This is a genomic window from Bartonella vinsonii subsp. arupensis OK-94-513 (assembly GCF_000278235.1).
In the GTDB taxonomy this organism is placed as follows: Bacteria; Pseudomonadota; Alphaproteobacteria; order Rhizobiales; family Rhizobiaceae; genus Bartonella; species Bartonella arupensis.
The window spans coordinates 62,368-159,952 of record NZ_JH725037.1 but is presented as its reverse complement, the minus strand read 5'-3'; the positions used below and the strand labels follow the sequence as shown (position 1 = coordinate 159,952).

80 protein-coding genes, 4 tRNA genes and 1 pseudogene (1 of these 85 cut by a window edge) are annotated in these 97,585 nt (G+C 37.9%); 35 read left to right on the top strand and 50 right to left on the bottom strand.

Annotated elements, in window-relative coordinates; translation table 11 throughout:
- Positions 1-90: 90 nt before the first annotated feature.
- A pseudogene (locus ME1_RS08210) lies at positions 91-345 on the top strand (site-specific integrase); the annotation flags it as partial.
- A gap of 525 nt (positions 346-870) precedes the next feature.
- Here the strand turns inward: ME1_RS08210 and ME1_RS00685 are convergent.
- Positions 871-1,368, bottom strand: coding sequence for an Hsp20 family protein (locus tag ME1_RS00685; RefSeq protein ID WP_004862071.1), 498 nt, complete (start codon positions 1,366-1,368; stop codon positions 871-873).
- Positions 1,369-1,640: 272 nt separating this feature from the next.
- Between ME1_RS00685 and ME1_RS00680 the strand changes: the two genes are divergently transcribed.
- The 3 genes from ME1_RS00680 (at position 1,641) to ME1_RS00670 (ending at position 3,838) form a co-directional block, all read left to right on the top strand.
- Positions 1,641-2,558 (top strand): serine aminopeptidase domain-containing protein, encoded by a 918-nt coding sequence (locus ME1_RS00680; protein WP_004862066.1) that lies wholly within the window; start codon positions 1,641-1,643, stop codon positions 2,556-2,558.
- Positions 2,559-3,302: 744 nt separating this feature from the next.
- A complete protein-coding gene (gene cpdR, locus ME1_RS00675) occupies positions 3,303-3,665 on the top strand; it encodes a cell cycle two-component system response regulator CpdR (protein WP_004858948.1) in 363 nt (120 codons plus the stop codon).
- A 98-nt stretch (positions 3,666-3,763) separates the two neighbouring features.
- Positions 3,764-3,838 (top strand) — tRNA-Val (locus ME1_RS00670).
- Positions 3,839-4,483: 645 nt separating this feature from the next.
- Here the strand turns inward: ME1_RS00670 and ME1_RS00665 are convergent.
- From ME1_RS00665 to ME1_RS00640, 5 genes are all read right to left on the bottom strand, one after another.
- Positions 4,484-4,560: transfer RNA gene (locus tag ME1_RS00665), tRNA-Arg, on the bottom strand.
- Positions 4,561-4,599: 39 nt separating this feature from the next.
- Complete coding sequence (locus ME1_RS00660; RefSeq protein WP_004862063.1) at positions 4,600-4,905, bottom strand: ETC complex I subunit; 306 nt, start codon at positions 4,903-4,905, stop codon at positions 4,600-4,602.
- A gap of 86 nt (positions 4,906-4,991) precedes the next feature.
- A tRNA-Pro gene (locus tag ME1_RS00655) sits at positions 4,992-5,068 on the bottom strand.
- Between the two features lie 392 nt (positions 5,069-5,460).
- Entirely contained in the window at positions 5,461-6,150 is a 690-nt protein-coding gene (gene hdaA, locus ME1_RS00645) for a DnaA regulatory inactivator HdaA (RefSeq protein ID WP_004862061.1), read from the bottom strand.
- A complete protein-coding gene (locus ME1_RS00640; protein ID WP_004862059.1) occupies positions 6,147-7,358 on the bottom strand; it encodes an AI-2E family transporter in 1,212 nt (403 codons plus the stop codon). Before ME1_RS00640 ends, hdaA begins: the two co-directional genes overlap by 4 nt.
- A gap of 166 nt (positions 7,359-7,524) precedes the next feature.
- Here ME1_RS00640 and purM point away from each other — a divergent pair, with 166 nt between their 5' ends.
- On the top strand, positions 7,525-8,610 hold the full coding sequence (purM, locus tag ME1_RS00635; RefSeq protein WP_004862056.1) for a phosphoribosylformylglycinamidine cyclo-ligase: 1,086 nt from the start codon (positions 7,525-7,527) through the stop codon (positions 8,608-8,610).
- Entirely contained in the window at positions 8,607-9,218 is a 612-nt protein-coding gene (purN, locus tag ME1_RS00630; protein WP_004862053.1) for a phosphoribosylglycinamide formyltransferase, read from the top strand. The genes purM and purN overlap by 4 nt, the downstream gene beginning before the upstream one ends.
- A gap of 270 nt (positions 9,219-9,488) precedes the next feature.
- Here purN and ME1_RS00625 read toward each other — a convergent pair whose 3' ends face one another.
- Positions 9,489-12,032 (bottom strand): response regulator, encoded by a 2,544-nt coding sequence (locus tag ME1_RS00625; RefSeq protein WP_004862049.1) that lies wholly within the window; start codon positions 12,030-12,032, stop codon positions 9,489-9,491.
- A 212-nt stretch (positions 12,033-12,244) separates the two neighbouring features.
- On the opposite strand from ME1_RS00625, the gene ME1_RS00620 reads away from it, so the two are divergent.
- The gene (locus ME1_RS00620) at positions 12,245-12,763 is read left to right on the top strand and encodes a flagellar biosynthetic protein FliO (protein WP_004862046.1); all 519 of its coding nucleotides are present in this window, start codon (positions 12,245-12,247) and stop codon (positions 12,761-12,763) included.
- 52 nt (positions 12,764-12,815) lie between these two features.
- On the opposite strand, the gene dksA is transcribed toward ME1_RS00620, so the two are convergent.
- On the bottom strand, positions 12,816-13,232 hold the full coding sequence (gene dksA, locus ME1_RS00615) for an RNA polymerase-binding protein DksA (protein WP_004862043.1): 417 nt from the start codon (positions 13,230-13,232) through the stop codon (positions 12,816-12,818).
- A 321-nt stretch (positions 13,233-13,553) separates the two neighbouring features.
- Positions 13,554-14,087, bottom strand: coding sequence for a flavin reductase (locus tag ME1_RS00610; RefSeq protein ID WP_004862042.1), 534 nt, complete (start codon positions 14,085-14,087; stop codon positions 13,554-13,556).
- 140 nt (positions 14,088-14,227) lie between these two features.
- Here ME1_RS00610 and rpe point away from each other — a divergent pair, with 140 nt between their 5' ends.
- The 10 genes from rpe (at position 14,228) to ME1_RS00560 (ending at position 23,385) form a co-directional block, all read left to right on the top strand.
- Positions 14,228-14,902, top strand: a complete 675-nt coding sequence (rpe, locus tag ME1_RS00605) for a ribulose-phosphate 3-epimerase (protein ID WP_004862041.1) — start codon at positions 14,228-14,230, stop codon at positions 14,900-14,902.
- A 10-nt stretch (positions 14,903-14,912) separates the two neighbouring features.
- Positions 14,913-16,217, top strand: a complete 1,305-nt coding sequence (gene purB, locus ME1_RS00600) for an adenylosuccinate lyase (RefSeq protein ID WP_004862037.1) — start codon at positions 14,913-14,915, stop codon at positions 16,215-16,217.
- Positions 16,218-16,307: 90 nt separating this feature from the next.
- Positions 16,308-16,856, top strand: coding sequence for an alpha/beta hydrolase (locus ME1_RS00595; RefSeq protein WP_004862035.1), 549 nt, complete (start codon positions 16,308-16,310; stop codon positions 16,854-16,856).
- A gap of 170 nt (positions 16,857-17,026) precedes the next feature.
- Positions 17,027-17,791 (top strand): phosphoribosylaminoimidazolesuccinocarboxamide synthase, encoded by a 765-nt coding sequence (purC, locus tag ME1_RS00590; RefSeq protein ID WP_004862032.1) that lies wholly within the window; start codon positions 17,027-17,029, stop codon positions 17,789-17,791.
- A gap of 88 nt (positions 17,792-17,879) precedes the next feature.
- Entirely contained in the window at positions 17,880-18,119 is a 240-nt protein-coding gene (purS, locus tag ME1_RS00585; protein ID WP_004862030.1) for a phosphoribosylformylglycinamidine synthase subunit PurS, read from the top strand.
- A gap of 12 nt (positions 18,120-18,131) precedes the next feature.
- Entirely contained in the window at positions 18,132-18,803 is a 672-nt protein-coding gene (purQ, locus tag ME1_RS00580) for a phosphoribosylformylglycinamidine synthase subunit PurQ (RefSeq protein WP_004862027.1), read from the top strand.
- 302 nt (positions 18,804-19,105) lie between these two features.
- A complete protein-coding gene (gene purL / locus ME1_RS00575) occupies positions 19,106-21,316 on the top strand; it encodes a phosphoribosylformylglycinamidine synthase subunit PurL (RefSeq protein ID WP_004862023.1) in 2,211 nt (736 codons plus the stop codon).
- Between the two features lie 62 nt (positions 21,317-21,378).
- Positions 21,379-21,612 carry a BolA/IbaG family iron-sulfur metabolism protein gene (locus ME1_RS00570; RefSeq protein WP_004862021.1) on the top strand — a complete coding sequence of 78 codons (234 nt, stop codon included), beginning with the start codon at positions 21,379-21,381 and terminating at the stop codon, positions 21,610-21,612.
- Between the two features lie 97 nt (positions 21,613-21,709).
- Positions 21,710-22,042 carry a Grx4 family monothiol glutaredoxin gene (gene grxD, locus ME1_RS00565; RefSeq protein ID WP_004862019.1) on the top strand — a complete coding sequence of 111 codons (333 nt, stop codon included), beginning with the start codon at positions 21,710-21,712 and terminating at the stop codon, positions 22,040-22,042.
- 86 nt (positions 22,043-22,128) lie between these two features.
- The gene (locus ME1_RS00560; RefSeq protein WP_004862017.1) at positions 22,129-23,385 is read left to right on the top strand and encodes a multidrug effflux MFS transporter; all 1,257 of its coding nucleotides are present in this window, start codon (positions 22,129-22,131) and stop codon (positions 23,383-23,385) included.
- A 75-nt stretch (positions 23,386-23,460) separates the two neighbouring features.
- Here ME1_RS00560 and parC read toward each other — a convergent pair whose 3' ends face one another.
- Both parC and aspS read right to left on the bottom strand, forming a co-directional pair.
- A complete protein-coding gene (parC, locus tag ME1_RS00555; protein WP_004862014.1) occupies positions 23,461-25,710 on the bottom strand; it encodes a DNA topoisomerase IV subunit A in 2,250 nt (749 codons plus the stop codon).
- Between the two features lie 779 nt (positions 25,711-26,489).
- Complete coding sequence (gene aspS / locus ME1_RS00550; RefSeq protein WP_004862013.1) at positions 26,490-28,283, bottom strand: aspartate--tRNA ligase; 1,794 nt, start codon at positions 28,281-28,283, stop codon at positions 26,490-26,492.
- 131 nt (positions 28,284-28,414) lie between these two features.
- On the opposite strand from aspS, the gene rnd reads away from it, so the two are divergent.
- Positions 28,415-29,569, top strand: a complete 1,155-nt coding sequence (rnd, locus tag ME1_RS00545) for a ribonuclease D (protein ID WP_004862011.1) — start codon at positions 28,415-28,417, stop codon at positions 29,567-29,569.
- 158 nt (positions 29,570-29,727) lie between these two features.
- On the opposite strand, the gene ppx is transcribed toward rnd, so the two are convergent.
- Both ppx and ME1_RS00535 read right to left on the bottom strand, forming a co-directional pair.
- Complete coding sequence (gene ppx / locus ME1_RS00540) at positions 29,728-31,239, bottom strand: exopolyphosphatase (protein ID WP_004862010.1); 1,512 nt, start codon at positions 31,237-31,239, stop codon at positions 29,728-29,730.
- A gap of 6 nt (positions 31,240-31,245) precedes the next feature.
- Entirely contained in the window at positions 31,246-33,426 is a 2,181-nt protein-coding gene (locus tag ME1_RS00535; protein ID WP_004862009.1) for an RNA degradosome polyphosphate kinase, read from the bottom strand.
- Between the two features lie 291 nt (positions 33,427-33,717).
- Here ME1_RS00535 and ME1_RS07745 point away from each other — a divergent pair, with 291 nt between their 5' ends.
- On the top strand, positions 33,718-33,966 hold the full coding sequence (locus ME1_RS07745) for a zinc-finger domain-containing protein (RefSeq protein WP_004862006.1): 249 nt from the start codon (positions 33,718-33,720) through the stop codon (positions 33,964-33,966).
- Between the two features lie 34 nt (positions 33,967-34,000).
- On the top strand, positions 34,001-35,251 hold the full coding sequence (locus tag ME1_RS00530; RefSeq protein ID WP_004862005.1) for an FAD-binding protein: 1,251 nt from the start codon (positions 34,001-34,003) through the stop codon (positions 35,249-35,251).
- Between the two features lie 206 nt (positions 35,252-35,457).
- Here ME1_RS00530 and dnaE read toward each other — a convergent pair whose 3' ends face one another.
- Positions 35,458-38,946 carry a DNA polymerase III subunit alpha gene (gene dnaE, locus ME1_RS00525; RefSeq protein WP_004862003.1) on the bottom strand — a complete coding sequence of 1,163 codons (3,489 nt, stop codon included), beginning with the start codon at positions 38,944-38,946 and terminating at the stop codon, positions 35,458-35,460.
- 391 nt (positions 38,947-39,337) lie between these two features.
- Here dnaE and recG point away from each other — a divergent pair, with 391 nt between their 5' ends.
- A complete protein-coding gene (gene recG / locus ME1_RS00520; RefSeq protein ID WP_004862001.1) occupies positions 39,338-41,446 on the top strand; it encodes an ATP-dependent DNA helicase RecG in 2,109 nt (702 codons plus the stop codon).
- A gap of 106 nt (positions 41,447-41,552) precedes the next feature.
- Here the strand turns inward: recG and glmS are convergent, their stop codons facing one another.
- The 5 genes from glmS to ME1_RS00495 form a co-directional block, all read right to left on the bottom strand.
- On the bottom strand, positions 41,553-43,376 hold the full coding sequence (gene glmS, locus ME1_RS00515) for a glutamine--fructose-6-phosphate transaminase (isomerizing) (RefSeq protein ID WP_004862000.1): 1,824 nt from the start codon (positions 43,374-43,376) through the stop codon (positions 41,553-41,555).
- 169 nt (positions 43,377-43,545) lie between these two features.
- Complete coding sequence (glmU, locus tag ME1_RS00510; protein ID WP_004861999.1) at positions 43,546-44,895, bottom strand: bifunctional UDP-N-acetylglucosamine diphosphorylase/glucosamine-1-phosphate N-acetyltransferase GlmU; 1,350 nt, start codon at positions 44,893-44,895, stop codon at positions 43,546-43,548.
- Between the two features lie 14 nt (positions 44,896-44,909).
- On the bottom strand, positions 44,910-45,698 hold the full coding sequence (locus ME1_RS00505; protein WP_004861997.1) for a cytochrome c biogenesis CcdA family protein: 789 nt from the start codon (positions 45,696-45,698) through the stop codon (positions 44,910-44,912).
- Positions 45,699-45,744: 46 nt separating this feature from the next.
- Positions 45,745-46,785 carry a hypothetical protein gene (locus tag ME1_RS00500; protein WP_004861995.1) on the bottom strand — a complete coding sequence of 347 codons (1,041 nt, stop codon included), beginning with the start codon at positions 46,783-46,785 and terminating at the stop codon, positions 45,745-45,747.
- A 1-nt stretch (position 46,786) separates the two neighbouring features.
- Positions 46,787-47,110 (bottom strand): HesB/IscA family protein, encoded by a 324-nt coding sequence (locus ME1_RS00495; RefSeq protein ID WP_004861993.1) that lies wholly within the window; start codon positions 47,108-47,110, stop codon positions 46,787-46,789.
- A gap of 110 nt (positions 47,111-47,220) precedes the next feature.
- Here ME1_RS00495 and ME1_RS00490 point away from each other — a divergent pair, with 110 nt between their 5' ends.
- From ME1_RS00490 to ME1_RS00480, 3 genes are all read left to right on the top strand, one after another.
- The gene (locus ME1_RS00490) at positions 47,221-48,423 is read left to right on the top strand and encodes a deoxyguanosinetriphosphate triphosphohydrolase (RefSeq protein WP_004861991.1); all 1,203 of its coding nucleotides are present in this window, start codon (positions 47,221-47,223) and stop codon (positions 48,421-48,423) included.
- 30 nt (positions 48,424-48,453) lie between these two features.
- On the top strand, positions 48,454-50,211 hold the full coding sequence (gene argS, locus ME1_RS00485; RefSeq protein ID WP_004861989.1) for an arginine--tRNA ligase: 1,758 nt from the start codon (positions 48,454-48,456) through the stop codon (positions 50,209-50,211).
- A 147-nt stretch (positions 50,212-50,358) separates the two neighbouring features.
- On the top strand, positions 50,359-52,803 hold the full coding sequence (locus tag ME1_RS00480; RefSeq protein WP_004861985.1) for an SPOR domain-containing protein: 2,445 nt from the start codon (positions 50,359-50,361) through the stop codon (positions 52,801-52,803).
- A gap of 168 nt (positions 52,804-52,971) precedes the next feature.
- Here ME1_RS00480 and ME1_RS00475 read toward each other — a convergent pair whose 3' ends face one another.
- The gene (locus ME1_RS00475; protein WP_004861984.1) at positions 52,972-53,265 is read right to left on the bottom strand and encodes a hypothetical protein; all 294 of its coding nucleotides are present in this window, start codon (positions 53,263-53,265) and stop codon (positions 52,972-52,974) included.
- A 301-nt stretch (positions 53,266-53,566) separates the two neighbouring features.
- Here ME1_RS00475 and ME1_RS00470 point away from each other — a divergent pair, with 301 nt between their 5' ends.
- The gene (locus tag ME1_RS00470; protein ID WP_004861983.1) at positions 53,567-54,673 is read left to right on the top strand and encodes a branched-chain amino acid aminotransferase; all 1,107 of its coding nucleotides are present in this window, start codon (positions 53,567-53,569) and stop codon (positions 54,671-54,673) included.
- 133 nt (positions 54,674-54,806) lie between these two features.
- Here ME1_RS00470 and glpX read toward each other — a convergent pair whose 3' ends face one another.
- Positions 54,807-55,793: a class II fructose-bisphosphatase gene (gene glpX / locus ME1_RS00465; protein WP_004861980.1), complete on the bottom strand. Its 987-nt coding sequence runs from the start codon at positions 55,791-55,793 to the stop codon at positions 54,807-54,809.
- Positions 55,794-55,943: 150 nt separating this feature from the next.
- Positions 55,944-57,254, bottom strand: coding sequence for a homoserine dehydrogenase (locus tag ME1_RS00460; RefSeq protein ID WP_004861979.1), 1,311 nt, complete (start codon positions 57,252-57,254; stop codon positions 55,944-55,946).
- Between the two features lie 322 nt (positions 57,255-57,576).
- On the opposite strand from ME1_RS00460, the gene ME1_RS08025 reads away from it, so the two are divergent.
- From ME1_RS08025 to ME1_RS00445, 4 genes are all read left to right on the top strand, one after another.
- Complete coding sequence (locus ME1_RS08025) at positions 57,577-57,723, top strand: hypothetical protein (RefSeq protein WP_004861976.1); 147 nt, start codon at positions 57,577-57,579, stop codon at positions 57,721-57,723.
- Positions 57,724-58,074: 351 nt separating this feature from the next.
- Positions 58,075-58,149: transfer RNA gene (locus tag ME1_RS00455), tRNA-Glu, on the top strand.
- Between the two features lie 842 nt (positions 58,150-58,991).
- On the top strand, positions 58,992-60,206 hold the full coding sequence (locus tag ME1_RS00450; protein ID WP_004861971.1) for an NADP-dependent isocitrate dehydrogenase: 1,215 nt from the start codon (positions 58,992-58,994) through the stop codon (positions 60,204-60,206).
- Positions 60,207-60,327: 121 nt separating this feature from the next.
- The gene (locus ME1_RS00445) at positions 60,328-61,755 is read left to right on the top strand and encodes an MFS transporter (protein WP_004861969.1); all 1,428 of its coding nucleotides are present in this window, start codon (positions 60,328-60,330) and stop codon (positions 61,753-61,755) included.
- Positions 61,756-61,794: 39 nt separating this feature from the next.
- On the opposite strand, the gene ME1_RS00440 is transcribed toward ME1_RS00445, so the two are convergent.
- The 7 genes from ME1_RS00440 to ssb form a co-directional block, all read right to left on the bottom strand.
- Complete coding sequence (locus ME1_RS00440) at positions 61,795-63,003, bottom strand: MFS transporter (protein ID WP_004861966.1); 1,209 nt, start codon at positions 63,001-63,003, stop codon at positions 61,795-61,797.
- Between the two features lie 664 nt (positions 63,004-63,667).
- A complete protein-coding gene (tgt, locus tag ME1_RS00435) occupies positions 63,668-64,786 on the bottom strand; it encodes a tRNA guanosine(34) transglycosylase Tgt (protein ID WP_004861964.1) in 1,119 nt (372 codons plus the stop codon).
- Positions 64,787-65,552: 766 nt separating this feature from the next.
- The gene (locus ME1_RS00430) at positions 65,553-66,071 is read right to left on the bottom strand and encodes a peptidylprolyl isomerase (protein ID WP_004861962.1); all 519 of its coding nucleotides are present in this window, start codon (positions 66,069-66,071) and stop codon (positions 65,553-65,555) included.
- 19 nt (positions 66,072-66,090) lie between these two features.
- On the bottom strand, positions 66,091-66,684 hold the full coding sequence (locus tag ME1_RS00425) for a peptidylprolyl isomerase (RefSeq protein ID WP_004861959.1): 594 nt from the start codon (positions 66,682-66,684) through the stop codon (positions 66,091-66,093).
- On the bottom strand, positions 66,674-67,192 hold the full coding sequence (coaD, locus tag ME1_RS00420) for a pantetheine-phosphate adenylyltransferase (protein WP_004861957.1): 519 nt from the start codon (positions 67,190-67,192) through the stop codon (positions 66,674-66,676). Before coaD ends, ME1_RS00425 begins: the two co-directional genes overlap by 11 nt.
- Positions 67,193-67,216: 24 nt before the next feature.
- Complete coding sequence (gene gyrA, locus ME1_RS00415; protein ID WP_004861954.1) at positions 67,217-69,997, bottom strand: DNA gyrase subunit A; 2,781 nt, start codon at positions 69,995-69,997, stop codon at positions 67,217-67,219.
- Positions 69,998-70,220: 223 nt separating this feature from the next.
- On the bottom strand, positions 70,221-70,736 hold the full coding sequence (gene ssb, locus ME1_RS00410; protein WP_004861951.1) for a single-stranded DNA-binding protein: 516 nt from the start codon (positions 70,734-70,736) through the stop codon (positions 70,221-70,223).
- A gap of 321 nt (positions 70,737-71,057) precedes the next feature.
- Here ssb and uvrA point away from each other — a divergent pair, with 321 nt between their 5' ends.
- From uvrA to ME1_RS00390, 4 genes are all read left to right on the top strand, one after another.
- On the top strand, positions 71,058-73,955 hold the full coding sequence (uvrA, locus tag ME1_RS00405) for an excinuclease ABC subunit UvrA (RefSeq protein WP_004861948.1): 2,898 nt from the start codon (positions 71,058-71,060) through the stop codon (positions 73,953-73,955).
- Between the two features lie 285 nt (positions 73,956-74,240).
- Positions 74,241-74,579: a P-II family nitrogen regulator gene (locus ME1_RS00400; RefSeq protein ID WP_004861944.1), complete on the top strand. Its 339-nt coding sequence runs from the start codon at positions 74,241-74,243 to the stop codon at positions 74,577-74,579.
- Between the two features lie 61 nt (positions 74,580-74,640).
- Positions 74,641-76,050 carry a type I glutamate--ammonia ligase gene (gene glnA / locus ME1_RS00395; protein WP_004861941.1) on the top strand — a complete coding sequence of 470 codons (1,410 nt, stop codon included), beginning with the start codon at positions 74,641-74,643 and terminating at the stop codon, positions 76,048-76,050.
- Between the two features lie 157 nt (positions 76,051-76,207).
- On the top strand, positions 76,208-76,753 hold the full coding sequence (locus ME1_RS00390; RefSeq protein WP_004861938.1) for a hypothetical protein: 546 nt from the start codon (positions 76,208-76,210) through the stop codon (positions 76,751-76,753).
- Between the two features lie 40 nt (positions 76,754-76,793).
- Here the strand turns inward: ME1_RS00390 and ME1_RS00385 are convergent, their stop codons facing one another.
- Positions 76,794-77,576, bottom strand: a complete 783-nt coding sequence (locus tag ME1_RS00385) for an ATP12 family chaperone protein (RefSeq protein ID WP_004861935.1) — start codon at positions 77,574-77,576, stop codon at positions 76,794-76,796.
- A 588-nt stretch (positions 77,577-78,164) separates the two neighbouring features.
- On the opposite strand from ME1_RS00385, the gene ME1_RS00380 reads away from it, so the two are divergent.
- Positions 78,165-78,554, top strand: coding sequence for a VOC family protein (locus ME1_RS00380; protein ID WP_004861932.1), 390 nt, complete (start codon positions 78,165-78,167; stop codon positions 78,552-78,554).
- 359 nt (positions 78,555-78,913) lie between these two features.
- On the opposite strand, the gene ME1_RS00375 is transcribed toward ME1_RS00380, so the two are convergent.
- The gene (locus tag ME1_RS00375) at positions 78,914-79,897 is read right to left on the bottom strand and encodes an RluA family pseudouridine synthase (protein ID WP_004861929.1); all 984 of its coding nucleotides are present in this window, start codon (positions 79,895-79,897) and stop codon (positions 78,914-78,916) included.
- Positions 79,898-80,101: 204 nt separating this feature from the next.
- Here ME1_RS00375 and ME1_RS00370 point away from each other — a divergent pair, with 204 nt between their 5' ends.
- Entirely contained in the window at positions 80,102-81,889 is a 1,788-nt protein-coding gene (locus ME1_RS00370) for a glucan ABC transporter ATP-binding protein/ permease (RefSeq protein WP_004861925.1), read from the top strand.
- A gap of 94 nt (positions 81,890-81,983) precedes the next feature.
- Here the strand turns inward: ME1_RS00370 and alaS are convergent, their stop codons facing one another.
- From alaS to rplX, 19 genes are all read right to left on the bottom strand, one after another.
- Complete coding sequence (gene alaS / locus ME1_RS00365) at positions 81,984-84,647, bottom strand: alanine--tRNA ligase (RefSeq protein ID WP_004861922.1); 2,664 nt, start codon at positions 84,645-84,647, stop codon at positions 81,984-81,986.
- A gap of 192 nt (positions 84,648-84,839) precedes the next feature.
- Positions 84,840-85,883, bottom strand: coding sequence for a recombinase RecA (gene recA / locus ME1_RS00360; protein WP_004861920.1), 1,044 nt, complete (start codon positions 85,881-85,883; stop codon positions 84,840-84,842).
- A gap of 258 nt (positions 85,884-86,141) precedes the next feature.
- The gene (locus tag ME1_RS00355) at positions 86,142-87,455 is read right to left on the bottom strand and encodes a replication-associated recombination protein A (RefSeq protein ID WP_004861918.1); all 1,314 of its coding nucleotides are present in this window, start codon (positions 87,453-87,455) and stop codon (positions 86,142-86,144) included.
- A gap of 8 nt (positions 87,456-87,463) precedes the next feature.
- Positions 87,464-88,858 carry a DegQ family serine endoprotease gene (locus tag ME1_RS00350; RefSeq protein ID WP_004861916.1) on the bottom strand — a complete coding sequence of 465 codons (1,395 nt, stop codon included), beginning with the start codon at positions 88,856-88,858 and terminating at the stop codon, positions 87,464-87,466.
- A 268-nt stretch (positions 88,859-89,126) separates the two neighbouring features.
- Positions 89,127-89,555 carry a 50S ribosomal protein L17 gene (rplQ, locus tag ME1_RS00345; RefSeq protein WP_004861914.1) on the bottom strand — a complete coding sequence of 143 codons (429 nt, stop codon included), beginning with the start codon at positions 89,553-89,555 and terminating at the stop codon, positions 89,127-89,129.
- Between the two features lie 25 nt (positions 89,556-89,580).
- Positions 89,581-90,594 (bottom strand): DNA-directed RNA polymerase subunit alpha, encoded by a 1,014-nt coding sequence (locus tag ME1_RS00340; protein ID WP_004861911.1) that lies wholly within the window; start codon positions 90,592-90,594, stop codon positions 89,581-89,583.
- A 94-nt stretch (positions 90,595-90,688) separates the two neighbouring features.
- Positions 90,689-91,078 carry a 30S ribosomal protein S11 gene (gene rpsK / locus ME1_RS00335; protein ID WP_004861909.1) on the bottom strand — a complete coding sequence of 130 codons (390 nt, stop codon included), beginning with the start codon at positions 91,076-91,078 and terminating at the stop codon, positions 90,689-90,691.
- 132 nt (positions 91,079-91,210) lie between these two features.
- Positions 91,211-91,579: a 30S ribosomal protein S13 gene (gene rpsM, locus ME1_RS00330; protein ID WP_004861906.1), complete on the bottom strand. Its 369-nt coding sequence runs from the start codon at positions 91,577-91,579 to the stop codon at positions 91,211-91,213.
- A gap of 177 nt (positions 91,580-91,756) precedes the next feature.
- Positions 91,757-92,335 (bottom strand): adenylate kinase, encoded by a 579-nt coding sequence (locus ME1_RS00325; RefSeq protein WP_004861902.1) that lies wholly within the window; start codon positions 92,333-92,335, stop codon positions 91,757-91,759.
- Positions 92,332-93,678, bottom strand: a complete 1,347-nt coding sequence (secY, locus tag ME1_RS00320) for a preprotein translocase subunit SecY (RefSeq protein ID WP_004861899.1) — start codon at positions 93,676-93,678, stop codon at positions 92,332-92,334. The genes ME1_RS00325 and secY overlap by 4 nt, the downstream gene beginning before the upstream one ends.
- Before the next feature lie 165 nt (positions 93,679-93,843).
- The gene (gene rplO / locus ME1_RS00315; protein ID WP_004861897.1) at positions 93,844-94,311 is read right to left on the bottom strand and encodes a 50S ribosomal protein L15; all 468 of its coding nucleotides are present in this window, start codon (positions 94,309-94,311) and stop codon (positions 93,844-93,846) included.
- Positions 94,312-94,330: 19 nt separating this feature from the next.
- On the bottom strand, positions 94,331-94,537 hold the full coding sequence (gene rpmD / locus ME1_RS00310; protein ID WP_004861893.1) for a 50S ribosomal protein L30: 207 nt from the start codon (positions 94,535-94,537) through the stop codon (positions 94,331-94,333).
- Between the two features lie 31 nt (positions 94,538-94,568).
- Positions 94,569-95,117, bottom strand: coding sequence for a 30S ribosomal protein S5 (gene rpsE, locus ME1_RS00305; RefSeq protein WP_004861890.1), 549 nt, complete (start codon positions 95,115-95,117; stop codon positions 94,569-94,571).
- Positions 95,118-95,225: 108 nt separating this feature from the next.
- Positions 95,226-95,588, bottom strand: a complete 363-nt coding sequence (gene rplR, locus ME1_RS00300; protein ID WP_004861887.1) for a 50S ribosomal protein L18 — start codon at positions 95,586-95,588, stop codon at positions 95,226-95,228.
- Positions 95,589-95,600: 12 nt separating this feature from the next.
- On the bottom strand, positions 95,601-96,134 hold the full coding sequence (gene rplF, locus ME1_RS00295) for a 50S ribosomal protein L6 (protein ID WP_004861884.1): 534 nt from the start codon (positions 96,132-96,134) through the stop codon (positions 95,601-95,603).
- Positions 96,135-96,172: 38 nt separating this feature from the next.
- Positions 96,173-96,571, bottom strand: coding sequence for a 30S ribosomal protein S8 (gene rpsH, locus ME1_RS00290; RefSeq protein ID WP_004861881.1), 399 nt, complete (start codon positions 96,569-96,571; stop codon positions 96,173-96,175).
- Positions 96,572-96,585: 14 nt separating this feature from the next.
- Positions 96,586-96,891, bottom strand: coding sequence for a 30S ribosomal protein S14 (gene rpsN / locus ME1_RS00285; protein ID WP_004861878.1), 306 nt, complete (start codon positions 96,889-96,891; stop codon positions 96,586-96,588).
- A gap of 24 nt (positions 96,892-96,915) precedes the next feature.
- Positions 96,916-97,473, bottom strand: a complete 558-nt coding sequence (gene rplE, locus ME1_RS00280) for a 50S ribosomal protein L5 (RefSeq protein WP_004861875.1) — start codon at positions 97,471-97,473, stop codon at positions 96,916-96,918.
- Positions 97,466-97,585 carry the final stretch of a 50S ribosomal protein L24 gene (rplX, locus tag ME1_RS00275; RefSeq protein ID WP_004861873.1) on the bottom strand. It continues 195 nt past the right edge of the window, so the window shows 120 of its 315 coding nt (coding positions 196-315); its start codon lies beyond the right edge, outside the window; the stop codon is at positions 97,466-97,468. The genes rplE and rplX overlap by 8 nt, the downstream gene beginning before the upstream one ends.

The following is a 97,585-nucleotide window of genomic DNA, read 5'->3' as shown; positions in this document are numbered from 1 at the left end:
TTAATGATGCCAATTGCTATGCTGTTGAAACCATTGGCAACCCTGCTTATCCATTGGAATTGTTCCAAAGGGTTATTACGGTAAGTTTAGAAACACGGAAATAAGCTCGTTAAAGAAAGTTTTGGAAACTTATTTCGTGAAACTTGCAACATAGCGGGAATTAAAAAATCAGCGCATGGCTTAAAAAAATTAGCAGAAACACGCGCCACTAATTCAGGTGCAACAGCTTCACAATTGAAAGCACTTTTTGACTGGACAGATGACGATATGGCATCTCTTTATACGGAGAGCGCAGATCGTAAAAAACTTGCTCTTGAAGTAATAAAAAAGCTCCCCAAAAAATAAAGAATAATACTATAAAAAGCGTTAATGGAATCAATAATGATAAGTTTCCCTCATATCGTAATAACTCATTTATTTTTATTGAAAATTATTTAATCTCATCGCCTCACTCACATCTTGTTGTGTCTGCTCTGCTTTTGCTGTTTCTGCACGCTTTTGGTTTCCTCAGATATAAAGATCATAATTTAAGATGATCAGTTCTTTACTGAGAATCGCATTATTTGAGGCGTTACACGAATAAAATGTTCTTACCTCTCTTATTTTAAACTGACTGAAAGTTTTTCAGATCTCTGGCATATCATTAAGAGACAGAAGAAACTTTGCTTTTTTCATGAAATTGTTGTTTTATTGCAGGTATGAAATTTTAAAAATCTATCCGTTTTTTTGAATTTACCATACTATATGATAGAATATTATCACAAATTGAAAAGAGAGAGCTTTTGTCCGCATAGATTCCCTTTTAAGAAAGGATAAGAAAACGCGAGACAAAAGCCTCGCGTTAGCCTGCTATCTCAAAGAATTAATTATTCATTCTGTTTTTTCAGCTTCTAAACTCGCTTCACGCATATTATGGTTATTATTATTTTTCGTAGCAGATGATGACGTCTGTACAGCTATCTTTTTTGGCTTTAGCTCAGCCGGCATTTCTCTTTTAAGCTGAATATGAAGAAGTCCATCACCAAGTTCTGCTCCAATAACCCTAACATGATCAGCCAAATGAAAACGCCGCTCAAAAGCGCGCGAAGCAATCCCTCGATAAAGGAATTCTCGCTCTTCATCATCCTTCTCAGGCTTTCTTTCACCCTTAACGACCAGCTGATTACAATGCGTTTCTATATCAATTTCATCTTGAGAAAAACCTGCAACAGCCATAGAAATTCTATAAGAATCTTCAGTTAAACGCTCAATATTATATGGTGGATACGAAGAAATATCGTCTGGCTTTGTTCTAGAATCAAAGCAGTTAAAAAGATGGTCAAAACCTACCGTTGAACGATAAAATGGTGAAAAATCTATTTGACGCATAATATTGCCCTCCTTTAGAGCGACTATAATTAAGTTGGCTCACAAAGTTTCAAAGAGCAAACTTGTCCGTGAACCAGCGGCCCCAGAGTGGCGACCACATTAATTATCTGGTAATTGCTCTGCCCTATGTCAACTCTTTTGTGTTTGAATTTCTAAAAACACAAAAAAGTAACATAACTGTTTTTTAACCCTTCTTCATCATTATATGAAATGTAATTCTTTCATTATCTCACTTTGCACTAAGTCGCAAAATACATTATAAAAGTTGTCAATTGGAAACACCTCTTTATTCCACAAACTGGAATTCCATTCCTCCTCATATCTGGAATAACTTCCTTAAAATAGCTATTGATCGCGAAATTCGTTTTGCGATAACATATCCTGAAATAAAAAAATCCAAAGGAACGGTTGTTATTCTCGAAAGCTATGCGGATTCTTTGGAAGAATATTTTTTACCAATGAATAAAATTTCTAAACGCGGCTTTCATACAGCAATATTTGACTGGTTTGGTCGAAAACAATTACCTTTCAATACAAAAAAACAGAAAAGATATCATTATTTTGATATTAACAATGATATTAATGACTTAAACGAATTTCTTAAAAATGTTGTTTATCCTAATTGTCCATCACCTTACTACATGTTAACCTATGAAATAGGTGGATTAATTGCCCTTAGCGGACTGGATCTCATTAATCATCAGTTTAATAAAATGCTCTGCGTTTCTCCCCTTTTTGCTCCGTTAGGCAATAAAACGAATGGCTTTCAACATAAATTAACACAGCTTCTTACTGATATAGGTCTCGGATTTTTACCAGCTAAGGGTAAAAAAAGGCTCGAACAAATACAACAAAAAAACAGGCAATTAGGACGTACTTACAACACACCTTCTTCCTTTATCAAATACCCAACATCCCAATGGATGGCATCAGTACTTAATGCAATTAATTCTATGAAAAAAAATATATTTCATGGATATCTACAAATCCCAACATTGTTTATTCTTGCCAATCAAAACAATATTGCGAATAACATTGAAGTGCGACAATTATGTCAACATATACATCTGGCAGAGTGTATCACCATCACAGGAGCTAACCTTGATACAATCATGCATGAAGAAAATTACAAAAAACAATTTTGGGCTGCATTTGATGCATTTATTTCCAATGAAAGTAATTTTTCTTAATAAAACCATAATTTAATGGATGAAGAAGAAACATTGATTTCAGTAAAAACACAGGTATAAGAAAAATTCTTTTGTATATAAGAAATTTTTTCGCAAAATTTCATTAACACTATAAAAAATTTAAAGCTGGATTGTTATTTAATAATATAATAAAATTTAAGAGTTCTAGATTAAATTAATGTGCCCCAAAACGGAAATGATTAGCTAACAAAGTTTATTAAGAGAATATGATATAGTCCTTTAAACACATTAAAATTTTTCTAGTATGTTATTAAAAATCTTGTTCTTATGCTACAGCATAGAGGGATAATGTCTTTTATCTATTTAAAATCAATGGATTAAAAATAAACTCTGTATGTTTACAATGTACATCCATAAAAATACAGAAAACAAATAGCCGTAATCTCTACCTTACCGTATAGCTGCTCAAAAAAGTGAATAAATAAACAACATCTCTGACTTTCTAAAATAGTCTCTTAAGTGAATATTCTTATAGGAGCTCTAACCAAAATGAAAAAAGAAATTACAATTAGTCGCACTTAAAGTTTCTTCCCTCAATGTCATATACATTTCGAATTTAACGAACTCACAACTAATATGCTGTATTCTTAACAAAATATAAGAATTAACCATTTTGCCATTCATTTCAATTATGAGCATTTTATCATCTTTTTTATAAATACTCTCTATTGTATAATTGATGTGGCAAAAAACTCTGATGAATGGAGCTATTGGAACATAATCATGAAACGAATCCTGCTCGCAGAAGATGATAACGATATGCGTCGCTTTCTAGCAAAAGCCTTAGAACGTGCAGGCTACGAAGTCGCCGATTTTGATAATGGTGCTAGCGCATACGAACGTTTACAAGAAGAACCTTTTTCCCTTCTCCTTACTGATATTGTAATGCCAGAAATGGATGGAATTGAACTGGCACGACGCGCTACTGAAATTGATCCTGATTTACGAGTAATGTTTATTACAGGCTTTGCAGCGGTTGCCCTCAATTCCAATAGCGATGCTCCCCCTGACGCAAAAGTACTTTCTAAACCATTTCACTTACGTGAGCTCGTTAATGAGGTTGAAAAAATACTTATAGCTGCTTAAGAGAACATTTTTCTAAGTTATTCATGCCTAATTAAAGAGAAAATTAAATTAGGCATTGACGTTTGTAATTCTATGTGGTGTATGCAACGTCATTGAATGGGCGTGTAGCTCAGCGGGAGAGCACTACGTTGACATCGTAGGGGTCACAGGTTCAATCCCTGTCACGCCCACCATATGCTTTTAGGCTTCACATAACCTATTGATTTCCCATATGCTTTTTTAAGTGAGGGATGCGTGGATAAAAGTGAGGGAATAGGATTTCGAATCATGCCTCTACAACAGGAGCACTTTCTTCTCTTGTTTAACTTTTCAAATCACTTTTAATAATTCTTTGAATTCTGCTAAATTCTGTGATGAAAGACTATTCAATGATCTTACAAACATATCTATGATCTCATATCATAACGAATCAGAAGATTTGTTGTAATAATTTTACAACAAGTATCTGCTTCTTTTCTCAAGAATACTATTATCTCTTAAAATAAGAGATTTTTCTTGATGGTTCTTTTACTCATACTGAATTTTTTTCCAAAATAGCCTGATATAAGACTACAATGCAGTGGAGATTAAAAACAGTACATAAAAATTGAGAAAAGAATCAGTAATGTATAAAAATAATTCTGGTGCTACAGATTCAAAAGAGAAAGCGACTTCTTAATTAAACTGAAGATATCCCAATATCTTTCTCTGCAAAAATAGCATAGAGAAAACAACTAGCAATAGAAACAATAAAAAGGGGGGCAAACTGAAAAAAGTTAAAAGAACAATATAACCAAAATTCCCTAACTTTTGTATAATCTATTGATTTTACTTAAACATGGTGATCCCGACAGGATTCGAACCTGTGACCCACGGCTTAGAAGGCCGTTGCTCTATCCAGCTGAGCTACGGGACCAACTGATTATATTTCCTCAATTCTAATAGCATCCTTAACTCAATGTGTCCAAGATTGCTGCCTATCACTGCGAAAATTATCAGAGTACGAAACAGCGCGTCGAAGCGGTCTGTGTGTCTTTTCTATACGATAAGGAATAGCATTTTTATGCGCAAAAGCAATTGCCTCTTCCTTCCTATTAAACCGAATTCTTACCTGATTATTCATATCAGATGTCGCCGTATATCCCATAAGAGGCTCAAGCATTTTTGCCCGCAACGGCTCATATTGTAAAATCCAAAAACCAGTATTTCTTTTACCTGACTGCATCGCTGTCTTCGCAGGACTATAAATACGTGCGATCATGGTTATGTTCCTTCAGAATACCCAACGCTTGAATGATATTTTCACACATACATCTAATTGGGTTATTCCCCTACAAAAATCAAACATGGTCGGAGCGATAGGATTCGAACCTACGACCCCCTGATCCCAAATCAGGTGCGCTACCAGGCTGCGCTACGCTCCGCCATTTATATTTACGATGCATATTCCCTAAAATTTTCACAACAGAAGTGCAAGAGAAAAACACATTTTTTTTTAATTTTGTTGTTTTTCTTTACAAGAAAAAACTTTTTCAAATCTTTTTCTGCTAAATGACACATTCAATGAGCAAAAATCAGAAAATAATATCCCCACAAAAACGAATCTACTCCACATTAAAAAAACAACAAACTTTTCCATAAACCATTTAAACAATGTAACATGCAAAAAAGAAACCATAAAAATTACTGTTTCTTCACCTCTAGGGAACCCCCAAAAGCTAAAAACGCAAATAACAGCATTTCTCTCTGCACACTATAATAATAACAGAACATAAGCATTTTTTATTCAATAATTTGAACTGTGCTAAAAAAGCATTTATTGTATTTGCCTCTTGAGAACTTCACCAATAACAGCACGCGTTATTTTGCTTTTTCTTTGTAATGCTAATTGATCAACAGAATCGATAACACGCTTCAATGAAAATAAAGAACGCTCACAACGACTCACAAGATAGTAAACAGTGTCTGGATGGACAATAATCTGTTTATCAGAAAAAAGTTTGAAAGCGACAGCTGTTAACAACGCATCATCAGGTTGATTAATTGCAACCAACATCACCGAATTAAGGCGACTTTTTAAATCATTTAACTTTAAGTTCCACACTGAAGGTACTGTACGTGCAGTTATCAACAAAGTAGCCTGACGTGCATCAAGATTTGCTTGCTTAATACTATTAATTAAGTGAAAAAGCCCTGTCTCACTGATTTCACCCGTATCAATATCCTCAATTAAAAAAGATCTTCCTGAAGATGCCATAGCAATAGCTTGATCAATTTCATTGTGAGGAAGAATTAAAGCTTCAGCTTTCTGCGCCCAGAAGCTAGAAAAATGGGTTTTTCCAGATCCCTCTTCTCCAACCAAAACTGCGATAGGTAAAACCCAGTTTGGCCAATGATCAACAAGCTGAAAAGCCATACGATTGCTTTCCGTTACTACCAAATCATCAAATTGGAAAGTTGAGTTATAAGAAAAATTTAAGGGTAATTGCGTTTCACGCCTATTCATTTTAGCGTCTCCGAATTTCCACTCCGCGAATACATCTGAGAATTAAGGTAAGTATGAAGAGCAAAACGAACTAAAACACCAACAGCCGCTGCTGCAGGAACAGCAACAAGCATGCCAGTGAAACCAAAGAGTGAAGAAAATGCAAAAAGTGCAAACATTAACCAGACTGGATGTAACCCCACTGATGACCCCACAAGTTTTGGTTGAAGAATAGAGCCTTCAATAAATTGTCCAATTAAGAAAAGAACCATGATAACGATGATCCATCCCCAATTGTTTGGATAAAACTGGACCCATGCAACACCAACAGAGAGCACAAAACCACTCATTGTACCAATATAAGGAATAAAACTAATAAGGCCAATAAACATACCAATCAAAAGCCCAAAATTGAGCCCCGTAATTGTCAGAGCAATAGCATAATATCCTCCCAATATTAAACAAACTGTCCCTTGTCCACGAACAAAGCCAGCAATAGCTCGATCCATTTCATGAAAAATACTGCGAACGGTTTCAAGATGATCCCGTGGTATCAACGAATCAACTGCAGCAACCATACGCGGCCAATCTAATAACATGTAAAATGCCACAACAGGTGCCACAACAAAGAGGCTAACGAGATTAACGATCGATTTTCCTGACTTCAAAAGTGAATTCAAGAGAGATGTAATAAAATCAGAACTTTTTCCCAAAAGCCCTTTAATATTACTTTGTAATTCATTTGGATCACTCCCAAAATAGTGCCTGACCCAATCAAAATCATGCTCAACAAAAAAAGTTTGAATACGATTAATATAAATAGGTAAACCATCACTCATAAATTGTTGTATTTGCCAACTAATGATAGGAATTAAAATGATTAAAGAAGCAACAAAAACAACAACAATAAACAAAGTAATGAGGATAGTGCCAAAAACACGACGAATACCACATCTTTCAAGTAATTGTACAATAGGATTAAGAAAGTAAGCCAATACAATCCCTGCTACAAAAGGAAGCAAAACAGATCCAAAAACAAACATAAAAAGAATAAAAAAGACTAGCGTACCAAGCCAGAAAAAAATTTGTTTTTTCATATTATTCGGTAATGGGACTTGGGTATAAGCTGGTACATAAGTCTTATAACGGTCACGGGATCCATTCTCACTCACTTTTTTATTTACAAACTTCCAAGAAGACTGTTCGTGATTATCTGATCTCTTGCTCATAAAATATCCTAAAAAAACACTTCACAAAGATTATAAACTTCCTCAACATGGCTCTTAAGCAGGGTTGCATATTTTCTTAAATAGTAAATTAATATCTCTTGCAGAGATAACTCTATCATGGCATTGCATAACATCAAAACCTGATTTTCCATTAAGGAAGGTTCCAATGAGCAATCAAGATATCACGAATGATAAATCCAAATGTGGTCTTACCTACGCAAAAGCCGGTGTAAATATCGATATGGGTAACGCCATGGTAGAAAAAATTAAACCCTTCATACGCTCAACAAAACGAGCAGGAGCAGATGCTGAAATTGGCGGCTTTGGTGGACTTTTTGATTTAAAAGCAGCAGGCTTCACTGATCCCATTCTCGTAGCAGCCAATGATGGTGTAGGAACAAAATTAAAAATTGCCATTGAAGTAGGTATCCATGACACTGTGGGGATTGACCTCGTTGCCATGTGTGTCAATGATTTGCTTGTACAAGGTGCCGAACCTCTCTTTTTTCTCGATTATTTTGCAACTGGTAAGCTTGATCCTGAACAGGGCGCAGCAATTGTTTCTGGAATTGCAGAAGGATGCAAACAAGCAGGGGCTGCTCTTATTGGAGGAGAAACGGCAGAAATGCCAGATATGTATGCAGAAGGAGATTATGATTTAGCGGGATTCGCTGTAGGAGCATGCGAACGTAGCGCATTACTTCCTTCAAAAGATCTTACAGAAGGAGATGTTATTTTAGGTCTTAACGCATCTGGCGTTCATTCCAACGGTTTTTCTCTCGTAAGACGAATCATCCAACAAAGTAATTTAAAATGGGAGGACTCTGCCCCTTTCAATCCTCAAATCAGTCTTGGTACAGCATTGCTCACACCCACACGCATTTATGTAAAATCGCTCCTGCCCATCATACGAAACCATAAAGGAATAAAAGCTCTTGCTCATATCACAGGTGGAGGCTTTCCTGAAAATATCCCACGTGTGCTTCCTTCTTCTCTCTGTGCTGAAATTAATCTTTCTGCTATCCGTGTTCCAGCAGTCTTTTCATGGATTTCCAAACAAGGAAAAATAGAAAAAACAGAAATGCTACGAACATTTAACTGCGGCGTTGGCATGGTTATTATTGTAGCACAACAGGCCGTTGAAAAAATTACGAAAATACTCGAAATGCAAGGAGAAACAGTTACCCTACTTGGCATTTTAACAAAACGTCAAGACAAAGGAATACTCTATAAAGGGGAACTTCACTTATGAAAAAAAGAATAATTGTTTTTATTTCTGGCAACGGATCCAATATGGTTGCTCTTGCCAAAGCAAGCCAACAAAAGGAATATCCTGCTGAGATCATCGCAGTTATTTGCGATAATCCTCATGCCGCTGGAATAGAAAAAGCTCGCAACAATAACTTTCCTACGCATGTCATTGATCGTAAAAATTACCCAGCAAAAGAAGCACACGAAGAAGCTATCTTAACGATTTTAGCCCAATATCAACCAGATCTTCTGTGCTTTGCAGGATATATGCGCCTTGTCTCACCGCATTTTGTAAAACTTTATGAAGGACGAATTTTAAACATTCACCCTTCCCTTTTACCTTCATTTAAAGGCTTAAATACGCATGAAAGGGCTTTACAAGCAGGCGTTAAGATTACTGGTTGCACTGTGCATCTTGTTACAGAAGATATGGATGCAGGAAAGATTCTTGCTCAAGCGGCTGTGCCCGTCTGTCCAAACGATACCGCTGAGAGCTTAGCGCAGAGAGTTCTGAAAGCAGAACATAAACTTTATCCTGAAGCCTTAAAAGTCTTCATTGAAGAAAGTGAAAAAATAAAAGATACTGAACAACAACTTTTTTCCTTTTGAGTATATCAATCAGCAGCTTTTAATATTGTACTCCCAATTTACCTCCTCCTCATTTATAAAGTTTTGTCATAACAGAATCTATCATCTGACAAATATTTTTGCGAAATGTGTAGTGCTCTTAAAAGATTTCTGAGAGTCACTTGCCAACTTACTTTTACTTATTTATTTCACTTCTTTTAGAAATTTCACTGTTGATCTGCTCAAGATACTTTAACTTTTCATCTAAAAAATCTTAAGACAAACAATTTTTCTCTTACATAATTTTTCATTTTACTGTGCAAGTGTTTCTTTAACTGTTAGAGCTAACTGCTTGAGTGTAAACGGTTTAGAAAGAAAACCAAAAACAGCATCTTGTGGAAGATTTTTAGCAAAAGCATCTTTTGCGTATCCAGAAACAAAAATAAACTTGATATCAGGATAGCTTTTGCGCACTTCCTTGAGTAAAGTCGGCCCATCCATTTCTGGCATCACCACATCGGAAACAATAAGATCAACTGCACCCTTATTTTCCTTAAGAATATTGAGTGCTTCCACTCCACTAGCAGCTTCTAAAACAGTATACCCTCTCATTTGAAGTGCTCTTACCCCACCCGTTCTAACAGCATCTTCATCTTCAACCAACAAAACAGTCGCAGATCCTGTTAAATCTGTATTTTTTTCTTGTTCTTCACCTTTTTCAATCTGTGGAAAAACTTCTACATTATGAGAAGGAATATAGCGAGGAAGAAAAATATGAAATGTTGCTCCTTCCCTTTCTCTACTCTCACAATAAATATAACCACCTGTCTGTTTGATAATTCCATAAACCATTGATAAACCGAGCCCGGTTCCTTTTCCAACTTCTTTTGTTGTAAAAAATGGTTCAAACATTTTTTCTTGTGTCGCAGATGATATACCAGTTCCTGTATCTGAAATAGTCAATTGCACATACTCGCCAATTCCAAAACCAACATGATCAAATTCAGCACTTTGTTGTTTTGTAATATTGTTTGTCGCAATCGTAACAATACCTCCATCTGGCATGGCATCACGCGCATTAATAACTAAATTCATAATAACACGCTGGAAAGATGCTTGATCAACTTCAACACTCCACAAATCTCTTCCATGGATAATCTTTAACTGAATATTATTCCCTAAAAGGGGTAAAAGAAGATTGCGAATATCCGATAAAAATTCTGTAAAATCAACCTTTTCAGGGCGAAGTGTTTGTTTTCTAGAAAAAGCTAATAATTGCTGCACAAGTGCTGCTGCACGATTAGCGTTGTTTTTAATATTGATAAGATCAGCATGTGCAGGATCAGAACTACGATGTGTATTTAAAAGAAGATCGCATGACATCAAAATTGCTGTTAAAACGTTATTAAAATCATGAGCAATACCACCAGCCAATTGACCAACAGCTTGCATTTTTTGGTTTTGCACCATTTTATCTTCAAGTGTTTTTTGCTCTGTTGTTTCTATAACAGAGACAATGATAAAATCTTCTAAGACATCATCATAAGATGGCTTTACAGGCATAACATGGAGACGCAAATGGCGTTCTTCATTATTTTCTAAAACAGTTTCTATCGAAACTGTACAGTCTTTATTTGTCATAATTTTCTGGAATGCACGCTCTAACTGCGCACAATCACGATGAGATATAACATCATAAAGATTAAGAATTCCATCTAGACATCCCATGAGTGATGAAAAGACATTATTAATGTGAATAAAATGTCCTTTTTGATCCACCACTGCTATTGCAAATGGACTCGCCTCAAAATACTCTACTAATGTATTAGGTAATTTGAATTGATCATCGTTTTCTCTCTTTTCTATTCGCTGTGGGATTATCACAATACGATAAACGGCTTCATCCTCTAAGAAAGAAGAAGCACACATAAAACAATTCAATATCTTTTTAGTAGAAGTCTCTGAATTTAAAACTAACGAAAACGTATAAGGCAAAGAGTAACCTGAACTTTGATATTTTTTGCTTTGCAAACAAATATCACTCCATGTGCTATTGGCTCCAACACCATCAAATAACTGATCAAAACTATATTGACCAACAGAAAAATTTGCCAAATCAATTGCAAACCATTCAGCAAAAATCGCATTTGCATACAGAATCATCCCTTGTGTGTTAACAGATAAAAAACCAACAGGAGCTTGATCTAAATGATTGATTGCTTCTTGAAGATTTGAGAAAAAAACTTCACGATCTTCCTGTAAATGCGAAATATCAGCAATACGCCAAAATAAAAACTTTTCGCTGTGCTTTGTGATAGGTTGAACAGAAATATTATACCAAAAGCTTTTTTTGTGTGTAGAATTAGCAAAAATCGACTGCTCTACCCTTAGCTCTTCTTGTGCAGCAAGATTGCTACATGCCGCAGCTTTTAAGCGATATGCAAGCGCACCAGCTTCTGGAAGATCAGCAATAACTACATAGCAAGAAGACTCAGGTTTATAGGTAAGAATTTTTTGATAACTTTGATTAGAATAATAAACAAAACCTGATAAATCGGAGACTACAATTGCATCATCAGTATCATTAAAGATACCAAGATCAAACTCATCATGCAACTGTGCCACATGATATCTCAAAACCCCCATTCCACTCAGAATAAGTGCAGCAACCCCTATAACCGCCAAAACCAAAAAAGATGCCAATTCCATCTTTTGCAAAGAGCTCAGCGGATAAAAAAAACTGAGGAGTGCTATAATGAATAGAAACGCTAATATTAAAAAAATACCAAGAATCATACCTCTTCGATATAAAGAAAAAGACGATGATTTCTTACTCTTCTCAAAACCTTTATTCATCTCACTTTGCCTTGATCATAGCTGTTTCTTATGCCACAAATACTCTCCATAATCATTGTTATGAAGTATAGGGCATGATAATATCTTTCTCAGAAAAATCACTCAATGTTAAAAAGATCTTTTCTTCTCTTAATAAGTAAACCTTTTAGAGGTATATTTACGAACTTATATCAATAAAAATAATATTTCCGTTCTAAAATGGGAGCAATTCTATGTATGTCTGGTTATCAAACCAAATAGGCGCATCAGCAGCTAACATAGCCGTAAGTTTTATATTTTTCATAATAACAATAACAGCTATTGCTACAATCCTCCTGTTTTTACGCCGTTTGAAGATAAAGAGATTCAGGTTTCACCCCAAAAAGCATCCATCGCGATTAACTCTATGTGAGACAATTGCTCTTGATCGCACACGTCGTCTCGTTTTGGTACGTTGTGATGATAAAGAACATTTACTCCTTATCGGAGGGCTAACAGATATTGTTGTAGAATCCAATATTACCAGTACACCCACTATACAAAAGAGAGAAACGCAACCAACATTAACACCAACAGAAGCCAATCTAAAACTTGGCCTTACAGAAAAAAGACCTTATTCTGGAAAAAGAGAACACTCAAAAGACAAAACCTCCACGTCTTTTATGAATCAAAACGTTGAAGATTCAGCGATCACTGCGGAAATTGAAGGACGGCAAGAACCCTCTCTATTTATCCCTACTCAAAAAAAATAAAATACAAAATTCTTTTGCCATGCACTTCATTTGTCGATCACCGCAATCAATCTTAATCATCACGATAAACTTTTTCCCGTCGCTCGTGGCGCTCTTGCGCCTCTAATGATAAAACTGCAATAGGCCGTGCCTCAAGACGCTTTATACTAATAGGTTCGCCAGTTTCCTCACAAAAACCATAAGTTCCATTATCAATACGCTCCAAAGCAGCTTCTATTTTTGCGATAAGTTTTCTCTGACGATCGCGAGCACGCAATTCGATTGTACGATCGGTTTCGCAAGAGGCTCTATCAGTCAAATCAGGTTGACCAACATTCTCTTCTTGCAAATTTTCTAAAGTCTCACGCGCTTCCCTTAATATATCATTCTTCCAAGAAACTAATTTAGCACGAAAATATGCCTTTTGCCGCTCATTCATGAACGGCTCATCCTCACTAGGGCGATATTGACCATCAACCTCTTCGTTCATGCTATAAAAACCTCCATATATGGTAAGTGCGGTCTATATATTGTGCAACAACGATCAACACAAGAGTAAAATGCTTTTTTATAACAACCTACAAATATGTTTAAAGTTATCAATTAAATCTCTAGCCGCTTTTTTGCATAACACATATTTTCTTGGCATAACTCCTGTCAGAAACTTTCTTCTTGTTCTCGTCATGCTCACAAGCTTATATAAAGAGAGAAATGCAGATATTCAGTGTCATGTGAAATAATCCTTACCTATTGATGAGGCGCTGCCTCAAATACCAATAAAAATCATCTGAAGATGCAAAAATTAAAATCCTTACAAAAGGAGAGTATGGTATCCACGATTCAAATACATCAAAGCGTCTTTTTCTTGATTACAGCTGATTGCAACAACCTCACCAATCAAAACACAATGCGTTGCATGTTCATGCCAACAAATTAAACGGCAATCAAAAGACGCTAAAGCATCTGAGAGACTAGGAGCACCAGTTTGCAAAGTACCCCATTGAGCTCTATCAAAACGTTCATTTTGTGTGTAATTGCAACACCTAGAAAAAATATCTGCTAAGAAACGATGCTTTCCTGCTAAACTATTCACACAAAAGTTTCCATTCTCTACAAATAGCTGATTCTTAGGATTATGGCGTCTGAGGCAAACAAGAACTGTTGGAGGGTCATCAGATAAAGAACAACACGCTGAAACTGTTACCCCGCGCTTTCCATGAATTCCGTTTGTTGTCACAATATGTACAGCTCCTGCAAAATGGCTCATAGCATCTCGATATTCTTGCGAAGAAACAGTAATATTATGTTGAAGTTTAGGCATTAAATGTGTTGTATGATTTGACATATCTTTCACTTAATTACAGCTTTAAAATCTCAAACAATCTTTTCATAAAAAAGTTTATTACACGTACATCATATAACACAAAAGACATTTTAGTATACAGCATGATAAAAACAGCCAATAAGCCAATCAAGGAGATCTTAATGCCCCATTCTCATCTCATTTCACCTTCACTCTTGGCTTCTGATTTTTCCAAACTTGGCCAAGAAGTATTGGATGTTGTTGATGCCGGTGCAGATTGGCTCCATCTTGATATCATGGATGGCCATTTTGTCCCTAATATCACTTTTGGTCCTGAAGTCGTCAAGGCACTCCGCCCATTAACCAAAGCAATATTTGATGTTCATTTAATGATCACACCAGTCGATCTTTATCTTGAAGCTTTTGCGAAAGCGGGTGCAGATATTATAACTATTCACGCTGAAGCAAGTCCCCATCTTCATCGTTCACTACAAATCATCAAAGAAACAGGGAAAAAAGCAGGAATTGCAATTAACCCAAGTACACCAGAACATGTGCTTGAATATTTACTTGATCAATTAGATCTTATTCTCATCATGACTGTTAATCCTGGTTTTGGTGGGCAAAACTTTATCCCAGAAATGAAAGATAAAATCAAACGAGTTAAAAGCATGATTGCTAACAGACCTATTGATCTTGAAGTCGACGGTGGTATCACCGTTGATACAATCGGGATAGCTGCAAAAGCAGGTGCGAATGTTTTCGTCGCAGGCTCTGCAATTTATAAAAATGGAAACAAAGAACTTTACAAAACCCGTATTCACGCATTGCGCCAAGCCGCCACTCTCTCACAATAAAGGAAAGATTATGATACCACGTTACTCACGTTCTGAAATGGTCTCAATTTGGTCATCTAAAACGAAATACCGTATTTGGTTTGAAATTGAAGCACATGCTTGTGATGCTTTAGCTGAGCTAGGGATTATTCCAAAAGAAGCAGCCAAAATCATTTGGGAAAAAGGAACAGCAGCTGAATTTGATGTCAACCGCATTAATGAAATTGAAGCAATCACCAAACATGATGTTATAGCGTTTCTCACTCACTTAGCTGAATTTGTTGGACCAGAAGCACGTTTTATCCACCAAGGTATGACATCATCAGATGTTCTAGATACAACGCTTAATATTCAATTGATGCGTGCCAGTGATCTTTTACTAAAAGATATAGATCAGCTTCTTGAAGCATTAAAAAAACGTGCTTTTGAGCATAAAGAAACGATTACCATTGGGCGGAGTCATGGCATTCATGCTGAACCCACAACATTTGGAGCTAAGTTTGCTCTTGCATACGCTGAATTTTCCCGTTGTCGTAAACGACTTCTTGCAGCACGCGAAGAAATTTCCACATGTGCCATTTCAGGAGCTGTAGGAACTTTTGCTAACATTGATCCACGCGTTGAAGAACATGTAGCCAAAGCATTGGGTATGCGTGCTGAACCCGTTTCCACCCAAGTTATTCCACGTGATCGTCATGCCATGTTCTTTGCAACGCTTGGTGTTATTGCTTCATCTATTGAAAGATTAGCCATAGAAATACGCCATCTACAGCGAACAGAGGTTCTTGAAGCAGAAGAGCATTTCTCACCTGGGCAAAAAGGTTCATCTGCTATGCCCCATAAACGTAACCCAGTTTTAACAGAAAATTTAACTGGGTTAGCGCGCATGGTACGTGCATTTGCAATACCTGCTATGGAAAATGTTGCACTTTGGCATGAACGCGATATCTCTCATTCATCTGTTGAGCGTTATATTGGTCCTGACGCTACCATTACGCTTGATTTTGCTCTTGCCAGACTCACATCTGTTATTGAAAATTTGATTGTCTATCCAGAAAATATGCAAAAAAACCTCAATAAATTCCGAGGGCTTGTTCATTCACAACGCGTGCTATTAGCACTCACACAAGCTGGACTGAGTCGTGAAGATTCCTATCGAATTGTACAACGAAATGCGATGAAGGTTTGGGAACAAGGAAAAGATTTTTTAGAGGAATTGCTCAACGACAAAGACGTAACGAAAGCTTTAAGTGAAGCAGAACTGCGTGAAAAATTTGATCTTTCTTACCACACCAAACACATCAACACAATTTTTAAACGTGTTTTTTGGGAGTGACAAACAGTGCATACAAAGAACAAATATCAGGAAAAAAACATATTATTTTCGCTATGACACAAAATCTGTTGTAATAAAAGAAACAATATCATGAAAGCAAATCAACTCGATATTCTTATTGTTCCTGGCTACAAAGGCTCAGGTCCTGATCATTGGCAAACTCGATGGGAAAAAAAATTGTCTACAGCCCGCCGCGTTCAACAAACTCAATGGACAAAACCTGTTTGTGAAGAATGGGTTAATGAAGTTAAAATCGCTATTGCACAAGCTCAAAAACCTGTTGTCATTATTGCCCACTCATTAGGAGTTCCCACAGCTATCCATGCAACGCTACAAAACGCAGAAAAAGTTCGTGGCGGTTTTTTTGTTGCACCTCCTGATATAAGCAATGAAAAAATACGTCCCAAACATTTAATGACATTTGGCCCCTATCATTGCAAAAAATTATCTTTTCCTTCTGTAGTTATAGCCAGTCGGAATGATGCGTTTTGTGAATTCTCAGTAGCAGAGAATCTTGCCAATGATTGGGGTGCACTCTTCGTTGATGCTGGTCAATCTGGACATATTAATGCAGAATCTGGGCATGGCCCTTGGCCAGAAGGGCTTATGGTTCTCTCTCACTTTCTCGCAAAAATCTGATTTAAGAGAAATAATTATCTTCACTCTGTCTGCATTTCATTTCTCTTTGGTAAAGCCTCAATGACAAAAGTTGTAAGAAGTGTTATAGCAATCATTGAGAATTTTTACCAATTAGGATAGTATTGCTTATCAGTATTATTTAAAACCTCTCAAATAAATAGAGAATCATGATGAATCGTCGCCACCGTATTTATGAAGGCAAGGCCAAAATTTTATATGAAGGACCAGAACCAGGGACCTATATTCAATTTTTCAAAGATGATGCAACTGCCTTTAATGCAAAAAAGCATGAAGTTATTGACGGAAAAGGGGTTTTAAATAACCGCATTTCAGAACATATTTTTAGCCATCTTAGCCGTTTGAGTATCCCAACACATTTTATCAAGCGTATAAATATGCGCGAACAACTTATTAAAGCCGTAGAAATTATTCCATTGGAGGTTGTTGTTCGTAATGTTGCTGCTGGTTCTCTTTCTAAGCGTTTGGGATTAGAAGAAGGAACTCCTCTTTCGCAATCTATCATTGAATTTTATTACAAAAATGATTCTCTTGATGATCCAATGGTAACTGAAGAACATATCACTGCCTTTGGATGGGCTGTACCGCAAGAGATCGAAGATATTATGCAACTTTCGATTCGTATTAATGATTTTCTTTCTGGTCTTTTTGCAGGCGTTAATATCCAATTGATTGATTTTAAAATGGAATTTGGTCGCTTGTGGGAAGATGACACAATGCGCATTGTTCTTGCTGATGAAATTTCTCCTGATTCTGCCCGACTATGGGATATGCAAACACAAGAAAAAATGGATAAAGATCGTTTTCGACGTGATATGGGGGGACTTATTAATGCTTATCAAGAGGTTGCAAAACGCCTTGGTATCATCAATGAAAATGAACCTCCACGACCAAGTGGTCCAGTTTTGGTAAAATAAATGAAAAGGTAGCGCAGGTTGCCTTTCTTTATATTGATTCAGTACACCTCTTCAAAAGAGAGAGATTCTAACAACAGGAAATTAAGAAATGAAAGCACGCGTTACAGTTACTTTAAAAAACAGCGTCCTTGACCCACAAGGAGAAGCAATTGTTGGTGCTTTAAAAAGTTTGGCTTTCAAAGGAATTCACTCCATTCGTCAAGGAAAGATTTTTGATATTGTGCTTGACGATCAACCTACTGAAACAGCAAAGCAAAAACTTGAACAGATGTGTGAAGAGTTATTAGCAAATACTGTTATTGAAAATTACACTATAGAACTTCTTTAAGTGGATCTCTTCATGAAAACTGCTATCATTCAATTACCTGGGCTAAATCGTGATCGAGATATGGTTGCAGCGTTACATCATATAACAGGAATTGAGCCCTTTAAAATTTGGCAAACAGATACCACAATTCCAGATGTAGATGTCATTGTGATTCCTGGTGGTTTTTCTTATGGTGACTACTTAAGATGTGGTGCTATTGGTGCACGGACACCAGTTTTGCAAGCCGTTCGTGAAAAAGCGCAAAAAGGTGTTACGATCATCGGTATCTGTAATGGATTTCAAATTTTGTTAGAAGCTGGTTTATTGCCTGGCACTTTAATGCGTAATGCGTCATTAAAATTTGTTTGTCGTGAAGTAAAGCTTGAAGTCGTGAACAACAACACAAGATTTTCTCAATATTATTCCAAAGGACAAATCATTCGTTGTCCTGTTGCTCACCATGATGGAAATTATTTTGTTGACAATGAGACATTAAAACAAATGGAAGACAGTGCACAAATCGTTTTTCGCTATGCGGAAAATACAAACCCTAATGGTTCAATTCATGATATTGCCGGTATTATTAATAAAGCTGGTAATGTTCTTGGTATGATGCCTCATCCTGAAAATTTTATTGAACCCGCACATGGTGGTACCGATGGTCGTTTACTTTTTCAAAGTGCTTTAGAACTGGCAAATCAATGATATAGTAATAGTTTTTTTAGCTTCTTAGATTCCTTTTGCAAATACCTATCCCAAATGGGATAGAATATATGAAATGAAAATAATCTTACCAAATAAATTTCTTCATCTGAAGTAATGAAAAATGTTATTCTGGACACTGAAAATAAGTCCTTTTCATTAAATTTAAAAAGAAACAGAATAAAATTTTAGCTTATAGTTCATTAATGATCTCGTCATCAAACAACAAAATAAGCAAACTGAGAAGCTGGATTAGAAGCAACAAGAATTCTAAATTTTGATTAGTCTAACGGAATGAAATACTCATGAATCTTTGTAATAACATCACCATCACGCCAGAATTGATTGCACAACACGGCCTAAAAAATTATGAATATCAACATATTCTAACCCTCATTGGAAGAGAGCCAACTTTTACGGAACTTGGAATTTTTTCTGCAATGTGGAACGAACATTGTTCCTATAAATCATCTAAAAAATGGCTTAAAACTCTTCCAACAGAAGGAAAATGTGTCATTCAAGGACCTGGTGAAAATGCTGGTGTTGTTGATATTGGTGAAGGTCAATGCGTTGTTTTCAAAATGGAAAGCCATAACCATCCCTCCTATATTGAACCTTATCAAGGTGCGGCAACAGGTGTAGGAGGTATTTTGCGTGATGTCTTTACAATGGGCGCCCGCCCTGTTGCTGCTATGAATGCATTGCGCTTTGGCTCTCCTGATCATCCCCGAACACGCCATCTTGTTTCTGGTGTTGTTTCTGGAATTGGCGGCTATAGTAATGCTTTTGGTGTTCCAACTGTTGGAGGAGAAGTAAATTTTGACAAGCGTTATAATGGCAATATCCTTGTTAACGCTTTTGTCGCTGGTATTGCAAAGACAGACTCTCTTTTTTATTCTAAAGCACAAGGAGTAGGACTTCCTGTTGTGTATCTTGGAGCAAAAACAGGACGTGATGGCGTCGGTGGAGCAACAATGGCTTCGGCCGAATTTGACGATTCAATTGATGAAAAACGCCCAACCGTTCAAGTCGGTGATCCTTTTACAGAAAAGTGCCTTCTTGAAGCTTGCTTAGAGCTTATGGAACTTGGAGCTGTTGTTGCTATTCAAGATATGGGTGCCGCAGGACTGACATCTTCTGCAGTTGAAATGGGAGCAAAGGGAAATTTAGGAATACAACTCAATCTTGATAAAGTACCCGTTCGTGAAGAAAACATGACAGCCTATGAAATGATGCTTTCTGAAAGCCAAGAGCGCATGCTCATGGTGCTTAAACCAGAAGGAGAAAAGCAAGCAGCGGCAATTTTTCATAAGTGGGGTCTTCACTTTTCCATCATTGGAAAAACAACAGATGATTTGCGTTTCCGTGTATACCATCAAGGGGAAGAAGTCGTTAATCTTCCAATCAAAGAGCTTGGTAATGAGGCACCTGTTTACGATCGCCCTTGGAGTGAACCAGTAAAAAAAGCAACTCTTAGAGTAGAAGAAGTCAAAAAGGTTGAAAATCTTGGTGATGCACTCCTCACACTATTAAATTCTGCGGATCAAAGTTCACGGCGATGGGTTTATGAACAATATGATACACTTATTCAAGGAAATACTCTTGTTCGTCCAGGAGGTGATGCAGGTGTCATTCGTATAAGCAATAACGATAAACGCGCCCTTGCCTTTTCTTCTGATGTGACGCCTCGCTATTGTGAAGCAGACCCTTATGAAGGAGGAAAACAAGCTGTTGCAGAATGCTGGCGAAATATCAGTACGACAGGCGCAATACCACTAGCAGCTACAGATAATCTCAATTTTGGTAATCCTGAAAAACCTGAAATTATGGGACAATTGGTGTTCGCCATTAAAGGCATAGGCGAAGCTTGTAAAATTCTCGATTTCCCTATCGTTTCAGGCAATGTCTCTCTTTATAACGAAACCAATGGAGAAGCAATCCTTCCCACCCCAACAATCGCTGGTGTAGGAATTCTTGATGACTGGTCTAAAATGGCAACAATCAATGGTATGCAAAATGGAGATACTATTGTTTTGGTTGGAGCTTGCGGCTCTCATCTAGGACAATCAATCTATGCGCGTAACATTTTGAAGATTGAGACAGGCGCACCACCCCATGTGGATTTACAGCTTGAAAAAAAACATGGAGAATTTGTTCGAGATGTCATTCATCGCGGTTTTGTTCATGCTGCTCATGATATTTCTGATGGGGGATTAGCCATTGCACTTGCAGAAATGGTCGTGAAAGCAGGCAAAGGTATAAAAGCCAAATTAAGCAACACATTCCCTCCTCATGCAGAGCTTTTTGGAGAAGACCAAGGACGTTATCTCTTAGCCGTCAAACCTCATGCCCTCAACAACCTTAAAGAACTTGCACAAGTAAGCGCTGTTTCTTTAACAGAGCTTGGTATAGTTGAAGGTAATTTGCTCAACATAGAAGGAATATTAACACTTTCAGTAGCCAACCTCACACAAGCTTATGAAAGTTGGTTTCCACAATTTATGGGTGAAAAATAAAGAGTTTTTCATCTTTCTTGGGTTATGCTACTCTTACAAAAAACGAATAAAGGAGAATAATCATGGCAATGAGTGCTCATGCAATTGAAACACTTATTCGCGAAGGTATTCCCGATGCGACTGTAACAATTCGTGATCTTGCTGGCGATGGAGAACACTACGCTGCAGAAGTTGTTTCTGAAAGTTTTCGCGGTAAAAGCCGTGTTCAGCAACATAAAATGGTCTATGATGCTCTTAAAGGCAACATGGGAAATGACCTTCATGCTTTAATGTTGCAAACGCATATTCCAAAATAATCTAAAATTTCTTCTTGCATTCATTCACTCAATAAGATTAGAAATGAGTGCGAACATAATATATACTCACAAAAATCTACAATATCGAGGAAGAGAGATGAACCCTGTTCATGATTTTATTGACAACGAAATTAAAAAAAATGATGTCGTTTTATTCATGAAAGGAACACCTAATGCTCCACAGTGTGGGTTTTCAGGACAGGTTGTTCAAATCCTTGATTATTTAGGATTAGATTATAAAGGAATTAATATCTTAACTTCTGACGAATTGCGTCAAGGAATTAAAGATTATTCAAATTGGCCAACAATTCCGCAACTCTATATCAAAGGTGAATTTATTGGTGGTTGTGATATTGTTAAAGAAATGTTTCAAAATAATGAATTGCAAGAATTTCTAAAGGAAAAGAACATTCCCTGCAACAAATCATAGATATCTCCTAAGTTATAGATATCTTTCATTTTATTCAGTCTTTTATAGAGCTGTGTTCAGTCGAGATTTTATTTCAAGGATGCCATATGCCATATTCAATCGACGAACAGAAGCATAGTGATACAATTAGACAAAAAATTGGTTATAAAGAATTTGTTATTCTCATTGGTGCACTCATGGCTATCAATTCTATAGCCGTTGACATTATGCTGCCAGCGATGCCAGATATTTTGAATAGTTTACATGTTATCAATGAAAATGATCAACATTATATCATTTCCGGTTATCTTATTAGCTATGGCATCACACAAATATTTTTTGGTCCCATAAGTGACCGTTATGGGCGCCGTAAGATTATTCTTCTTGCTCTTGCTTTATATTCATTTACAGCCATTGGTTGTGTCTTTGTGTCCAATTTTTCTATATTGCTGATTTTGCGTGCCTTACAAGGTATGGGAGGAGCTGCTATGCGTGTGCTCACTGTTTCCGTTGTACGTGATCTCTATAGTGGTAGAAAAATGGCAGAAGTTATGTCTATCGTTATGATGGTTTTCCTTGTTGCACCAATGGTTGGACCAGCGACAGGACAAGCTATTTTATTGTTTGGGAACTGGCAATTTATTTTTATATTCATGGCAATTATTGGTTTTGGACTCATGATTTGGATCCAATTGCGCTTACCTGAAACTCTTTATAGACAACGCTCTCTTTCCTTTTCTTCGATCAAACATAACTTATGGATTGTTATCACCAATCGCACAACACTTTGCTACACACTGGCAACTTCCATTATTTTAGGCTGTATTTTTACCGCTGTTAATACCTCGCAGCAGACATATGAAGGGATTTATAATCTAGGTCTCTGGTTTCCAATTGCATTTGCCATCGGTGCGGCTTTTCAAGCTTTATCCTCATTCTTTAATTCTCAGCTGGTTGGACGTCTTGGAATGCGACGTATCGCACATACTATGCTTTTGCTATTTTGTGCCACTTCATGCATCTGGTTTATTGGATCCATCTTAACAGATGGTATCATCCCTTTTCCTTTTTACATGCTCTTGTTTTGTATACTGATGTTTGCTTGCGGTGGCATGATGGCCAATTTCAATACACTCGCTCTCGAACCAGTAGGGGAAATTGCTGGAACAGCATCTTCTGTCTCTGGTTTTCTTCAAACATCTATTGCAACTGGCCTTGGCTTTTTTATCGCACAACAATTTAATGAAACAACCATCCCCAATTCGGCAGGTTTTTTCTTTCTTAGCCTCATCGCCATACTTCTTGTCTTATGGGCAGAACGTGGGCATCTTTTTAGGCAATATAGCAATAATTCGCGTGAATAAGAACTACTCTGAAAAGATTAAAAAAACTCTCACGGTAATAAAACCACACAACCTTCTTCTTTACAGCTTTATAATTTAATTGCTAAACTTTCCTGATTTGGGGAAGCCTTTTGGAACCAAACGCCCTCCCCCAGCACGCATTCCCATCCACTCAATGAGATCATCAGCTTGACGATTAAAGCTGCGTTCCGCTGTATCTTGCCAACTTAACCCCTCTGATAAATTAAAAGTTTTAGCATCAACAATGCCCCCCTCTTTGTAACGTTGCAAACGAACACCTTTACCGCGACTCATTTCTGGTATTTGTTCAACAGCAAAAACAAGCATCTTGCGGTTTTCTCCTACCACTGCAACATGATCACCTCTTACCGGAACACAAAGTTTTACTTTATCAGGGAACTTCACATTCATAATCTGCTTGCCTTTTCGTGTATTAGCAATCACTTGCGCCTCAGATACAATAAAACCATTTCCATGAGATGAAATTAAAAGAAGCTTTTCCTGCACATTATGCACAAAAGCTGTCAGAACATCATGCTCATCATCCATATCCACTAAAATACGAATGGGTTCACCATGCCCCCGCCCCCCTGGCAAACTATTTGCAGCAATAGTAAAAAACTTTCCACCAGTACTTATCAGCACAATTTTATCTGTAGTAAACGCCGGAAATGCTATCTTTAAAGAATCCCCTTCTTTAAAAGAAAGCGCTTTATAGTCACTCAAATGTCCCTTCAAAGCACGCATCCACCCCTTTTCAGAAATAACAATAGTGACCGGCTCTTTTTCGATCATTGCCTGATGAATATCATCAATATCATGCTTTGGTGCTTCTTCAAATGTTGTACGCCTTTTTCCTAGGAGAGTATCAGGACCAAAAGTTTTACGAACTTTTATGATTTCCTCTGAAATTATTTTCCACTGTTTTGTACGAGAAGCTAACAAATTCTGCAGTTGTTCTTTTTCGGTTTTCAGCGCTTCAAATTCCTTACGAATTTCAAATTCCTCAAGTTTACGTAAAGAACGCAAACGCATATTAAGAATCGCTTCAGCTTGATTTTCTGTTAATTCAAAACGGTTAATGAGCTGCTTTTTCGGTTCATCCTCTTCACGAATAATCCGAATCACTTCATCAAGATTTAAATATGCGATAAGATATCCATGGAGAATTTCTAATCGGCAATCAATCTGATCAAGCCGATAATGAGAACGGCGCACAAGCACTTCTTGACGATGTTGAAGCCATTGCTGCAAACTTTCACGCAAAGAAAGAACATTCGGTACTTTTCCCAAAGACAAAACATTAAGATTAAGAGGAAATCTTACTTCAAAATCAGTCAATTTAAAAAGAGACTCCATAAGGAGCGCGGGATCAACAGTACGATTTTTAGGAACAAGCACGATACGGATATCTTCCGCCGATTCATCCTGAATATCTTCAAGCATTGGTAATCGTCGTGCAAGGAGTAATTCAGCTGTTTTTTCAATAAGGCGTGACTTTTGAACCTGATAAGGAATTTCAGTAACAACAATCACATAAGAACCACGGTTACCGGATTCCTGATGCCAACGTGACCGCAATCGAAAGAACCCACGCCCAGAACGATAAGATTCCTCAATACTTTTTTTAGGTTCAACTAAAATACCACCTGTTGGAAAATCAGGACCAAGCACAAATTGATTTAATTCTGCATCATTTACATCGGGATGTGCAATCAAATGAAGTGCTGCATCACAGAGCTCAGCAACATTATGGGGGGGAATAGATGTTGCCATGCCAACAGCAATACCTGAAGAACCATTCGCTAAAAGATTAGGAAAAGCTCCTGGTAAAACAACAGGCTCTTCATCTTCCTCATTATAGGTTAAACGGAAATCAATAGCATTTTCATTAATTCCCTCAAGCAGAAACGCAGCCACTTCAGTCATACGTGCTTCCGTATACCGCATAGCAGCAGCATTATCACCGTCAATATTACCAAAATTCCCTTGTCCATCAATCAATGGATAACGAACAGCAAAACTCTGTGCTAAGCGCACTAATGCATCATAAATAGATGCATCACCATGCGGATGAAATTTTCCCATTACATCACCGACAATCCGTGCACATTTTGCATAAGATTGCCCTGGGTTCAGTTTGAGTAAACGCATAGCATGAACAATACGCCGATGCACAGGTTTCAAACCATCACGCACATCAGGCAATGCACGGTGAGTAATAGTAGAAAGCGCATAAGCCAAATAACGCTCCTGTAAAGCAGAACGTAATTCTATTGGCTCAATATGTTCTTTATCAAAAGGTAAATTTATTTTATCAGACATAATATTAGGACAACAATTCCCAAATTAACGAGCAATTATTTTATAAGATTTCTTCAGTGCAATTTTTCATGAGCCAATTACTTTTATTAAAAATCGACTATATAAAAATAAACCATGTGATTAAAACATGAACAGAAAATTATAGCAATTTGAAAAATTTATACGCGTGCTTCACAATTTAGCTAAATAAGATACAAAAATACTTAAATCTTAATTCAAAGCCTTTTCAAAAAGATAATAAAACATCATCTTAAGATGACAACACGAGTAACAAAGAAAGAAAAATAAAAAACTATCCATCATTAAAATGATAGGATTGGCACTTTTAAAATAAAAAGAATGCTCTTGCCAATTTGAATTTAGCACATCTAAAATGGCTAGAAGCGTTACAATATTTAATAATAACGATTCATACTGGTATTTTAAGTGTGAATATTTCAAAAAGATTTTTGATACGATATCTTTTCCTAAAAATCTGACTACGAGTTAATCAGTTAACTTCATGAGTAATAATAAACATAAAATGATATATCAAATTGGTATAATAAAATTTTATAGACTATCTTAAAGCTTATAAAAGTAAAGCCTTAGAATAAGGCGATATTTAATGACATCGCATTATTCTTATAAAGACTAAGATACGTAATTCTTTTCTATAACGTTAAAAACTCAAATAAAGCATACATTTAAGCTTTTTATAACCAACATAAATACCGATGTCATTTAAAGGCATTAAAGCTTCACTGTATAGAGAAAAATGGCAACAACTCATAATCAATTTATGAACCATTTTTCAAAACAGGAGCAACTCGTATCCCTAAATCACGCAATTGTGAAGGAGAAACATCAGATGGAGCATTCATCAAAAGATCAAGTGCTTGCTGATTCATAGGAAATAAAGCAACCTCACGTAAATTTTTAACACCTTGCAAAAGCATAATGATACGGTCAACACCCGCCGCCATACCACCATGGGGTGGTGCTCCATAATGGAATGCACGATAAAGAGCACCAAAACGATCCTCTACAATTTCTTTAGAAAGACCAGCAAGGTTAAAAACTTTAAGCATCATTTCTGGTGAATGATTGCGGATTCCACCTGATGCAATCTCATAACCATTGCAAACAAGATCATATTGAAAGGCTTTAAGAGTAAGAGGATCTTGACATTCAAGCGCATTGTCCCCCCCCTGCGGCATAGAAAAAGGGTTATGTGCAAAATCGAGTTTTTTTTCATCTTCATTCCATTCAAAAAATGGAAAATCAACAATCCACGCTAAAGAGAAACACTCCCTATCAACTAGGTCTAATTCTTCCCCTACGCGTGTACGTGCTGCTCCCGCAAAAGATGCAAATTTCTTTGGATCTCCTGCCACAAAAAAACAGGCATCACCACTTTCAAGGCCAAGCTGCATACGGAGTGCTTCAGTCCTTTGTTCACCAATATTTTTAGCAATAGGACCAGCTCCTACAAATTTCCCCTCTTCTTCTCGCCAGAAAATATATCCGAGCCCTGGTTGCCCCTCACCTTGTGCCCATCCATTCATACGATCACAAAAAGCACGACTTCCACCTGTTCTAGCCGGAATAGCCCAAACTTGCGCATTCTTATCATTCGCTAAAATTTGCGCAAAAACTTTAAAACCAGAATCATAAAAATGCTGAGAAACATCTTCCATAACGATCGGATTACGCAAATCAGGCTTATCCGAACCATATTTTCGCACTGCTTCATCATAGGAAATACGAGGAAAGATTTGTGTTACAGGCTTTCCATTTGCAAACTCTTCAAAAAGAGAACGCATAATAGGTTCCATTGTTACAAAAACATCTTCCTGTTCTACAAAGCTCATTTCAACATCTAATTGATAAAACTCCCCAGGGAGACGATCAGCCCGTGGATCTTCATCTCTAAAACAGGGAGCAATTTGAAAATAACGATCAAAACCTGACATCATCAACAATTGTTTGTATTGTTGGGGTGCTTGCGGCAATGCATAAAATTTTCCTTGATGAATACGGCTTGGAACTAAAAAATCACGTGCCCCTTCCGGTGATGATGCTGTCAGAAGTGGTGTCATAAACTCTGTAAAACCATTCTTTTGCATAGATCGTCTGAGAGCAGCAATAATTTCAGTACGCCGCATAATATTTTTGTGCATAGTTTCTCGACGCAAATCAAGAAAACGATATTTCAATCGAATATCTTCTGGATAATCAGGTTCGCCAAAAACGGGCAAAGGCAGCTCATCAGACTTTGAAAGAATTTCTACTTCTTTTGCAAAAATTTCAATCTCTCCTGTTGGAAGAGATGTATTAATCACTTCATCAGAACGTGCACACACTTCCCCATCTACACGAATAACCCACTCAGAACGCACTTTTTCGATAATTTTAAAAGCTGGTGAAGCAGGATCCGCAACAATCTGTGTGATTCCAAAATGATCACGTAAATCTATAAAAAGGATTCCTCCATGATCACGGACACGATGAACCCATCCCGAAAGACGAACTTTCGTTCCTACATCACATTTACGAAGAGCAGCGCAATGATGACTGCGATAACGGTGCATAGTTTTTGCCTTTGATTATAATTCCACTTGCGCTACAAACGCTTTTTAACAACCATTTGTCAAGATATGAGGATAAAGACTCAAAAAAAAAGTCAATAAAAGACAAATTTAATTTATCCAGCTATAATAAAATGATGAATCTTATTACACAAACAACAGATCTTGAAAGTGCCATTGCTGCTTTACGTAGCTCAGATTTTGTAACGGTAGATACTGAATTTATTCGGGAAACGACCTTTTGGCCTCAACTGTGCTTAATTCAGCTTGCATCACCAGATGTAACAGTACTAATTGATCCGATAGCGCAAGATATAAATCTACACGCATTTTTTGATCTCATGGTAGATAAAAAAATTACCAAAGTTTTTCACGCTGCACGTCAAGATATCGAAACTATTTATCATCTTGGAGGTGTTATTCCCTATCCTCTTTTCGATACACAAATAGCAGGATCAATTTGCGGATTTGGTGATTCTATTTCCTATGATCAAATTGTACAACGCTGCACAGGTCATCACATTGATAAATCATCCCGTTTTACAGATTGGAGTTGCCGTCCTCTCTCTGAAAAACAATTGCTCTACGCACTTGCTGATGTGACCTATCTAAGAGACGTTTATCTCTTATTAAAAAAGCAGTTAGAAGAAAACGAACGCACCCATTGGATGGATGATGAAATAGCGATTCTGTTAACTCCAAAAACCTATGATATGCCTGAAGATGAAGCATGGAAAAAAGTAAAAGGCAAGGTACAAAAACCGCGTGAACTTGCCGTATTACAAAAAATAGCAGCTTGGCGTGAACGCAAAGCAAGAAGATATAATACCCCACGTCGTCACATCATGAAAGATGAAAGTCTTATTGAAATCGCAATCCAACAACCCAAAGATGAAGCTGCTTTGAAACGTTTGCGTAGCCTGAATAAAAATTGGGATAAATTCTCAATCGCACAAACGTTAATAAAAGCTGTCCACGAAGGTTTAGAAGTTGATCTTTCTACTGTACCCACTCTTCCTAAATATAATCCACTTAATGAAACAACGAATGCCGTTATCGATCTTCTTAAAGTGTTATTAAAACTTGTTGCAAGTGAAAACGGTATTGCACCTAAAATCATTGCAACTTCCAATGACTTAGAAAAAATCGCAAATGGATGTAAAAAGAAAAATATTCCCGCTATGAATGGTTGGCGCTATGAAATATTCGGTCACAAAGCTGAACAAATGCTCAAGGGGCAGATAGGTTTTTATTTTAACAATGGGAAAATAAGCACCAAACAGTTTTGATTTACAAATTCGCTATTTGCATTCTGAGATTGCGCTATAAAAGCCTTCCTAAAGATGTAGTGTGCCTTATTTAATATAAAAATGAACAAAGGAAAAATTTTGTAATCTCAACGTATTAAAGCAATTTTATTTGAAAATAGAGGAGAGCTCTGAAAAAATCAGGAAGTTTCAAAAGAAAGAGGCAATTTTACTATTTTTGATAATTTCTTTAACCGAGCGAGAGGGCGTTCTCCTAATAAATCGGCATAACGCCTTGGAATGTGCAAGACAACATGATCTGTTTTTTTATGCCACGATAAATGGGGTAAAATTCCTGCAGTAGAAGCACTAAAAAGGTGAGCAATACGCATAGTTTCACCAAGAATGCGTGCTTTCTCAATTATATTCCTCGTTGCCAATTGAAAAATAGGGAGAGATTCTTCATCAACGAGCGAACTCGTATTACGAAAAAAAACAGCGAGCGCAGCATAAGCACGTCCCTCATGAGAAATTCCCGGATAAGATCCCAGAGCTATTCGATTGGCTGCCTCATTTCCCCGATAATCTGGATGTATCCGCCAACCAATATCGGCAAGAAGACAAGCCGCTTTACGGTAACGACATTCATCTTCAGTCTCTGAAATTCCGAAAACCTCAAAGGCATTGGTAGTAAAATTAATAAGTTCTTCTGCCTGCTTTGGTGAACGCGCCCGTAGAATTGCCATTTCAGTGCATGCTGCAATAAGAGGATCTGAAAGACGAATCTCTTGCGGCAAGCGTGAATAAAGAAAGCCTTCACGAACTCCAGCACCAGAAAAAATTATCTTTTCAAATCCCATACATTGAATAAGCTCAATAAGAACAATTGCCCCATAAGATAACAGCTGTCGGCGATTTTTTGAAACAGCTGCAATCCCTTTCATATCATCGATATTGTCACTCAGAACAAAACGCAAGAAATCTTTCATTTCAACTGCATCAACTTCATAGCCATGCATAACAGGTAGCCGATAATGTTTGGTTGCCATATGGAGTTTAGCTAAATTGCGCCACGTTCCTCCTACTGCATAAAAACAACGTGCCATGCTTTTACGAATAACAGCAGATTTACTAAAATGCTCGTGAGCAATTTTTGTAGCAACAGCAATATCATTATTGGACATATACTGTAGCCGTAATCCCCCTAAAGGCAGAGTTATCCCATCACCCACATGAGAATCATCAATATCAATAAGTTCGAGACTTCCACCACCAAGATCTCCAGAAATACCCTTTGGCTGGTAAAAAGTAGAAATAACCCCATACGCTGAATAAAGAGCCTCTTCAGTTCCTGAAAGAAGAGCTATTTTATTTTGCAATACATTTTCGGCATTTTGAATAAATGCTAATCCATTTTTTGCTTCTCGTGCTGCGGCTGTTGCTAGTATATAGACGTCATCTGCTCCAATCTGCTGACAAAGCGTACGAAACCGTCTCAGTGTTCCCAACGCCATTTGCATTGATTTTTCTTCTAAAAATCCAGTTTTTGCAACACCATGGCCAAGGCCACAGAGAACTTTTTCATTAAATAAAACTGTTGGTGAACGCACAAGTCCTTCATAAATAACAAGCCGAACAGAATTTGAGCCAATATCGATAACAGCAACAGGTTTACACCCTTTTAGCCGACCCTGAGCATCCCTATATGTCATTGGATTTCAATCTTTATCTACTTCGGCTCGCTGCCGATGCAATGCAACCAAACGCGAAGCAGAAGACTCAAAAGATTTTTCCCATCCCGAAAGACCTGCTTTGGCCATAAAATACTCCTGCGCATTAAACAGACTTTCACCTCTTTGCGGTGTTATACGCCTTGATGTCCCATCACTTAGTATATCAAAGCTTTGTTGATTATCAATAATATTAGCCAGCATTATTTGTAAAAGAATCTGCTTACGAACCGTTTTATCCAAAACTGGAACCAATATTTCAATACGATGATCCAGATTACGAGGCATCATGTCAGCCGATCCTAAATAAACAAGCGCGTTCTCATTCGGCAAATCTTCACCATTACCAAAACAAAAAATACGACTATGTTCAAGAAAACGCCCTACAATCGATTTTGCACGAATATTATCCGAAATTCTTGGGACATGGGGACGCAAACAACATATGCCACGCACTACCAAATCGATCTGTACACCCGCTTGGCTAGCACGATATAAAGCATCAATAATTTCAGGATCAACCAATGCATTAACTTTCATCCAAATAGCAGCAAACCGCCCCTGTTTTGCATTGGTAATTTCTTCTTCAATATGCTTAAGAATACGACTACGCAACGTTAAGGGGGAAAAAACAATCTTCATTGGTTCATTTGGACGTTTATATTGAGCAATATAATTGAACAACAACCCAACATCATGACCAATATCATCATCAGTGGTAAAAAAAGAAAGATCGGTATAAACTTTAGCATTAACTGGGTGATAATTTCCAGTTCCCAGATGAACGTAAGAGCAAAGACGTTTTCCTTCACGCCTTATGATGAGTGACATTTTAGCGTGTGTTTTTAAAGCAATAAAACCAAAAAAAACGCGCACCCCCGCACGTTCAAGATCACGTGCCCAACGAATATTAGCTTCCTCATCAAAACGTGCTTTAAGCTCTACCAAAGCAGTGACCGATTTTCCTTGTTCAGCAGCCTCAATCAAAGCACTAACAATTGGGCTATCATTCGATGTACGATAAAGAGTTTGTTTGATTTCCACAACATCAGGATCACGAGCTGCTTGACGTAAAAATTGCACAACAACATCAAATGATTCATAAGGATGATGAATCACAATATCATTTTTACGAATAGCCGCAAAGCAATCACCATCATGCTCACGAAGCCATTCAGGAAAACGAGGAACATAAGGAATAAATTTTAGGTCATCACGTGGAATAGAAACAATCTCTGACACCATATTAAGCGCCAAGAATCCATCGAGAACACTGATACAATTATCAGGAACAGAAAGACCATTCGTTATAAATTGACGTAATTTTTTTGGCATTTTCGCGTCAAATTCAATTCGAATAACCTGCCCGCGACGGCGCTTTTTAAGTGCCGTTTCAAAAAAATGAACAAGGTCTTCAGCCTCTTCTTCTACTTCAATATCACTGTCACGAATCACCCTAAAGGTACCAATTCCATCAACTTTATCATCAGGAAATACATGTTTGATAAAAAGGCCCATAACATCCTCACAGGCAATAAAACGAAAATGATTGCCCTCTCGAGGAAGAAGAATAAAACGCCTTAAAGTCGTCGGAACAGGCAACAACACAACGCGCGTATGTTGATCAGTATATCGAGATAATTGGAGAGCAAATGAAAGTCCTAAATTAGGAACAAATGGAAAAGAGTAAGCAGAATCAATAGATAAAGGTTTTAGAACAGGATAAATTATATCAAGAAAATATTTTTCAAGCCATGATTTTTCAATTTCTAAAAGCCCATCGGGACAAATGATTTCAATATCATTCTGTTTTAATTCGTGACGTAAAACTCTCAACTCTCGTAATTGGCACGCCTGCAAATGTGAGGTCTCAGCTAACACAAAATCAAGTTGCTCCTGCGCTGTCCGCCCATCCGCACTACACATCGTAACCTTATCACGAATCTGAGCAGCAAGACCAGCAACACGAACCATAAAAAATTCATCAAGATTAGCTGCTGAAATCGAAAGAAATTGTAGCCGTTCTAGTAAAGGATGCCTTGGATTAGCAGCTTCCATCAATACACGCGTATTAAATTGTAGCCATGAAAATTCTCTATTCACAAACCGCTTCGGATTTTTCATTGTTATATCCGATAGAGAAATCTGATCTGTCACCCTCTGTTTCATAGACTCTAGCTAAACTTCCTTTTTACTCTCACAAATTCTTATGAATAAATATCTCATAGAACGCTTTATGATATGTTACTGTAATAAGAACATATCAATTTTTAAAACGCCTAGAACTATTGCCATACACAAAGTGCTCAAATATGGTAGCGGATCTGTATAACAAAAAGAACTTTGATTTATCTTAAAAAGCGCCTTGCATTATTATAATCTTTATTACAAACTAATACATATAAAAGAAGAGAAGATCCAAATCATACCTGATTTAAGCAATTTATTCGGAGCTTGTTCATGGCCGATCACAACATTCCCCATTTCCAGAATGATCTTGGATATAAAACAATCGAAATTGGTGTAAAAGAATTTATGTGCGTAGGCGCTACACAACCATTCGATCATCCTCATATTTTCATCGATATGGGATCAATGGATGAGAAAATTTGTCCTTATTGTTCAACCCTTTATCGATATGTCCCCTCACTATCATACAATCAAACAAATCCAACAGGATGTTTATACCAGCCAAATAATTCACTATAGTGCATTCTCTGCTCTTTCAATATGAAGAAAACGCATGGATCAATCACCAATCATTGTTGGAGGAGGTATTGCTGGTTTAAGTACTGCTTTGGCTCTCGCCCATAAAGGAATTGCAAGTACACTTATCGAAAAATGTACACAGCTTGATGCAGTAGGTGCTGGTATTCAGCTTACTCCAAATGCAACCTGCATCCTTGCGCATTGGGGAATTCTTAACAAACTTATTGAAAGGGGTACAACACCACATTTTCTTGAGTTAAGAGATGGAGTTTCTTTAAAAGTGCGACTGCGCGCTAATCTCATCAATTTATCGGAAAAAAATTGGAGTGCTCCGTATATCACAATTCATCGCGCAGACTTACAAAAAGTTTTATACAACGCTGTTAGAGAAAATCCTTTTATCAAATATAAAACAGGAGAAACTGTTGTATCGTCTACCAAAACGGTTCCTAATAGCATTCATATAAAAACAAGAAAGACAGATGTATCAACTGAACCACAACAACAGCAGTTTTATTCAACACCACTTCTTATCGGTTGTGATGGAGTTTGGTCCACATTACGGCAATTAGCTCCTTTTCATGAAAGGGCAAATTTCAGTGGCTTTATTGCTTGGCGTGCAACAACAGAATTTGAAAATCTTCCTAAAAGCTTTTGTTCTTTATTACAAAATACCAAAACAATTACTGCTTGGATGGGCCCCAAAAACCATCTTGTCATCTATCCCATTCAATCATCAGCAAACATTTTTAATTTTGTCGCCGTTACTCATGGAGAAACTTCAAAAGAAGGATGGGCATATAAAGGAAATAAAAAAAAATTGAAATCTCTTTTTAAAGATTGGAATCAGCAAATTTTGCATGTCTTTGACCATATTGATGAATGGACCTATTGGCCCCTCTTTCAAATGAAACAGAACCGTTTTTTAGGTTTAGAGAGACAAGTATTTGTTGGGGACTGTGCGCACGCAGCCTTACCTTTTGCTGCGCAAGGTGCTGCTATGGCAATCGAAGACGCTGCTACATTAGCAGAAGTGCTTTCACTTAAAGACCTTTCATTAACGAAAGCTCTTTCACTTTACGAAAAAATACGTATGCCCAGAATTATAGCAGTAAAAAAACGTGGAGACTTTAATAGAATGGCTTATCATGCAACTGGTCCTCTAGCAATTGCACGTAATTTCATCATGAAAGTTCGTACACCAGAGAATATCATGTCCAACCTTAATTGGCTTTATATGTATGATGCTATGAACTTAACAAAAATGAAACAAGGCAATATATAGTAAAAACTTATAAAATTTATCTACCAGAATGACTTTGAATATTTATAAAGAAATAAAATGAGATTTCTTTTCGTTTTTGTTCGATGAGAAATGTATCATAGCTTATCAAACCTTTCAAAACCTACAATCCAATCCAAGAAAAGTCTTAAGCCACCGATAAAACAAGAACACCTTTCAAAACAAGCTGTCATTTCATAACTTTTTATTTAAACCAATTCCACATTAATAACACCTTGTACCGATTTCATAGCACTCGCCACACGTGAATTAACCTTGTATCGTTTTGGGAGCGTAATTTCGATTTCGCGTAATCCATCCTCTTGAATGAGAATAAGTCCAACTTCCCCATTTCCACCAAGATTTAAATTCTGCTCAATTTGCGGAAGCATATCAACTGTATTGATAAAAATGCGCATCATTTTATGATGCTGTAAGTCCTCATTTTCCAAAGATTGAACTGTCTCAAGCCGCAAACTGATGCCCTCAGAGCGATTTTCTGCACTCACTGTAATGATAAAAGATTTCCCTGGCTCTAGTATCTCCTCATAATCCGCAAGCCCCTCAGAAAAGAGAACTGTCTCATACTGACCACTCGTATCAGAAAAATGAATAACCCCCATTTTTTTGCCAGATTTTGTTTTGCGCACTTGTTTTGCCACAACAGTTCCAGCAAGCCTAGCAGCTTCTGCTCCTCCTTTGACAGCATTAGCAAAATTAACCCAAGTCTGTACGCGTTTTTTCGCAAGAATATCTTGATACTCATCCAGAGGATGAGCAGAAAAGTAAAAACCTATTACTTGAAACTCTCGATAAAGTTTTTCATCTGGTAACCAAGGAGTTGTTTGCGATAAAATCAAAGGCTCTTTTAACCCACCCGTCATCCCAAATATATCAATCTGTCCACTAGAATTATTATCAAGAATACGAAGTGCACGTGCATGAAGAGTTCCAAGACTTTCCAATAAAATCTCACGTGCGATATGAAAGCAATCAAAAGCGCCAGCACAAATCAAACTTTCCATTGCACGCTTATTAACAATGCGCGGATCAATACGCTCACAAAAATCTTCTATATCCTTAAAAGGTTTATTTCCACGACAAGCTACAATATGATCAACAACCGCTTCCCCCACACCTTTAATGGCAGCAAGAGAATAATAAATACAGTTATCACCAACCTCAAAAACACGATGTGATGTTTGTACACAAGGTGCAATCACTTTAATACCCAATCTTAATGCTTCACGCCGAAAATCATTTAATTTATCCGTATTTGTCATATCATACGTCATTGAAGCGGCTAAAAACTCAACTGGATGATGTGCTTTCATATAAGCTGTTTGGTAAGAAACAATCGCATAAGCAGCGGCATGCGATTTATTAAAACCATAATCTGCAAATTTTGCTAAAAGATCAAAAATAATATCAGCTTGATCCTTATCAACACCGCCAGCAACAGCTCCCTCTACAAAGCGCGTACGTTGTTGTTGCATTTCTTTATGAATCTTTTTTCCCATAGCCCTACGTAATAAATCCGCCTCCCCAAGCGAATAACCAGCAAGCACTTGAGCAATTTGCATGACCTGTTCTTGATACACAATAACACCCTGTGTCTCCTGAATCAGATGATCTATCTTAGGATGAATCGAAGCAATTTCTTCTTCCCCATGTTTGCGTGCGTTATAGGTTGGAATATTCTCCATTGGACCAGGACGATAAAGCGCTACAAGAGCAATAATATCTTCAATGCGATCTGGTTTCATTCCAATCAATGCTTTACGCATACCAGAACTTTCCACTTGAAACACGCCAACCGTTTCACCACGTGCCATCATAGCATAGGTTTCTTCATCATTCAGAGAGATATTCGACAAATCTATTTGAATGCCTTTTCGTGCGGCAAAATCTACCGCCATTTTCAAAACAGTAAGCGTTTTTAATCCAAGAAAATCAAATTTTACTAGCCCCGCCTGTTCAACATATTTCATGTTAAATTGCGTAACAGGCATATCAGAACGAGGATCACGATACATAGGAACAAGCTCTGAAAGCGGACGATCACCAATAACAATCCCTGCTGCATGCGTCGATGCATGACGATAAAGGCCCTCCAGCTGAAGTGCGATATCTAACATGCGTCCTACAACCGGATCTTTTTTCTTTTCTTCCTCAAATTTAGGCTCATCCTTGATAGCATCAGCCAGTTCAACTTGGCTTCCAGGCGTAGCAGGAACTAATTTTGTAAGATAATCCACCTGACGATAAGGAACTTCTAAAACACGTCCAACATCACGCAATACCGCACGCGCCTGTAACTTACCAAACGTAATAATTTGGGCAACTTGATCACGTCCATATTTTTTTTGAACATATTGAATAACTTCTTCGCGCCGCTCTTGACAAAAGTCGATATCAAAATCTGGCATAGAAACACGATCTGGATTCAGAAAACGTTCAAAGAGAAGAGAAAAACGCAATGGATCAACATCAGTAATAGTCAAAGCATAAGCGACAAGTGAACCGGCACCAGAACCACGTCCCGGTCCAACAGGAATATCATGCGCCTTCGCCCACTTTATGAAATCTGAAACGATAAGAAAGTAGCCAGAAAATTGCATCCGCGTAATAACGGAAACTTCATACTCAAGCCGCTGCTCATAATCTGCAACAGTATATCCTTCAGCCAATCCAATTGTCTCAAGGCGGATTTTCAAACCAGCCTTGGCCTGATTTAATAATTCACTATCTTCTACTTCTAAAGCAAAGTTTGAATCAACAGACTGCTCTATAAAACGAGGCAAAATTGGTTTTCGAATAGGCGTAGCTGTATGACAACGCAATGCAATTTCAACACTGTTCTCCAGAGCTTCTGGAAGATCAGAAAACAATGCAACCATTTCATCTTGTGATTTCAAATAATGATCCGGTGTTACCCGTTTACGATCTGGATTAGAAACAATTTGTCCTTCTGCAACCGCCATCAGTGCATCATGTGCTTCATAGCCTTCCCTCTTTAGAAAAAAAGCTTCATTGGTTGCAACAAGAGGAACTTCATGTGCATAAGCCAACTCAATAAGTGCAGCTTCTACTTGTCGATCAAAAGAGCTATGCCGCTGTAATTCCACATAAAGACGATCACCAAAAAGATTTTTTAAAGAAATCAAACGTTCGACAGCTCGTTCTTTTCTCCCTTCTGCCAAAGAAAAATTAAGTGGGCCTCCCCTACCACCTGTTAAAGCAATTATTCCTTCACTGTGTGATGACAACCAATCAACTTTAATATGAGGAGGATCAGTATCACACTTATCAAGATAGGCACGACTAACAAGACGAACCAAATGAGCATAACCGATCTCACTAGCTGCTAACAAAACAAGAGAACACAAATCAGAAGGATGGTGCCATTTAGCAAAACGCGAATTATCATTTTCATCACCAAAATCAACGGCGAGCTGACAGCCAATGATAGGCTGGATCCCATGCGAAAAACAATATTGCGAAAACTCCAACGCACCAAATAAATTATTCGTATCAGTGATAGCGACAGCTGGCGTTTGATCCGAAATCGCATGTTGAATAATTTGCGGAATTTTTAAAGCCCCTTCGAGCAGCGAATAAGCAGAATGCACTCTCAAATGGATAAAGCGAGGAAGAGATTTTTTTATCTCTCGTATTGTATTTTTATCTTCTGCCACTCTTAAATTTCCCACTGCAAAATAAATACCAAAGTGCAACCTTTGTTTGTCTTAATAATAGAAAATACTCTAAATCATTATGCCTTTAAATCTATAAACGTGTCACTCTGCATATGAGCCAAGACACTCCAGTTTTATTGATATTTACAAAAGACTTCCATGAAGAAAATATCTCTATTCACAGCAAATAAATACACAAAAACAAAAAGGAGAAATTTATAGAATATGACCAACATTTTATTCTTGTACTCTATTTATTATGTACCTTTAAATATTGATTTTTTTCTTAAAATGCAAAGTATAAATAAAGAAGATTTCACGTATATAACTTATCCCCAAAAAGCTCTTTTAAAACACTAGAAAAAATAAAAAGAGCAGGTTAAATTTCCTTATGCCTCCAAGCCTTATTACACCCCTTTTTAATTCTATCCGTACTCTTTCTGGGGTTACACCTAAGGTCTATAGCTTACTAGCCAAAGTCTTAAACATTAATCCATTACAACGTGAACCTAACCTTATTGATCTACTACAATTAATGCCTCATTCCGTCATAGACCGTAGAATGCGTCCCAGCATTGCTTGCGCACAAGAAGGCAGCACCACTACTCTGGAAATTGTTATTGATCAGCATCAACCACCACCCGTTGGCCGTAACCGCTTACCCTATAGGGTTATTGCACATGATCCAACAGGAAAAATAAATTTAGTTTTTTTTCATGCCCAAAATTCTTGGCTCAAAAAACAACTACCAGAAGGAAAAAAGGTTATTGTATCAGGAAAAGTTGAGCTGTTTAATGGTCAACTTTCAATGGTGCATCCCGATCATATCGCACCAAGCGAACTACCAAATCAGATTCCCTTCATTGAACCTATTTACCCCTCTACCGCCGGACTATCAGTAAAAACACTAAGACGTGTAATACAAAACGCCCTAGATTACATTCCTCTCTTACCAGAATGGATAGAAGAAAGCGTCAAAAAGCAACAAAACTTTTCTTCCTTTTCTGTTTCTTTACGCCGCATCCATGCGCCCATAGACCCCGATGATTTAACCTTAGAAAGTACAGCACGCAAACGTCTTGCCTATGATGAATTACTCGCTTCTCAATTAGCTCTTGGCCTAATGCGTTTAAAAACCAAATCTCTTGTCGGCACTTCTCAGCCCTCAACAGGAACTTACACTCAAAAATTACTGAAAGCCCTCCCCTTTCAACTTACAAATGGACAAACAAAAGCAATACAAGATATTGCAAATGATCTTGCTTCACCAGAACCAATGCTACGGCTTCTTCAAGGTGATGTAGGAGCAGGAAAAACTGTTGTTGCACTCATGGCAATGACACAAGTTGCTGAAAATTCAGGACAATCCGCTTTAATGGCCCCTACAGAAGTTCTTGCTAGGCAACACTTTGCAACAATTGCACCTCTTGCTGAAAAAATCGGGCTACAAACAGTTCTTTTAACAGGACGAGAAAAAGGAAAATCACGTACAAATATTTTAAATGATATTTTATCGGGCCAAGCTTCTCTTATTATCGGAACCCATGCACTTATACAAAATAACGTCACTTATAGTAATCTTACTTTAGCCATTATCGATGAACAACACCGTTTTGGTGTGCATCAACGTCTTGCCCTTACAGCAAAAGGTCATAAACCTGATATGCTGGTAATGACTGCTACTCCTATTCCACGCACACTCGTCTTAACAACTTTTGGTGATATGGATGTTTCCAGAATTACCGAAAAACCAATAGGACGACAACCAATTACAACAGCAACACTTTCTTTAAAACGTATTGATGAACTCATAGAGCGCATTGCCATCGCCTTAGAAAAAGGAGAAAAACTCTATTGGATTTGTCCTTTAGTAGAAGAATCATCAACTCTTGATCTCACTTCAATTGAAAGTCGTTTTGCTATTCTCCATGAACGATTTGGAGCACGTGTTGGTATGATACATGGGAAAATGTCTACAGTTGAAAAAGAGTCCGCAATGGCATCTTTTAAACGTGGAGATATCTGTATCTTAGTTGCAACCACGGTTATTGAAGTCGGAGTAGATATTCCTGATGCTTCTATCATCATCATAGAACATGCGGAGCATTTTGGTCTTTCACAATTGCACCAACTGCGTGGACGTGTTGGACGAGGAGAAAAAAAATCCTCCTGTATTTTACTCTACAAAGATCCACTAACAAAAAGTGCTGTAGAACGTCTTAATATCATCCGCAATACAGAGGATGGCTTTAAAATTGCAGAAGAAGACTGGCGTTTACGAGGAGAAGGAGAGCTTTTAGGAACACGACAATCTGGTATGCCTGAGTTCCACATAGCAAACCTTGCAGTCCATAGTGATCTTTTATCAATAGCAAGAAAAGATGCACATTTATTTTTGCAACGTGACCCTACCCTTTCTTCAGAACGAGGAAAAACTCTCCGTTTGCTCCTTTATCTTTTCGGGCGTGACGATGCTACACGTCTATTACGAGCAGGATAACAATAAAAACCAATCAAATAAAATTTAAAGCTTTACAATATGCTATTGTAAAAATTCTTTTATAAATTTTATCTCTTATTATTTTTCAACAAAGCCCTCGAAAAACTTACTCAACAGTGACTGATTTTGCCAAATTACGAGGCTGATCAACATCTGTTCCCAATAAAACAGCTGTATGATAGGCAATTAATTGAATGGGTAAAGCATAAATAATGGGTGTAATCAATTCTGGGATATCTGGCAGAATAACAGTTGATAAGGTATCAAAATGAACTGCTTCTGCCCCTTTTTTATTAGTTATTAAAATAATACGACCATTACGTGCAGCCACTTCTTGCATATTAGAAAACGTTTTTTCAAACCACCGATCATAAGGCGCTACAACAATCACTGGGATTGTCTCATCCACCAGTGCAATCGGACCATGTTTCAACTCTCCTGCGGCATAACCTTCAGCATGAATATAAGAAAGCTCTTTCAATTTAAGTGCTCCCTCCAAAGCAATAGGGTAAGAAGTTCCACGTCCGAGGTAAAGAACACTTTTTACATTTACGAGATGACGACAAATCTGTTCAATCTTATCATCTAACTTTAAAACCTCGTTTAAAATCCGCGGCACTTCTGCTAATTGTTGAACAAATTGATGTTCTGCCTTCTCCGAAAGAGACCCTCGTTGCTTAGCAGCACTAAGCGCCATTGCAGCAAGCGTTGCCAACTGACAAGTAAAAGCTTTTGTTGAGGCAACTCCAATTTCTGGTCCTGCTAATGTTGGGAGCATAAAATCAGCTTCTCTTGCCATTGTTGATTGCTCAACATTCACAATTGTCGCTGTTTTCACACCACGCTCACGACAATAACGCAAAGATGCCAATGTATCAGCTGTTTCACCAGATTGAGAAACAAATATCGGCAAGACATCAGGTGTTATAGGTGGTTCACGATAACGAAATTCAGAAGCCACATCATTATCAACACTTAAAGCAGCAAAACTCTCAAACCAATAACGTGCAATTAAAGTTGAATAATAAGCTGTTCCACAGCTTGCAAAAAGTATCCGATTAACATTTTTCCAATCAATCAAATTCTCAAGTGAGCGAACCGTATAATTTCCAAGATCAAGATAATGCGCTAAATTATGAGAAATCACTTCAGGCTGTTCAAACATTTCCTTGTGCATGAAATGACGATGATTACCTTTAGAAACCAATAAAGTTCCTTCAAACAATGTTGTAATAGGACGTTTTACCAATTTATTATTGGCATCGTAAATTGTTACAGTTTCCCGTGTCAGGACAGCTAAATCACCATCTTCCATATAACTGATACGATCTGTAAATGAAGCTAAAGCGATTGCATCCGATCCTACAAAACATTCATCTTTTCCATAACCAATCGCTAGAGGTGGTCCAGAACGAACAGCAATCATAAGGTCATCTTCACCTTCAAAAATAACAGCAATAGCAAAGGCACCCTGCAACCTTTTCCAACTCGTGCGCATTGCTTCTTGCGGTGAAAGACCATTTTTTAACGCACGCGTAATTAAATGTGCAATAACCTCGGTATCTGTCTCTGTTTCAAAGATATAACCATCTTCAATGAGTTCCTTTTGCAATTCTACAAAATTTTCAATAATACCATTATGAACAATCGCAAGTCGTTCCGTTACATGGGGATGAGCATTCCGTTCCACAGCAACTCCGTGCGTAGCCCAACGTGTATGACCAATTCCTAAATTTCCTTCTAGAGGTGTCTTTTTTAACTTTTCTTCTAAGTGAATAAGTTTTCCTTCAGCACGCACACGATAAAGGTGCCCATTATGCACTGTAGCTATACCAGATGAGTCATAGCCTCTATATTCAAGACGCCTCAAACCATCAACCAAAGAGGATGTAACACACTTATTTCCGAGAATTCCGATAATTCCGCACATTAAAAGCTCCAACTCACATCCTAAATTTAGAGTATTCCATAAAACAATCCAATAGTCTTTATTCAAAACCTTAAATCATCACATAACTTAAATATGTAACATGACAATACTTAAAAATAAGCCTCCCAATTGTGTGATCATCACAAAGTAAAAAATAAACTGAAACTGGTCACTTTTTCTGTTTTTTTGCTAACAAACGTGCACGCAATCTGGCTGCACAATCCTCTTTTATTACCTGTCGTGCACGTCCAAAAGCTACACTGTTTATAGGCACATTTTCAGTGATAACACTTCCTGAAGCAATATAAGAACTTTTTCCAACAATTAAGGGAGCAATAAGTGCTGAATTAGAACCAATAAAGGCACTATCACCAATCTGAGTTTTATATTTGTGAAATCCATCATAATTGCAAGTAATAGTACCAGCTCCAATATTACACCCTGCCCCAATTTCTGCATCGCCAATATAACTTAAATGATTAATTTTAGTAGCCTCTCCTACCTTTGCTTGTTTAATTTCACAAAAGTTCCCAACCTTCACGGATCGTGCTAACTCTGTTCCAGGACGCAAACGTGCGTAAGGACCAATCCGCGCATTCGCACCAACCACCGCTCCTTCTAGATAACTAAATGCATGAACAACTGCGCCAGAATGTACTTTTACTCCCAACCCAAAATAAACATTTGGCTCGATGATCACATCTGGTTCAATTTCTGTATCATAAGAAAAATAAACAGTTTCTGGTTTAAGAATCTTAACACCAGACAACATGAAATCATGTGCTTTGCGCTTTTGCCATACAGCATCGGCCTCAGAAAGCTCCAAACAGTTATTAATCCCTATAACATTGTCAAAAGGCACTTCAACGACTCGAACATCTAATCCTTCACGTGCCGCAATAGAAACAATATCCGTTAAATAATATTCTTGCTTCAAATTATGATTATCAACCTTTTCTAGAAGAGAAAGCGCATGTTTCCCATTAATGGCCATTATTCCACCATTACAAAAAGAAATTTTTTTCTCTTCATCACTTGCATCTTTTTCTTCTACAATCGCGATTACTTTACCATTTTTCTTAAGAAGACGTCCATAACCTTTTGGATTTGAAGCATAAAAACCAGCAACGACAACATCTGCTCCCTCAGCAAGCTGCGCACGAATTTTCAGCAATGAATCTTGCTCAATCAAAGGCGTGTCACCAAACACAATAAGAACATCATCCGCCCCTTTTTGCAAAGCTGGAAGCGCACAAAGAACAGCATGTGCAGTTCCTAAACGTTCTTTTTGTTCAAAAATCATTGCATTTTTTACAAATGATTGAACAATTTCAGTGACATCTTCTGCACCGAGCCCCACAACAACTGCTAATTGTGAAGTGCCTACCAATTCTATTTCTTTTAGAACATGGCAGACAAGAGGCAATCCAGCAATTTTATGCAGTACTTTAGGAAGAGACGACTTCATACGCGTCCCCTCACCTGCTGCAAGAACAATAGAAAGACAATTTCTAACCATAAAAACACATAAAGCTAACGAGAAAATCCAAAAAAACTAACAATATTATGCCAACGAATAGTTTCAATATTACTCAACAAAGGGTATTTTTCCAAAAGCCAATAGGAAAGATTCTGCATAGAGCCTGTTAAAAATAAAATACCTGTAACGACCAAAAAAATACCAATCATTTTTTCAACTTTTCCTAAATGAATACGAAAAGCGCCTAAAAATCTCATAAAACCAGTTGAAAATAGAGCTGCTAACACAAAAGGCACACCAAGACCCAACGCATAAATCCCTAAAAGGAGTGCTCCCTCACCTACAGTTTCTTTTGTTCCAGCAAGAGTTATAACAGGTCCTAAAATTGGACCAATACAAGGTGTCCAACCAAATGCGAAGGCTAAACCAATAACATAGGCTCCTAAAGGACCAGTAGGCACTTTATGCGTTTGAAAACGTGCTTCACGAAATAAAAAAGCAATTTTGAAAAGCCCCAAAAAATTTAAACCAAAAATAATAATGGTAATTCCAGCAGCAATTGCAAACCAATCGCGATAATAACCGATGAACTTGCCAATTGTACTTGCACTCGCACCAAGAGCAACAAAAACAGTTGTAAAACCCAGCACAAAAGCAATAACAGAAGATAACAGCCCCCGCCGTATAAATACTTCTCCCTCACTCTTTTGGGAACGCAAATCATCAATACCAATACCTGCCATATAACACAAATAAGGAGGGACTAAAGGCAAAACACACGGTGATAAAAAGGACAAAGCACCAGCAAAAAACACACCAACTGTTGAAATTTCTACAACCAAAACACTCTATCCACTTTCAATGATGATTTATGTCGCTTCATAAGCATCAATCCATTTCCTCATCAATTTGTTGCATATTTTTTGTATCTGCAACCACACTTATATCTTCATCATGGCCAGAAACAACTGAAAAAACTTTTTGATAAATTTTATCTTTATTTTTAGCAATCGCAATATACTCCCCCTCAGCTAACACGAGTGAAGCATAAGCACCCACTGTTTCATAAATGATATCACCAGAATCATTGGTAAGAGACCAACTTGTATCTGCTAGTGCTTCTCCTCCTTCTTGCCGCACCAACTTTAAGACAATTTGAGCTGCCTGATGTTCAAGAGTTACCTCGGTAATTTTACCTGCATCTACTTGGATATCGGAACGAACAATAGCATTAATGGAACCATAATGAGAAGCAACATGATAGTTGCCAGCTTTCAAACGCACAATTGACTGAGGTTTAATATTAGATAAAATCACACCGGTATCATCGTTTTCTTTTTCATCTTCATAGATAGTAAAACGCAATTCCTTTTCATTGATCATACCGTTTAGCAATATAGCATTTAAAATAACACCACCAGCATCAAGATTGAACTTTTTAACAAGTCTCTGCCCACTTTCTAAAGTGACATGACTCATCGCACTCACATGACCAAATGAGACATGTACAAGATAACTTCCTGGATCTAAAGAAAAACGTGCGCTTCCTCCCTCATAAATTTCAGCCAATGGTAATTTATTATCAACCCCTAGGATAGGTGCATAAATCCGCCACACAAGCCCTTTCATAATATTTTCATTGCTGTTTGTTAACCGAGCATGCAAGATAAGTTGGGGTTTAGAAACTAAATTCTCTTTCTCAGAATCTTTTTCCAAATCTTGAGACTGTAAAGTAAAACTTGTAGATTGTTTTTGGTGATAATCCTGCATACTCCCTTCTTCAGAAAAAACACAATTATTCCAGATCAATAAGATAAGCGCTACGCATAACCACAAGCATCGACGCAATATTTTTGCAAGAATATCCATTTTCATATTGTTGACCAAAGCGACTATTTTTTCAAGAAATAATATCACTAAAATCATCATTCTAAATTGAAAAACTCACACCACAACCACACGATGAAACGGCATTAGGATTATGAATTTGAAAAGACTGTCCCATAAGATCATCAACAAAATCAATTTCAGCCCCTTCCATGAAGGGAAGCGATAATGAATCAATAAAGACAATTGCCCCATCTTTTTTTAAAACGAGGTCATCTTCACTCATTTCAGAAACCAAGTCATATTTATAAGAAAAACCCGAACATCCACCGCCTTCAACGGAAATACGTAACCCTATTTTATCAGGTTCACTCAAAAGTATCTGAGCAATCCGCTTAGCAGCAATATCTGAAATATTCACACCCATTTTATATATCCTTGCATTAAACTATCAAGAAAGAGTATCCCAGCAAAAGAGAAGTTTATTAAATAAAATATAAGCCTCTCTCAATTTAGGATGAGAATGGACAGCTTGCAATGGACATAAACAATATCAATTTCAATTACCACTCTCGAGCGCCCTATAGTGCCACCCCACAAACAAGCCGTGGTAGATTATTCCATGAAATGATGAGTCCTATACGATCACCTTTTCAACGAGATAGAGACCGTATTATTCATTCTAATGCATTTCGACGCCTTAAACATAAAACACAAGTCTTTATTGCTGATGAGAGTGATCATTATCGTACACGACTGACACATTCAATAGAAGTTTCTCAAATTGCACGAACATTAGCCCGTGCGCTCTGTCTTGATGAAGATCTTGCCGAAGCCATTGCCCTTGTTCACGATTTTGGGCATACGCCTTTCGGCCACGCGGGAGAAGATGCCCTTAATGAAGCAATGGCACATTATGGCGGTTTTGACCACAATGCACAAGCATTACGCATTGTCACAAAGCTAGAACAACGCTATGCAAATTTTGATGGACTTAACCTCACTTGGGAAACGCTCGAAGGTCTTGTGAAACATAACGGTCCCCTTTTAGGTCCTTATGCGAACAAAAAAGAGGTTCCTATCGATATTCTACAATACAATGTAAAGCAAGATCTTGAGCTCGATTGCTTCGCTGGACTAGAAGCGCAATGCGCGGCTATTGCTGATGATATCGCTTATAATGCTCATGATATTGATGATGGTTTACGTTCACAATTTTTAACAATTGACCAATTCGAACAGGTTTCGCTAACCGCAACATTATTAGAAGATATAAAAAAAGAATATCCACGACTTGATCAAACTCGGCGCGGCTACGAACTTGTGCGCAAACAGATAACAATCATGGTTGAGGATGTTATCAAACAATCACAAAAAAATTTGGCACACATTGCGCCAACAAGCATAAAAGATGTTCACCAAGCAAAACAAACCATTGTGACCTTTTCTCCTGAAATGGCAGTTTACGAAAAAGAACTAAAAGATTTTCTCTTTAAAAATCTTTATTACCATGAACAAGTTCTCAATCGTCGCAATGCAGCAAAATGCATTGTACAAAAATTATTCGACTGTTATCATCAGAATCCAGATATCATGCCTGAAAGCTGGTACAACAAAACAACTTACCTAACAAATCAAGAGTTAGCGCGTCTCATTGCTGACTTTTTGTCAGGTATGACGGATCACTATGCTCTACGCGAATATCACCGTTTATTTGACCATACAGATAATTTCGTTTAATTGCTTTTGAATACATAATGGAAATTGAATATGAATGTCTTTAAAAACTTCGAGAAAAAAATTAAAAAAACACTCGAATTATCTGATATAAAAGGGAAAAATGGAGAAGATTTAGATTTATCAAAAATTACCGTTGATCCCCCCCGTGATTCTTCACATGGCCATTTATCAACCAACGCTGCAATGGTGCTCGCAAAGTCTATAGGGCTTAATCCACGTGAGCTTGCAGAAAAAATCATAGAACTTCTCAAAGATGAGCCCTCTATCGACTGTATTCATGTTGCCGGCCCTGGATTTATCAACATCACGCTTACAAAACTATTTTGGCAAAATGCTATAAAATCCATACTTGAATTAGGCATCTCTTACGGTCGTATTCCGATGGGACAAGGAAAACGTATCAATGTTGAGTATGTATCAGCAAATCCAACAGGGCCAATGCATGTGGGACATTGCCGAGGAGCTGTTGTGGGTGATGTTCTCTCTAATTTGTTGCAATTCGTCGGATACAATATTACGAAAGAATACTACATTAATGATGCTGGAAAACAAATCGAAGTGCTTGCCCACTCCGTATTGTTACGCTACCGCGAAGCTCTGGGACAAAAAATTAATGCAATTCCAGAAGGACTATACCCTGGTGAATACCTGATACCATTGGGCCAATCTCTTGCTCAAGAATTTGGTGACCAACTCCTCACTATGGATAAAGATGAAGCTTTATCTATCGTGAAGGAGCGTGCAATTCATGCCATGATGACGATGATTCGAAAAGATTTGGCAGCTCTTAATATTTATCATGATATCTTTTTTTCTGAGCGGATGCTTTATGCAGATAATGCACGCGCTATCCGTAATACAATTAATGATCTCACTTTAAGTGGTTATATCTACAAAGGAAAACTCCCACCACCAAAAGGGCAAAATACAGAAGACTGGGAAGCAAGCGAACAAACTTTGTTCCGCTCAACCGATGTTGGAGATGATCAAGACCGTGTTTTAGTTAAATCTGATGGTTCTTATACTTATTTTGCTGCGGATGTTGCTTATTTTCGTGATAAATTTAATCGTCATTTTGATGAAATGATTTATATTTTAGGTGCTGATCACGCTGGTTATGTAAAACGATTAGAAGCCATGGCAAAAGCAATTTCTGGCGATAAAGCCAAATTGAGTGTTTTCTTATGCCAGCTAGTAAAGCTCTTTCGCAACGGTCAACCTGTGCGCATGTCGAAAAGAGCAGGATCATTTGTGACTCTACGGGATGTTGTGGAAGAAGTTGGCCGTGATCCAGTGCGCTTTATGATGCTATACCGTAAGTGTGAAGCACCACTTGATTTCGATTTTGCCAAAGTAACAGAGCAATCAAAAGATAACCCCATCTTTTACGTACAATATGCAAATGCACGTTGTCACTCTGTTTTTCGTCAAGCACAAGAAGCCCTTCATATTGAAAATCTTTCAAATGATACAATGATTGCGTACCTCAACCGATTAACAGACGATAATGAAATATCCTTAATACGCAAACTTTCTGAATACCCACGTATCATTGAACAAGCTGTAATTCATAAAGAGCCACATCGATTGGCGTTTTATCTCTATGATCTTGCTTCCAGCTTTCATGCTCATTGGAATAAAGGGAGTGATAATCTTGCTTTACGTTTCATCCAGCCTGATGATAAAGAGCTAACACTTGCCAGATTAGGCTTGATACAAGCTATCATGAATGTTTTATCATCAGGACTTACAATTGTAGGAGTCGAAGCACCGACAGAAATGCGTTGAAAAAGTTCTATAAATACATAAAATAGGTAGTTTGTTGATATTTTTCATATATCCTTATCGCAAAAGGGGGAATATAATTTTTAAATATAACAAATTAAATTTAACCATTTATTGCATGCAGATGCAAATCATCATGTGAGTAAAGCTATGAGCGATAACGATCGCAAAAATCCGCGCGAAATAAAACAAGATCATGAACACCATGATCCTTTAGAGAGGCTTACGCGCATTTTTAATCCGAATAAACAAAGCGGACATCAAAATGATCAGTCCTCTTCAAGCGCTGATCAATCGATATCTCACACTCCTCAAACTTCATCTTATGAAGATGACTTTGATTTGTCCTTTCTAGAAGCAGAGCTTGAAAATAATTTAACAAATGACTTGCCAAATGGATCAACAGCTTTTTTCAACCAATCAGAACAAAACAACTTTTCGTCTGAAGAGCCATATTCTTCAGCTATGAATCATGATGAAGAGCAAATTTTAGACGAACTTTCTCCATTACCTATCCCAAAGAATCAATCATCTCAAAAGAGAACTGCACCCATCAGTACTGATCCTTTTTTTGAAAAAAGTAATTCTAGCACGCAATCAGAAAATTTCTTTTTTGATGAAGCAGATAAACACAACAATGGAGAAATCAGACCAGAATCTATTGAACAAACTAGCCGTTTTGCACAAACAGTCTCGCAACAAAGAGATACTCCTATACAACAAAATTATGATGACAATCAAAGCTTTCACAATACTCCTATAAACCACCCGTATAAAGTTTCAGCTGATCAAAAAAATTGGGCTACAGAGTATTATACTAATGTCTCCTCCTCTACAGAGCAAAATATATTTCCCTCATCTGCTGACCTTACTTCAGAGAAAAAGGATAATGAAACAACAAGTAGCTTTCTATCACCTTTGGATTCAACACAAATGGGTAAACAGTCTTATTCAGAAGGCTTTTCACAGGAGCATTATGCTACCGATTATCCCCAGTTTTATGAAGAAGAATCCGCAAAACAAAAAATTTATTCTGAAAAAACTTCAAAATATCGTGCCACTCAAGGACAACATATCAATAGCGCTGAAAATAACTCTGAGCAAAATAATAAAGAAGCGTCGTATCAAAATAATTTAAATGATACGCACGTCTCATCAGAAACCCTTAACACAAAACAAAGAGAAAGCTTTTTTGCTCATAACTATACGCACAGGGATACTCCTCCTCCAAATGTTGATACTTATAAATTTGCAGAGGAAATGGTAGAAAAAACTGGCCCCATTATGGTTCCTGAAGTCCCGTATGAAGCCCCAGAATATGATGTACCAACTGATGATTTGAAAGAAGAATTTTCTGATATATTCAATGTAGGAAATGTTTCAGCAGAAAATTTTTCACGGCAGCAACAGCAAAATGAAGTCTTCAATGAAGTCTTTCATCATCCCATGGATATTCCAAAAGAAGACGCATATACAAATTCACAAGATCAAAATGCCAACTATTTTCCCACTAACAATATGGGATATCATCCCTCTCTTTCTACAGAGAATCCATTATACAAAGGTATAGATGAAGTCCCCACGCACGCATCACCTCCCCCTCCCGTAAAAAGCTCTATTTTTGGTAAAACGCTTACTAAAAGTATTGTTCTTCTTATCTTAATAACAATAGGTTTCTTCAGTTATTTTCATTTTTTTATGCCATCACAAAAAAATGGAAATCTTCCCATTATCCATGCTGACAATACACCTTTCAAATTTAAACAAGAAACAACTGAAACAAAGAATGATGTCGCACATAATTTAGATATTTATAAACAAACAACTGAACAAAATGAAAAACAAGAAAATGCACAGCAATCGCTTATTGATAATTCTGAACAACCTGAAAATTTAACAGAATTAAACCAACAAGAATCTACAAGCTTTTCATCCTCTTCTCTTGATGAATCCGATGTTGAAGATGCAGTGACAGAAGCCATCAATCACACCGTTCCAACACGAGAAGTACAGACTGTTATTGTAAACCAAGATGGCACAGTTATCCTAGCACCAATGAATCACACAGAGAGAAAAACTTCTGACGAACCAGAAGAAACAATTGATCAAACCCCTGTAGATCAATCTCAAGATTTTTCTCCTGTTTCTTCTCAGGAATCCGATATAAACAATAAAGAAACAGAGCATAATTTTACAAGTGCTATTGATAAAATAATAGCTGAAAGCACTTCTCCTTCTAAGATTGAAGGAAAAGTTATACCTCTTCCTTCGTATGCAGAAAGAAATTCAGAACGACAAAAACATGCTGATTCTCGCGCAACATCACCAAATCACATAGCTACACAAAATGCAGAAAGTTATTACGTACAGCTTGCATCCCAACCAACCCATGCATTAGCGAAAGATTCTTTGAAAACCATAAAATCTAGATTTGGATTCCTTATTGGTGCTCGTCCTTTAAACATTCAATCCGCACTCATACCAGGTAAAGGGACCTATTATCGTATTCGTATACAAACACAAAACCGGAATGATGCTATAAACCTTTGTGAAGATATAAAGAATTCTGGAGGAAATTGCTTCATTACTCGCTAAATAAATCAGGCAGCAGCTTTAATAACCGCTACATGATTTATTTTAATACCAAGTATTTGATTTATTGATTAATGTCAGGGATTAAAATCGTTTCAATTTTTTTAAGCTTATGCATTTGAAAAATTTTATACCTTAATCTATGGCCTCATGAGATTTTCATCTAACGGATTATTCATGGGATAAAGATGACGACGTATTTTTATAGATATAAGGTATTTCGGATGTCGAATTTAAATCTTTTCTCGGACTTGTTATCGTTTGATTTGATTCTGTAGTGCTATAATGCGATATATGTTCAGGTTTTTTTTCAAAAAAAGATCCCAAAAAACCAAAAACAAACCAAATAATAAAAACTCCAAGAAGAATAGCAAGGATACCTCTACCAATTGAATTAAGCTGTTCACGCTCTTTTTTTTCTGTCGCTATACGTTTCTCATATGTGTGGTAATTTCTATCAATCATAGTGAATTCCTTTTCTCAATTCCCCTACCTTTAAGTTACAAAATATACATATATGAAGTTATTCAGATACTTACTTTTGGAAAACGATAAATATTACTAAAGGTTCCGGATGATCTGATAAAATTGAGAAAAAAGAGCATAAAAATAAAAATATCTCTTAAGAGTCTTTTCTTTTAATTCTATGCTAAAGTATTAACACGAATGTTTTGCTAAAAATAAAAAAAGGTTGTAATAAAAGTATCTCATTTTTCTTATAATAAAAACTACACAGAAATAAAGCATACCCTTAAAGGTCTTAGTTATGAAATCCCTTACATCATCGCTTCCGTTTAAAATAGAAAAACACCCATCACCTCTGCCAGATCAGAAACGTGAAGAAATTCTGAAAAGTCCTGGTTTTGGTCAATTTTTTACAGACCACATGTGTACTATCCAATGGACTGAAGATAAAGGTTGGCATAACGCTCTTATATCTCAATACAAAGCCTTAGAGATTAGCCCAGCAAGTACCGTTTTGCATTATGCGCAAGAAATTTTTGAGGGTTTAAAAGCATATCGCGCAAAAGACGGACGCATTTTGTTATTCCGCCCTGATGCCAATGCACAACGTTTCATAGAATCGGCAAAGCGATTAGCAATGCCAGAATTACCAAAGGATATCTTTATAGATGCCGTTAATCAATTGGTAAAAATTGATCAAAAATGGGTTTCAGGGCTTCCAAATGCTAGCCTCTACATACGTCCATTCATGTTTGGCAATGAAAGCTTTTTAGGCGTTCGCCCTTCTCAAGAATATCTTTTTTGTATCATAGCCTCTCCAGTTGAATCATATTTCAAAGGAGAAGAAAAATCTGTTAGCGTATGGATCGAAACAGATTATAGTCGTGCCGGTCCGGGAGGTACAGGCGCTGCCAAATGTGGTGGCAACTATGCAGCAAGCTTACTCGCACAAAGCAGTGCGATACAAAATAATTGTAGCCAAGTGCTTTTCCTAGATATGATTGAACATAAATGGATTGAAGAACTCGGCGGTATGAATGTTTGCTTTATTATGGCAAATAACACACTTGTGACACCTGGACTTAGTGGCACTATTCTTCCAGGAATAACACGTCATTCAATTTTACAATTGGCCCAAAAAATGGGGTTAACAATAGAAGAACGTCCTTATTCTTTTGAATCGCTCAAAGAAGATGCACGAAGTGGTCACCTTAAAGAAGTCTTTGCTTGTGGTACAGCAGCTGTTGTTACATCAATCGGTCGCTTCAAATACAAAGATGGCGAAGTCGTTATCGGAAATGAAACGATTGGTGAGGTTACAAAACAACTTCGCTCACAACTAGTTGACCTTCAAAAAGGCAATATAGAAGATAAAAATGGCTGGGTACACTCTGTCCAGCTTTCATAACAATTAAAGATATTTCTACAAATCACTGTCAATGCTTCCATAAAAATATCTCTTAGAGTTTTTTATGGAAGCACAGTTGCTTCAAATAATTCTTTTTCACTTTCTTAACAGATACAGTGAAAAAGAAAGCGTTTTAATCAAATTTTGAATAATCTCTATGCTGCGCTTTAATACGACGGATTGTACCGGTATGTGAACGCATCACAAGTGTTTCTGTTTGAATATAATGAGGAGTAAATTTAACACCTGAAAGCATATTGCCATCCGTTACACCTGTTGCAGAAAACAACACATCCCCTTTTGCCATTTCTTCCATTGTGTAAACTTTATTGGGGTTATCAATTCCCATTTTGGCAGCGCGCGCGATTTTTTCTTCTGTATCAAGTTGCAAACGACCTTGCATCTGTCCACCAATACAACGCAAGGCTGCAGCAGCTAATACCCCTTCTGGAGCTCCACCAATCCCCATATAGATATCAATACCCGTTTCATCTGGATTCGTTGTATCGATAACGGCAGCAACATCTCCATCGCCAATTAAACGAATTGATGCTCCCGTTGCACGCACTTCTTCAATCAGTTTTTCGTGACGAGGCCGATCCATAATACAAACAGTTATCTGATTAACAGCTACGCCTTTAGCTTTTGCAAGGGCGTGAATATTATCAGCAGGCAAAGCATCTATATCAACAATCCCTTTGGGATAATCAGGACCAACAGCAATTTTTTTCATATAAACGTCAGGAGCGTAAAGGAGATTACCCTTTTCAGCAATTGCAACCACAGCTAGAGAATTAGCAAGATTTTTAGCACAAATTGTCGTTCCTTCAAGTGGATCAAGTGCAATATCAATCGCGGTCCCTTCTTGAAGTCCTACTTTCTCTCCAATATAAAGCATAGGAGCTTCATCACGTTCCCCTTCACCAATCACCACTGTACCATCAATAGGCAACCGATTAAGCTCCTGACGCATTGCATCCACAGCAGCTTGATCAGCAGCCTTTTCATCACCGCGTCCGCGCCAGCGTGCAGCTGCAACAGCAGCACGTTCAGTGACACGTACCAATTCAAGCGTTAGAATACGATCAAGTCCATTTAAATTTTTCTGAGATGCGGGCATATGAAAAATCCTACTGAATGAGTATTAAAGAAAAAGCGTTAGCATTTATTGTTAAACATTAATAAGAAAGCTTTTGGCAAAGATGAGAACTTTCCACAACAGAAAAAAACACTCAAATTTCTTTTTTTGTCATTAAACAACTTCTCAACTTTATGCCATAGGTTCAATACGAATGAATTGAGACTTTGCAACAAGATGTCCATCTTTTTCAATTGCTGCAAGTGCTTTTCGTACATTCACCTCCGTTGTTTCATGCGTTATTAAAATAATTGTTTTTACAATCTGGCTTTCTACAAAAGGTTTTTGAACAATCGATTCTAATGAAATGCTATTATCAGCCATATGCTGTGCTACTGCAGCAAAAACACCAGCACGATCATGAACATTCAAACGAATAAAATAACCACCTGCATGATGCGAAATACGTGCTTTTTTATGAGGAGCAAGCTCCAATGCTGGATTTCTTAAAACAGGTGCATACTGAAAACCAGTACGTGCTTTCGCTATGTCAGCCAAATCAGCAATAACTGCTGATGCTGTTGCCGCTCCTCCAGCACCAGGACCAGAAAAGAGCAATTCACCTAATAAATCACTTTGAATAGAAAGGGCATTTGTTACGCCATGAATCTGTGCAATCATTGATGATGTTGGTACCATTGTCGGGTGAACACGCTGCTCAATTCCAGAATCTGTTTCTAACGCAACCCCTAAAAGCTTAATCCGATAACCCAATTCATCAGCTGCACGAATATCAATCTGTGAAATATTGCTAATTCCTTCAACATACACATCATCTAACGAAATGGCCGTTCCGAATGCTAAACTTGTCAATAAAGCCAATTTATGAGCTGTATCATTTCCCCCAATATCAAAAGTTGGATCAGCTTCAGCATAACCAAGTCTCTGTGCATCAGCCAAACAATCTTTAAATGAAAGGCCTTCATTAAACATACGTGTTAATATATAGTTGCAGGTTCCATTGAGAATACCATAAATTCGCGATATACGGTTACCGCAAAGTGATTCTCTCATCGCTTTGATGACAGGAATTCCTCCAGCAACAGCCGCTTCAAAATGAAAAAAAACACCTTTTTTTTCTGCACTTACAGCAAGTGCTACCCCATGTCGTGCGAGAAGTGCTTTATTGGCAGTAACAACATGATGCCCTACCTCCAGAGCTTTTTTAACAGCTTGATGCACAACATCTAATTCACCACCAATTAATTCCACAAAAACATCAATATCATCAGAAGAAGCCATATCCACTGGTGAATCGAACCATTTTACATCACTCAGATCAATTCCACGATTACGACTTCTATCACGTGCACTAACAGCAACAATTTCGATCGATCGTCCACATTGGCAAGCTAAACTACTCGCTTTTTCACGCAGAATTTTTATAACTGAAGTACCAACCGTACCAAGACCCGCAATGCCAACTCTTAAAGCTTCTGCCATTATCTAACTGCTTATCCCTCTCTTCTTTTGAAAAATACGATGTGTAAATCAACGAAAATGATGCTTACAACCAAACACAATCTAAAGAAGTCCCCCACTCTATTCAACCAAATTTGTCTTCTTGTATCACAAAACTGCTCGTTCAATCAAAATCTCTCAGATATAAATTTATCTCTTTTAAAGAGTAATAGCCTTTATAAAAACGACTGCTTCACTGCTTCAAAAGAGTGGAGTTTCAATCAACATATAAAAAAATGATTATTAACTTCTATTTTACTTTCGATTTGTTTCAATATTTTTTCATTTTTACAGCGGACATTTTATGAAACGAAAGGAAAGCATATCTAATCGCAAAGACAGTCTTTATGTGATTCGTATCATTTTTCAGCTTATTAATGATTATGTTTATCGTTTTATTTCAAGAAACTGTTCTACAGCCGCTTATAGTTTCACCGAAAACCTTGGATGATTATTCTCCGAAGATCTTTGAACAAGTAAAATACCAAGCATATATTTCAGAAAGACAACAATAGAAAAAACACCAAAACATTTAACATACTGATTTAATTTATTTTTATTTTTCAAAATAAGCGAGCACTAAAAATATCATTTAATTATCAGGTTGCTAACATAAAAAATTCATCAACCATGAATTATGCTCTCTATTTTCTCACGCACAACTCTAGAAAATAAAAAAATCCAGCCAAGAGTGACAATAATATATCCAAAAATAATGCAATAAAATATGTTTTTTAAAAAAAAATTACGTAGAGGGCTTGCGAAGTAAAAAGATCCTCTCTATAAGCCTCATCATTGGTTCGCGCCCATCGTCTAGAGGTTAGGACGCCGCCCTTTCACGGCGGAAACAGGGGTTCAATTCCCCTTGGGCGTACCAAATCTTTTTTACAACCAATAACTTATTGATTTTACGCATGTTTTTTTAAGGTGCGGGGCGCGTAAATAAAGGTTAGGGAATAGGATTTGGGAAGTTATCCTGTGAAGAGAATTATCAAAGTCTCTGTGTGAATAATTTTTCTATTCAAAGAGTAATGCTATATCGCTTACGCTTATAAGAAAAAAATGCGTTAACTATAGATCTATGGGATAGTGTTTTTTGTAATGTTTAAAATTTGTAAGGCACACTAACACGTAAACTGTATTTTCTGGCAAATACAACTGTCATCCTTTGTAAAACTCTATTCTTCTCCCAGAAGAGCTTTAAGAATAATTTCCAAGACTATTTCTAAGGGCTAATTCAAAACTCGATTTATACCGCCCCTTCTTGATTACAGTTCCTTGTCTATCACATAGTCTATCACATTCAATTTTTTCTAGACAAACAGATCACTACCTGAGAGCTGAAAGAGTAGAATAAAGATTTATAACCTTATTTATCAATTTATTTCCCGAATATAATATCTCTAAAAATCGTAACGAACGCCATAATAATATAAATTTATCAAACAATTAAATAAAATGTCTTACAAAAAATAAAGATTCCCTACACCCTGTAGTAAATTTTACCGAATCCTTCTCTTGCATCAGCTTTTTATCAACGATACAATGATCATATTACAAAATTAATATTATTTTTTAATGAATCCGTTTAGCAATAGTTTCTAAAATATTGATAAATATATATTTTAAGAGCGCCTTCTATCATTCTTGTTTTTACTTTTCATTACAAACCTGAAAATGCTATAAAAAATAATATCACTTAAACAAAAAGGACTTCTAATGGCAAAGATCAAAGTGGAAAACCCCGTTGTTGAAATCGATGGGGATGAAATGACCCGTATCATCTGGAAATATATTAAAGATAAATTGATCCATCCCTATCTCGATATTGAGCTTAAATATTACGATCTTTCCGTCGTAAATCGAGATGCAACCGATGATCAGGTAACCATTGATTCTGCCAATGCTATCAAAAAATATGGGGTTGGTATAAAATGTGCAACCATCACACCGGATGAAGCCCGAGTTAAAGAATTTAACCTTAAAAAAATGTGGAAATCACCCAATGGCACAATCCGTAATATTTTAGGTGGCGTTATTTTTCGTGAACCTATTATTTGCAAAAATGTACCACGCCTCGTTCCTAGCTGGACAAAACCAATTATTATTGGACGGCACGCTTTTGGTGATCAATATAAAGCCACGGATTTCAAATTTCCTAGTAAAGGGAAATTAAGTATTAAATTTGTTGGAGATGACAATCAAATTATTGAACATGATATTTTTGACGCCCCAAGTGCAGGGGTTGCTATGGCTATGTACAACCTTGATGAATCAATTCGTGATTTTGCCAGAGCATCTTTTAATTATGGGCTACAACGAAATGTTCCAGTCTATCTTTCAACAAAAAATACCATTCTAAAAGCTTACGACGGCCGTTTTAAAGACATCTTTCAAGAAATATTTGATGCAGAATTTAAAACTGAATTTGAAAATCATAAATTATATTACGAACATCGCCTCATTGATGATATGGTGGCCTCTGCTCTTAAATGGTCAGGTGGCTATGTGTGGGCATGTAAAAACTATGATGGTGATGTTCAGTCTGATATTGTTGCTCAAGGCTTTGGCTCCCTTGGTCTCATGACTTCTGTCCTCATGACACCAGATGGTAAAATTGTTGAAGCAGAAGCAGCACACGGTACAGTAACACGTCATTACCGTCAGCATCAAAGAGGTGAAGAAACATCAACAAATTCTATTGCATCTATTTTTGCATGGACACGAGGACTAGCGCACCGTGCTAAACTGGATAATAATGAGAAATTAAAGAACTTTGCCAAAACATTAGAAGAAGTTTGTATTAAGACCGTTGAAGAAGGTTTTATGACTAAAGATCTTGCACTTTTAATTGGACCTAAACAAAAATGGCTTTCTACAACAGATTTCCTTGATAAAATTAATGAAAATCTCAAACAAGCAATGAAGAATTAAGTTATCACTTTATTTAAATTTCAAAGCTCTGCGAAAAGCGAGCTTTGAATCTTCTCTTGGCAAATTTAAATAACTGCCTTATAAATAAAAGAGGTCAACTCTTTACTAAATAGCAAAAATAGTGAAAAAACAAAGCTGGTCTGCGCTTTTATTGGGGAAAAATGGTATTCGTTTTTTAACGTTTACTGGTGGTGTTGTATTACACGCTACCAACATTTATGTTGTTATTACTATTTTACCTTCTCTTATGAGTGATATTGGCGGTGAACTTTATTACTCTTGGGTGGCAACCGTTTTTATTACAGCCTCACTCCTTGGTACTTCTCTTGCAACAAAAATATTAGAGAAAATAGGTCCTCGCAAAGCTTATTTAATCTCTGGCTTCATTTTTACTGTTGGTACCCTCATGTGTGCCATAGCTTCGACTATGCCATTATTTTTAATAGCACGTTTTATTCAAGGATTCGGGAGCGGTTCTTTATTATCCTTATCTTACTCTATGGTTCGTATTGTTCTCACTCCATCTGTATGGTCATATGCACTGAGTATTATCTCTGGAATGTGGGGAATATCAACCTTATTAGGACCAGCTATCGGGGGCATTTCTGTACACTATGGTATGTGGAGAGCGTCCTTTTGGGTTATTGGTGCATTAGCGGTAATTTTCTTGCTCATAGCCCTTAAAGTTTTACCAAAAGAAAATAAGAACACTGTTCCCTCATCCCCACTTCCTCTTTTACAACTCTTTATACTTATCTTTTTGATTATTATCATTTCTGTTGGTGGTGCTATAAATACCACTATTGCGCAAATTGGCGGATTAGTTATCGGACTGTGTCTTCTCTTTGTTCTAGCAAAAATAGAATCATCCACACTTCATCCTATGTTGCCGCGTAAATCCTTTTCCTTCTCTTCTGAGTTTTTTTCTATTTATGCTTTGATACTTGTTATGACGACCGTGGTATACAGTATGGAGCTTTATTTTCCACTTTTTCTTCAAGAACTTCATGGACAAGCCCCACTTGTTGCCGGTTATATAGCGTCACTCATGAGTTTCGGATGGACATGTGGTTCCCTATCAAGTGCTGGTATAAATACAAAAAAAATTCATAGTATCATTATATACTCCCCCATATTGAGCCTTTTGGGTATAAGCAGTCTTTTATGGCTCGTTCCAATAACAGATTCCACATCTGGACATATCTTTATCATTTGCTTAGCATTGTTTGCTATAGGGATTAGCGCTGGCATAGCATGGCCGCATTTACTAACACGGATATTACAATGTGCAAATAATGAAGATGCCCTACGTGCCAGTGAATCTCTTACCTCTGTACAGCTATTTTCTGCAGCATTAAGTGCAACTCTTGCAGGAACAATTACAAATTTTGCTGGCCTTTTAAATCCTGGAGGAATAGTAGGAATGATTTTAGCCGCAAAAACTCTTCTTGTAGTACTCATCAGCCTTTTATTTTGTCTTGGCATTCCACTTGCTTTACGTGTTTCTTATAGCATATTTAAAAATCCAAAAGGACAATCAAATAACTAAATAAACGAGAAGACGTTTTCTTTCTCAAGAGAAAAAAAATTAATTACGCTTTTCCTCATACAAAGAAAAACAAAAAATCAGTAAACCACATAGAGTTAAGACACCCCCAAGAACAGCAGTATATTCATAACTATAGCCCAACTTCAAAACCCACGCTCCAGATTCTGCTCCAAGAGCGTTAGCAATATTAAAAGCAGATTGCATTAACGCTCCCGCTAAAATCTGCCCATGGAGAGCAACATCCATAATCTTTGTTTGTATAGAAGGCATAGCTGCGAAAGAAGTACCAACAAAAAAGCATCCTAATGCTGCCGTTAACGGTGTATGGGATAAAAAGAAAAAAAGAAAAAAAACAAATGTGCTCCAAAGCATAGCAAAAAATATCATGGGTGAAATGCCAATTTTAACAGCCAATTTAGGTCCCAAAAGATTACCTACCACCATGCCCAATCCAACTAACGGCATAATAAATGGTACAAAATCAAGCGAAACACCAGAAATATGCATGAGTGTTGACTTAATATAAGTGAAAACAGAGAATAATCCTGATGCTCCAACTGAAACCATCATCAAAAGAAACCATACCTGCTTTTGTTTTAAGGCCTCCAGTTCGTGCAGAGGATTTGTTTTTTGAGTGTTCAAACCAGAAGGCAAAAATTTCCAAATAAGCAAACAACACAATAAAGCAAGTGCGCCTACAAGCACAAAAGCAATCTGCCAACCGACACGTTGCCCAATCCAAGTCGCTCCTGGTGCTCCTAAAACGGTCGCAACTGTTAAACCAAGCATAACATATCCAACAGCTTTGGAACGTTCATTCATTTCCACCATAGAAGCTGCAACCATAGTTGCAAGACCGAAATAGATGCCATGTGGAAGACCACTGATAAACCGCAATGCTACTAATATGCTAAAATCAGAAAAAAGAGCACTTGCAATATTTGCCAGCGCATAAAAAAACATCAATCCTATCAGAACAATTTTGTGTGATAATTGAGCTGTTGCAACAGCTAAAAGAGGCGCTCCAATCACAACACCCAATGCATAAGCAGAAATGTATTGACCAGCTGTAGGAATATCAACAAACGAACTCCGCGCCATCTCCGGCTGTAACCCCATGGCTACAAACTCTGCAGTACCAATAGCAAAACTTCCCACTGCAAGAGCTAAAGTTGCTAAACACCGTGTTCTCAAATCAATTCTTAAAGCAAGAGTGTTTTTTCTATAAGAATTCCTCATTGTCATCATTGAGTGATACCTTAGTTGCAAATACCTGTAATATGGCCTAAATGAGCTCAAAATTTTTCTCTGTCTATGCCTAAACATTTCTCAATGAAACACTAAAACACCAACAGTTTTCATTTTTTTGTAATAGATTTTTTAAACAGCATCGAAGAATTTACAATATTTTATCATTTAAATGAAACTGCAGTTACAAAAATACCGTTATCAGAAAAAATAAGCTTCGCACTTTAAAGTATCAACCGTATTTGTGTTTTCTAAACCTTTAATTGAGATCAAATCACATTCTTATCTCCCCCTACATGAGATAGCTTTTGTGAGAGCTTCACTATTTAACGAAAAAAATACAAATCATCCTATAAAAATGCAATTTTCATACTTCTTTAAGGGTTCGATAACTCCTCATTAACATTGTTGATCTAAACAGTCACTAGAAACAGAAACAAACTGTTTTTCTCCGGATCAGGTAGCGCGTACCGGAGTAACAGTTTCTGTTTACTCTTACAGTTACAAAAAATAGAAACCAATAAAATTGCATATTCCTCTTTAGGTCAGTACAATTTTACGTTTTTAAAAAAACATTTTAACTTTGTTTTTAGCAAAAGATTTTGATGCAAAATAAATTGAGCAATTTAATAAAAGCAAACGCCATACTTTACAATTAAACACTTTAACGGCCTTGCTTCCATAAAGCACGTGTTTCAGCACAAAAATCAGCATAACATCCTTCTTCAATAGCATCACGAATTCCTTGCATAAGCTGTTGATAATAATAAAGATTATTCCAAGTTAACAACATACCGCCAAGAGATTCGCCAGATCTGATCAAATGATGCAAATAAGCACAACTATAATCACATGTAGCAGGACAAAGAGACTGTGGATCTAAAGGATATGGATCCTCTGCATAACGCGCATTGCGCAAATTAATTCTTCCAAAACGGGTAAAAGCTAAACCATGGCGTCCTGCGCGTGTTGGCATAACACAATCAAACATATCAATACCGCGTGCAACACTTTGTAAAATATCATCAGGCGTTCCCACTCCCATGAGATAACGTGGCTTATCCTCTGGCAAAATCGGACAAGTAGCATCCAGCACAGCTGTCATAACACTCTGCGGTTCGCCAACAGCAAGCCCTCCAATAGCATAGCCTTTCAAATCCATCTCTTTTAAAGCGTGAGCAGAACGTTCACGTAGTTTCATATTATCACCACCCTGAACAATCCCAAACAGTGCTTTGTCAGGCTGATCACCAAAAGCTTTTTTACAGCGCTGTGCCCACCGCAATGAAAGTTCCATAGCAGCTTCCATTTCTTTTTCACTTGCAGGAAGTGCAATACATTGATCCAATTGCATTTGAATATCTGCATTAAGGAGCCCTTGAATTTCGATGGAACGCTCAGGACTCATCTCATAGTATGCACCATTTATGTAAGATCGAAAAATAACACCTTGTTCTGTAATTTTACGGATTCCCGCCAATGACATAACTTGAAATCCACCAGAATCGGTTAGAATAGGCCCAGACCAACGTGAAAACTCATGTAGGCCTCCTAAACGAGCAACACGCTCTGCTCCTGGACGCAACATTAAATGATAAGTATTGCCTAAAATGATATCTGCACCAAGAGCACGTATCTGATCCATATACATAGCTTTAACAGTTCCTGCCGTCCCCACTGGCATAAATGCAGGTGTACGAACACATCCACGGCCCGTTATAATTTCACCACGACGCGCACAACCATCTTGAGCAATTTTTCTATAATGAAATGTCTTTATCATCACTCTCGTCTTTTTGATTCTATAAACTCATAGCACCATAGAAAGAAAAGCTATAACTTTCCTTATGGTACCATCAAAAGCTTTATGGATTGATTTCTGATTCGCTCGATATTGTAACCAGTATAAAAGAATTAAATAGCGTAAATGCAATTTTATTATCAAACAACCATCATAGATAAAGCAACAGTCTCATTTCACAAAATAGCCGACGTATCTAAAAATATACGTTTGCTTATCAAAGCTTTAAAGCCGTTCTTTCTAACAACGACGATCTTATTTTTACATGCTTTTATTACCAATAATCCCTAGAGAATTTAACTTCCTATAAAAAGAACTTCTCAATACTTTGAATACAGAAATAAGCCTCGATGCAAAGTATTACATTAGATAAGTATTCCCCCAATTATATTTACATAAAAATATAAGGCTCAAAGCAACGCACATGAAACATAAAACAACTGTAAGAAGCAATAAGTCCTGTAATGCTTAACATAGTTGAAACGGTTATTCATACTCGTAGTTATGGACAAGCAGCAGGACTATCAGGCACCTAATCTTGAGCGTAAAGACCCTATGAGCAACAATGGCAAACAGCATGCCATAAATCTATGCAATTTATAAATACACAACTCAATGCAGAGAATAAATGTATAACAATGGAATCTCTTATGAATTCAAATCATAAAAACGGATCTTTACCCTGTTTAAGACAATAATCAGACAGCGATATCTTTACTTAATGTTTTTAAAGTTGAAAGTAATATCACTATTCCTCTTTCGTATCGGCAGCAATTGTGGCTTTAATGATTACATCAGGTTCTATAACAGGCTCACCACGCTTAATTTTATCAACATTTTCCATACCTTCAACAACTTGCCCCCATATGGAATATTGACGGTCAAGCCAAGGAGCATCTGCAAAGCAAATAAAAAACTGTGAATTAGCAGAATTTGGATTCTGGCTACGTGCCATAGAAACTGTACCACGTTTATGAGAAAGATTTGAAAACTCTGCCGTCAAATCAGGCTTCGCTGAGCCCCCCATACCCGCACGTGACAAATTAAATTCTGCAGCATCCTTTTTTCCAAACTGCACATCCCCCGTTTGAGCCATAAACCCCTCAATAACGCGATGAAAAATAACATTATCATAAGCACCTTCACGCACAAGCTCTTTAATACGCGCAACATGACAAGGTGCTAAATCAGCAAAAAGTCCAATAACGACTCTGCCCTTTGTTGTTTCAAGAATTAAGGTATTTTCTAAATCTTTAATCTCGGACATACAACTAAACTCCTTTGATTTATCTATCAGCTTGTAAAGTGGCAGTATTAATAACATCAGGATTTTTTACAGATCCATTATTACTTGTGGTGCCTTTTTTAATTTTATCAACAACGTCCATTCCCTTTATAACCTCCCCAACAACAGTATACTGACCATTTAAAAAAGAGGCATCATCAAAACAAATAAAGAATTGAGAATTTGCCGAATTTGGATCTTGCGCGCGTGCCATCCCAACAGTGCCACGTTTAAAAGGTTGCTTTGAAAACTCCGCTGGAATATTAGGATAATTCGAAGCTCCAGTACCAACGCGTTTCATATCAAAATCTGCACTCCCCTTTTTTCCAAACTGCACATCACCAGTCTGTGCCATAAAACCTGGAATAACACGGTGAAAGACAACATTGTTATAAGCACCTTCTTTTGTTAACTTTTTGATTTGTACAACATGTCTTGGCGCAAGATCAGGACGAAGACGAATAACCACATCACCATTTTTAAGAGATAAGACAAGAACATCAGAATTATCAGCTATATAAGAATCGCCCGCTACAGCACTCAATGAAAAAAAGCAAAAAATACATGTCAAAACAGCAAAAATTCTAAGATACACAATCATGCTCCTGTGAAGATTGAAATTTTAAGCGCAAAGCTCTAGCAACATTTGAAGGTACAAAGGGTTCTATATCCCCCCCCATAGAGGCAATCTGGCGTACCAACGTAGAAGTGATTACACGCCCAGAAATACTTGCTGGTAAAAAAACAGTTTGCAATTCAGAAGCCATGATACCATTCATCCCTGCCATTTGCATTTCATAATCAAGGTCAGTACCATCACGTAATCCACGAATAAGCAATGAAGCACCAATTTCACGAGCCTTATCAATCAGAAGGGTATCAAACGAAATAACCTGCAACCGATCAGGACCTACATTTAACAAATCTTTTCCTGCTTCAATAATTAAATCAACGCGCTCTTCAAAACTAAAAAGTGGTTTTTTATTAGCTTGTACACCTATAGCTACAACCACTTTATCAGCCAAAACGAGACTGCCTTGTAAAATATCAAGATGACCATTTGTAAAAGGATCGAAGGAACCCGCATAAAGAGCAATTTTCATTGTTTTACTCCGAACCCTTTAGAATTATTTTTCTGTACTCACATCAACTATATCAGAATGTTTTTCAGCTTCATTATCTAATGGGTTATCATCATCTTCAGACTCAGAAATACGTTCAACCGATACGACTTTCTCGCCTTCAGCTGTATTGAAAATCGTTACGCCTTTGGTTGAACGACCAGCTATACGAATTCCATCAACGGGAACACGAATAAGCTGTCCCCCATCTGATACCAACATAATTTGATCTTGTGCCTTCACCGGAAAAGCTGCCACTAATTTACCAATTTCAGCTGTCTTAGAGGGATCTGTTGCACGTATTCCTTTCCCACCACGTCCTGAAATCCGAAATTCATATGAAGAAGATCGCTTTCCATAACCAAATTCACTCACTGTTAAAAGCATCTGTTCGCGCGCCTTAAGTTCTGCATAGCGCTCATCTGTTAGCTCTGTTTCGCTTTCTCCATCTTCTTCATCAAGATTCATAATGTCTTCAGCATCAGCACCAGCAGCACGTCGTTCATTGATTAAACGTTTAACGTAAGCAGAACGTTCAACTGATGTAGCCTCAACATGTTCTAAGAGTGTCATTGAAATGACCTTATCACCGTTAGCCAAATTGATACCACGCACTCCTACAGAATTACGTCCAGCGAAAACACGAACCTCAACAACTGGAAAACGAATACATTGTCCATTAGCCGTTGTTAGAACAACATCATCATGTTCTGTACAAGTTTCGACAGAAAGAATTTCATCTCCTTCTTCATCAAGTTTCATTGCAATTTTGCCGTTACGATTAACCTGCACAAAATCTGATAGTTTATTACGACGTACAGTTCCACGCGTCGTTGCAAACATAATATCCAATGCACTCCAACTCGCTTCATCTTCCGGTAAGGGCATAATAGTTGTTATGCGTTCACCTTGCTGTAAGGGAAGCAGATTAATCAGAGCACGCCCACGTGATTGTGGCGTACCAAGTGGCAAACGCCAAACTTTTTCTTTGTAAACAATTCCACGCGACGAAAAGAAAAGAACGGGAGTATGTGTATTAACTACAAACAAGCGCGTTACAAAATCTTCATCCTTCGTAGACATCCCAGAACGTCCCTTACCACCACGCCGTTGCGCACGGTATGTATTGAGAGGAACACGCTTAATGTAGCCACTATGACTAACCGTGACCACCATATCTTCTGGAGCAATCAGATCTTCGCTATCCATCTCAGCGCTACCGAAACCAAATACAGTACGTCGAGGCGTGGCAAATTCTTCACGAAGAGTTCTTAGTTCATCCTTCACAATCCCCATGATACGTAAACGAGACGCTAAAATATCAAGATAATCAGTGATATCTACGCCAATTTTATTTAATTCATCGGCAATTTCATCCCGCCCAAGTGCTGTTAATCTTTGCAGGCGCAATTCCAAAATAGCACGCGCCTGCTCTTCAGATAAATTATAGGTACCATCCTCATGAATAATATGACGAGGATCATCAATAAGTTTAATCAAAGGCGCCACATCAAAAGCCGGCCAACGCCGCTCCATTAACTGTGTACGCGCGGTCTGTGGATCGGGAGCTTTGCGAATAAGTGCTATAATTTCATCAATATTGGCAACAGCAAGAGCAAGACCAACCAAAACATGGGCACGCTCACGCGCTTTACGCAAAAGATATTTTGTTCGCCGACTTACAACGTCTTCTCGGAAAGAAACAAATGCACGAAGCATATCAAGCAACGTCATCTGTTCAGGCTTTCCTCCATTCAACGCAACCATATTACAACCAAAGGAAGTTTGCAGCGGCGTATAACGATATAATTGATTCAAAACGATCTCTGCAACCGCATCCTTCTTAAGCTCAATAACAACACGATACCCATCACGATCAGACTCATCACGCAAATCGGAAATTCCTTCAATACGTTTATCACGTACCAATTCGGCCATTTTTTCAATCATTGTTGCTTTATTAACTTGATAAGGTATTTCACTTACAATAATTGCTTGTCGACCATTACGAATTTCCTCAATATCAACTTTAGCACGCATAATAATTGAACCGCGCCCTGTTTCATAAGCCAAACGAATACCCGAATGGCCAAGAATAATACCCCCTGTAGGAAAGTCAGGACCAGGAATAATTTGAATGATCTCATCAAGCGTTATGTCTGGATTATCAATCAAGGCAATACAACCATCAACGACTTCACCAAGATTATGGGGCGGAATATTGGTTGCCATTCCCACAGCAATACCACCTGACCCGTTAACCAAAAGATTAGGGAAACGCGCCGGTAGAACTACGGGCTCACGCTCACGTCCATCATAATTATCTTGAAAATCAACGGTATCTTTATCAATATCGGCTAAAAGCTCTTCAGAAACTTTTTCTAAACGACACTCTGTATAACGCATCGCCGCAGGCGGATCACCATCAACAGAACCAAAATTTCCTTGACCATCAATCAATGGATTTCGCAAAGAAAAGTCCTGTGCCATACGCACCAACGCATCATAAATTGAAGCATCGCCATGAGGATGGAATTTTCCCATAACCTCACCAACGACACCTGCAGATTTACGATAAGACTTGTTAAAAGAAAGCCCCATCTCATTCATAGCATGAAGAATACGCCGATGAACGGGCTTGAGTCCATCACGGACATCAGGAAGTGCACGCGAAACAATCACGCTCATCGCATAATCGAGATAAGAGCGTTGCATTTCATCAATAATGCTGATGGGCTCAATACCGGTCAGCACATCACGTTCTGGGTGTGGAGTAAGATCGGTCACAGCTTCAAGACTTTCAAATAAGAATCACTTTGCTCTTTTATATCGAAAAAAACATCAAAATGCTAATTTCTCATCCGCAACAAAGGAAGAAATTTAACAATTATTTTCAACATGTTATTTATATGTATTAAAAATACATAATAAAATAAACAAGATTGGCTTTTCTAAACTAAAAAAACAACTGAAAAGAAAAAACGAAGAAGTATACTCTTACCAAGGCACATCAAAAAGGGACATCATCATCTAATTTTTGCGAAAAATCTTCTCTTGCTTGATTATTGTTTTGACCAAAACCATCCCTCGGATCTGAGTTACTATTACTAAAACCACCACCATAACTGCCGCTCGACTGATTGACTCCTTGCATATGCTCTCCACCAGCAGCTCCACGCCCATCAAGCATTTGCAATTCACCACGGTATTTTTGCAAAACAATCTCTGTTGTATAACGATCATTCCCATTTTGATCTTGCCATTTGCGCGTTTGCAATTGACCTTCAATATAGATCTTGCTTCCTTTTTTTAAATATTGCTCCACAACCTTGATAAGATTTTCATTAAAAATAACGATACTATGCCACTCTGTACGCTCTTTACGCTCATTTGTATTACGATCACGCCAGCTTTCTGAAGTAGCAATACGCAGATTTGCCACTTGATCACCAGAATTCAAACGGCGGATTTCAGGATCCGCACCAAGATTACCAATCAAAATAACTTTATTAAGGCTACCAGCCATCGCATAAACTCCAAAATTTTAATTTGTAAACAATCTTTATTATATAGCGGTCATTACCATCTTGACCTTATCATTTGCATCTCTGCAATTGACCTTCAATGTGGATTTTGCTACCTCTTCTAAAATATCATATCGTGCAATTATAACAAAAGATCATAACCACGCATAGTTTATTCCGTCATCAGAGAATAAAAAGCTGTTTTTTATATTTTTCTTTTCACAAAACTTGTATTCTTTATACCTGTTAAACGTTGTAATTCTAGAAAACAGTTTTATTCTACGTTAGGGATCAATTTTTGTTACATATGCCAAGGATAAAATATGGCTCATCAAAAATACATATCCATTCGCGGTGCACGTGAGCATAACCTTAAAAATATTGACCTCGATCTCCCTCGTAACAAACTGATTGTTATCACAGGACTTTCTGGATCAGGGAAATCATCTTTAGCTTTTGATACAATTTATGCAGAAGGTCAACGCCGCTATGTTGAAAGCCTTTCTGCCTACGCACGTCAATTTTTGGAAGTCATGCAAAAACCCGACGTCGACCGAATAGATGGTCTTTCTCCAGCAATATCCATTGAACAAAAAACAACAAGCCGCAACCCTCGTTCAACAGTAGGAACCGTCACTGAAATTCATGATTATATGCGTCTTCTCTTTGCACGTATTGGTGTCCCCCATTCTCCAGCTACAGGACTTCCTATTGAAAGCCAGACGGTAAGCCAAATGGTTGATCAAATTATGTCCTTACCAGAAGGTACGCGGATTTTCATTATGGCACCTCTTGTTCGAGGACGAAAGGGAGAATATAAAAAAGAATTCATGGAGCTTTTAAAAAAAGGATTTCAGCGCGCCAAAGTTGATGGAAAGTTCTATGAAATTCCTGATATTCCACCTCTTGATAAAAAATATAAACATGACATAGATGTCGTAGTAGACCGCATTGTTGTCCATAATGACATTACCTCTCGTCTAGCGGACAGTATAGAAACCTGTTTACGGCTAGCAAATGGGCTTGCAGTTGCTGAAATGGCTGATCAACCCTTATCACAAGAAACCACAAAAGAATCTGCTCATAAATCGAAAAATGAAACACACAAACGGCTTATCTTTTCAGAAAAATTCTCTTGCCCCATAACTGGATTTTCTATCCCTGAAATTGAACCGCGCCTCTTTTCATTCAATAATCCTTTTGGTGCTTGTCCTCTTTGCGACGGGCTTGGCATTAAAAAAGCTGTAGACCCGATAAAAATCGTGCCAAATAAAAATCTTACTTTAAAGGATGGTGCAATTGCTCCTTGGTCTAAATTATCTTCACTCTATTATAGCCAAACCTTAGAAGCATTGGGTAAAGTTTACAAATTTAAACTAACGGATAAATGGTGTGCCCTTTCAAATGAGGCGCAACACGCTATTCTCTATGGTACAAAAAGCAAAGAAGTCCCCTTTATTTATAAAAATGATTCTGGATCGCATAAAACGACTCAATATTTTGAAGGGATTATCCCCAATATGGAGAGGAGATGGAAAGAAACCGATTCTACGTGGTCACGTGAAGAAATTGAGCGTTATATGTCTTCCACACCCTGTCCAGCTTGTCATGGGTATCGCCTAAAACCAGAGGCGTTAGCTGTCAAAATCCATGGGATGCATATTGGACAAATATCAGAACTTTCTATCCTAAAAGCAGATGATTGGTTTGCCAATATTCATCAATATCTCACTGAAAAACAACGAAACATCGCAGCACGTATTTTAAAAGAAATTCGTGAACGGCTGGCTTTTTTAAATCATGTAGGGCTCGAATATCTCACCTTATCTCGAAGTTCAAGCACCCTTTCAGGGGGAGAAAGTCAACGTATTCGATTAGCCTCTCAAATTGGTTCTGGTCTTACAGGAGTCCTTTATATTTTAGATGAGCCATCTATTGGTTTACATCAACGCGATAATGAACGCCTTCTAAAAATGCTGCACCATCTGCGTAATCTTGGCAATACCGTTATTGTTGTTGAACATGATGAAGACGCTATTCTTACTGCAGACCATGTAGTCGATATGGGCCCTGCCGCAGGCGTTCATGGGGGAGAAATCATAGCACAAGGTACACCGCAAGAAATTATAGAAAACACCTCCTCTCTCACAGGCCAATACCTTTCAGGGAAAATGGCTGTTCCAGTGCCTACTCAACGACGCAAAATATCAAAATCAAAAACACTGAAAGTTATTGGAGCACGAGGCAATAACCTGAAAAATATCAGTGCTGATATCCCTCTTGGAACCTTCACATGCATCACTGGCGTTTCAGGCGGTGGAAAATCAACATTCCTCATTGAAACTCTTTTCAAAGCTGCATCACATTCTATCATGGGAAGTCATCATAGCCCCGCTAGCTATGACAAAATTGAAGGATTAGAGTTTCTCGATAAAGTCATTGATATCAACCAAGCGCCTATTGGACGTACTCCACGCTCCAATCCAGCAACCTATACAGGCGCATTTACCCCAATCCGTGACTGGTTTGCTGAGCTTCCAGAATCAAAAGCGCGTGGCTATCAAGCAGGGCGCTTTTCATTCAATGTTAAGGGAGGACGCTGTGAAGCATGTCAAGGGGATGGGGTCATTAAAATTGAGATGCACTTTTTACCTGATGTTTACGTCACTTGCGATGTCTGCCAAGGAAAACGCTATAATAGAGAAACATTGGAAATAAAATTTAAGGAGAAGTCCATCGCCGATATCTTGGATATGACAATCGAAAAAGCTGAAGAATTTTTCCAAGCTGTTCCCACCATCCACAACAAGATGAAGACTCTCATTAAAGTTGGTCTTGGCTATATCAAAGTAGGACAACAAGCTACAACACTTTCTGGTGGTGAAGCCCAACGTGTAAAACTTGCAAAAGAGCTTTCACGCAAAACAACAGGTCGTACACTCTATATTTTAGATGAACCAACAACAGGTTTGCATTTCCATGATATTTCTAAACTCCTTGAAGTGCTGCATGAACTCGTCGAGCAAGGAAATACAGTTGTAGTCATTGAACATAATCTTGAAGTTATAAAGACAGCCGACTGGATTATTGATTTAGGGCCAGAAGGTGGAGATCGTGGTGGTGAAATTGTGGCCGTTGGACGTCCTGAAGATATTATTCAGGTTCCCACTTCTTATACGGGAAAATTTCTGAAAGAAATTTTACTGCGTCGCCCTTTATAGAGTTTTTCCTAAAGCAGAGTATAAAATTGGTATAGCTCAGTAAGAAAAAAGAAAATCAAATATCTCTTAATTGTATTATTTTTGACTCTTTAAAAACCTTGTAGACTTTTTCTGAAAGAACAATAGCATTTCATTTTATGCCATAAGAGGAACTTTACAAAAAAAGAGATTGAGTCACATAATTTTTGACTTTTTGTGCACAAAGTATCTGTTGGACATCTCACAGTTGTCAATATAATGTAATGTAGTCTAAAAAGACAAAATAACGTTGGAGATAATTTCAGCATGAAAAAAGTTGAAGCCATTATAAAACCTTTCAAACTTGATGAAGTGAAAGAAGCGCTTCAAAAAATTGGATTACATGGTATTACAGTAACAGAAGCCAAAGGTTTTGGCCGACAAAAAGAGCATACAGAACTTTATCGTGGTGCTAAATATGTTGTTGATTTTCTACCTAAAGTAAAGATTGAAATTGTTGTTGCCGATGAAAAGTTAGAACAAACCGTTGATGCAATACGTAAAGCGGCTCAAACAAAACACATCGGAGATGGAAAAATATTTGTTTTTTCCATTGATGATGCCATTCGTATCGACACTGATGAATCCGGAATTGATGCCCTTTAATAAACAATAACAAAATTTTTATCTCTTTTATCCCCCTCAATCCCACATAAGGAAATTGTATATGACAACCGCATCAGATATTATCAAACAGATTGCAGATAACGAAATCCGTTTTGTCGATTTGCGTTTTACTGACCCACGAGGAAAGTTGCATCACGTCACAATGGATATCGCAGAAATCAGTGAAGATACATTTAGCGATGGCGTTATGTTTGATGGTTCTTCAATTTCCGGATGGAAAACAATCAATGAATCTGACATGGTTTTAATGCCAGATCCAGAAACAGCACATATAGATCCTTTTTTTGCTCAATCTACTTTAGTTATATTTTGTGACGTGCTCGATCCTGTTTCTGGAGAGTTTTATCGTAGAGATCCTCGTTCTATCGCCAAGAGAGCTGAAGTCTATATGAAGTCTCTAGGAATCGGAGATACAATCAATGTAGGTCCAGAAGCAGAGTTTTTTATCTTTGATGATGTACGCTATAAAACGGATCCTTACAACACAGGATTTAAGCTCGATTCAAGTGAATTACCCTCCAATGATGATACAGAATATGAAATAGGCAATCTTGGCCATCGCCCACGAATGAAGGGAGGGTATCTTCCAGTTCCCCCTATTGATTCTTGCCAAGATATGCGCTCTGAAATGCTTACAGCCCTCAAAGATATGGGAGTCCGCGTTGAGAAGCATCACCATGAAGTAGCAGCAGGACAGCATGAATTGGGTATTCGCTTTGATACGCTCGTTCGCGAAGCCGACAAGATGCAAATTTTTAAATATGTTGTGCACCAAATAGCCAATAGCTACGGAAAAACAGCAACTTTCATGCCAAAACCAGTTTTTGGTGATAATGGCTCAGGCATGCATGTTCACATGTCTATTTGGAAAGATGGCAAACCAATTTTTGCAGGCAATGAATATGCTGGACTATCAGAAACTTGCTTATTCTTTATAGGTGGTGTCATTAAACACGCAAAAGCGCTCAATGCCTTTACTAATCCATCGACAAACTCCTATAAGCGTTTAGTGCCTGGTTATGAAGCGCCTGTCCTTCTTGCTTATTCTGCACGTAATCGTTCTGCATCTTGCCGTATTCCTATGAGTTCTTCGCCAAATTCAAAACGCGTAGAAGTTCGTTTCCCAGACCCAACAGCAAATCCCTATCTAGCATTTGCAGCACTCTTAATGGCTGGTCTTGACGGTATTAAAAATAAAATTCATCCTGGACACGCTATGGATAAAGATCTTTATGATCTTCCCTTAAAAGAACGCAAAGAAATCCCCACAGTCTCAGGAAGTCTACGTGAAGCACTTGAATCACTTGATAAAGATCGTAGCTTTCTTAAAGCTGGTGACGTTTTTGATGATGATCAGATTAATTCCTTTATTCAAGTAAAGATGCAAGAAGTTTTGCGCTACGAAACAACGCCCCACCCTGTCGAATTTGATATGTACTATTCTGTCTAAAGAATAATAAATATTCTTTTTGATTTAAAAATGGAGGTATTAACCTCCATTTTTGTGGATATTCTCCTCATCCAAGAGCATAAGTGGCTTTTTGCTCATGCGCTTTTCATTTATAAATTAGTTGAATCCCATTCAAATCAATTTAAAAAGGCTTGTAATGCTGCGAATTCATCTTCTTTTTCCCATTCTTTTATGTATTGCTTTTATTCTATCAACAACTCAGAATTACACAGTTGCAAATCAAAAACTTGTAGACCTTGAAAAAGCAGCTTTTGCTTACAGCAAAGCAATTCAAAATGGCGATGCCAATGCCATCCTAAATGCTATCCCTCCCAAAATCATCAACAGTTTAACTACCAAAAAAAATCTTAGTAAATCACAATTCAAACAAATCATGAAAAGCCAAATAGAGCGCTTGGCCAAAAATTATAAAATTGAGAGCATTCATATCGACCAAAAACAAAAACGCGAAGGAAAACTTGATAATGATATCCCTTATTTTGTTATACCTGTTGAATTTATAACGACAACAAATGCTGGGAAAAGGTGTTCTATTCAAACTGAGGTTATTGCCCTTTTTGACAATAACCAGTGGTATTTTATCCGTGGTAATGATGAGACAATCTTAAACATAACCAGTGAAGCATTTCCTGGACTTGAAAAAATAAAAGTTAATCCTCGGAAAATCACAAAAATACTCTGATTAAGAAAAAGATATACGTAAAATAAAAGGAAATTTAATTCTAAAAACAAGTTGTAATGATTGTAGCAGCAGCATTAAATTCAATTCTTTTATGAGCACGGCGCGTTATTGCTTCTTCATCTGTACCCCATTGCTCTATTATCCAATCTTCATCTAAATGGGCAACATCCCAAGCATAATCCGCATTAATTCTTTTAGTAGAAACAGCAAGAGCAATAAGAGCTGATCCTGTTAAAGTTGTCATTACGTGAAGTGCTGCAAGCATATAAGGAGATTCAACTTTACGTAAATAATTGCTTACCGCTTGAATAGCTTCTCGTGGTTGTTCAACATGTATAAGCCCTTCTGTCAAATGAAAACGTGCACCAAGTTTTTCTTCTACCCAATCCAACAAAGGATCCCACTGTTCACATTGTCGCTGTACCAATTCTTTTGGTGTTTGTGCACGATAAAAGATCATATCGCATGCAACAAAACGCAATAAATCTTCAAAAACACTCTGCATATCATCAGCTATGCCATCAATAACAGTATTAACAAGACGTGTAATCGGCATTTTTGCTGGATCAATAACTTGCTTTTGGCTCTCAAATTCCTCTGCCACTAACACAGAAAAAGCTTCTGTTGGCACAATAAAAAAGCGCTTTGCTGGTGTTTTTACTGGACATCCATCCAATAATATAGAGAAGCCCCCTTCTTCACGCAGAGTTCTCACTTCTTTATAAAATCGTTTGGGGAGTGGCGAACATGAAAGTTTTTGTGTCTTCTGAACAGAATGATTTCTATTCAATGACATATCAGAATGATTCAAAATTTCACGCATATTGTTTACCTCTGATATTTTTATTGACTTCCCACCCGTCCTAAAGAAGGAAAAATCTTATCAGAATTAATCTGATTTAAGACTATATTTCACGTCTATTTTACAAAAAAGACAATAGCAAATGCCTATTCTTATATTCAGCAAGAACAGTTAGAGCAATTTTTTTTAATATTTGTCTTCATTTAAAAATTGAATGTATTGAATTTGATGGTGAAGAGGAACGCGTTCATTACTTTGCAAATCATCTACCTACAATAGTGGTGTATCACCCATTCACAGCTAAAAAACACTTCTAGTAGAATATTAAAGAAAAAAACACTCATCACCCAAACGACCATGAAGCAATGCATTTTACTCATCATCTCACTTTACCTAAAAACAGCCACAAAGGTATCCCATTTTTCGTCTAACGTATCCCTTCTGTATAAAATTTTGCCTGTCTTATATCACCATCCTAAACAACGGTGTTTCACGGCATAAGTAGGATAAATAAAATACACCGCAAACGCAAGCATCACAAGTTCTTGTTGTAATAGTCTCTAATAGGTATATCATGTCAGGAAACAGCTACGAAATCATGGAAAATTCATGAGTCATATCCCTACTTATCCTGTTGCCCCAAACCTACAGTTGGTATACGTATCAAACGTAGAGTATTCTACCGCTTTTTATAAATTTATCTTCAAAAAAGAGCCTGTATTTGTCTCTCCACGTTATGTCGCATTTTCTTCTTCAGGTGATGCACTCTTTGCTATCTGGTCTGGGGGCGATACGCCTGAGGAAAATGTGCCTCGTTTTTCCGAAATTGGCATTATGTTGCCTCATGGAGAGGACGTAGATAAGCTCTATACGGAATGGCAAGAGCAAACAACCGTTGAAATAAATGTCTTGAAGGAACCGTATACTGACATATTTGGACGTACCTTCCTAATCAAAGATCCCGACGGCCATATTATTCGTGTTTGTCCACTGGATTAAAAAGCTTTAAACTAGATCTTTAACCGCCTGAAGATAATCATTGACGAAGATCCAAGTCAATTTTTAACATATTCTTTCTTATAGATTATTCATATCCTGTTGGTGGTGAATTAAAAAAAAGATTAGATTACCGTGAAAATGGCGATTTATATGGAACTGGTCGTTTTTAGTTAAACGATGATAAAGAGACTATAGATAAGAGAATTTGTAAAGGATATTAGCAAATTTATAACTAAAAAATACAAGTTCTGAATAACGATAATTTAACACAAGCTCTTTTCATAACAAATGCTATACCTTCTTCAATCTTTATACAAAATGTGCCAAATTAAACAGAACAAATTGTAAAAAATTTTCTCTTATTCTGTCTCACCATCATTCTCATTAAAAGCCAAAAGATTAAAACTTTGTACCATATGAGGTGGTAAAGGTGCGACAATATCCAATACCCCCCCTGAAGGATGAGGAATACGAATACGACGAGCATGAAGATGAAGGCGGTTTTGAATTCCCCCTGGTAATTTCCAATTACTATCAGAAAAAAAATATTTCGAATCACCAATGATAGGGTGATCTATATGAGCAGCGTGTACACGTAACTGATGTGTTCTACCCGTATAGGGTTCCATTTCAAGCCATGAAAGTGTCCTCCCTCTTGTCTCCAAAACGCGATAGTAAGAAACCGCATGGCTAGCATCTGGCTCTCCATGTTCACAAACACGCATTTTCTCACCTTGCGCAGTAGTTTCCTTAACTATCCATGTTGAAATTTTATCCTGATTTTTTTTAGGGACCCCACGAACCAATGCCCAATAAGTTTTTTTTGTTTCCCGTGTTCTAAAAGCAGCCGTTAAAGCCTGCGCAGCCCCTCTTGAACGCGCAACAATAAGCACACCTGATGTTTCACGATCAAGACGATGAACCAAACGTGGTTTTTCCCCTTTTTTATTGCGCCACACCTCAAGCATAGCATCCACATGGCGCGTCAAACCAGAACCACCTTGCACAGCTAATCCCGCTGGTTTATTAAAAACAAAAACTTTTGCATCTTCATAGAGCAGCATTTTTTTCAAAACGGTCCCATCATCCTGTCCACGAAGTGTTTTATCCGTTACAAGAAAACTTTCCTTATCATCAATAAGTAAAGGGGGTACACGAACAGATTGCCCTATAAGAAGACGCGTATCGGCTTTAACACGCTTACCATCAACCCGTATTTGACCAGAACGCAGTAATTTTTGTAAATACCCAAATCCAAGTCCTGCATAATGCACTTTAAACCAGCGATCTAAGCGCATACCATTTTCATCTGATTCAATCTTTTTTATTTCTACGCCTGCCATAAGAGTTTCCTAGCCAATATAATTTTATTTACCAATTTTGCACTCTATCTTTATAAATACAAAAAACCACCTAGGGCTTTATCACACCATATTACAATTCGTATCCAAAATTGCATTTTCTTACTGTTCAAATTTTATTAGCTCAAAGTGTAACGATTACAAATCGTAACCTTTACGCTTGCAAGCTAATGGAGATAATTATCTGTGTCCTTATTCAAAACATATGCTCGTGTTCTTAACTATCTAAATAAAGAAAAAAAAACCTCTATTTTAATCTGCACTGCTAACGTTATATTGGCTATTATTACCATCGCAGAACCTATTTTATTTGGACGCGTTATTGACTCCATCGCAGAAAAATTAGCTATTATCCCTACCCTTACGATTTGGGTATGCTTTGGTATCTCTCATATCATTGCTTATATTCTTGTTGCCCGCAGCGCTGACCGCTTAGCACATAGACGTCGCTTAGCTGTTTTAACTGAATCCTTTGAGCGTATCATCGCCATGCCTCTCATTTGGCATCAACAACGCGGAACGTCTAACGCTCTTCATATACTTTTGCGCGCTGTAGATTCCATGTCAACCATATGGCTTGATTTTATGCGTCAACATCTTTCAACTCTTGTTGCGTTACTCGTTCTCATTCCTACTGCCTTTAACATGAATTGGCGTCTTTCAACAGTCTTGGTTGCACTTGCCATCATCTATGTATTGATTGCACGTTTAGTCATGCGCAAAACAAAAGACGGACAAGCGGCTGTAGAATGCTATCATCATAATGTTTTTAAACATATCAGCGATTCAATCTCTAATGTTTCCATTGTACAAAGCTATAATCGGATAAAAGAAGAAACTTCAATATTACATCAACATACAAACGATCTTCTTAAAGCACAAAACCCTGTTCTCAATTGGTGGGCTCTTGCGAGTGGTTTAAACCGAATAGCCTCAACTATTTCAATGGTTTGTGTCCTTCTTCTTGGAGCTTTTTTTGTAGCCAAAGGTCAATTACGTGTAGGTGAAGTTGTTGCTTTTGTCGGATTTGCACAATTAATGATCAGCCGTTTAGATCAAATGAGCAATTTTATTAATTTAACCGTATCCTCCCAAGCAAAATTACAAGAATTCTTTGCAATGGAAGACTCAACCTTTCACATCAACGAACCTGAAAATCTCCCTTCTCTTCCGAATGTTAAAGGGACAATAGAATTTCATCATGTTACCTATAAATTCCCAAATTCTTCTCAAGGCATCTTTGATATTTCATTTGAAGTGAAAACAGGACAAACTGTTGCGATTATAGGACCAACAGGTGCTGGAAAAACAACATTAATCAATTTGTTGCAGCGTGTATACGACCCAACATTTGGACATATCTCTATCGACGGAATTAATATACGCTCTGTTAATCGAGAATCCTTACGCAAATCTTTAGCAACAGTGTTTCAAGACGCAAGCCTTTTCAACCGCACTATTCACGACAATATTTCGATAGGAAGAGCGAACGCTACAAATGAGGAACTCTATGAAGCAGCAAAAACAGCTGCCGCCCATAATTTTATTCTGAAAAAAACTGATCGTTACGACACAATGGTTGGAGAACGAGGAACTCAATTGTCAGGTGGAGAAAGACAACGATTAGCAATCGCGCGTGCTGTTTTAAAAAATGCACCCATTCTTATTTTAGACGAGGCAACAAGCGCTCTTGATGTTGAAACAGAAGCGCACGTAAAAGATGCTCTTGATTGCATAAGTCATAACCGCACCACTTTTATTATAGCTCATCGCCTTTCAACAATACGCAATGCTGATGTTGTGCTGTTTCTAGAACATGGTCACTTAATTGAAAAAGGAAGCTTTCAAGAATTGATCGATAAAGGTGGCCGCTTCTATCAATTCTTACAAACTGGTAGTTTACCAATCAATCAATCAGCGATAAAAGAAGATGATCAAAATGTAATTTCCTTGCATGAAGCTATGGCATCATAGAATGAACTCTTCCTCTTTCAGTAAGCATCCTATTTCAACTAAAAAATTCTTCTCTAGAAAGAGACGCTGAGAAGTACGAAGAAGAAATCAGAAATTATCTTTCAAGAAAAGCTTTTAGTGCTGCAAGTGCATCAGCAGCCTTCTTCCCTTCAGGACCACCAGCCTGCGCCATATCAGGACGTCCACCACCACCTTGACCACCAAGAACACCTGAAAGAATACGCACCAAATCAACAGCATTCAATTTATCCGTTAAATCATCAGTCACACCAACGATAGCACTCCCCTTGCCATCCTCTGAAACAGAAATAAAAGCAACTATCCCAGATCCAATCTGTTTTTTTCCAGAATCCGCTAACGCCTTAAGATCTCGCGGTGAAATATTTTGAACAACACATCCCATGAAAGAAATGCCATTGATGGTAGTAACATCTTCTTGACCACTTTGTACCGCCCCACCACTCAACACTATTTTCTTGCGTACGTCATTCAAGTCTTTTTCAAGTTTGCGACGATCATCAAGTAAAATTCGAACCCGTTCTTCCACATCAGCAGAAGAAGCTTTTAAAAGATAGGCAATTTTATGGATACGCTCATCTTGGCAAGTAAGATAAAGACGTGCTGCTGTACCGGTCAAAGCTTCAATACGACGAACCCCTGCGGCTACAGAACTTTCAGAAACGATATGAATTAAACCAATATCTCCTGTTCTTTCCACGTGCGTCCCACCACAAAGCTCAATTGACCAATTCCTTTTTAATCCTGTCTGCTCAAGCTGGTTTCCCATAGAAACAACGCGTACTTCATCTCCATATTTTTCACCAAATAGTGCCATTGCCCCTTCAGAAATTGCATCATCCACAAGCATGAGACGCGTTGTTACCTCACTATTTTGTAAAACAATATCATTTGCTAAATTTTCTATTGTTTTCAATTCTTCTGAAGAAATGGGTTTTGGATGAGAAAAATCAAAACGCAACCGATCCGGCGATACAAAAGAGCCCTTTTGAGTAACATGCGGTCCCAATACTTGTCGTAATGCTTCGTGTAATAAATGGGTAGCCGAATGGTTCGCACGAATTTTCTTACGACGAACAGAATCAACAATGAGTTCTACACAATCAGACGTTTTTGCCTGACCCGATTTTACTTCTCCAATATGAACAAAAACACCATCAGCTTTTTTCTGAGTATCATGCACCTCAAAAACAAAATTTTCACCAGAAATGATACCACTATCACCAATCTGCCCACCAGACTCGCCATAAAAAGGTGTCTGGTTCACAACAAGAACAGCTTTCTGCCCTGAAGAAATATGATCAACAATATAACCATCATATACAAGAGCCGTAAGAATGCCTTCAGCTTTTTCTGTTTCATAACCTAAAAATTCTGTGGCTCCTACTTTCTCACGAATAGAAAACCAAATCTTTTCTGTTACCGTTTCACCAGAACCAGACCAATTGGCACGTGCTTCCTCTTTTTGACGCTCCATCGCTTTATCAAAAGCATCAACATCAACAGATATTCCACGACACCGCAGAGCATCTTGCGTCAAATCGAGCGGAAAACCATATGTATCATAAAGTTTAAAAGCAATTTCGCCGCTAAAATAATCTCCTTCTTTAAGATTGATACTTGCTTCATTCAACAAACCGAGTCCTCGTTCAAGAGTTTTACGAAAACGGATTTCTTCTAACTTTAAAATTTCTGAAATCAAAGATTCAGCACGTACCAATTCGGGATAAGCTTGTCCCATTTCATGAATTAAAGCAGGCAACAGCCGCCACATTAAAGGTTCTTTAGTGCCAAGAAGATGGGCATGACGCATAGCACGACGCATAATACGACGTAAAACATATCCCCTTCCTTCATTGGAAGGAAGAACACCATCAGCAATCAAAAATGCACATGAGCGAAGATGATCAGCAATCACACGATGGCTCGCAACAAAATCACCGGTTGCCTTAACGCCTGTTATCTCTTGTGAGGCACGTATTAATGCACGGAAAAGATCAATATCATAATTATCATGAACCCCCTGTAAAACAGCAGCAATGCGCTCTAACCCCATACCTGTATCAATAGAAGGATGAGGCAATTCAACACGCTCTTCCTTACTCACCTGTTCATACTGCATGAAGACAAGATTCCAAATCTCAATAAAGCGATCACCATCTTCTTCCATACTTCCAGGCGGCCCTCCCCAGATTTTATCACCGTGATCATAAAAAATCTCCGAACAAGGACCGCAAGGGCCTGTATCTCCCATTGCCCAAAAATTATCAGCTGTTGCAATACGAACAATTTTTTCATCTGGAAGACCTGAAATTTTCCGCCATAACTCAGCAGCAACATCATCACTATGATAAACTGTCACTAACAGTTTTTCTTTTGGAAGGCGAAATTCCTTTGTTAAAAGGTTCCAGGATAAAAAAATGGCTTCTTCTTTGAAATAATCACCAAAAGAAAAATTACCCAGCATTTCAAAAAATGTATGATGGCGTGCTGTATAACCAACATTATCAAGATCATTATGCTTTCCACCCGCACGAACACATTTTTGTGCCGTTGTAGCCTGCTTATAAGGGCGCTGTTCAAGTCCAGTAAAAACATTTTTAAACTGCACCATTCCTGCATTTGTAAACATGAGTGTAGGATCATTACGCGGAACAAGTGGGCTCGAAGAAAGAACTTTATGTCCATTAAGTTGAAAATAATCTAAGAAAGTTGACCGTATGCTATTAACGCTACTCATATTGACACCTGCAGAGTACAGTACAAAACCATAAAAACTCCCTCTCCTTCATTAAATATCCTCTCTAGCACTCTTAGAGTTCATTTAATCAAAAAGCGGAATGTTTGTTCAAAAAAGTTGGAGAATAAGCGATCTTATACTTTAAAACTCTAACAAATAAAAATAGAAAAATTTCTCATAAAGAAATCACACTTAAATTACGTCATCGCTTTCTATATTTTCTGACCCTACATTTTCTAACAATTCAATCGCAATCAAACCTGCATTTTGGCGCAAAGCTGTTTCAATTTCCGTAGCTATTTCTGCATGTTCACGTAAAAACTGCTTTGCATTCTCACGCCCCTGCCCTAAACGCTGAGAATTATAAGAAAACCATGCACCAGATTTTTCCACAATGCCAACTTTAACACCCAAATCGATCAATTCGCCTACTTTAGAAATGCCTTCACCATAAATAATATCAAATTCAACTTGTTTGAATGGAGGTGCCAGCTTATTTTTCACTACTTTAACGCGCGTCTGATTCCCAACGATTGCATCCCTATCTTTAATGGATCCAATACGACGAATATCTAAACGAACAGAAGCATAAAACTTTAAAGCGTTTCCACCTGTTGTCGTTTCAGGAGAACCAAACATCACACCAATTTTCATGCGAATTTGATTAATAAAGATAACCATACAGTTAGAGCGAAAAATTGCGGCTGTTAATTTTCGCAATGCTTTACTCATTAACCGAGCTTGCAAACCGGGCAAAGCATCACCCATTTCACCATCAATTTCTGCACGCGGTGTCAAAGCTGCCACTGAATCAACAACAAGCACATCAACTGCACCAGAGCGAACAAGTGTCTCTGTAATTTCCAATGCCTGTTCACCAGTATCCGGTTGAGAAATAAATAAATTTTCTAAATCAACACCAAGTTTACGTGCATAAATAGGATCAAGAGCATGCTCTGCATCAATAAAAGCACAAATTCCACCAATTTTCTGTGCTTCAGCAATAGCGTGCAGAGCTAGTGTTGTCTTCCCAGAACTTTCTGGTCCATAAATCTCAACAATACGCCCTTTCGGTAATCCACCAACGCCTAAAGCAATATCCAAAGATAATGAACCTGTTGGGATTGTCTCAATTTCAACGACCTGCTCTTTTTGCCCAAGTCGCATAATTGAGCCCTTACCGAAAGAGCGTTCAATTTGTGAGAGAGCTGCATCGAGAGCTTTTGCTTTATCCACGATAATATCCTTAATCGATTCACAATAATCCAGCGTTTAGTGTACACTGTTATTTTAGCTTAACTAAAGTCTTGAATTGAGATTTTCACAGACTATTTGCATTTGCATTCTCATATTGTATCTTCAATATATCATCCCCATAAAAGAAAGGAGGCATATTTCTTATGTTATGAACATGATACGCCCCCCCATATAAAGGGGGAAAACCTAGTATAGTTATATCCCGCCTCTATAAAAGAAACAATTTAAATTTTATTTTTAATGAGCCCGTTTTTGGCGCAATTTCTTCCACCACTCAAGACGCTTTGCAATCTCACGTTCAAAGCCACGCTCTCGTGGTTTATAATAGCTCTGCCGCCCAAGTTTTTCAGGAAAATATTCCTGTCCTGAAAAAGCATCTGGTTCATCATGGTCATAACGATAACCATGTCCATACCCTTCTTCTTTCATAAATTTTGTAGGCGCATTAAGGATGTGTTTAGGAGGGGGCAAAGAACCGTTTTTACGTGCACAATGCAGTGCGGCTTTATACGCAAGATATGTTGCATTTGATTTTGGTGCAGTCGCAACATAAAGACATGCTTGCGCCAAGGCCAATTCCCCTTCTGGTGATCCCAAATAATCATAAGCATCTTTAGCAGCATTACAAATGACAAGAGCTTGTGGATCTGCCAACCCAACATCTTCAACAGCCATACGGACCAATCTTCGCCCAATATAGAGAGGATCTTCACCAGCATCAAACATACGAGCTAAATAATAAAGCGCAGCATCAGGATCAGATCCACGAACGGATTTATGCAATGCTGAAATGAGATTATAGTGACCTTCTCGACCTTTATCATAAATTGGAGCACGACGCTGAATGGTTTTTTGCAAAGCAATAGCATCAAATACCTCCCCAGGTTGTGCCGTACACCAAACTTCCTCTGCCAATATTAACGCTGCTCGAGCATCACCATCAGACATCCCGATCAAAACCTCTCTGGCCTTATCATCCAAAGGAAGAAGTTTTCCTTCCACTTCTTCAGCACGTTTCAAAAGCATGCCTAAGCTTTCATTGTTATGTGGAAGAAATGTCAAAACACGTGCCCGAGAAAGAAGCGCCGCATTCAGTTCAAATGAAGGATTTTCCGTTGTTGCCCCTATAAGGATAATAGTACCATCTTCCATAACAGGAAGAAAACTATCCTGTTGCGCACGATTAAATCGATGAATTTCGTCAACGAATAAAAGTGTCTGGCATCCAGACATAAAACGAGCCTGAGCACCTTCAAAAATTTTTTTAAGTTCAGAAACTCCAGTAAAAATAGCAGAAATTTGCTCAAAAGCGAATTGTTTTTCAAGTGCTAACAAGCGTGCAACCGTCGTTTTCCCCGTCCCTGGAGGACCCCAAAAAATCATAGAATGCATTGAACCGGATGCCAGCATACGCGAAAGCAATCCCTTTTCTCCAACCAAATGATTTTGTCCTATAACATCATGGAGAGAATGAGGCCGCATTCTTTCTGCAAGCGGTTGATTTTCATGAACTTGGAGCCCAAAAGATGAAGTAAAAAAATCTTTATTCAAAAAAAACCTCAGCGAATAAACTGGCGAATATACATACCATCACGTTCATATTCTAATTGCCAAATATTTGGGTGACCTTTCATAAGAATTTTTTTCAACTGGACAACTGTTTGAATCTTATGGCCATTAACAACACGCAAAATATCTCCTGGACGAAAAATCCCAGCAGCATTGCTTTCTTCATCAAGATTGGAGATCACAACACCTCGTGCAGAGAGAGGAAGATGAAAACGACGACTATTTTGTGGTGTTAAATCTAATATTTCAGCACCAGAAAGAGGACTTTCATCAGTAATTTTTTCAGATTTCAAAAATGCAGATTCCGGTATTGATGAAACAGTTATTTGCGTCTTTAAAATTTTTCCACTTCGTAAATATTCTAGAAGAAGACTATGTCCAATACCAGCTGTCATCAAACGATATCCAAGACCATCTGGGCTATCAACGCGCACCCCTTGCACACTCAAAATAACATCACCTACCTTCAAACCAGCTTTTCCAGCAGGACTACCTTCAATAACTTCAATAACAAGAGCACCATAAGGGCGTTCTAAACCTAAACCACCTGCAATATCAGGTGTAACATTTTGAAAAGATGCCCCAATATAAGGTGGCACAAAATATTTTCCACCACGTTTAACGGTATCAAGCATCACTTTTACAAGATTTGATGGAATAGCAAAACCAATCCCTACAGAACCACCTGAGCGCGAATAAATAGCCGTATTAATCCCGATTAACTGCCCTTTCATATCAATCAAAGCTCCACCAGAATTCCCCGGATTAATGGCAGCATCCGTTTGAATAAAAAAGTCAAAATCAGAAATACCAACCCGCGTACGTGCTTGCGCTGAAACGATACCACTTGTAACTGTTTGACCGACCCCAAAAGGATTACCTATTGCTAAGACAAGATCACCAACTTCAACTGCATCAGAATCTCCCAAAGGAAGAGTAGGAAACTGCACACCCTTTGCATCAATTTCAAGAACAGCAATATCGGTTTCTTCATCTCTTAACTTAACCTTACTTTCAAACTCCCGTCCATCAGAAAGAGCAACTTTAATTTCATCTGCATCTTTAATAACGTGGTAATTGGTAACGATCAAACCACCTGCATCCACAATCACCCCTGACCCCAATGATGATTGTCTACGCAAAGGACGATTATTTTGGAAGCGACCAAAAAACTGCTCAAAAAATGGATCTCCTTCAAAAGGTGAACGCGCTCTGATTTGCCGCGCTGCATAAATATTCACAACAGACGGAATAGTCTTTTTAACTAAAGGAGCAAATGAAAGAGTAATTTCTTGTTGTGTTTGTGGAATTTGAGCACACGCGCAACGAAAGGATATCTGTGCCATAATAGCAAACAAAAGCCCCACCAAAAGAGAATACTTCATAACTCACTCCTAAAAAACTAATCCACTCTCTCATATTAACAAGATAAGGATCCCTCTCATCCAACATAAGCTAAGAGTTTTTATTAATATTTATAATAAAGAAGAAAAACAACCATTTGAACAGCAAAATTATAAAAATAAAATAATTCAATATTTTACAATCTTCTCACTGTATTTATCTTTTAAGAAAAACGAATTCAGAAAAACTCACAAAAAAACCGCCCTTACAAGGCGGTTCTATAAAACTTAACAAAAAAGCGCATTATTATTATGAAGAAGCCTCTTTTTCATTTGCAGTACTTTCCGTGCGTACACGATCTATAGCGCCCTTCGCATCAACATCCCGATCAACAAACTCTATAACAGCCATGGGAGCATTATCACCTGTACGAAAACCCGCTTTCATAATACGCAAATAACCACCATTGCGCGATGCATAACGTGGCGCAAGTGTATCAAATAACTTTGCAACTTTTCCTGCATCGCGAAGCGCTGAAATTGCTTGCCGACGTGCATGCAAACCTCCACGCTTGCCGAGTGTAACGAGCTTTTCAACAATAGGACGAATTTCTTTAGCCTTTGGAAGGGTCGTCACAATCTGCTCATGCTCAATCAGCGAAACCGCCATGTTAGCAAACATCGCTTTACGGTGACTGGCAGTCCGGTTCAACTTGCGACCTGACTTACTATGGCGCATGAGTCTTCTCCTTAAATTCTAAATTTTAATATTGATCTTCATAACGTTTAGCAAGATCATCAATGTTTTCAGGCGGCCATGCAGAAATCTCCATACCAAGATGTAATCCCATACATGCCAAAACTTCTTTAATCTCATTTAATGACTTTCGCCCAAAATTCGGTGTCCGAAGCATTTCAGCTTCTGTTTTTTGGATAAGATCACCAATGTAGACAATATTATCATTCTTAAGACAATTTGCCGAACGGACTGAAAGCTCTAACTCATCAACTTTTTTGAGAAGCGCAGGATTAAAAGCAAGCTCTGAGTCAGACTCTTCAACAACTTCCTTTTGCGGCTCCTCAAAATTAACAAACAATGATAATTGATCCTGAAGAATACGTGCGGCAAAAGCAACAGCATCTTCTCCATTAACAGCACCATTTGTTTCAATCGTGAGCGTTAATTTATCATAATCCAGCACTTGGCCTTCACGTGTATTCTCTACTTTATAAGATACTTTACGAATTGGTGAATAAAGACTGTCAACTGGAATAAGGCCTATTCTTGCATCGTCAGCACAATTGCGATCAGATGGAACATAACCCTTTCCTGTATTGACAATAAATTCCATACGAATCTCAGCATCTTCATCAAGAGTACAGATAACATGCTCAGGATTCAGGATTTCCATATCCCCAACAGTATTGATATCTCCAGCTTTTACAACACCAGGCCCCTCTTTAGAAATAACAACGCGTTTAGGACCCTCTTCTTGCATACGCAATGCAATCTCTTTGATATTAAGAATAATATCTGTGACATCTTCACGCACGCCCGGAATTGATGAAAATTCATGTAAAACACCATCAATCTGCACAGCAGTAATTGCGGCACCACGAAGTGATGACAACAATACACGACGAAGCGCATTTCCTAACGTCAAGCCAAAACCACGCTCAAGAGGTTCCGCAACCACGCTTAAAATATTTGGGTTATCATGTGCACAAAACTCAACCTTATTGGGTTTAATCAGTTCCTGCCAGTTTTTCTGGATCATATTTTTATTCCCGTTCTTTAGTTCCGTTACCATTCAATCGTAACGGACAATGTGAACATCAGAGAAAGCTCTGACAACAAAAAACAATACCCAATTAAACACGCCGTCTTTTTCGTGGACGGCATCCATTATGAGGAATTGGCGTTACATCACGAATGGAAGTAATAACAAAACCAACAGACTGTAATGCACGCAAAGCGGACTCACGGCCCGATCCAGGACCACAAACCTCAACCTCTAACGAACGCATACCATGCTCCTGCGCTTTCCTAGCACAATCTTCTGCAGCAACCTGAGCTGCAAAAGGTGTAGATTTACGCGAACCTTTAAATCCCTGAGCACCAGCAGACGACCATGCAATTGCATTCCCCTGAGCGTCAGTAATTGTAATCATTGTATTGTTAAATGTTGAATTGATATGAACAACACCTGATGAAATATTTTTGCGCTCGCGACGACGAACACGTGTGGCTTCCTTTGCCATAATCTTCCTTTCAACGATCTCTTCACTGCCGTAACACCAGCAGCTCCACCTTTCTTTTCCTTATTAAAAACCTCAATAAGAAACAGAATACGAAAATAAAAACCTTTTTTCAAAAAAAGATAAAAAAGACTCTTATTTTTTCTTACCAGCGATTGCCTTAGCTGGCCCCTTACGTGTACGTGCATTCGTATGTGTACGCTGCCCACGAACAGGCAAAGAACGACGATGACGCAAACCACGGTAGCAACCAAGGTCCATCAAACGCTTAACATTCATAGCAACCTCACGGCGAAGATCCCCTTCAACCTGATAGCCCTGGTCTATCGCCTCGCGAATTTGCAGAACTTCCGCATCTGAAAGTTCATGCACACGACGCCCCATGGGAATACCAACCTTTTTAGTAATTTCTTGGGCAAATTTTGGTCCAATCCCGTGGATATATTGAAGCGCAATAATTACACGCTTATTTGTCGGGATATTGACGCCAGCAATACGAGCCACGCCTATTCTCCTTAGTTATATTGACGATTAGCCATAAAATACCTGATGTACCTTACAGAAAAAATGATCCGGCATAAACATATTCCGAATCCTATTACTTTACTGAAATAAATTAAAGCTGTTTTGATAGATTTCATAGAAAAAGTCAACACTTTTCATTTATTTCTAAAAAAAATCTTATTGAAGAAGCTCTCTAATCGCGCGCGATACCTCAGTAATACCAATCATTCCATCAACTACCTTCAATAATCCCTTCTCTGAATAAAATTTTGATAGGGGAACTGTTTTTTCACGATATTCCACTAATCGCTTTGCAAACGCAATAGGGTTATCATCTGAACGAACCTTTTCACCAGCTGCTATTGTTTCCTCAACGCGTTTCTTCATTCGCTCAATCAATGTATCTTCATCAATACGCAGCTCGATAACAGCATCAAGCTGCATATTTTTTGACTGCAAAATCTGTTGCAACGCTTCTGCCTGTCCCACAGTTCGTGGATATCCATCCAAGACAAAACCGTTCACACAATCACTTTCATCAATCCGATCTGATACAATTTGATTCACAATACTATCGGAAACCAAAGCACCAGAGCTCATAATAGCTTTAGCTTTTTTGCCAACTTCTGTTTCTCTAGTGATAACCTCACGCAACATATCGCCTGTTGATAACTGAGGGATATTATACGCCTCGACTAACATTTTAGCTTGTGTACCTTTTCCAGCTCCAGGAGGTCCTAAAAGAATAATTCTCATCGATTCCTTCTGCCTCCACGAAGTTTTGACTTTTTAATCAATCCTTCATATTGGTGTGCAACAAGGTGTCCTTGAATTTGAGCAACCGTATCAAGAGTTACAGTAACAACAATCAACAAGGACGTTCCCCCAAGATAAAAAGGCACCTGTAGCGCGGAGATCATAAATTCAGGGAGCAAACAAACTAAAATGATATAAATTGCTCCTACAACAGTAATGCGGGTCAAAACATAATCAATATATTCAGCCGTACGTTCACCAGGACGAATCCCAGGAATAAAACCAGAATGCTTTTTTAACTGATCGGCTGTATCACTTGGATTAAACACAATAGCCGTATAAAAAAAGCAAAAAAATGCCATCAAAAGTGCATAAACAATCATATAAAGTGGCTGTCCATGACCAAGAGAATAAGAAATAGCTTGAACCCATTGAGGCATTTTATCAGAAAAATTATTAACAGTTGCAGGCAATAACAATAAAGAGGAAGCAAAAATTGGTGGAATAACACCAGCAGTATTCAACTTTAAAGGAAGATGTGACATATCACCTTGAAAAATTTGATTACCAACTTGTCGTTTCGGGTACTGAATAAGAATTCTCCGTTGCGCACGCTCTACAAAAACAATAACTCCGATAACAAAAACCGCAATAAGAACGATTCCTATTAATAAAAAAGTTGATAAATCAGCCTGACTATGAGCAGTCAAAAGTTGAGCAAAAGTGGAAGGAAGATTAGCAACAATACCTGTAAAAATAATAAGAGAAACCCCATTACCGACACCACGTGACGTAATTTGCTCACCAAGCCACATGAGAAACATTGTCCCCCCCACAAGCGTAATAACAGAGGAAATACGGAACATAAGACCCGGCTCCACAACAATTTGAAGTCCTGTTCCTATACCAGATTCAAGCGCAACCGCGATACCAAATGCCTGTAGAATTGCCAATACTACCGTTACATAACGGGTATACTGATTAATAATCTTACGACCCAGTTCACCTTCTTTTTTAAGAGTTTCTAATGAAGGGATAACGGAAGTCAGCAACTGCACAATAATTGATGCCGATATATAGGGCATAATTCCCAATGCAAAAATCGCCATGCGGCTAACAGCGCCTCCAGCAAACATATTAAACAATCCCAAAACACCTGATGCATGATGTTCAAATGTTTGCCGTAAAGAATCGATATTAATACCTGGAAGGGAGATATAAGTACCAAAGCGATAAACAAGAAGCGCAGCAAGGGTAAACCAAATGCGCTTTTTCAATTCAGTTGCACGCGAAAAAGTGCTAAAGTTTATATTGGAAGCAAATTGCTCTGCTGCTGATGCCATAAAACCTCTCCGATCCACACTCCAGTTCTTTAAAGCACAGAAGTATAACTTCTCAAACTCATATCGTTATACATAAATAAATGCAGAACTCAAATAACTTTCCATAAAAGATATCCCAAACAAAGCATACAAGCTTCCTTGGAATATCATTCATATCAAACAAGCTCACCGAGCAGTTTCAAGAAAAGTAACCTGCCCCCCAGCCTTTTCAACCTTAATACGAGCAGCTTCAGAAGCACCAGAAACATGAACAATAATCTTTGCTTTCAACTCACCATCAGAAAGAAGACGTACTCCATCTTTCACACGACGAAGAATACCAGCTTCTTTCAGGGCAATAATATCAATAGGCTTTTCAATATTCAACTTACCAGCATCAATTGCCAACTGAATACGTCCTAGTGAAACTTCGTTATAAGTTTTAGCAAAAAAATTTCTAAATCCACGCTTTGGCAAACGACGATAGATAGGCATTTGCCCACCTTCAAAACCATTAAGCGAGACACCAGAACGCGATTTTTGTCCTTTTACACCGCGACCACCGGTCTTACCAGTACCTGAACCAATACCACGTCCAACACGTTTACGATCTCTTGTTGCGCCTTCACGATCATGCAGTTCATTGAGTTTCATATCTTATACTCCTCAACCTTTAATCTTCATCTATAACGCGAACAAGATGCCGAACACGAGCAATCATACCTCGCACGCAAAGTGTATCTTCTAGAACACGCCGTCTTCGCATTTTATTTAATCCAAGCCCTTTCAAAGTCGCACGTTGAATCTGCGAATTCCGAATTGGACTTCCAACTTGTTCTACTGTCACAGTTTTGACACTCTGAGATTTTTTCTGAACCATTTTCTAATTCCTTTTCTGATAATCTCAGAAACTATCCTTCCGCATCGACTAAATGTCGACGACGTGCCTGTAAAGTTGAATATTTGATACCACGTTGAGCTGCAATATCTCTAGGATGCATTTGATGCTTTAACGCATCAAATGTTGCACGCACCATATTATAAGGATTGGACGACCCCAATGATTTTGCAACCACATCCTGCATACCAAGAGTTTCAAAAATAGCACGCATCGGTCCACCAGCAATAATACCAGTACCAGCAGAAGCTGAACGTAACAAAACACGCCCTGCCCCGTGACGACCTTCAAGATCATGATGCAATGTACGCCCAGACCGAAGCGGAACATAAATCATTCCACGCTTTGCAGCTTCTGTAGCTTTACGCACTGCTTCTGGTACTTCACGTGCTTTACCATGACCAAAGCCCACACGACCTTTTTGATCTCCAACAACAACAAGAGCAGCGAAACCAAAACGTCGACCACCCTTTACAACTTTAGCGACACGATTGATATGAACAAGTCTATCGACCAATTCACTCTCACGTTCTTCTCGCTCACCACGTTCTTTCTGTGCCATTCCTCATTCCTTTTTCTTTTCCGGAAGCACGCTAACAAAGTTCCAACATAAAGCAGAGGAACTTACACGAAAACCCTAAATGCCTTATTAAAATCAAAACAAGGCATTTTAGAAGCTTAAACCACCTTCACGAGCAGCTTCAGCCAAAGCTCTTACTCTTCCATGGTAAACATATGCCCCACGGTCAAAAACTACCTGACTAACACCAGCTTGCTTTGCACGTTCAGCAATTAACTTACCAACAGCAAAAGCAGCCTCTTTATCAGCACCACTTTTTAGCGATTTTTTTAAATCTCCTTCGAGTGTAGATGCCGAAACAAGTGTACACCCACGCAAATCATCGATAATTTGAGCATAGATGTTCTGATTTGAACGATAAACACTAAGCCGCGGACGATCACTAGAAACCATTTTGATTCTACGTCGCACACGCCGCGCACGACGTTGGATAATGTCCTTAGATGAAACCATAATACAAAATCCTTACTTCTTCTTACCTTCTTTACGAAAGATGCGCTCATCTGCATGTTTAATGCCTTTACCTTTGTAAGGTTCAGGCCTACGATACTCGCGAATTTCTGCAGCTACTTGCCCAACTTGCTGTTTATCAATTCCAGAAATCACAATTTCTGTAGGTTTGGGGATCGTTACAGTAATGCCAGATGGGACTTTATAAATAACATCGTGAGAAAAACCCAACGACAACTGAATATCCCGCCCCTGCAAAGCAGCACGATAACCAACTCCGTTGATCTCTAGTCGCTTTTCAAAACCATCTTTCACACCACAAAAAATATTTTCAATCATTGAGCGCGACATACCCCATTTAGAGCGTGCATCTTTTGACTGATCCCGTGGTGAAACGGATATAAAATTTTCCTCAAACTTCACTAAAACTTCATCATTAACGACGTAGCTCAGCTCACCTTTCGGACCTTTTGCCTTAACCAGCTGTCCTTCAACAGTTGCGGTAACCCCAGAAGGAATTGAAATGGGCTTTTTACCAATACGAGACATTCTTCTAACCTACATTTTTTCTGTTTTCTTAACATTCATTAGAAAACACGACAAAGGAGCTCTCCACCGACATTTTGCTCACGCGCCTCATGATCCGCCATAACGCCCTTAGGCGTCGATAAAATCGAAATACCAAGACCATTTGCCACTTGAGGAATCGACTTAGCAGAAACATAAACACGACGACCTGGCTTTGAGACACGTGAAACTTCACGAATAGCCGCTAATCCTTCAAAATATTTCAATTCGATTTCAATTTCAGACTTCCCGTCACCTAAATCGACTTGATTATATCCACGAATATAACCTTCAGACTGAAGAACATCAAGAACACGTGCACGAAGCTTAGACGCAGGCGTAACCACTTTGTTTTTTTTACGACCAAGTGCATTACGAATACGCGTGAGCATATCACCAAGAGGATCTGACATAGACATTAAATAATCTCCTCTTACCAACTCGACTTAACAATGCCTGGAATATGGCCTATTGAACCAAGTTCACGCAATGCAATTCGCGACATTTTCAATTTACGATAATAAGCCCGTGGACGCCCTGAAACTTCACAGCGATTACGGACGCGAACTTTTGCAGAATTACGTGGCAACTCTGCTAATTGAACAGAAGCTTTAAAACGCTCTTCGAGAGAAACCTTCTGATCCATAACTATTGCTTTCAAGCGTGCACGACGCGCAGCATAACGCTTTACCATCAGTTCACGACGCTTATTTTTTTCAACGGCACTTACTTTGGCCATAATCTTACCTCGCTACGTTTGCCGTTACGAACGAAAAGGAAAATTAAAAGCACGTAACAACTCACGTGCCTCATCATCCGTTTTTGCTGTCGTACAAACGATAATATCCATGCCCCAAATTTGATCAACTTTATCATAGTTGATTTCTGGAAACACAATGTGCTCTTTAATACCCATAGCAAAATTGCCACGACCATCAAAGCTTTTTGGATTCAGACCACGAAAGTCACGAACCCGCGGAAGCGCAATCGTAACAAGACGATCCAAAAACTCAAACATACGATCTTTACGCAATGTAACTTTAGCCCCAAGTGGCATTCCTTCACGAACCTTAAAAGTCGCAATAGAGTTACGCGCACGGGTAACAACAGCCTTCTGACCTGTTATTAAACCCAAATCCTCAGCAGCAATAGACGGCTTCTTAGAATCGGCAGTCGCTTCACCAATCCCCATATTAATTACAATTTTATCAACCCGCGGAATTTGCATTACATTTTTGTAATTAAACTTCTCTTGAAGGATTTTACGAACCACTTCAAAATAATGCACCTTCATACGTGGTGTTTGTTTTTCCTCAGCCATTAATCAACTCTCCCGAACGCTTGGCAAAACGAACTTTATTACCATCTGCATTCATACGAAAACCTACACGTGTAGGCTTACCATCCTTAGGGTCAGCAATCGCCAAATTAGA

Coding starts and splice junctions, on each gene's coding strand:
- ME1_RS00450 (WP_004861971.1), top strand. CDS start 58,992: ATGGCAAAGATCAAAGTGGAAAACCCCGTTGTTGAAATCGATGGGGAT.
- rpsK (WP_004861909.1), bottom strand. CDS start 91,078: ATGGCAAAGGAAGCCACACGTGTTCGTCGTCGCGAGCGCAAAAATATT.
- purQ (WP_004862027.1), top strand. CDS start 18,132: ATGAAAACTGCTATCATTCAATTACCTGGGCTAAATCGTGATCGAGAT.
- cpdR (WP_004858948.1), top strand. CDS start 3,303: ATGAAACGAATCCTGCTCGCAGAAGATGATAACGATATGCGTCGCTTT.
- ME1_RS07745 (WP_004862006.1), top strand. CDS start 33,718: ATGGCCGATCACAACATTCCCCATTTCCAGAATGATCTTGGATATAAA.
- ME1_RS00685 (WP_004862071.1), bottom strand. CDS start 1,368: ATGCGTCAAATAGATTTTTCACCATTTTATCGTTCAACGGTAGGTTTT.
- ME1_RS08025 (WP_004861976.1), top strand. CDS start 57,577: ATGAAACGAAAGGAAAGCATATCTAATCGCAAAGACAGTCTTTATGTG.
- ME1_RS00340 (WP_004861911.1), bottom strand. CDS start 90,594: ATGATCCAGAAAAACTGGCAGGAACTGATTAAACCCAATAAGGTTGAG.
- glmS (WP_004862000.1), bottom strand. CDS start 43,376: ATGTGCGGAATTATCGGAATTCTCGGAAATAAGTGTGTTACATCCTCT.
- ME1_RS00660 (WP_004862063.1), bottom strand. CDS start 4,905: ATGATCGCACGTATTTATAGTCCTGCGAAGACAGCGATGCAGTCAGGT.
- ME1_RS00620 (WP_004862046.1), top strand. CDS start 12,245: ATGTATGTCTGGTTATCAAACCAAATAGGCGCATCAGCAGCTAACATA.
- ppx (WP_004862010.1), bottom strand. CDS start 31,239: ATGACATATAGGGATGCTCAGGGTCGGCTAAAAGGGTGTAAACCTGTT.
- tgt (WP_004861964.1), bottom strand. CDS start 64,786: ATGATAAAGACATTTCATTATAGAAAAATTGCTCAAGATGGTTGTGCG.
- ME1_RS00460 (WP_004861979.1), bottom strand. CDS start 57,254: ATGGCAGAAGCTTTAAGAGTTGGCATTGCGGGTCTTGGTACGGTTGGT.
- recG (WP_004862001.1), top strand. CDS start 39,338: ATGCCTCCAAGCCTTATTACACCCCTTTTTAATTCTATCCGTACTCTT.
- ME1_RS00610 (WP_004862042.1), bottom strand. CDS start 14,087: ATGTCAAATCATACAACACATTTAATGCCTAAACTTCAACATAATATT.
- rpsH (WP_004861881.1), bottom strand. CDS start 96,571: ATGTCTATGTCAGATCCTCTTGGTGATATGCTCACGCGTATTCGTAAT.
- purL (WP_004862023.1), top strand. CDS start 19,106: ATGAATCTTTGTAATAACATCACCATCACGCCAGAATTGATTGCACAA.
- rpsN (WP_004861878.1), bottom strand. CDS start 96,891: ATGGCCAAAGTAAGTGCCGTTGAAAAAAATAAGCGTCGTGAACTGATG.
- parC (WP_004862014.1), bottom strand. CDS start 25,710: ATGTCTGATAAAATAAATTTACCTTTTGATAAAGAACATATTGAGCCA.
- ME1_RS00535 (WP_004862009.1), bottom strand. CDS start 33,426: ATGAAACAGAGGGTGACAGATCAGATTTCTCTATCGGATATAACAATG.
- ME1_RS00380 (WP_004861932.1), top strand. CDS start 78,165: ATGAGTCATATCCCTACTTATCCTGTTGCCCCAAACCTACAGTTGGTA.
- ME1_RS00625 (WP_004862049.1), bottom strand. CDS start 12,032: ATGAATAAAGGTTTTGAGAAGAGTAAGAAATCATCGTCTTTTTCTTTA.
- purC (WP_004862032.1), top strand. CDS start 17,027: ATGAATCGTCGCCACCGTATTTATGAAGGCAAGGCCAAAATTTTATAT.
- ME1_RS00440 (WP_004861966.1), bottom strand. CDS start 63,003: ATGATGACAATGAGGAATTCTTATAGAAAAAACACTCTTGCTTTAAGA.
- dksA (WP_004862043.1), bottom strand. CDS start 13,232: ATGAACGAAGAGGTTGATGGTCAATATCGCCCTAGTGAGGATGAGCCG.
- rnd (WP_004862011.1), top strand. CDS start 28,415: ATGATGAATCTTATTACACAAACAACAGATCTTGAAAGTGCCATTGCT.
- ME1_RS00350 (WP_004861916.1), bottom strand. CDS start 88,858: ATGAAGTATTCTCTTTTGGTGGGGCTTTTGTTTGCTATTATGGCACAG.
- hdaA (WP_004862061.1), bottom strand. CDS start 6,150: ATGAATAGGCGTGAAACGCAATTACCCTTAAATTTTTCTTATAACTCA.
- rplQ (WP_004861914.1), bottom strand. CDS start 89,555: ATGCGCCATAGTAAGTCAGGTCGCAAGTTGAACCGGACTGCCAGTCAC.
- argS (WP_004861989.1), top strand. CDS start 48,454: ATGAATGTCTTTAAAAACTTCGAGAAAAAAATTAAAAAAACACTCGAA.
- purN (WP_004862053.1), top strand. CDS start 8,607: ATGAAAAAAAGAATAATTGTTTTTATTTCTGGCAACGGATCCAATATG.
- ME1_RS00530 (WP_004862005.1), top strand. CDS start 34,001: ATGGATCAATCACCAATCATTGTTGGAGGAGGTATTGCTGGTTTAAGT.
- ME1_RS00430 (WP_004861962.1), bottom strand. CDS start 66,071: ATGTCCGAGATTAAAGATTTAGAAAATACCTTAATTCTTGAAACAACA.
- grxD (WP_004862019.1), top strand. CDS start 21,710: ATGAACCCTGTTCATGATTTTATTGACAACGAAATTAAAAAAAATGAT.
- ME1_RS00560 (WP_004862017.1), top strand. CDS start 22,129: ATGCCATATTCAATCGACGAACAGAAGCATAGTGATACAATTAGACAA.
- rplF (WP_004861884.1), bottom strand. CDS start 96,134: ATGTCTCGTATTGGTAAAAAGCCCATTTCAATTCCTTCTGGGGTTACC.
- ME1_RS00375 (WP_004861929.1), bottom strand. CDS start 79,897: ATGGCAGGCGTAGAAATAAAAAAGATTGAATCAGATGAAAATGGTATG.
- coaD (WP_004861957.1), bottom strand. CDS start 67,192: ATGAAAATTGCTCTTTATGCGGGTTCCTTCGATCCTTTTACAAATGGT.
- glpX (WP_004861980.1), bottom strand. CDS start 55,793: ATGCCCGCATCTCAGAAAAATTTAAATGGACTTGATCGTATTCTAACG.
- rplE (WP_004861875.1), bottom strand. CDS start 97,473: ATGGCTGAGGAAAAACAAACACCACGTATGAAGGTGCATTATTTTGAA.
- ME1_RS00325 (WP_004861902.1), bottom strand. CDS start 92,335: ATGAGAATTATTCTTTTAGGACCTCCTGGAGCTGGAAAAGGTACACAA.
- ME1_RS00640 (WP_004862059.1), bottom strand. CDS start 7,358: ATGAGCAAGAGATCAGATAATCACGAACAGTCTTCTTGGAAGTTTGTA.
- ME1_RS00595 (WP_004862035.1), top strand. CDS start 16,308: ATGAAAGCAAATCAACTCGATATTCTTATTGTTCCTGGCTACAAAGGC.
- purS (WP_004862030.1), top strand. CDS start 17,880: ATGAAAGCACGCGTTACAGTTACTTTAAAAAACAGCGTCCTTGACCCA.
- ME1_RS00500 (WP_004861995.1), bottom strand. CDS start 46,785: ATGATGATTTTAGTGATATTATTTCTTGAAAAAATAGTCGCTTTGGTC.
- rplR (WP_004861887.1), bottom strand. CDS start 95,588: ATGGTTTCATCTAAGGACATTATCCAACGTCGTGCGCGGCGTGTGCGA.
- glmU (WP_004861999.1), bottom strand. CDS start 44,895: ATGGTTAGAAATTGTCTTTCTATTGTTCTTGCAGCAGGTGAGGGGACG.
- purB (WP_004862037.1), top strand. CDS start 14,913: ATGATACCACGTTACTCACGTTCTGAAATGGTCTCAATTTGGTCATCT.
- ME1_RS00475 (WP_004861984.1), bottom strand. CDS start 53,265: ATGATTGATAGAAATTACCACACATATGAGAAACGTATAGCGACAGAA.
- ME1_RS00390 (WP_004861938.1), top strand. CDS start 76,208: ATGCTGCGAATTCATCTTCTTTTTCCCATTCTTTTATGTATTGCTTTT.
- uvrA (WP_004861948.1), top strand. CDS start 71,058: ATGGCTCATCAAAAATACATATCCATTCGCGGTGCACGTGAGCATAAC.
- ME1_RS00570 (WP_004862021.1), top strand. CDS start 21,379: ATGGCAATGAGTGCTCATGCAATTGAAACACTTATTCGCGAAGGTATT.
- ME1_RS00385 (WP_004861935.1), bottom strand. CDS start 77,576: ATGCGTGAAATTTTGAATCATTCTGATATGTCATTGAATAGAAATCAT.
- rpe (WP_004862041.1), top strand. CDS start 14,228: ATGCCCCATTCTCATCTCATTTCACCTTCACTCTTGGCTTCTGATTTT.
- rpmD (WP_004861893.1), bottom strand. CDS start 94,537: ATGGTTCAGAAAAAATCTCAGAGTGTCAAAACTGTGACAGTAGAACAA.
- alaS (WP_004861922.1), bottom strand. CDS start 84,647: ATGAGTAGCGTTAATAGCATACGGTCAACTTTCTTAGATTATTTTCAA.
- ME1_RS00470 (WP_004861983.1), top strand. CDS start 53,567: ATGAAATCCCTTACATCATCGCTTCCGTTTAAAATAGAAAAACACCCA.
- ssb (WP_004861951.1), bottom strand. CDS start 70,736: ATGGCTGGTAGCCTTAATAAAGTTATTTTGATTGGTAATCTTGGTGCG.
- ME1_RS00490 (WP_004861991.1), top strand. CDS start 47,221: ATGGACATAAACAATATCAATTTCAATTACCACTCTCGAGCGCCCTAT.
- aspS (WP_004862013.1), bottom strand. CDS start 28,283: ATGCACCGTTATCGCAGTCATCATTGCGCTGCTCTTCGTAAATGTGAT.
- ME1_RS00400 (WP_004861944.1), top strand. CDS start 74,241: ATGAAAAAAGTTGAAGCCATTATAAAACCTTTCAAACTTGATGAAGTG.
- rplO (WP_004861897.1), bottom strand. CDS start 94,311: ATGAAACTCAATGAACTGCATGATCGTGAAGGCGCAACAAGAGATCGT.
- ME1_RS00495 (WP_004861993.1), bottom strand. CDS start 47,110: ATGGGTGTGAATATTTCAGATATTGCTGCTAAGCGGATTGCTCAGATA.
- secY (WP_004861899.1), bottom strand. CDS start 93,678: ATGGCATCAGCAGCAGAGCAATTTGCTTCCAATATAAACTTTAGCACT.
- glnA (WP_004861941.1), top strand. CDS start 74,641: ATGACAACCGCATCAGATATTATCAAACAGATTGCAGATAACGAAATC.
- ME1_RS00480 (WP_004861985.1), top strand. CDS start 50,359: ATGAGCGATAACGATCGCAAAAATCCGCGCGAAATAAAACAAGATCAT.
- rpsE (WP_004861890.1), bottom strand. CDS start 95,117: ATGGCACAGAAAGAACGTGGTGAGCGAGAAGAACGTGAGAGTGAATTG.
- purM (WP_004862056.1), top strand. CDS start 7,525: ATGAGCAATCAAGATATCACGAATGATAAATCCAAATGTGGTCTTACC.